The following is a 115,343-nucleotide window of genomic DNA, read 5'->3' as shown; positions in this document are numbered from 1 at the left end:
GTCTGCCGGGATAGCATCGCTTGCGCTGCAGTTCAGCGCTTTTTTTACCTTATTGCTGGGCAGCCTGATATTCCGGGAGCGCCTCAGTCGCTATCAAATCACCGGTTTTGTTATCGCCTGTGCGGGTTTACTGAGCATTGTTTTTGTAACGGATGGCTCGGTTACACTGAGCGGTATGCTGCTGGTCATGGCCGGTGCGCTTGCCTGGAGCGTCGCCAACATCATTATTAAAAAGGCAGGCACAAAACAGGTATTCGCCTTTCTGGTATGGTCGAGCGCATTTTCGCCGCTACCGCTTTTTGGCCTGGACTGGCTGGTTAACGGTAGCAGCGGCTTTACAGAGATGTTTAGCCACATGGACAACCGCGCGTTGTTGTCTGTTTTGTTCCAGGTCTATCCCAATACACTTTTCGGCTACTGGATATGGAATTCGTTACTCAAGCAGTATCCGGTTTCCACAGTCGCACCGCTTTCACTACTGGTGCCGGTCTTCGGGATTTTAGGTTCCATGATGATATTCGGCGAGCATATCTCACCGCAAAAAATGCTTGCTCTGCTGTTGATTATTATCGGGCTAACGGTCGGGTTGTATGGTCAGCGACTCGTCCAGCGCGTTCAGTTGCTGCCGCGCAAACGCTAGAAATACCTCCAGCGCGGCGCTACGGGGCCGGCCGGAAGGCACCTGCAACTGCAGATTGCGCTGGCTTAATTGATCGATGCCGACGGAGCGCAAAACCAGTCCGTGCGCTTCGGCTTCCTGTATCACGCTGAACGCACTGCAAATGGTGACGGCTAATGGCGTATGCAGCAGGAACTGGAACAGGGTTGAGAAATTGTCGCAGGTCACGACCGGTTCAATCAGATTGCCGCTCATATGGCTTGCCAGCTCGAACAGCTGTCGTACCGTGGTGTTTTGCTGCGGCAGTGCCAGTGGATAGTGGCTGATATCGCTGAGCGTTACCTGCGGCGCGCTGGCCAGTGGATGACCCTGATGCATGACTAACAGCACCGGTGCAGGCCAGGAACCGAGGATCTCAACCCCGTGCTCAGCGTGCAGGCTGAACTGCAGCGCCAGGTCGCAGTCGCCATTACGTATCAGTTCTGATACGCCCTGTGGGCTGGCGACCTTGATCTCAAAAAGGATGCCGGGATTATTCTCCCGAAATGCGGCGATCATGCGGGGCAGCAACGTGAAGGCCAGGCCATCGGTACAGACCAGTCGAATCAGGGTGCGGCGTACTGCTTTTAGTCCTTTGATTTCCGCCAGCGCGTATTCCATATCCAGCATATTTTTGCGCACGTGATGGGCAAAAATTTCCCCGGCTTCATTCAGCACCATGCCGCGCGCGTGGCGATCAAACAGCGGCACGCCCACCTGCGCCTCCAGCCGCTGAATTTGACGACTGATCGCCGATACCGCAATAAACAGCTGCTCGCTTGCCGCACTGAGCGATCCGGCATTGGCGACGGCAAGAAAATAGCGGATTTCATTACTGATCATGCGAACGCCTTTTGCTGGTGCATGCCTCGAAAACGGGCAGGCAGCTTTGCTTTAAAAGCAAATCTTACTCGATAAATTGATAATTGTGGCAAAGCAGCGTTTCGGAAATGATGGGAAAACCATAATACGAATAAAAGACGAGCAAACATGACAGCCCAACAAGCGGTAGACCAGGCCACCGCCTGGTTCGACAGTGGGGAATTTCAGCGGGTTCTGGCGCGCCGCGTTTCGCAGCGAACCGAGAGCCAGCGCCAGGATCGCGACAGTGAATTACACCACTATTTACACGACGAAATCGGCCCACAGCTAAGTGTGTTGGGTTTCACCCTCCACTTCATCGAAAACGCCGAAGCGGCCCATCGTCCTTTTCTGGTGGCGGTGCGCATCGAAGATCCTGCGCTCCCTACGCTGCTGAGTTACGGCCATGGCGATGTGGTGTTCGGCGATGATGAAAACTGGCGTGAAGGATTAATGCCCTGGCAGCTTGTTGAAGAGGGCGATCGCTGGTACGCCCGTGGCAGCGCAGATAACAAAGGTCAGCACTGCGTAAATCTGGCCGCGCTGGAACAGGTGTTTCTCGCACGCGGCGGACGTCTGGGCTTCAACTGTAAGCTGCTGTTTGAGATGGGCGAAGAGATCAGCTCACCCGGCCTGGCGCAGCTGTGCCGGCAGCACGGCGATCTGCTGAAAGCCGATCTGTTTATCGCCTCGGATGGCCCGCGCCTGAATGCGGTGCAACCTACCCTGTTTCTGGGATCGCGCGGTGCCGTGAATTTCCGCCTGACGGTGACGGCCCGTGACAACGCCTATCACTCTGGCAACTGGGGCGGTTTGCTGAGCAATCCCGGCACGCAGCTGGCCAACGCCATTGCCGCGCTGGTTAACGCACAGGGCGTACTTCAGGTGGAAGCACTGAAGCCCAACTCGCTGACCCCGCAGGTACGTGACATTCTCAGCCAGATCAACGTGGGCGGGATGCCGGGCGATCCCGAGATCGATCCGAACTGGGGCGAACCCGCATTAACGCCAACGGAACGCCTGTACGGCTGGAACACTCTGGAAGTGCTGGCCTTCCTGACCGGCAATCCTGCGCGCCCGATGAACGCCATTCCGGGTGAGGCAACGGCCGTCTGTCAGCTGCGCTTTGTGGTGGGCACCGACTGGGAAAAGCTGGCGCAGCACGTCAGCGAACATCTGACGCAGCACGGCTTTGGCTATGTGAAGGTCGAGTTCCTGCGCGGATCGCCGGCAACCCGCCTTGATCCCACCGATCCGCTGGTCGACTGGGTGCTGGCCAGCATCGCCGAAACCAGCGGTAAGAAACCGGCTCTGCTGCCCAACCTGGGTGGTTCGCTGCCCAACGAGGTGTTTTCTGACATCCTCGGCCTGCCCACATTGTGGGTGCCGCACTCCTATCCCGCCTGCGGCCAACACGGCGTGAACGAACATATGCTGAAGTCGATTGCGCGTGAAGGTCTGCAAATCATGACCCGACTGTTATGGGACTTAGGCGAGCAAGGCCGCGAACTGGTGGCGAAGCATCGTCAACATGCCGGAGGTGTCGCATGAGCACGCTCAACACCGCTGCACCGCTGCACGCGAATAAACCCAGCCTGCATAAAACCCTTTTCGCCACTTGCATCGGTAACGCGCTGGAGTGGTTTGATATTGCGGTTTACGGCTTTTTTGCCAGCTATATTGCCCATGCGTTTTTCCCGACCAGCGATCCGTCCGTTTCTATGCTGCTGACCTTCGGCAGTTTCGGTGTCTCTTTCCTGATCCGTCCGCTGGGCGCGATTGTGTTGGGTAACTATGCCGATCGCCACGGGCGTAAAAAAGCGCTACTGCTCTCCATCAATCTGATGATGCTGGGCGGTGCCATCATTACGTTTATGCCGGGCTACGAACACATTGGCCTGGCTGCGCCCTTGTTGATTCTGCTGGCGCGTCTGATACAAGGCTTCTCTGCCGGTGGCGAATTTGGTAGCTCGACGGCGTTTCTGGTCGAGCATTTTCCCGAGCGCAAAGCCTTTATCGCCAGTTGGCAGTTCGCCACACAAGGTGCAAGTACCCTGATGGCCTCCGCGTTTGGTCTGGGATTAACGAAAATCCTGACGGAAAGCGAGATCCAGGACTGGGGCTGGCGTATTCCTTTTGCCTTTGGTCTGCTGATCGGCCCGCTGGGGATCTATATTCGCCGCCACGTACATGAACCTGCCAGCTTCGCCACCCGGCAGCCTGAAGTCGCCCCGCTTAAGCGCCTGTTTGGTCGTCAGAAAGAGCTGATGCTGCTGGCGATTGGCCTGATGGTGATCTCTACGGCGGTTAACTACATGCTCAACTATGTGCCGACCTACGCCACCCGCAATCTCCACCTGCCCGGCTCTGTGGCCTTTACCGCCACCTTGCTGGCGGGGGTGATCCTGACCGTGGTGACGCCGATTATGGGCCTGTGGGCAGAGCGCGTGGGCCGGGTTCCGCTGATGTGGGGATCGCTGATTTTACTGATTGTCACCATCTACCCTGCCTTTAAGCTGGTGGTGAATCACACCACGCCCACCACGCTGATCGTGCTGGTCTGCTGGATGGCGTTGCTCAAGTCGATTTACTTCTCCACGGTACCCTCGGTCATGGCCGATCTGTTTCCTATGGGCACGCGCGCCAGCGGCATGGCGATCAGCTATAACGTGGCGGTGACGGTATTTGGCGGATTTGCGCCGCTCATCTGCACGCTGTTGATCACCGCCACCGGCACCAGCCTGGCTCCCGGCTATTACCTGATGGCGATGTCGGTGCTGAGCGGCCTGGCGCTGCTGCGAAGCCAGAAGCGGGTGACGTGAGAGGACAGGTGCACAGGGTTGTGCACCTGACGGATTTTATCATCGTGATGAACAGACAGCATGTTTTTGGAAAGAGATTCCCATTTTTGTCATCCATGTCAGATTTCCGCTGTTCGTCATGGCAACCTTAATCATTTACACGTTATGGCGCATGGTTCATCTTTACGGTGTGGTCAGCAACTCGGTTCGATTTCAGCATGACCGGGCTTCACTCTTTTTGTTGCATCATGCCCAGTCATTGAAGTGTGTACCTCTCTCATAACAAGGATGATGGGATGACAATCTCTAAGGAAAAGACCAAAACAAATCAGTACCAAATCCGACTTTCTCACGAGTTTCGGACGCAGCTCGAAGAACAGGCGTGTGAGGATGGTGACGTCAACCTGGCGACGTGGATAAAGCGGGTACTGCGGAAAGAGCTTAAGGTAAGGGGCATTGAGCCGAAGGGGGGAATTTAGGTTGGAGTTATTTCGCTTTAACGGCATTATTATTGTTGTCTCAACAACCAGCCAATGTTTCAGCTGCCAGAGATAAATGCTTATGCGGTTGCCAGTTTTAGTTGACTACTACAGTGCTGACGAATAATGGATACGTAGAGTAAAATTACCCCAAAGTGATCTCGAAGCAGTAGTTAATAAAGAGGGTATGGTTAAAAGTAAAGATTACATAGCTAAATGGCTTTAGACAGGTGAGGATTTATAATGAGTGCAGTAAAAGTTGCAATTAATCCATAGGACTTCACTCTTTATAAATTTGATGACTCTACTTATATAATGAAAGTCATATTTAGTGAAGGCGAGTATAAAGTTGATGTGGAGAGGTTTTTTATTTTAACTGATTATTTTTCTGGGTTTGAATATAACATCTAAAAATTAAAAAAAATCTCTCAAGAGATAAGAAGTGACTATAATAAGCACAAGCATAGAGAAATTAATAAGATTCACTTTAATATTCTTTTAAAGTTTTTTTAACAAGTTTACCACTATGAATCGCCACGGATAATCCAGACACTTCTGAGCCGTTGATAATACTGGTTTTCATATTCTGTCGGTGACATCTGATCGCTCGAACCATGCCGACGCTTACTGTTATAGAACATTTCGATGTAATCAAAAAAATCGCTACGGGCTTCCTCCCTTGTAAGTACACCTTTTTAGTTCCACGCACTTTTTGAGATTTCCGGGTTTTCAGTTATCAGCCGGTATTCTTCCGGCGTCAGGTTATTCAGGGATTCATGAGGGCGCTCGCTTTTATATTCCATCAGCCAGCGCTCTAGAATTTCCTGTGCTTCATTCAGGGTTCTGAACAGATAAAAACCCAGTATTTCTGTCCAGTACGTCCCGCAGAATCGCTCGACAAAGGCATTATGCGTTAGCTTGCCAGGCCTGATAAACTCTGGCATCACACCATGCTCTTCTGCCCATTGTGCCAGCTCAGCGAGACCCGCTCCAGGCAATTAACCATATCCGCACCCTCAGCGGATATCCGCGGTTCGCCACTATCCTGTCCAGTCCCCTGATGACACGTTGGGCTGTGATATTCAGGTCAATTCGAACGCCAGTACTTCGCTGTTAAAATCACCCAACCCATTTTAGGTCCGGAAGCGTCTTCCGCATACCAGCGCATCGTGCATAAAATAGATGGACCCGCTCTGGTTCATTGCCTCTGGCGTAGGCAGCGAGCCTGGATTACTCACCGGCAAAGCGCTGTTTTCCCTTATGGCGAAAATTCAGGTTCAGCAGGCAATAAATCCGGTAAACGCGCTTATGGTTCCAGCTATTGCCCTGCATGCGCAGCACCTGAAAAAGCTTTTAAAGCCTTATCGCGGATAGCGTTCAGCCGTCACGGTCAGTGCCATAATGGCCGGCTCATCACGTCGCGTATCCGGCTGATATCGAAATACCGTCCTGCTCAGCGAAAATATCCTGCAGGCATGACGTCATCTCATAGCAAACTGCGCGGTCAGACAGCTGACTACCTGACGCTTTATCGCTGGTTTTAACATTTATTTTAAATAACGTCTTTCAATGCCGACACTCGAGACTCAGGTCCGCAAACATCGGTTTTAGCCGGCGGTTTACATTTTCGAGGTCTTTCATGTTTTTGATATCACAGGCCTCTGAAATTCCGACTTCGCGGCAGACATCTTTCACGGACTTCAGAACGGCAAAGATCTGGTGTTCGATGAATCGGGCTTTGCGCATGACAATCTCCTCCGGTAAAATAATTATTATGCCGAAAGATCTCTAAAGTTGAATGGTCCGCTTTGACGTGATGCTGACAGCTAAATATGATACTATCTATTATTAAATCTTAAATGAATTTTTAAAAAGTGCTTGCTGCAGAAGAATTGATGGTTAAGAGCTAAGTCTAACTTATTAATGGCAAGAAGCATTTAATTTTGATAACATCACAAACATTGTTCTTTTAAACTCTTTTTATACCAACTGCATTTGTGGGAGGCAAAATGAACAATTATTGGCATCAATTCGTAGACACATGATATTTATCAATGCGAAGTAACATTGAGGCAGATTACAACTCCCCTCTGAACATCGAAACTCCCATTAACTCAGAACATCTAAATATCTACAGACCTTCAAAAACATTGCCTACGAGTTAAATAAATATAATACCACGTATAGTCTCACCATAGCTAACCAATAATATAGATCATTTTTTGAAAAAATTAATTCCACACCAGGGAGGGCAACCATCTTTAAATTAATCAATTACTACCCCACTCTGTTTACTATAATAATTAATCATCATACTTATCAATTAATTCTAATTTTTTTGACAACCTCAAAATAATACAGTTAATTATTTTATTTCCCCAATAAACTTATAGTTTTCTATTTTAAAACTGCATATTACAAATACATGTAAATTTAAATATATTTTTCGAATAACTCCTTACTCTCATTTATGCCATGAATAATTCTTTCTGAGTATATTTCTAATTCAGTATTTTTGATCCTCTCTAATAGTTCACATTGATCTTCACCCCATATTGTGGCCCTTCCTGTGTTGGTTTTTCGAGATTTCATTTTTTGGACGAAACCAAATTCTTTTAAACCTGTTTCAAGTTTCAAATGAATTGGCATCTCAATGACTTCGTTTTCATGATTTAATTGTGAAGAAAATTTATTATAAATTTTACTTTCCAAATCCAATTGATATAAATTTTCATTACAAGCATATCCAGTAGCTCTGATTGTTCCATTATACCTCGCATTAATTTCTATAACTACCAAATCCTGATGTGTTTTTATAAACTCAACCTCTATCCATCCATTAAAGATATTGGTATTACTAATTTTACTTAATATGGCATTTATTTTTTCATTTAAGCTTTTATTTTTTAGCTTGCTAATATACCTGAATTTGTCCATTGCGTGCCCGCTATGAATATCAGTTTCGCCTTTAAACATTATCGGGGAGGCTATATAAAACCCATTTAGCATATAAGCGTTTACAGAAAACTCAAGTCCTTTCAGAAACTGTTCTACATACCAATCAGTTACCTCATGAGGGAGTTTATATATGTCATCAAATCTTTGGCAATAAAATTGATTTACACCACCTGCTCCATTGTTAGCTTTACAGACTATAGTTCCACCATTATATTCAAGGAAATCATGTATTTCTTTTTTTGTGTTACATTGAAGCCCTTTGGGAATACTAACACCCAAAAATGCCATTAACTCTTGCGTGATGCTTTTATAAGCAGCTGTAGAAAAAGCATTTTCATTCATGCCTAGATAGATGTTTCTTAATCCTGCCAACTCAACAGCTTTTAATTCAGCGAACGAGTTGATTTCAGAACCGGAAGTGCTCCATATAAAATCAATTTCATTCCCAAGCTCCATTAATCTTACAGAGTAAGAATCTATCTTATCGTAGTACTCATATTTTAAACCTAAGCTAAGTTCATTTATTTTTGGAGTATAGAAAATTAGTGATCTTTTTAATCCAAACTCATCGCATGCCATAGAGGATAAATCACTATTAAAATGCGACGTAATAATTAAACTTTTCATCATTTTACACCTTTAGTTATGCTACTTTAATTTCATCCATAGAAAAATGAACGTTTATAAAATACTAACTCAATAGCTAAAATGGTTATAAAGAGTAACTAAATGCCAGATTTAAATTTCTAACTCGCACTAAATAAGTATGTAGTTTCGATATCTTAAATATAATAATACATGCACTGTGAGCCTGACGGCAAGCCGTCAATACATGTCCTTTGGCTGGAATCGCCTTTACTAACAAGTGTCTAATATGTAAGCCAAACCTGAATTAATACTACATCAAGACGACCAGAATGACCACAAATCGGCATTAGTTTTATCAAAAAATACGATATCAATGCTAGCTGTTGTCATCATAACAACTGCCTATGTTCCAGTGAATTGAGAGAAACGCCTTGGGGTAACCACATCCAAATGTCATCATTACCTGAGAGATGACGCTATCGGGCGGTAACAAATCCGTTTAACCTTTAAAATAGAGCACCGGTCCTTTTCTACTTCACATCACACTCCCATACACCTGTTTTACTCATCTGGCATTTTGTGCCTGATTCTCACTTCAAAAAAATAATTTTCCTCTGGGAAGGTTCCCTTTTTATTAAGGAATCGTACCTATGCATTACATCAGGATGACTAATCCTCTTATGTTACTGAATTATGATTAGACGGCTTCTGCAAAAATTATAGTGCATTACGTAAAAACTCAGCTTAACCTTCGTCTTAATTACGGACACATAGTTGATGAAGATCCCCTGATTCCTGCTGACGGCCTTCCTGACTTCCTGACCTGGTTCCCGAATCTGATTTAAATTGGGATTCAGGTATAATGGGTTCAGGAAAAAGGAAGCAAAAATTCAGAATTTAAATGAAAGTGAAAATCAAATAAAAAATTAATATTTACACGGAAGGTATAATTTAAACACCTAAAAAAAACACACCTTACAACTCTATTTTAATGTAGAAACAAGAATATTAACACCTGGTGATTATATCTGATGAATATGATGCGGCCTGTTTTTTCTCAGAATATTTATGCCACGAAATAAAGACAGTATTACAGCATTTTAGGCATAGTGCCTTATGATACACGATGATAATTCCGGCAATAATAAACCAGCGCATCTTTCCCCACAAAAGCTTTAGAAGAAAGAACCTGACAAAAGAAGACAGAGTGGGTTCCTGATTCCACAATATTATCTACACGACAATCTAAACAGCAAACGGAATCAACTACAGCAGGAGACCCCGTGACCAGAACGTCTGCGTCGAATAATGCTAAGCGCTCCTCAACTGAAACCTGATGATTAGCACATTGCATTGCAATGTTGCTTTGCTCTCCTGAAAGAATGCTGACACACAAAGAGCCATTATTTCTTATAACACTATTGTTATTGGAGGCACGATTTATACATACGAGTAAAGTGGGTGGGTCGTCGGTGACAGAACACACGGATGAAACTGTACATGCTGCAGCCCCGCAGGAGCCGCTTGATGTTACAATAGTGACTGCAGTAGGAAGATGCGACATTGCGTGGCGAAAAGCACTTTTATCTAGCATAATAGAGCTCCAATGAGTGTTGAGGTGTTATCGCATGATGTTAAATGAGCAATGACATGTAACTTTAAAATATTTTAAACTGGTTCTTATATACAACCTTCAACCCGGTAACCATGTCGCCTTTTCAAAATGAGAGGTTATTTCTAGTTTATGTTTTATTATTCTTTCTTTGAAAAAAGATCATGTTCCTGAATAGCCATGGTAAGACTGTATGGGATGTTATTTTTAATAAGCTGTTCTGCTATATCGCTTGATGGTTTATAAGGGTAAATATACTCTTGAACGGCAGGCATGACCAGATTAGTGGGTAACGCAAACTCAACTTCAGATTGATTTGGTAATGCCATTTTCCATTTTTCAATCACCTGATGCCAGTAGTTATCCATTTTTTCGCCTCCCACAAATGCTGCAGGCTGAAAAAAATTTAACAGCGCAATGTTTGTAAAATTATCAAAGATAAATGCATCGCGCCATTCACTGGTAAAACTCAATTCTTCGCCATTCAGTCTTCTGCATTGTGCCTGGCTTAAAAAAGCTTCTAAAAAATTAAAAGATATAACATCGTTTTTTGCCTGATGAATAATAAAAGCTACAAATGCGTCAAGTGGGAGATAAAGGGTACGGCCTTTATGTGCAAAACCGCTATTGACCTCTTGAACGGCTGTCATATAGATGAAGCTAAGAGAAATACGTTTAAACTTCATACTTGTATCAAAGTCATGACGCAGACGTCGATCTACAGAGGCAGAGTGCATTTCATTTGGTTTTAGCGAGTAAACGATATTATGTTTCTTTTTTTTATTTCGTGTGAAAAAGGTAAGTTTATCTATTTTCCCGCCGTTATTAAACCACCATGCATAAGGGCGCCAGTTCAGATCGCTAAAGTTGGTATGGGTCAAGAAAAACCTTAAATGGAACGCGTTTTTGTTACTATTTTGTAGATCGTAGACATAACGTGAGACCCCCGCTCTTGGAAAAAAAACATTCATACTTGCATGAGGTAAGGTAATATAAATATCTTCTGATGTTATAAACTCATTGATTGCGCTGGGTGTGACGCCAAGCGTTTCAAGCACATGTTCTCTTTCCTGCGTATTTAAATGAGTAAACTGTTTAAGATAAAAACCAGTAATAAATTCAGAAAAATCACTTTTGAAATTTAACATCACCTAAATCCTCATAGTTAAAACTGCGACTCTGATAAACCCATAATACATTGAAAAAAATAAGCAGTATCGCAAGTATTAGATAAGTTGTAGTTATGCTGTAAAAAGTCAAAAAAGCACCAGACGAAATAGAAAAGACAATTTTCACACCAGAAGCGACTGAGTTTCTCATCATTGTGAATTTACCAATATTTTCTATATCAGGCATTTGATTCGTGAGTACCTTAATAGAAATCATATGCCATGAAACAAAAAAAGAAGTGAGAAATAAAAAAAAGTATACGGCATAATAATTTCTCGTTGATAAACACATCAAAATCAGACAGATGCCAGAAATACACAGAGAAAACCGTAATGAAGACTTTAGAGAAAGCATATTGAGTGCTGCTGCTATCCCCGAGATAATGACAGCACATTGTAGAGTCATATTCAGCACTGGATAAATTTTCTCGCTATTACCATATAGAGAAGATAATGAAGGAAGGGATGTGTTTAAAAATTGTAAAGCTCCACTTGATGGAACAGTAAAAATCAAGGGTAACAAAAAGTCCTTACTGCGAAAAAGATATGTAAAGGATTCATTTTTCTTAGTGACAGAGTGAATCTGCACAATAACCTCAGCGTCTTTATTATCAGGATTCCCTTTCTCAAAAAGTGTCGAAATATAAATATTCAAAAGGTAGATGCAGCAGGTCAGCATGAGCGCTTGCATGTAGTAACCCGTACTGATAGCCCATCCTCCTATGGCCGCGCCAAAAACCTGAGCGGCCTGCATGCCAGAGGAGGCAAGCTGAAGTGCTTTTATTGCATCACTATTACTGAATGCTGTTCTGATAATGCGATTTTGGGATGTCTTATTAAACATTTTGACAACAGATAATACGGCCTGTGCCAAATAAAAGATACTGAGCGTGATTAGTTCAAAACCCTCATTTCTCATTAAAATAAAATAGACAATTAGCGATATGGCACTAAGAGAAACATTACTGATAAATAACTGTTTTCCAGGACTGCTCGCATCAGCTTTTTTGAGGAAAAAGAATCCTAATACGGCTGATGGAAGATATGAAGAAACTATAGTCAGACTGACAAGCATCGGACTATGAGTTTCATGATATATAAGCCACAAAAATATAACCGTCTGAATCCCTTCAGCCGAGCATGAAAGAAAATTGTATATCTGGAAGAAAGCGTTTTTTTTGGTTTCATATTTTAACATATCGAATCTTACTCTTGTCTGTCAGAAATATCATGCAAAAAATTCCTTATTTCTTCTAAGGATGATGAAGAAACATAAATCATATGATTAAAAGACGTTGAACTGGGAACTGCGGGTTTAGCAGCATTCTCACGCAAATTTACATATTTATCCACGGATACTTTTGACGTACTTCTGATATCATCGACCGGGAAAGAAGAACATATCCCAATAGCAGCACAATATTTATCGGACTTATGATTTAGGGGTAAAATAAATTCTTTATCAATCTGAGAATAAATAAATGCCTCCCAGAAATCGACGCCTCTATACATATAATACATATCGGTCACACCCGCTCCGGGAGGGCGGATACCAAACTCACCGAGTATAAATCCATCCTGAGTATGATACATTTCAATATGAAAAACGCCATTAGTCATTTCAAAATGACTTTGCAAATTCGTGGCAAGTATTAAGGCATCTTCATGAAGCCGTGTGCCATCGGGTAAGTTGATACTGGCTCTGTTTTTACTTTTTGCCTCGAGTATAGGCCTGTCGTAAATTGACAGTGTTGAAAAGAGGATATTACCGTCTTTGATTATACAATCAAGATGATATTCATCTCTCATTAAAACCTTTTCTTCAATTAACATCAATTTGTTATTTTCATTAAGATATTGGTTTAAGTCTTCCTGTGTGACTGTTTCGACATGTTTTGCAGAACTACCTGTAAGAGGTTTTACGATGTAATCTTTCTGGGATGACAGTAAAAGATTCTCTGAATTGATGATCTCACCTGATAGCCAGAACTTTGGACAGGATAAAAAACCTGAGCAAAAATTACGCATCAGGAATTTATTGGTTGCAATTGTACTTTTATAATATTTTTCACCATAAAGTGAATAACGATTACGCAATAACCCAGCCAAAGCGATAAAATCCTCAGAACTGGCTATAACATAACTGAATGATTTTTTATGCATTAAATCATCTGAAAGATTAATGATATAATCTATACTTTCGTTATCCAGTGTTCCTCCGTCAATAATAATAAATTCTATCTCATTGAGCCCTTTGATGACTCTTTCCATATTACTTTTCAACCCAATAACCAATGCTTTTTTATTCATGGCTTTTCACCGTTTAATTTTAAAATAAATACACTATGCATATTTGTCTGGTATTTATGATAAAAGTAAAATCCTTTACTTTCAAAATAGCGTCGGTTATAGCTTAGCGAATCTCGCAAAACTATCTTCATAAAATCCTTTCTTTTTTCATACGCTATTTTCTTCAGTTTATGAAATAATTCATTCCCTACTCCCATTTTTCTGAATGGTGGTGTGACGCAGAGAAAATGGAAGTCCAGATAAATATCATAAAGTTCATATCTCACTGCCCCCACAATGTCTGACTTGTATTTCGCGACTAGCCACTTCGAGGATTCCTGAGCAATGATATTTTCAGTAAACTGCAAAGCGGTAGGTGAGAAATTCAGTGTATAAGGTTCGTAAACTTTTTCTAAAGCCTTTCTTAACAGCTTCGCATCTTCATACGAAGCTTGTTCAATGCTGATGTCCTGAATCGTCATGCTATGAATCATCACGCTTCTTAGCTATAAATAACTCACTTATATAATCTATGCTAATTTTTCCACCAACTGAGTGTTCGTCAATCAAGATTTCAATCTCCTTCCAGAATCCATTACGATCGTTCTCAATAGCTCTTTGTACCTGGGTTGAGGAAGAAATGAATCCAAAAAAATCTTCTGAAATCATTTCCATAGTCCACCCTGTGACGACTTTCTTAAAGTTAGCAATAGGCAATTTAAAAACATTGGTGATTTCATTTTCATAGTCATAGTCGCGATAATGTCTGCTGTAACCTGGACTAAATTTCTCTAGCAAACCTTCATATTTGTTAAGCATTTCATTATTTCTGTAATCTCGATTGTTTTGCAAAACTGCAAAAACCCCGCCCTTATTTAAAGATTTTATCGAAACTTCTAATGTTTTAGCTCTATCCATCCATTGGAAGGACTGTGCCGCCATAATGACGTCAATACGGCTTTTATCAGAAAGAATATCTTCCGCTTTTCCTTTAACCCAAGTCGTACCAGGCAGTTTTTCCCTTCCTTTTTTTATCATATCTTCAGAAATATCTATCGCCGTGAAATCATAGTGTTTTCCAGTGACACGTGTCATACCTTCAATAGCAATACCTGTGCCTGCGCCAATATCGTATATATTTTTGGCAGACGGCTGCATCCAGTCATGGATTTCCTTGAAAAGGATTGCAGGATAACGGGGACGATATTTATCATAGTTATCAGCCAAACCATCAAACTTTTCACTTTTCATTGCTATAACCTCTTAAAATATCACCTTTTTTTTCCATAATTTTATTTATGGTGTAGGGTATTATGCCACCTGCACTGACAATTGCCGTCATCTGCGAGCTGGGAGGGAAAAAATTTATTTGATTATTTTCTGTATAAATTACCCCTCCAGTCAGTTCTATTTTAATTTCACTTAAATCTGCAAGTTCACTCGTATCGACCTCAATCGCATGTAAACCCAAATTCCAAGAGTTCCTAAAAAAAATCCTCCCGAAAGAAGGGGAAAATACATATTTAACACCACATGCCAGCAGAGTTGTTACTGCCTGCTCCCGCGAACTCCCTATACCGAATATTTGATCACATACAAGCACATCATTGATACTGAGCGTTTCCCTAAATCCGGGAAAACGGCTCTCAAAAAGATGCGGTGCCAGCTGGGCCGGCTCGGTATACATATGTTTATAGCGCGCAGGTATAATATCGTCGGTCGAGATGTTCCCTTCCACGCGTCTGACGCGATAATTTTCAGCAGTTTTACTCATATGCGGACTCTCCCTCAAAATGTGGAACAGTGCCGTTCAATGCAACCATCGCTGCAGTTCGTGGAGAACATAAAAAGATGTCTGCCTCAGCATTCCCCATTCTTCCCTTAAAATTGCGGTTCATCGTACTTAATACTTTCTCCCCATCCGCAGGAATGGTTCCTTGGGTACCCACACAAGCTCCACAACCCGGTGGGGTGACAATAATGCCCGAGCGGATAAGCGTATCGATATATCCCGCCTGGAGAGCTTTTAGATAAACACTTTTCGATCCTGGCGTCAGAAGGCAGTGAATATCGGGATGTATTGTTTTACCAGCAACAATTTCGGCCACCTCTTTGATATCTTCAAGTCTGCTGTTAGTACAGCTTCCAATGAAAATATAATCAAATTTCAGACCCTCAAAGTCATTTGCAGGTTTAGCATACAAAGGACTGTGAGGTGGTGCGATATGGGGCATTAATTCTGATACAGAAAAATTGATGACACTGTCTGCCACTGAGGCATCCGCCTTCAATAGCCCCTCAGGCCTGCCTTGCCCATCTGGCATAAATATGCATTTGGCTCCTAACTCAACAGCCATACTTGCAAAACTTGCAGCTTCGTCAAGCGTTAGCTCTTCTGCCCATTCCCCTGAAACTTCGATCGATTTATAAAGAAATGGTGTTTGTCCGTACTTATTTAAAAGTGCCAACATGACATCTTTTGCCCGCACATCTTTTCCCGTTTTACCCTTAATACACAAATGGACTGTTTGAGGGACTTTCAACCACGTTTGTCCTGTTAACATAGCAACCAGAATATCCGAAGCCCCCATTCCCAGCGCTAAAGACTGTACGGCCCCCCCTGTACAAGTATGGGAATCTGCGCCCAGCACTATATTGCCGGGTTTAAATATTTTACTCTCCAGGGCAATGACGTGACTAATTCCCTCCCCTCGTGAATAGATGTTTATTCCAAGTTTTTTTGCAAATTCCATGGCCTCGTTGACACGTTTAGCCATGGTTTTATCAGGTACCAGAACTGAATGGTCGAAGAAGAACCCGATTTTATCGGGTTTTAGCACCTCAGACAGATGATAATCCTGAAACAGTTTTGCCACGGTCGGTGAATTTCCATCCTGAACATAGACGTAGTCAACATCTACCGTGATCAGTTCACCTGCTGAAACCTGACCTCTGCCACTGTGTGACGCAATGATCTGGTTAACAATCGGCTGATTACTTTTCATACCTGTTTACCCCGCGGTATACAGATCAACTAATACATGTGGAGGGATCCCACCGGGGTGGCGCACGGCATGACTTCTCACGCGTTCTAAACAGCGATCAAGAGCCTTATCGTCGGCAGCTTTCACGCCTGATTCTTCGAGAAAATGTTTGATAATGGCGCGACCGGAATGTTTACCCACGACCAGACGTCGTTCTCCTCCCACCGTAGCTGGGTCGAAGGGTTCAAAAGTACTGCTGTCTTTGAGCATACCATTTGCGTGAATGCCCGATTCATGTGCAAAAACGTTATCGCCTACGATCGGCTGCCATGGACTGATTTTTTGATGGCTGTACCTGGCGACCGTTTCACTCAACGCGATTAATTTTGTTAAATCGAGCCCTAAATCAACCCCGTGGAAAAAGTGCAATGCCATAGCAACTTGTGCCAGGTCTGGCATTCCAGCCCTTTCACCAATGCCATTGACGCAGACATGAAAGTAGCGTGCTCCTGCTTCAATGCCTGCCAGCGTGTTAGCAACTGCAAAACCAAAATCATTGTGGCAATGGCACTGCAAATCGATGTTGACGTTCTTATTTAACAAAGAGACTTTTTCTTTGTATTGTGCAGGAGAAAGAATACCAATCGTGTCAGAGAGGCGAAGACGATCGGCTCCAGCCTCAGCAACTACCTGTGCATACTCCTGTAAGAATCCAATATCTGTTCGGCCTATATCTTCTGCGCTGATAGAAACAAACATCCCTTTGTCTTTGGCAAACTTAACTAAATCTGAAGCCGTCTTTACAAGCCAGGACTTATCTTTCTTAACGCTTTTCTCTAAATGGATAGCTGAAGTCGGTAGCCCGATATGCACCGCTTTGAATCCAAGTGAGATACTGTACTCAATGTCTTCAAGCACGCCTCGGTTCCACGCGATGATGTTAATTTCATTTTTTCTCTCTAACATTTCCGACAGAGCCTTTACTTCATCACCCTTCATCGCAGGTATTCCGGCTTCGATCCATTTAACGCCCATATTTGCAAGTAGATAAAAAATTTCTACTTTTTGCTCTGGTGTAAATGCAACACCTGGCGCCTGCTCACCATCACGTAAAGTGGTATCTTCAAGAATCAGATTTTTATTAAGCATTTTATATTTCCTCGCAATACATTATTGATTAAACAATTTATTAGTAGGTCTTTTAAGCCCCAGTTTTTCTCTTAATGTTCCAGTAGAATATGATTTTTTATACCATCCTCTTGCCTGAATAAGTGGAATGACATGATCGAAAAGATTAATAAGAGATTCAGGCATGAGAGGAGGCATAATGTTGAAACCATCACATGCTTCATTTTCAACCCACTTAATCATCTCATCTGCTAAATCTTGATAGGAACCTGTAAATGTATAATGTCCTCTTGAAATGATTATTTTTTCATAAAGTTGCTTGATAGATAGTTTTTCTTTTCGAGCTAAATCGATAATAATTTTTTGTCTACTCTGATTACCATTAGATTTCGGTAAATCTGGTAATGGTCCTTCAGGATCATTGTTTTTTAAATCAACCCCACCCAGTAAATCTGATAACATACTTAAGCCAAATGATTGAGGGATCAGTGCGTTGAGATCATTAAGCTTTTTACGGGCTTTAGATTCGTCACTTGCAATATAAAAGCTTAATCCGGGAAGAATAAGAAGTTCACTCTTTGACCTTCCGTATTTTTCCATTCGCCCTTTAAGATCATCATAGAATTTTTTTGCATCTTCAATATTGTTTTGTGCAGTAAAAACAATATCTGCTGTTTTTGCAGCTAACTCTTTTCCTTCCTCAGAGGAACCCGCCTGGACGATGACGGGATAGCCCTGAGGAGGGCGAGCTATGTTTAATGGGCCTTTTACATTAAAATATTCACCCTCAAAATTTATTTCCCGGTATTTATCCTTAACGAAGAATTGTCCACTGGTTTTATTCCTTACTAAAGCATTGTCTTCCCAGCTGTCCCACAAACCACTGATAACCTGCCATGCTTCCCAGGCCATATCATAACGCTTTGAATGTTCTGGATGAGCGGCAAGGCCAAAGTTTTTAGCCGCATCCGACTTTGAGGATGTCACCAGATTCCACCCTGCCCTTCCTTTGCTAATGTAATCCAGCGAAGCAAATTCCCTCGCAATGTTGTAAGGGTGTTTGTACGTCGTTGAAGCCGTCGCAACCAGCCCAATATTTTGTGTTTGAGATGCTAAATACGATAATAATGATAATGGCTCCAGTACAGATACCCTGCTGCCATAACCGTCCATATTGTCCTGAAATACAGAAGGCGTATCTGCAAGAAAAAGTAAATCAGCTAATCCTTTCTCACATACTCTTGCAAGATTGGCATACGTATCAATATCAAGCGCTGCCGCTGCATTTACGCCACTTTCGCGCCATGAAGCAGGATGATGTCCTGTTCCATACGATATATAGGCACCTATTATCATCTCTTTTTTTTTCATGGTCATTCTCTTTAAGGAATCAGTGAAATAATTTCCTTTACACTCATGCAAGATTTTTCTATCTCTGCCGTCCTGCCATATCTCAATATTTCTTTTGAAACATTTTCCATTGCTTTATAAGCAGCCCTGAGCATATGGTTTGCATAAATGATCACGTTAAAACCCGCTTCACTGAGTTCTCTGTTGCTGGTTGCAGAATAAGTAGTAGGAACACAAATTAATGGTACTGATGGATATTTTTTCCGAAATTTCGTACTGAATAAGAAAACCTCATCCGGAGTCTTCTTACAACTATGAATCATAATTCCGTCTGCCCCGGCTTCGACGTATGCGTCGGCACGTTCGAGTGCATGTTCTACGTCGAACCCTGCAATAAGACTTTCAAGTCTGGCTATGATCATAAAATCATCAATATAAACTGCAGATTTTCCTCTTTTAATCTTCTCTGAAAAATCATTAATATCTGCGAGAGTCTGTTCTACTTCAGTGCCGAACAAAGAATTTTTCTTTAATCCTGTTTTATCTTCGATGATGACGCCATTTACACCGTTGTTAATCATTCTTTTTACGTAATAACTAAAATGTTCTGGTTTTCCCCCCGTATCAGCATCCATGATGATGGGCATGTCTGTCACATTTCGGATATCAGCAATATTTTCTAACCTGCTGCTTAATGCCAGTGTTTCGTTATCGGGAATACCGCGAGATGCTGAGTCCGTTAACGAGCTTGACCATATACCGTCAAATTTGACAATACGGCCTTCTGAATTAGTTTGTTCTGCTTTAGACGCAATTAATGCGGAGAGCGGATTATGGGCCTCAATAAAAATCAGAGTACCCTTTTCTGCAATAAGTTTTTTGATCATATAAACACCTTTGATGCGTAAAGATGAGAAATTAAGACGCTCTTATAGAGTGCCTGCCTAAACGCTTTACATTTCCGTGGTGATAAAATGATCAATAAAAAATTTTTGAAAAAAGTCGTTCGTTTATTCAATACGCCTTTAAATTCTGGCTATCTGGTTTGGAGTATTTCGACACTGAAAATGCTTCAACATTAGTAATGTTAAACACTAACCGTGATTTATCACTGCCGTCACGCTTATGTCTGTGAACTATCTTATAGCTATCGCCCGACAATCTTATCAACTTAATTTATATTTCAATTTGTTAATCAAAGTGTAATCTTTTGTCAATTTTGCAAAAAAACCCTTAAAACCAACACTTTAAATTGTTAAACTTTAATTAAAATTAAATTTAATGGCGGCAATTCGATATTAAACATTAGAAAAAAGCAATCTTTTACACTTAGGATAGTCACCACAAAAAACATGTAACAGATGAAACTTATTCATGTTTTTAACTCTATGTATTTTCTGATGTAACTTTTAGTACGAAACAATTTGTTTCTTTTGTTAATAAACTTTGTTTTAATTTGTTTATACTCAAGCGTTCTCCGTGTGCCGCCACTTCCAAGTAAATGAGATTTATCTTATATCCGAGGTTAATTATCTTATCTCAAGCTCCACGATAATGACTTTTGGAAAATTGCTTAAGGCGGGGGATAAATTGATCTTACACGCCTCACTTTGACTGTTACTGAATCCCCTGTTTTCATCTTGGGTGATAAGATCCGCATTTTGGGACAGATAACGTTGGTGGCATTATTCGTTCATGGCATAACCGTTGAAAGCAGCCGAGTGAGTACGATCCTTCCATTCAGTACCGTGATATGTTTCCGGGTTTTTTCTTCGCTCAGCATAAATTCCCTTTCTGACGTTCTTCTTTATAGGTGTTGGGGCCGATATATAATAAATGGCCTGCCAGTTAGGTTTATCTCCCCAAGACTTAATCACCAGTATGTCTCTCTGAATATAAAGTTCATACAGCGGTCACTCAGCCTGGACCAGATTGCGCTCCGCACGCTTTACAGAACGCTCTCGACGTTCTACGGTTTGTATGTCCGTATCTCTCTCTGAATCCAGTAAGTTGATTTTACTATGCAAATTCTTCATAAACACTCCAGAGGCTTACCGGGCATAGTAAATTAGGTCGCGTTAATAAAGGGCTCAACGTAATGAATGTGTGCATGCTCTTCGCAGCACACATTCATAGTCAGCATTCTCCTTCATGGTTCTGAAGCACCGTACAATCCGGTGCCAGCTGACAGCTCTACTCCTCTTCAATGGGTGTCCCCGTATGAATCTGACTGAAAAGACGCTTCGTCCAGGCATCAGTGACTAGCTTAAGATCGGATGTGATATACATCGATTTAATAAAGCTCCTTTCCTTGTGGCGGAGCTACCAGCTATATCAGACGTGCGGCTAACCTCAATCGTCAGCCTGTTATTTCCCGCCCAGTTTCTGGACATGCAGTAATAGTTGCCGGGCTCTGCTGACCAGATGGTGCCCTCTAAAACGGCCGAGGCTGAGCAGTCTGTATTCTTTTGGCCGCTGTTATGCGCGGCCGCTACACCCGCGTCATAGACGAAGCCAAACTTTTCCTTCAGATGCACCACCGTATTGATCGGTACGAAAAGTGGGCCGTAAGCATCGTCGACCTGAAGATGCCACGCGGGTTCCCCCATGGCATCGTTAAATGCTTCAGTCCATAACGCGATATTTCGATCGTTCAAATCGAATACATGTCTGTAATCAGTGTGGACATCCCTTTTATGAATTAACATTCGAAATTATTTTTTCGGTTAAGAAGTTATTTTCAACAGCATTTCCGGCCATCTGGTGCGTAACATGCAATGCCACTGCCGGGAGAAAATTTCCAATTGCATCAGGGCAGGGCGCGGGCAGAATCTCTCAAAGGGACGCCTTTTAGCAGGTTGCGATTAAGTCAGCCCCACACCTTCAGGTAGCCCCTGAGTCTGACCCCAGGTAAGATGCAACCACAACTCGATTTCCCTCCGCTAACGAAACTCGAACACCTTCGACCAGTACTCTCTCACGCGCTGATGTATGAGCTCGACGGTAGGCTGCCAGAGGGGACAGATGAAAGGTGATGCATTTTCTGCGGCTCAGCATACAGAGCTTCTTGAGCAGCGGAGGAGTCCGTCAGTCAAATGATCTGAGCAGAAATAGCGTGGAGGCGGTAAACCGCCAATTAAGCGTGAATGAAGGTAATATGATGGACATTTCGTAAGACTTTGACGAGTCAGTTTCAGCCCTGGCACAATTAAAATTATTTTTGTGCTTTATCTTGTTTCCTACGTAACAAGAGGCTTAGCTTCACTAATCGGTTTTTTCATCAATATAAGAAACAGGAAAAACAGGTATAGAACGCACGCACCTCAATAAGCTAACCAAATCTTTCTGGATTAATATTATTATCAGTTTTTTATTGCTTTTAATTTTTCATCGGGTTCATTATTTTAGCTATATGATTAGCCCGTCCTTTGCACAAATAGATAACCCCCTTACCAAATCAAACCACTCCTCAAAATTAACATATAAGCTATAAAAAACAGTGTAGTGATACTCAGATAGCTTAAATAAATATGTATTTTACATGGACTAACAATTAAAAATTGAAATATATTTCAATAAATTAGTCAGCTTAGCAATAGCCTGCTCATTAACTGTAAAACTTCCTTATGCTTTTTGAGCAATTTACACTATTTCTTAGCTTCGTATGCCCGTCTTTTCTCGATCATTCTTATATAGAAATCATGAAATTCTTTATATTAGCTTTCTCTGATTTCTTTAGGAAGCATTTCACGAGATTTTGACCAGGCATCCAATTCCGACTTGCATTTTATGTATGCGTCGTCAACGATTTTTTGGCTGGAATTTTTGTGTTTATGAAAGGAATCGTATTGTCATTGAGGCATTCCACTTCGGGTGTCATAAAACCGGGAGTGTATGAGAATGCCAACGCAGGATATAAGATGCCTAAAAATAATGTACGTTTCATCATACAGCTTCCTGTTGCTGTTTGACCTGTTTGGTTATCTAGGGAATAATTCGCTTCTGCGGTATCTCATCAGCTCGCACACGGCGAAGCTGCATGTTGTGCAAGGCAATGACGAAAATGCGCCTCTGTGCCATCCCCGCCCATAGGCTTTCAGCATCACATAGTGAAAATGCCGACCATCGAAACCGTAAACCAGAACATTACGATCGCGTAAATCAACCTTACCCCAACAACATCACAGCGTTAAAGCCCCCAAACGCAAAAACCCCCGCCGAAGCGAGGGTTTCAAATTTGTGGTGCCCGAACCCGGAATCGAACCAGGGACACGGGGATTTTCAATCCCCTGCTCTACCGACTGAGCTATTCGGGCAACGGGGCGCATTAAACCTTAAGCAGGCCCCAGCGTCAAACGCTTTTCACAAAAATGAAATCAACTGACGGGTTTTCCATCAACAGGAAGGGGAACGGGCGAAAATTTAACAATCCGCCCAATCAACCGCCGGATTTTCGCGCTGCAGAACGCCCTCTGGCAGGCTATTTTTCGCTGCAATTTTGCTTTAACTGCGATTTATCGGCCCTCTTTTTACCAACCGTTTTTTTGCCATAAATCCGTCATCTGCGCTCATTACTCTAAGATTATTCCTGGACAATCAAGAGCCGCATCATGCAGTTACCCGCCTCTGTGAATACTGTGGTTTCCGCCTCAAGCCGTTATGACGCGCGGGTGTTATGCATTGAGGTCCCTTTTGTCAGTCCGGAAACAGATAACCGTGCCGTCATGGCACTCTTTGCCGAACACAAAGATCTGATCGGGTTGCCCGTAGTGGAAAACGGCAAGCCGTTCGGCATGATCAACCGCCACATCTTTTTGTCGCAGATGGCGCGCCCTTTCTTTCCCGAACTCTATGACCGCAAGAGCTGCATTGCCTTTATGGATAAGTTCCCGCTGGTGATTGACGTGGAAAATACGCTGGAAAGCGTTGCGCAGCAGGTCGTGGCCAACGGGGATAAGTCCGTCGCCGATGGGTTTATCCTGACGGAGAACGGGCACTATATCGGCATTGGCTTGGGGATCGATCTGATTCGCCGCGTCTCCGATTTACAGGCGCGCCAGCATCAGCAAATTTTACAAAGCATTGATTACGCGCGGGTCATTCAGGACGCGATGCTGGATCGTTCCAACCAGCTGATTGCCTCCCTGCTCGACGACTGGTGTTTGTACTGGCAGCCCCGAGACGGCGTGGGCGGCGATTACTACGCTTTTCACCGCCATGACAATGGCTGGCTGGCGGTCATCGCCGACTGCACGGGCCACGGAATTCCAGGCGCTTTTATGACGGTGATTTTGCAGTCTGCGCTGGAAAACGCGCTGCGCGAGGCCGATCTGCAGGCACCTGCCAGCATCCTGCATGCCCTTAATCACCATATTAAACAAACCCTGGGCCAGCTGAACGCCTCCCAGCAAACCTCACTCTCTAACGATGGCTGCGATGCCATCGTGATGTCAGTAGATACCGGGCTGCATCAGCTGCGCTGGGCCAGCGCCCGAACCCAGGCATTTATGCTCAGCAACATCAGCAATGAAATTATCTCGCTCAGTCAGGATCGCGTCGGCGTCGGCTATACCGATACGCCGGAAGACTATCACTGGCCTGAACAGAGCCTGGCGTTTAATCCGGGCGACATGCTGTTTGTCCTCACGGATGGCGTCACCGATCAACCAGGTGGCGAACGGAATATCATGTTTGGCAATAAGCGTATTCAGTCTCTGCTGATGCGCTATCAGCATTTGCCTATGGCGGAGTTATCGCTGGCGTTTCAGCAAGACTATTTAAGCTGGCAAGGTAATCAGGCGCGACGCGATGACGTCACCTGGTTTGGCTTTCGCTATTGACTGCACCGGGAAGAAAATGAAAAACGAGTCACTACGGGGTCTGCCCTTTAATACCGAATCGCAGTCCGGCCTTATTGCATTGCAGTATACCGGCTTTTTTTCACCGCAGAACATCACGGCGATGGGCGAAGTGGTCAAGCTGTTTCTGGAGAATCACGAGCGGTCGCAAAAAGTCAGGCGGCGGCTGTTCTCCAGCTTTGTCGAGATTGCGCAAAACATTCTGCGTTACTCGCAGGACAGCCGGGCGCTGAGCCACAACGATCAGCTGTATCGCTTTGGTTCATTGAGCCTGCGTTACGATGACGGTCGCTACTATCTGGAAAGCGCAAACCTGGTCGGCAGCGACGCCACTCATCAACTGCGCGGGGATCTGGATTCGCTCCGCGTGATGAATGCGGATGAAATTAAACAAGCTTACCGAAACCGGTTACGCGCTGAGAGTCCGGTCTGGAGCAAAGGCGCCAATATCGGCTTGCTTACCCTGGCGCGCGACGTCAGTGAACCGCTGGAGTATTGTTTCCAGCCACTGGAGGCCAGCGAGCTCTCTGCCTTTTGGCTTAAGGCCACTATCTGCCATGACTGAAGAAGCCCCTATGCAAATCATTCAACTTACCGCCACTGAATGTACGCCCGCCGTAGAGTTTGACTTTGCGGCGCACCGATTCTCCCTGCGGGGAGAATCCTGGCCAGAGAATGCCGCCGCCTTTTACCGTCCGCTGCAAAGCGCGCTGGAAAGCTGGCAGCCTCAGGCCAGCCAAGCGGCAGAGGTGAATATCGACCTGAGCTATTTCAACAGCTCAAGCACCAAGATGCTGTTTGGGCTGTTTGATCAGTTCAACAGGCTCGCGCAGAGCGGCTGCACGATCGTACTGAACTGGTTTTACGATGCCGAAGATGACGTGTCAGAAGAGTTTGGCGAAGAGCTGTCTCTGGATTTCACCGCGTTAACCGTGAAGCTGCATGCGGAACAGCGCCAATGACGCACCTCAATGAGCTGTTTCTGGAAGAAACCCAGGCACTCAATCAGGCCAGCCATGTCGCGGCGCAGCCTAGCCTGCAGGCTGAAGAGTATCGGCAGGCGCTGCTACAGCTCAACGGGCACTACCAGCGGCTGATGCGTGAAACCTATCGGTTAATCTCACGCAGCGATCGGGCAGAGCGTGAGCTGAACCGGGTAAATGAGCAACTGAACGAGCTGGCAACGGAACTGGAGTACAAAGCCACGCACGATCCCCTGACGGATGTCTGGAACCGCAGCGCCATTATTCAACGCATCAGCGATACGCTGGACCAGGCGCCGGCGGCCTTAATCATTCTTGATATCGACTTCTTTAAACGCATCAATGATGAATACGGTCATCCCGTCGGGGATAAGGTGATTTGCGAACTGGTACAACGTATTCAGCGTAATACGCCTGCCATCGCCAGCATCGGTCGAATCGGCGGTGAAGAGTTCACCATCATGCTGCCCAATACCTGGCTGGGCGATGCGGTTATCGTCGCCGGAGCCATTCTCGCCTCGCTGAACGCTTCGCCGTTAAATGCACTGCCGGAGCGGCTGGTCACGGCCAGCCTCGGCGTCAGCTGGGGCGCAGCAGGCACCCGGTTCGAAACGCTTTACACCCAGGCAGATGCCGCGCTGTACGATGCCAAAAAGCACGGGCGTAACCGGGTATTCTTCCGCTAGCCTGCCTGATGCTGTGCCACCTCAACGGGCGGCGGGGTGGTCGGCGGCAGGAAGATATGGTCAAGCAGCTTGCGCATCACCGGCGCGGCAACCACGCCTTCACTTCCGCCGTTTTCCAGAATCAACGCTACCGCAACTTTGGGGGCGCTGAAGGGCGCGAAGGCGGTATAAAACGTATGATCGCGCAGCCGTACCGGAATCATTTTGGCGTTGTAGGTCTGGTTTTCTTTCAGGCTGAACACCTGAGATGTCCCACTTTTCGCTGCAATGCCGTAAGGCGCGGTATGGAAATATTTATAGCCCGTCCCGTTCGGTGCGTTGGCCATGCCAAACATAGCGTGGCGCACTAATGACCAGTAGGGAGAATTCGGATCGCCAATCTGCGCCTGTGGCAGCTTAGGCTGATAGAGCTGAACCCGGGTGCCGAGCTGGGATTTTTCCAGTAAGTGCGGCGTAATCACCCGTCCATTATTAATCAAGGTTACCAGCGCCTTCACCATCTGAATCGGGGTCGCAATCCAGTAGCCCTGACCGATCCCCACCGACACCGTGTCCCCCTGATACCAGGGCTTTTTATGGACTTTCATTTTCCAGTCGCGGCTGGGTAGCAGGCCGCTGTACTCTTCGTTCAGATCGATGCCTGTGGAGCGGCCGTAACCAAATTTGCTGAGCATGGTGTGAATGCGATCGATGCCCATCATAAAGGCCACCTGATAGAAGAAGGTATCTGCAGACTCTTCGATCGCTTTGGTGACATCGAGCGTGCCGTGGCCGCTTTTTTTCCAGTCACGGTAGCGACGGTCGGTGCCCGGCAGCGTCCATGTTGGGCCGCCAAAAAAGGTGGTTTGCGGCGTAATCACATGGGTTAACAGGGCAGACATCGCCATATAGGGTTTGACGGTGGAGGCCGGGGGATACAGCCCCTGGGTGACACGGTTAATCAGCGGCAGGTTTTTATCCTGCAGCAGCGTCTTGTAGGCTTTATAGCTGATGCCCTTCACAAAAGGGTTGGGATCGTAGCTGGGGCTGGAAACCATCGCCAGTACGGATCCGTCATGGGGATCTTCCACCAGCAATGCGGCACGCTGTCCGGCCAGCAGGCTTTCCGCATACTGTTGCAGATGCAGGTCCAGCGTCAGGGTGATGTTCTTGCCTGCTACCGGCGGCACTTCTTTCAGCACCCGGACAATGCGGCCATGGTTATCCACTTCCACTTCCTGATAGCCCGGCTTACCGTGCAGCAGGGATTCGTAATAGCCTTCAATCCCCTGCTTACCGATGTTGTGGTCAGCCGCGTAGTTTTCAGCAATGCCTTCGGCATTCAGCCGCTTATAGTCGTTATCATTGATTTTAGAGACGTAGCCGACAACATGCGCCAGATCGGCCCCATAGGGATATTCCCTGTCCTGATAGGTATCAATGCTGACGCCGGTAAACCGGAACTGGTTGACTGAAAAGCGCGCCACCTCTTCGTCGGTAAGTTCCTCTTTGAGGATAACCGGTTTGTAGCGGCTGTTCTGCCGGAGATCGTGCTGAAAACGCGCAATGTCGTCCGGTGTCAAATCGATAAGCGGCGTGAGCTGGCGCAGCACGTCCTTCATATCGTCCACTTTATACGGGGTGATAGTGATGTCGTACCAGGTCACATTGCGCACCAGCGGAATCCCGTTACGGTCGAAAATCAGCCCGCGTGTGGGCGCGATAGGGATCATTTTGATATCGTTTTGGTTTGAGCGCGTCTGGTAATAGCTGTGATCGCGTACCTGCAGGCGATACAGGTTTAAACCCAGGATGGTGAAGCAGATGCAGACCAGCACAAATGCCATGGCGGCACGGCGTACAAACAACTTCTCTTCAGCGTCGAAATTTCGAAAATTCATCAGGCAGGTATTTTCAGTCTGGCATGTTGTTATTTATTGTTCGGCTTCATGATAGTGGCATAAGCGGTCCTTGCCAGTAGCAAGATGCACAAGCCTGATGAAAAGTGTGTCATTTGATGAGAATGTTGCGAAATGAGCGGGAAGCGTAAATCTTCTGACGCGCTCACCCGGCAACGTCGCGCTGCCGGGTGAGCAAGAGCATCAATGATGCGTGGAGATTAATCGCCCAGCAGCACAGATTCCAGCGCAATCTTAATCATGTCATTAAAGGTTGTCTGGCGCTCTGCGGCAGTCGTCTGCTCATGGGTACGGATATGATCGGACACGGTGCAGATCGTCAGCGCTTTCGCCCCAAATTCAGCAGCCACGCCGTAAATGCCGGCGGCTTCCATTTCCACACCGAGAATGCCGAACTTCTCCATTACGTCAAACATCTGCGGATCGGGCGTGTAGAACAGGTCGGCAGAGAAGATATTCCCTACGCGCGCGTCAACACCCAGATTTTTGGCCGCATCGACAGCGTTGCGCACCATATCGAAATCCGCAATCGCGGCAAAATCGTGATCCTTGAAACGCATACGATTCACTTTGGAATCGGTCGATGCGCCCATGCCGATCACGATATCACGCAGTTTCACGTCGGGACGCACGGCACCACAGGAACCCACGCGGATGATTTTCTTCACGCCGAAATCGGTGATCAGCTCTTTGGCGTAAATGGAGCAGGAGGGAATGCCCATGCCGTGGCCCATGACGGAGATTTTGCGGCCTTTATAAGTGCCGGTATAGCCCAGCATGCCGCGCACGTTGTTCACCTCAACGGCATCTTCCAGAAAGGTTTCTGCAATGTGCTTCGCACGCAGCGGATCGCCCGGCATCAGTACGACGTCTGCGAAATCACCCATTTCTGCATTAATGTGAGGAGTTGCCATAATTCTCTATCCTTTTTAAAAATTTCGCTGTTTTTACAGCATGTTCTTGCCGTAGTCCATGGGGGACAGGTCAAAATAGTGCGCGATCGTCTGGCCGATATCGGCAAAGGTGTCGCGATAGCCCAGCGATCCCGGCTCAACCTTCGGTCCGTAAATCAGGATCGGAATATGCTCGCGTGTGTGTTCCGTGCCTTCCCAGGTCGGGTCACAGCCGTGGTCGGCGGTGAGGATCAAAATATCATCCTCTTTGACCAGTTCCATGAGCTCTGGCAAACGGCGGTCAAACAGCTCCAGGCCGCCCGCATAACCCGCAACGTCGCGGCGATGGCCCCAAGTGGAATCGAAGTCGACAAAGTTGGTGAACACAATCGCCTGATCCGGCGCAGTTTTCATTTCCTGAATGGTCGCATCAAACAGCGCGTCCAGACCGGTGGCTTTCACTTTTTTAGTGATGCCCTGCTCAGCATAGATATCGGCAATTTTACCAACCGAAATCACATGACCGCCCTTCTCGTCCACCAGCTTCTTCAGCATGGTCGGCGATGGCGGCTCAACGGCCAGATCGTGACGGTTGCCGGTGCGCTCGAAGCTGCCTGCTTTGTCGCCCACAAACGGCCGGGCAATCACGCGACCAATGTTGTAGCCGCCTTCGGTCAGCTCTTCACGCGCAATTTCACAAAGTTCATACAACCGCTCCAGCCCGAAGGTTTCTTCGTGGCAGGCGATCTGGAATACGGAGTCCGCCGAGGTGTAGAAAATCGGCTTGCCAGAGTGCATGTGCTCTTCGCCCAACTGGTCGAGGATTACCGTACCGGATGAGTGGCAGTTGCCGAGATAGCCGGGTAAACCGGCGCGTTCCACCAGCTTGTCCAGCAGCGCCTGCGGGAAGCTGTTCTGCTTATCGCTGAAGTATCCCCAGTCAAACAGAACAGGCACGCCGGCGATTTCCCAGTGGCCAGACGGCGTATCTTTGCCCGATGAAAGCTCACTGGCGTAAGCATAGGCGCCCGTGATCTTCGCCTCAGGATCCAGCCCCGCAGGAAAACGACCAGTAGACAGCTCAGCCGCTTTGCCCAGGCCCAGCGCGGTCAGATTAGGTAAGTGCAGCGGCCCTTTACGGCCCTTATCCGCCTGACCGTTAAAGCAGGCTTCTGCGATATGACCTAACGTATCTGAACCTGCATCACCGAATTTATCGGCATCTTTGCTGGCGCCGATTCCAAACGAATCCAGCACCATAATAAAAGCACGTTTCATGCCAGTCTCCTGCGCCAAAAGCGCGCGACAAGTCAAAAAAAAGCGATCAGATCAGTATACCTGAATCCGGGACGGTATAAAGGGGTTCCCTGCGTCAGCCTGCCTCAGTGACGCGGCGATACACGACAGGCGTGGCTGCCGGGGCGCGTTCACCCAAGGTAATCGCGGCTTTTACGGCGGCAGCGGCCTGTTGCCAGTGCGCTTCGCTGCTGGCATGGATGACCGCCAGCGGACGTGAAGCATCCACCTGCTCGCCCAGGGTGATCATGTCGCTCAGGCCCACGCTGTAATCGATGGCATCACTGGCGCGCTGGCGTCCACCGCCCATCGCCACCACCGCCATGCCCAGCGCGCGGGTATCCATATGCGTAACACAGCCTGCCCGGTCGGCATAAACCGCTTTGCTCATCGTTGGCGCAGGTAAATAGCTGTCGTAGCGCTCAACAAAATCGGTCGGGCCCTTCTGCGCCGCCACCATGCGGGCAAACACCTCTGCGGCCTTGCCGTTATCCAGCACCGTCATGAGTTTTTCGCGTGCCTCAGCCTCATTTTCCGCCAGTTTGCCGGAGATCAGCATTTCGCTGCACAGCGCCAAAGTGACTTCCAGCAGGCGCGGGTTACGCTGCGCACCGGTCAGGAAGCGCACTGCTTCGCGCACTTCCAGCGCGTTACCGGCCGTGGAGGCCAGCACCTGGTTCATATCCGTTAACAGCGCCGTGGTGCGACAGCCCGCGCCGTTGGCGACGCCAACAATGGCCTGCGCCAGATTTTCAGAGGCTTCATACGTGGGCATAAATGCCCCGGAGCCGACTTTGACATCCATCACCAGCGCATCCAGCCCTTCGGCCAGCTTTTTCGCCAGAATCGAGGCGGTGATCAGCGGAATCGAATCCACGGTGGCCGTGATGTCGCGCGTGGCGTAAAAGCGTTTGTCCGCCGGAGCCAGGGAGTTGGTTTGGCCAATAATTGCCACGCCAACCTGCTTTATGGTCTGGCGAAAGTGGTCATCACTGGGGAAAATGTCAAACCCGGGAATCGCTTCCAGCTTGTCCAAGGTGCCGCCGGTGTGCCCCAGCCCGCGACCTGAGATCATCGGGATATAGCCGCCACAGGCGGCCACCATCGGCCCCAGCATCAACGAGGTGACATCGCCGACGCCGCCGGTGGAGTGCTTATCGACCACCGGCCCGTTCAGATTCAGGGATTTCCAGTTCAGCACGGTGCCTGAGTCACGCATCGCCATCGTCAGGGCAACCCGCTCCGGCAGCGACATATCGTGAAAATAAATGGTCATTGCCAGCGCGGCAATTTGTCCTTCCGAAACGCTGTTATCACGCACGCCGTTAATGAAGAAACGAATCTCGTCTTCACTCAGCGCGTGGCCGTCACGTTTTTTTCGAATGATTTCTTGTGCAAGGTACAAAGTCGCCCCCTTACGTCAGGGAAAGAGGAGAAAAGGCGGCAAGATGCCGCCCGGAGATATCAGTAGCCTGACTGACGGGTATCGCTGCTGTGTCCAAGGGTGTTCAGCAGGTTTGCCAGCAGGCTGGAAGCGCCAAAACGGAAGTGGCGTGCGTCAGCCCAGTCGGCACCCAGCGTATCTTCAGCCAGTTGCAGATAGATGGCGGCATCTTCAGCGGTACGCACGCCGCCAGCCGGTTTAAAGCCAACCTGCGCTTTCACACCTTTATCGCGGATCACGCTCATCATGATCTGCGCCACTTCGGGCGTTGCATTCACGGGCACTTTACCGGTTGAGGTTTTGATAAAGTCCGCTCCGGCATCAATGGCAATTTCAGAGGCCTGACGGATCAGCGCTTCCTGCTTCAGCTCACCGGTTTCAATAATCACTTTCAGCAGTACATCCGCTTCCGCACAGGCTGTTTTGCAGGCTTTAACCAGATCAAAGCCCACCTGAGTATTGCCAGCCATCAGCGCGCGATAAGGGAAAACCACGTCCACTTCGTCAGCACCGTAGGCGATAGCGGCACGGGTTTCAGCCAGTGCGATCTCGATGTCGTCATTGCCGTGGGGGAAGTTGGTGACGGTGGCAATACGCACGTCCGGCGTGCCCTGCTCACGCAGCGTTTTGCGAGCAATGGGAATAAAACGCGGATAAATGCAGATGGCGGCGGTATTGCCCACCGGGGATTTCGCCTGGTGACAGAGTGCGATCACTTTCTCATCGGTGTCATCTTCATTCAGGGTGGTTAAATCCATCAGTTTCAGCGCGCGTAGAGCCTGCTGTTTGATATCAGTCATAACAATCTCCAGGACAAGGGGTGAATTATTATCCACCCATATGTGATAATAATAACAATTCGGAGCCGGTGAATATGTGCCATTCGTCACATCGAAATATGAAACAACTGCAATATTTCAAATTAAAGTTGATTCAGTCACGAAATCAGGCGAAGTGAAGCCCGTATAAGCCCACGACGGGAATGTTACTATTATAACATTTTGTGAGAAGAAGGGTAAACGGGCGACATCAGGAAAGGCGAAAAAGTCTGTGGCTGTTGTGCCATAGCGCATCGGCAATGACCTCTGGCGCTTCTTCACGCAGTTCACACAGCACCTGCCACACCTGAAAAGCGCGCTCTGGTCGGTTGGGCTGGCCCTGAAAACCGTTCAGCGGCATATCGGGGGCATCCGTTTCCAGCAACAAGGATGAAAGCGGTAACTGTGCGATGGTCTGTCGGGTTTTACTGGCGCGCGGATAGGTAATGGTGCCGCCCACGCCAATCGCATAGCCAAGTTTGATAAAAGCCTGGGCCTGCTGCAGGCTACCGGCAAAACCATGAACCACGCCACGGCGCGAGAGATCGTGACGGCGCAGATGCAGCGCCAGCTGATCGTGCGTTCGACGCGAGTGCAGGATCACCGGCAGATCGTAACGTTTAGCCAGCTTCAGCTGCGCATCCAGAAAATGTTTCTGCTTGTCGAACTGCGGATCGTCCCGATAAAGATCCAAACCGATCTCACCTAACGCTACCAGCTTAGCGGGCGGCTTTATCAACCGGGCTTCCAGCTCGCTAAGATGCGATTCCTGATGATGTTCAATAACAATCGGATGCAGCCCCAGCGCAGCATAAAGGGCGGGATGCGCGTGAGCCAGCTGGCAGACCGTTGCAAAGCGTCCCGCGTCTATCGAGGGCACGATAATTTTTTCAACGCCGGACTGGGCGGCCCGGGCAAGACTTTCCGCCGCCTGCCCGACGAAGGGCGGAAAATCAAAGTGGCAATGGGTATCCACAAACCTCATGCCAGCGAGCCTTCATTCCAGGCGTCGTCATTGCCCGCCAGCGGCGTAACGATCGCCCCACTGTTGGGTTCATTCGCCACCGGCGCGGCAGGCGTAACGATATCCAGCCCTGTTTGCGGCTCGGCATCGCTCAGCCACTGGCCCAGCGTCGCCATAAAATAGCGGCCACAGCGGCGTCCCAGGTGGTAATCCTGGTTAAGCGAGGCGATCCGGCTGCCTAACGCGTTACTGGCCAGCACGCGCGGTGGGAAAATTTCAATGATGCGTAAATCCCCTGGCGGTGACTCAATAAACTGCTGCGTTTCCCGATAGGTCTGCTCATGATGATGCAGGATAGTGAGCATCGGCTGCAGCGCACCGCCGCTAAACCAGCGTTCCATACGCGTTATCCAGCGTGGCGTATCGAACATCTGTGAGGGTACGGTACGGATCACCACGATCGTATCTGCGCCACGTTTGGCCGCCTCACGCACGGGTATAGCATCACTGACGCCACCGTCCAGATAGCTGATGCCTTCCAGATCCACCCCCAGGCGATAAAAGCCCGGAATGGCGCTGGATGCCTTAATGATTTCCAGCCAGTTATCACTGGTGGGCGCAAAATAACTGGGCGCATAGTCATCACTGCGGCAGGCACACATATAGAATTCGCGCCCGCTGGAAAACAGGGTTTCGGCACTGCTCATCGCCAGGGGGAATTCGCTTCGGGTGATGTCGATTAACCAGTCGAGATCGATAAGATTGCCGCCGCGTAAGAAACGCAGCGGATCGAAAAACTGCTTGCTGGTCGTATAGCGGGTGATCACCCGGCGCGCGTAGCCCGGCTGCGCGCAGACAAAGGCAGACAGATTCTGTGCCCCGGCAGACGTGCCAAGCAAAAGCTGGAAAGGGTTGAATTTAGCCCGCTGAAACTCATCTAATACGCCGGCGGTGAAGATGCCGCGTTGACCGCCACCCTCGCACACTAAGGCGATTTTCCTGGCTTTAAAAGGTGTGAGAGCAAGGGGTTCAATCGCCCCAAGCGTCACGGGAATACGTATACCCAATGTACCGACCTCAGATTGGGTTCCCGATAGGCAAATGTAGGGAATGCAGGGATTAGAATTGTGAAAGGATACTAGCACGGAGAACCAGCTACGTTGTCCATAAATTGTGCTATTGGCGTTGCGCCGTTTAACACATCGTTGCGAATATGAAGCATCCTTTGCCTCACAATAACATTCGCACAAATAACTGGTCTCCGTTTGATGCTGACTACGCCAGCATCAAACAGTCTGGGTCATCGCTATAGCTTTTTACGGCCAGTGAACAAGCTGATGAGGAACAGAATAATACCCACCACGAATACGACTTTAGCTGCCCAGGCTGCGGTACCGGCAAGGCCACCAAAACCTAATGCAGCAGCGATCAGTGCGATCACCAGAAAAATAATGCCCCAACGAAACATAAGCCTCTCCTTAACCATTTTAATATTGAACTGCTTGTTTCATCCCACGATGGGTATTTTTATCAGTGCGACTTCCGGAAGAAGCCGCACCGGGTCGTGTTAAGACTTGACCTTCAGGTCATTTTTAACACTTTTTACGCCTTCGATAGCTTTAGCGATGCTTTCGGCACGGTCAGACTGTGCCTGATTCGCCACTTCACCTGAAAGCTGAACCACACCGTCGGTGGTTTCCACTTTCACGTTACGTGAAGGAACCATGTCATCTGCTAATAGCTTAGCTTTAATTTCGCTGGTTGTGGCAGCGTCACCGGCATAACCTTTCATTGACTGTTTTTTCGCGTCTTTCACGTGCAGCTTGTCGCTGACTGATTTAACGCCTTCAACTTTTTTCACCACGGCCACGGCTTTCTCAGCCTGATCTTGTGAGGTCACAAAGCCGCTCAGGGTAACAACGCCCTGATGGGTTTTGACAGAAATGTCGGTGCTTTTGATGGAGTCGTCATCAACCAGGGCCGCTTTTGCTTTAGCCGTCACGGCGCTGTCATCCATAAAGCCGCCCACTTTCTTCATTGAGCTGTCAATTTTTGCACCGGCGCTGTCAGCCGTTTGTGAGGCTTTCTGAGACGCGGATTCCTCTGCAAATGCGCTTCCGCTCAGCAGAGCAGTACCGATCATCGCAGCCATCAATGTTTTAGTAATCTTAGTTGTGTGCATCGATATCATCCTTCTATCTGTTAACTCGCCCAAAACTGTGGGCGCAAGAGCAGCAAACAGTGCTGCTGCGGCACTGGACGCGGGGAGAATAAGTCTCTTAAACCGTCCGATGAAGTAATCATAGTCGGGATTTAGAGTTTTGCTCGGGTAACTGGTTGATCGTGCGTCAAAAGAGAGGAAAAGGCGCGTTTTAGGAGGGTTCTGTATCCGTTGAAACAGGGCCATTCCGTGCTGGAATGGCCCTGAAAGCACGAATTAGTGCTCGCGGGTTTTACGGAATGTCACATCAGGATAGCGTTCCTGAGTAATATTCAGATTCACCATGGTGGGAGCGATATAGGTCAGGTTATCACCGCCATCCAGCGCGAGGTTCACCTCATTTTTACGCTGGAAATCTTCGAACTTTTTGGCATCGCTGCACTCGACCCAACGTGCCGTAGAAACGTTAATCGCCTCATAGATGGCTTCAACGTTGTATTCGCTTTTCAGACGCGCGACGACCACGTCAAACTGCAGGACACCAACTGCTCCCACAATCAGGTCGTTATTGTGAACCGGACGGAACACCTGAACCGCGCCCTCTTCCGACAGCTGGACCAGCCCTTTCAGCAGTTGCTTTTGCTTCAGCGGATCGCGCAGGCGAATACGGCGGAACAGTTCTGGCGCGAAGTTCGGAATACCGGTGAACTTCATGTTCTCACCCTGGGTAAAGGTGTCGCCGATCTGAATCGTGCCGTGGTTGTGCAAGCCGATGATATCGCCCGGATAGGCTTCTTCTACGTGCGAACGGTCGCCCGCCATAAAGGTTAACGCATCAGAAATCACGACGTCTTTGCCAGTGCGCACCTGGCGCAGCTTCATGCCTTTTTCATAACGGCCTGATACCACGCGCATAAACGCCACGCGGTCACGGTGCTTGGGATCCATGTTAGCCTGAATCTTGAACACGAAACCGGTAAATTTCTCTTCTTTTGCCTCAACCTGGCGGGTATCGGTCTGGCGCGGCATGGGGCGCGGCGCCCACTCCACCAGGCCATCCAGCATATGATCAACGCCAAAGTTACCCAGCGCAGTACCAAAGAACACCGGAGAGAGCTGACCGCTAAGGAAAGCCTCTTTTTCGAATTCGTGCGAGGCGCCCTGCACCAGTTCCAGCTCTTCACGCAGCTGTGCGGCCAGCTCTTCGCCGACGGCCGCGTCGAGGTCTGGGTTGTTCAGGCCTTTAACGATGCGCACTTCCTGGATGGTGTGCCCTTTACCGGTCTGATAGAGATAAGTTTCATCGTTATAAAGGTGATAAACCCCTTTAAACAACTTACCGCAGCCTATTGGCCATGTGATGGGCGCACAGGCGATTTTTAACTCGCTTTCCACTTCATCCAGCAGTTCCATCGGATCGCGGATGTCACGGTCGAGTTTGTTCATAAAGGTCAGGATCGGCGTATCGCGCAGGCGCGTCACTTCCATCAGCTTACGGGTACGATCTTCAACGCCTTTCGCTGCGTCGATCACCATCAGGCAGCAGTCAACGGCGGTCAGCGTACGATAGGTATCTTCAGAGAAGTCTTCGTGCCCCGGCGTATCCAGCAGGTTTACCAGGCTGTCACGATAGGGAAACTGCATAACTGACGTCGTGATTGAAATACCACGCTGCTTTTCCATCTCCATCCAGTCAGACTTCGCATGCTGGTTGGAGCCGCGGCCTTTTACCGTACCGGCGGTCTGGATCGCCTGTCCGAACAGCAGGACTTTTTCGGTAATTGTGGTTTTACCGGCATCCGGGTGCGAGATAATCGCGAAGGTGCGGCGGCGTGCCACCTCTTCTAAAAAGGGATTAGACATGAGTGAATTCTTCTCAACGTAGCCACGCGCTAACAGGCGCGGCAGATAAATCACGGTGGCCGGCAGAACCTTACCGGCGGATAAACGGTGCCAAATGCGACTTTATGTCGTCGCGGGGTGAGCGCAAAGTTACATTGGCGTGCTTCCGGTTACCTGGTCAACTTTAAGGCGGCATAGCATACAATATTTTGTGCTATTGGCCTACAGCGTACGGAAGAGAAAGTGGCGTCAGTCAGAAACGGCAGGCCGCCGCGCCGGTAGCGCGTCAGGGTGGCCAGGCGTTACCCCGAACGAAACCTGCCCCACAAAGCGTATCCGTGGGGGCGGTTACTCCTCAGGCCTCGACTAATCGACGAGTTCGATGCCCAGACTTTCCAGCAAACAAACCGCTTCCAGGCGAGAGAATTTGGCTTTATCGACCGTGTTATGGAAGATATTGATGGCGTAATTCCAGGATTCTGTGAGATCTGCGCCACGTAGCACGGTGTGATTGAATAAACTGCCCGTCAGGTCCGATTCGGTGAGCGTTGCGCCGGTTAAATCGCACTCCCTGAAATCCACCTCTGTCAGTTTGCATGCCTCCATTTTTAAACCCTGCAATCGCAGCCCAAAAAAAGAGCCGCTGGCCAGAATACATTTCTGAAAATGCAGTTCGTGATCCAGATAAAAATCGGGCCAGTAGGCTGTCGTCCAGTCAATGCCGGTCAGCTTGCACTCATTGAAGTGAACGCCAAAGAAGCGGCTATTGGATGGGTTCAGCAGGCTCATATTGCAGTGATTAAACACACAGTTGATGAACTTGCAGGCCGAAAACACCGCAGAGGTAAAGTTGGCGTTATTGAATTCGCAGTCTTCAAAATGCGTTTCAGCGATCGTCAGACCGGTGAAATCTTCTTTTGAAAACTGGACGTCGTAAAATTCAGCATGGCTTTTGACAGATTGCATATTCACCCTGAGGGTTAACGGTGGCATTTCACGAAAAGTTTATGCGATTTCTTCGCGATGAACCCGCATAAGATTCACCTTCACGCCTTGCCTCACAAATCTCTGGTCAGGCATTTCTTGCGCATGCGCTGCAGCCAGTTCATCGCCGGGTCACCCTTGCCTTCCTGCCAGGCCGCATCCAGCCTGACCTGCCGGTAAAGGAAGCCGCACGGAAGCCAGGCGCACCGGCTTAGGGAGTGACAACTGGCGACCCGAAAAGCTGACCACAATGATAATCGCTCGCATTCAACAGTTGAAATAATTCTTTTTAAATCAATTAGATAAATTGCAAATTTTTCAATAAAAGGCTTCCCATTCGTTACCAGCCTGTTGCATAATTCACCACTAATTTATTAACACTCAAAGGACGCGGCCATGCTGACTGCTGAAATGACTGGGCGTTTAAACGACCAGCTGAACCTCGAATTTTTCTCCGCCAATCTCTATTTACAAATGAGTGCGTGGTGTAGCGATAAAGGCTATGAGGGCGCAGCGTCCTTCCTGAAAATGCATTCGCGTGAAGAGATGGAACACATGCAGCGCCTGTTCGACTATCTGAGCGATACCGGTGCTATGCCGGTGCTGGGCAGCATTGCTGCACCGCCCGTTGCCTACAATTCACTGAACGAAGTGCTGATTCAGGCGCTGGATCACGAGAAGCTGATTACCAGTAAAATCAATGAACTGGCGCACTCAGCGATGACAACGCAGGACTATTCAACCTTCAACTTCCTGCAGTGGTATGTTGCAGAACAGCATGAAGAAGAGAAGCTGTTTAAAACCGTGCTGGATAAACTGGCGATGGTTGGCGATAGCGGTAACGGTCTGTTCCTGGTCGATAAAGACCTTGGACGCATGAGCACCGAAACCCACTCCGCCTAAAATAAACCGGCCCACGCAGGTGGGCCGGTAGTGTGATTGGCGCTCTGGGTTACGCCAGTCGGTAACAGGTTGTCATTTCCCCGTTGACCCACAACGGACGCTTCTCGCCCGGCGGTAAGCTAATCGCCATATCACGCCACGCTGGCTGATAATCTCCCCGCTTTTCAATGATCAGCTCCAACCGTGACGCGCTGCTGGTTAACGTCCAGCTCAGCCAAAGCGCATTGCCCTTCTGCCAGCCGTGCGTTTCTCCGTCGTCGTCAAACAGTTCACCGGAGGTGGTCGCATTGCCCGGCGCAGGCCACAGCTGCAGTTCCCGTACGTTATCACGCTGCGCATCGGTGGTACTTTCACACTGTCCCAGTGGAATTGCGGCACCGGCACGGACCAGTAACGGCAGGCGATCCAGCGGCGCATCCAGCATTACCGACTGGCCACCCGCCAGCCAGCTACCGCTGTGCCAGTCATACCAGCCGTGGGCGTTATCTGGCAGATAGACCTGGCGCTGACGGGCGCCCTGCTCAACCACGCTTGCCACCAGCAAATCGCGGCCCAGCATGAAATCATCGCACTCGTCATAGGTGCGCGGATCGTGCTCGTGATCGAGGAAGGTTGGCCGCAGCATTGGCTCATCCTGCTCGCTGGCCTGCCAGGCCAGCGTATACAGATACGGCATCAGGCGATAACGCAGGCGAATAGCCTCACGAATCATTGATGTGGCTTCCGGATACATCCAGGGCTCGTTGACGGTGTGATCGTCATTCCATGAGTGAATGGTAAAACGGGGATGCATCACGCCATTCTGTACCCAGCGCACAAACAGCTCCGCATCCGGTTTATCGCCGGCAAACCCGCCCACATCGTGCCCGACGTTAAACAGGCCCGACAGACTCATTCCCAACCCCATACGGATGTTGTAGCGCAGGGTTTGCCAGTTTGTCCGGTTATCCCCGCTCCACGTCTGCACATAGCGCTGCATGCCTGCGCAGCCTGAACGGGAAATCAGGTACGGCCTTTTTTCCGGGGCAAAGCGCTGCTGAGCCTCCATCGAGGCGCGCATCATCAGCAGCGGCATCACCGGTCGGATGTGCTTAATCGCAATGGGCTGGCCAAAGCCATAGCAGCGTGCTTCGCCGTCCCAGACTTCATATTCGTTATTATCGTTCCAGGTCGAATCGATCCCTTTTTTCAGCAACTGCTCAGTGACGTTTTGCTGCCACCACGCCACCGTTTGGGGATGGGTGAAATCCAGATGCGAGCCTTCATCATCCCAGAATACGGAGCGCTCAGGCCGATCCTGTTCCGAATCGCGGATAAACAGCCCCTGATCCGCCACTTCTTTATAACGTGGATGATCCTGTAACAGGCAGGGCTTGATGTTGGCCGCCAGCTTCATCCCGGCCTGATGGAAAGCGGCGCTCATGGCATTGGGATTCGGCACCTTGTCATAGTTCCAGTTGAACACGTAGCGCTTGTTATTGATGGAGGTGTAGCCCGACGACAGTTGAAACGAATCGCAGGGAATCTCATGCTCGCGGCACAGTTGAATAAAAGACAGGAGCTGTTGCTGCGCATCAGGCGCATCCGTGTAGTGCATGGTGGAACCGCTGTAGCCCAGGCTCCACTTCGGTTGAAAGAGCGTCCGGCCGGTGAGGCGAACAAATGCCTTGGTCACCTCCAGCAGCGTCGGGCCCAGCATCATGTAGTAATCCAGATCGCCCGCCTCTGCGCGGTAACGGCGATAAGGCAGATGATAATTATCTAACTCATTCCCCAGGTCCAGCCAGCTGCTGGTGAGGTTATCGTAAAACAGCCCGAAGCTGACGCCGTCACGCTGGGTCAGCGTGAAAGGAATATGTTTGTAGAGCGGATCGGTGCTGGCAGCGTTATAGCCCATCGCATCCAGATTGCGCATTTCGAAACGGCGATTGACCCGGTTGAGATCGCCGCTCTTTTCACCCAGGCCGTAAACCCGATCCTGCGGCTGACGACGCTGATAATGTTCCACGCCATCGCCATGCATGTTCAGCAGGTAAGCCCCGGTATGGCGATCGACCGCCAGCGGCTGCCAGTCGGTGCCGTCAAAATGTTCCCAACTGAGGCAAAGGGGATAATGCACGGTAACCCGCAGTCGGTCCGTGGCCAGACGGATTTGTTGCGCCTCCTGTTGCAGGGTAAAGGCGGGCAGCGTAAAACCTTCCAGCGATTCGCGGTCGCGCCCCTCCCAGGGCACATCCTCTTGCGGGGCAATGCTCCAGGTGCGGTTCAGCGCCAGTTCCCCGTCGCGTTTCAGCAGCACGCGCATCAGGCCGTTTTCTAATACGTAAATCCGTAAAAAGTGACGCTGCTCGACTTTCAGTTCGACAAAATGCGGCGTTTGTTGATGTAGCGTCCATGTCTTAAGTGTTTTCATGAGATTACCCTCACTGTTTAGCAGTACGTTGGCGGCGTTCGGCAATAAACATCACCAGAAAAACCGCGCCAATCAGATCAAAAAAGCCCATGGCAATAAACAAGGGATTGAAGCCAATGGTGTCGGCGGTAACGCCGATAATCAGTGAAAAAATAAAGCTGGCTATCCAGGCGCAGGACCCGCGCATGCCGTTGACCGTCGCCATCTGGCGGCGATCAAAACGCTCAACCACCAGCGCGCTCAACATGCAGGAAATCACCTGGTGGCCGAAACCGCCGATGGAGATCAGGGCAATGGCAAGATAGGGATCTTTAACCAGCGTCATCAGTGCCAGCGAGATCATCAGCGCGGCCCCGGTGACGGAACTGGCGACGATGGAGTTCACGCGGGAGCAGCCAAACCAGCGCACGTAGAGTTTTGTCAGGTAACCGCTGGCGACGCTGCCGAAGTCAGCGGCCAGGAACGGCAGCCAGGCGAACATCACGATCTGCTTCAGATCCATGCCGCGTTCATTGGCCAGGTAGAGCGGCACCCAGAAGCTCAGGACCGCCCAGGCGGGCTCGGCTAAAAAAGCCGGAATAGCGATTCCGTAAAACTTCTTCTCTTTCCCAATCACTTTCATCGCAGTGAAAAACGGCAGCTTTTCGCCGATGACTTCGTTGTCCTGGGTAATAAACGCCCGCTCCTCATCCGAGAGGCGCGGATGGCGTTCAGGCGAGTGATAGCCCCACCACCAGAGCGCCACCCAGATCAAACCCAGCCCGCCGGTGAGCAGGAATGCGCCCTGCCAGCCAAACGAGATATGCGCGATATAAATAATGGGCGGAGCCAGCATCGCGCCGACGGAAAAGCCAACGCCCGCCCAGCCTGCCGCTACCGGCCGCTCCTTTTTCGGAAACCACTCCCCGATGGCCTTGGCATTCGCGGGCGTGGCTGCCGCCTCTGATGCACCCATCACAAAACGTAACAGCGCCAGATGCAGCCAGCTTCCTGCCCCGGCGTGCAGCAGACAGGTGACAGACCAGATAACGGCGCAGATCAAAAAGCCCACTTTCAAACCGATAACATCAATTAACCAGCCGCACACAGGCTGAAACAGCGTATAGGCCAGTTGGAAAGCCGCCACGACCCAGGAATACTGCTCCGTGGTCATATTCAGGGTGCTTTTCAGTTCCGGTGCCAGAATCCCCAGGGAGTTACGGGTGATGTAATTCACCGTGACGCCCAGCAGGAACATGCCCAGCATCCACCAGCGCAAATTTTTAATCATCCGCAGCGGGCGCGACGACGCGTGAGTGCGGGTGGTCGTGTCGAGACTCATGATGAAACTCCTGTAGCCAGTGATTGACGCGTTGCCGCGCAGCGAGCCTGTTTATCTGATCCGACCTTAAAAAAGCCGAAAACGTGGGTACAGCCCATTTTTTGCAAACCTTTTCATGGCACTATCGGGAAATAACAAAAATGCCCTTGCAGACCAGCAGGGACACGATTCAGCACCTTATGAAAATTTTTTCATTTGCAGATTTGAGGGCGATCACAGAATGAAGCAAAGCTTAAAAGTGAGCGAAATTGCCGCCCTGAGCGGCGTGTCGATCAGCACGGTTTCGCGCGTCCTTGCCGGGAAAGCCAATATTCGCGCCGCCACGCGCGACAAAGTGTTACGCATCGCCCAACAGCAAGGCGTACTGGATAATCTTCAGCATGGTCGGCTGTTGCTTAATGACCTGATGGTATTTGCGCCACCGCGGGCATTCGATATCCGCACGGATATCTTTTATTACAAGGTGATCCAGGGGATCAGCGAAGCCGTTAAACCGCACGATGTGCGGTTGCGCTACTGCCCGCTGGAAGAAGTGGAAAGCGATGCCGCGCTGTTTATCGACAAGATGCAGCAGACGGAAGCCGCGCTGTTGATCGGTATTGACGATGAACACATTCATCAGCTGGCGGCCGAAATGAACAAACCCTGCGTGCTGATCAATGCCCGCGACCGCCGAATGCGCCTGCCCTCGGTGTCGCCGGATCATCAGCTTATTGGCGAGTTTTCCGCGCGCTATCTGTTTGAACAGGGCCATCGGCAAATTCTGTCGCTGCACTGCCTTCGGCGTTACACCATGGAGCAGCGGCTTCAGGGCGTACGCGATGCCTGGCATGCCATGAATCTGCGCTTCGACAGCCGCCAGCACCTGATTACGCTCAACAGTTTTAGCAGCAGCGAAGCCAGCGCCTGTCTGGGCGATTATTTGCGTCGCTGCCCGCAGGCGCAGCGCCCTACGGCGATTCTGGCGAGTGGCGATTATATTGCCGCCGGAACGGTGCAGGCGTTACAGCAAGCGGGCCTGCGGGTGCCGGAAGATGTGTCCGTGATGAGCATGGATGGTTTCAACCTGGCCACCGTGCAGGAGATCCCGTTAACCTCGGTTCAGGTTCCGCGAGACGAGCTGGGCGAGGCCGCCGTCAAAATGCTTCAGGCGTTGCGTTTAGATCCAAACCTGCCGCCCGGTAATCTGCTGCTGAACGGCAAGCTGGTGGTACGCGACTCGGTACGCCGCATCCGGGATAATCCGGGTCATGCGCCGGTGCAGCAGCACGGGCTTTACAGCTAATGCGATCAGGCAAAGCTTTCCCAGCGGGATGACAGCGTAAAGTGACGCTGCCAGCTGAGCGTGGCTGACGCTCGGGCGATTAACTGCTGGCACAATGCCGGCTCGACAAAAGCGGGAATGACCTGTTCCTCTCCGCTGTGTTTGATCAACGCCAGTTGATCGTCCAGCGGGGGATGGACATTCCAGGGCAACCACTGCGCTGAGCCGTTTTGTAGCATCGCGAAGGCCCGCGTGCCGCGAGCGACATGACTGCTAAAAATCAGGTTGAACTCGGGTCGCTGGCTCAGCAAGGCGGCCAGGCCGCTGTCCGCCACCGCATCGGCCGCGACGATAACGCTGTCAGGTCGCCATTGCGCAGGCGTCGGCTCACGCAGCAACGGCAGCAACGCCAGCGCCGTGGCGGCCGGCAGCGCATTTTGCGCCAGCAGCTGTGACACGTCTTCCCGCACCTGCGGGCACAGCACCACCGGCAACCCTTTTGCTCGTAGCCGCAGTGCCATCTCCGGGCCTCTGCCGTGCAACGGCGCCGTGACCACCGCCCCGTGGCGGGCAGCCTGTACCAGCGCGTCAACCTGCTGATTAAGCCGCTGATGACGGTCGCCGTAAGAGGCATCGGTAATCAACCAGCGCGCCCGTGGTGGGCGGTCAAAAGGCAGCAGCAGTGATTCGCGACTCCAGTCGCCCATATAGGTGATGCCGCCCGCGACCGGCAGGTGAAACCAGACGGATCCCGGTGAGTGGCCGCTCCGGCCGGTAAACAGATTAAGCGGGCCAACCGCGCACTGCCCGCGTAAGGGCAATGCGTGCCGCGATCGCGCAGGTACTGGGCACTCTCCCAACTGCTGCCAGGTCAGTTCCGTGGCGTAAACCGGCGGCGATCCCAACGCCTGCCAGCTGTCGAGTGCACCTGTATGGTCGCCATGAGAATGGGTCAGACAGATGGCATCGACGTGCCCCGTGACCGCTAAATCCGGCCTTACGCCGGGCTCCGGCCCCGCGCCCAGATCCCACAACAGGCGGTATCCCTGAATCTCAAGCAGGAAAGCGGCGGGCAACTTTCCCCCCACGCCGCTCACCACGGTCAGGCTTGCCATGGCAATACTCCCTGCGGCAAAGCGCGCGTCAGGCGCGTCGCCAGCAACATCAAGGTCAGAACAACCAGAATCATCAGGCATCCTACGGCGGCAGCCAGCGGTGCAGAGCCGCCCTCATCAAGAAAGATAATGGTTGGCCCAAGGGTTTGCGTATCGGAGGTCACCAGCAGCACCGAGACCTGAATTTCGTTCAGCGCGGTCAGAAAGACCAACAGGCTTCCCGCCAGCGCAGACGGCGCCGCCAGCGGCAGTAAAATATCGCCCATGCGGCGCAGAAACCCCGCTCCACACAGACGCGCGGCCTCATCCAGCGAGGGGTCAATTTGTGCGAAGCCCGCCAGCGTGGGGCGCAAGACTAAGGCCAGGAAGTTGGACAGATAGGCGGCGAGAATGATCCAGACCGTGCCGTAAATCGAGACCGCCAGCAGAGGAAGCGGCGGCAGAAAAAACAGGATTGCCGCCACACCTGTCACGATACCGGGCAGCGCATAAGTCAGCTCGCTGGCAAACCACAGGCCGCGCACCAGTCGCGTGCGTCGCCAGTTCAGGAAGAAAGCCAGAAACAGCGCCATGACCGTGAGCATCAGCGTCGCCAGCGAGGTGAGCCACAGGCTGGTCGCGAAAGCATGGCGTATTGCGGGATAGCCCCACAGCGCCTGATAAAAGTTTTCCAGCGTCAGGGTCTGCCACGTCAAGGCCTGACCAAAGCCGCGCGTCAGCGCACTGGTCAGCAGCGCGCTGACCGGCATGATGAGCGTAGCCGCCATCCACAGCCAGGCCATCACCTCCGTGGGCAGCCGCGCGCCGTTAAGCGGTTGCTGAAACGGGCGCGGCGAGCCACTCACGCGAACATCACGCCGTCCGCCCAGCCAGCCGCTCAGCATCATGCCGGTTAAGGTGATCAGCGCAATCAGCAAAGAATAGACGGCCGTATCCGGCAGCGCACCGGGGCCAATGGCGTTAAGTTGCTGATAGACCAGCGTAATTAAGGTCGGCAGGCGTGCCGGAATGCCCAGCATCGCCTGAATACCAAAATTACCCACGCTTGCCACAAATGCCAGCGCTGCGCCCGCGAAGATGGCGGGACGCGCCAGCGGTAAAATAATGGTGCGCAGGATTTGCCCGTGCGAAGCGCCGCTAATCTGCGCGGCTTCCACCAGTTCTGCCGGTAAACGGCGAAGCCCGGCACGCACCGTCAGGAACACCAGCGGCGCATTGTGCAGGCCCAGCAGCAGCACGATTCCGCCCCATGAATAGAGCGGTTGTTCACCCGGCGCGAACCAGGGTAAACCCAGCAGCTGAAACAACGATGCCAGCAGGCTGCCTGGCGCCAGCGCCTGCAGCCAGGCAAGTGCCGTCACCTGTGGCGGAATCATCAGGGGTAAGATAAAGGCGAAGACCCAGGCTGCTTTAGCGCGCATATCGCTCAGCGCAACCAGCCAGGCGGCGAGCGTGCCAAGCAACAGCGACAACAGGGTGGCGCTCAGCCCGATGCTTAAGGTCGTTAACGTGGCGCTGAGTACCCGGCGGCTGATCAACAGCTGCGTCAGCCGTGTCAAATCCGGTACGCCCTGCGGGGCTATCGCTGTCCAGATCAGCCGGGTAAAAGGCGCCACGGACAGCAGCCCGATCGTCAGCACCAGCAGCCCTAGCACCCAGGGTTCAGCGCGAAAACGCCAGCGCGTGCGATGCACCCGGCGAGGCTGACAGTCGTTACTCAGCACGCTCATTCTCAGCCACCGAACAGCGCGGTAAACTGTTCCCGCACCTGCGCATCATCGGCCACCGCCTTCTCCACGTCCGGGGTCAGCAGTTTGATCTGGTCTACCGGAACAAAGCCTTCAGGCGCGGCAATGCGGTCATCGACCGGCCGGTTACCCTGCTGAACCACCAGTTTCTGTCCCGGCTCTGACAGCAGAAAATCCACAAAGGCTTTCGCGGCAGGCAGGTTATGCACCGATTTCATAATGGCGACGGGTTCCGTGACGTAAGACACGCCCTCTTCGGGATAGACCAGGTCGATGGGCGATCCCTGCTTTTTGGCCCGGATAATGTCGGCATCGGTAATCACACCATATTTATCCAGTCCACTCGCTACGGCTTTTAACGCAGGTCCGTTACCGCCCTGCGGCGCGATGCCCAGCGCCGCCAGCTGTTTATAGAAGTTCCAGCCGATGTCAGGCGTCGTGATATCCGTGTGCAGCTTATACAAGGCAGCCCCGGAGTAAAGCGGACTGGGCATGGCAATTTGCCCTTTGTTGTCCGCGTTTAGCAGGGCTTTCCAGCTGTTAACGGGTTTAGCGCGCTGCGTGTTGTAGGCAATCACGGTGGCGATAATTTTGGTGCCAAAAAAGGTTTTATCCCGGTCATAAAAGGCGGGTTTCAGGTGATCGACGGGCGCATCCTGATACGCATAGAGCTGCTTCTCTTTCTTCAGTGCGCCAAGGTTGATGGCGTCGGCAACCAACAGCACGTCGGGCTTCACCTTGCCGCTCATCATTTCCGTGTGCAGCACGTTCATTAACTGCGTGGTGCCGTTGCGCGTCCATTCCACCTGAATACCGGGATAGGCCGCTTTGAACGCGTCCATAGTTTGCTGCGCAATTTCCGGTGCCTGCGAGGTGTAGACCACCAGCGTGCCGGCAGGCTTGTCTGCCGCCTGCGCCAGCGTGGGGCCTGCCAGCGCAGCCGTGAAGAGCAGAGATGTAACCGAGGTAAGCATGAGTTTTTTCATACTGTCTGAAGTCCTTTATGCGGGAAGAATCCAGCCGTCAGTCACGGCAATATTTACGGTGTCGTTAACCCTGAGAGCAGAGACATCGTCAAGGGCCAGCGTGATGGAAACCTCAGGCTCTGCCTGGGGAGACAGATGGATGTCGTAATGGCCGCCGCGGTAAATCAGGCGTTCAACCCTGGCGGTGAAATGGCCGGTTTCGTCAGCCGCCAGGCGGAAACTGGCCCGATGAAAGCTGGCTTTACCCTGCGGCAAGGCTGTCTGATACGCGGCACAGCGCAGCCGCATCCGTGTACCAAACAGCATCACCGATGCCTGCCCCTGGCCTGTCGGTTCAATCTCTTTTACCGGCAGCACGCGCCCCTCATCAATAAAGGTGGCGACCATCTCATTGGCGGGCTCACGCCACAGGGTTTGTGGTGAAGCAAACTGCATGACCTGCCCCGCATTCAGCACCACAACGCGATCGGCGAGCGCCATCGCTTCGCGCTGATCGTGGGTGATATAAATTAAGGTGGCCCCGCTGTGACGGTGAAAACGGCGAAACTCCTCTTCCATGGCGGCACGCAAATGCACGTCAAGGTTAGCCAGAGGTTCGTCAAGCAGGACCAGCCGGGGCTTTGCCACCAGGCAACGGGCCAGGGCTACGCGTTGACGCTGACCGCCGGACAGATCGGCCGGGCGGCGATCGGCAAAGGCCAGCAGGTCGACCAGCGCCAGGGCCTGCCGGATACGTTCTTCCCGATCGGCACGGTTCACGCCGCTGACTTTCAGGCTATAGCCTACGTTTTCAGCCACCGTCATATGCGGCCACAGCGCGTAGTTTTGAAACACCACGCCAAGATCGCGGTTTTCGGGAGGCAGATGAAAATCCGGGGAGGCAAACAACGTGTCGTCCACCCAGATCTCGCCGCGATCCAGCGTTTCAAAGCCGGCGATTAACCTGAGTAAGGTCGTTTTGCCGCAGCCGGAGGGGCCCAGCACGGCGATAAACTCCCCCTGCTGGATCTCCAGCGAGACCGCCTCAAGGACCGGCTGCGCCGCGAAGGCTTTATTCAGCCCGGAGAGTGAAATTGCGGCCATGTTGATGTCGCCTTTGCCGTGTACGTTTTGTGGAAGACGTTACGACAGTTTGATGACAGGACCGTGACACCGGGCTACTTCGGCAGATGGACCGCCACGTAGCGCTCGTAGCGCGATGGCTTGATTTTGGTTAAATCCGCCAGAACCAGCCCATCAATACAGTTGTTAAAGTCCGGGTCGCTGCCGAAATCAATAAACTGCACCCCGCCTGGCTCATAGACTTCGCAATACTGTTTGTAGAGCGTGGGGATGGCGACGCCGAGGTTACTGAGCAGCTGCTTCAGCCGCTGAAGATCCTCTTTGTAATCATTGCCGCTAAACTGGGCCAGTACGGCAGGCAGAGAGGCCGGATAAGGACAGCGCGAGGTCGCCAGCGGAAAGTCCGTTGGGAAATAGATCCGATAGAACGCGACCAGCAAATCGCGCGCCGCCAGCGGCATAGTACCAGAGATGGAAACCGGTCCGAACAGATAGCGCACCTCAGGATATCTGGCCACGTAAGCCCCGATGCCAAGCCAGAGATAGTCCAGCCCGCGTTTACCCCAGTAGGCGGGCTGAATAAAGCTGCGGCCCAGTTCAATGCCCTGACGAAGAATAGGGATCATGCGTTCGTCGTAATGGAACAGGCTGTGACTGTAGAGGCCTTCCATGCCGCGTCGTTCCAGCTGTTCGCCACCGGGGATAAACCGGTAAGCCCCGACGATTTCCAGCTCTGCGTCGTCCCACAGAATCAGGTGATAGTAGTCATCATCGTAGCTGTCGAGATCCCGTCGGCGACCGCTGCCCTCACCGACGGCACGAAAGGCAATCTCACGCAGCCGTCCCAGTTCACGCAGTATCGGCACCCAGGTCGCCCCGTTACGCCGCCACAGATAGATCTTCTTGCCGTCAGGCGTATTGCCCAGCAACTCGCTTTGCAGCAGAGCCTTTTTCAGTTCGGCACGATCTTCCGCCAGCGCGATGGCGGATTCTGTCTGGAAGAGCCCTTTTTTGCCCTGCCCCAGGCGGTAAACATGTTTTCGCACGCGCTTTGCCAGCTCTTTGCCGGGCGTATGGCCATCGTGCCAGTGTGCGAAGGGGATCTGCGCGCCGATACGCAGTTTGATGCGCATCCCGCGTTGTTTAAACATTTCACGCACCAGCATCAGCATCGCCACGGACGGTGCGACTTTCGCGGTGGCATAGAACAGTGAGCTGTTTCGACCTTCGACATGCACCGGTACCAGCGGCGCGCGCGCTTTCGCGGCCAGGCGCAGAAAGCTGTGATGCCATTCGCGATCGCGCACGCCGGCGCTGGTCAGGCGGGACACTTCGCCCGCCGGGAAGATAATCAGGACGCCCTGATTGCTCAGGTGCTGTTGCATGTGCTGCAGCTGCTGGCGGTTGGTGCGGTTACCGATATTGTCGACGGGTAACATCAGGCTGTTGAGCGGTTCCAGCAGCATAATTAGCCGGTTCGCCACGATTTTCACGTCGCGGCGAACCTGAGATATCGCATGCAGTAACGCCATGCCGTCGATGGTACCCAGTGGATGGTTCGCCACGATCACCACCGGTCCGTGCGATGGGATCTGCTCCAGATCGCGCTCGCTAAGTTCGCAACGGACGTCAAGATGTTCCAGTACCTGCTCGACCATATCCAGCCCTTTCAGGTGGGGATAGCGCGCGGCAAAGCGCTGGAATTCATCTTCACGTAGAATCCACTTCAATATCCGTTTCTGCCAGTTGGCAGGACGCTGGTTCGGCCAGAAACGTTCAATGACCTGATCGACTGAAAACATAGTTAACCTTTCGTGCCTGTCCCGGAGATACAGCGAAAGTAAGTCGCATTGTTTGCACTTTTATGAATTACGGCAGGTCGGCAGGCAAATTTGTTGGCGCGGTCAGCGGCACATGAGCGCCTAAACAGGTTTTCATCAGGAAAAACAGCAAGATAAGACAGGATATTTCGCCGGCTCGGCGCGGCGCCGGGATATGAAAAATCTTAATACTGGTTGCTATAAAGGCGCTAACGTCTCCTGGCCGCCTCTCAGTAGGAGGCAGCGGGGCCGGTTGCCGCTGCCAAACCTCTGCAGCCACGTCTTCATCCCTTTTGGGCAGCCGGTCCCTGTGCGCGCTACGGGTTGTGCATCATGGCGGCAACCGGGGTCCAGATCTCGGTCATCGCGCCCGCTTTACCCGTAAAGGGATCCCGTTTTGGCAACGGGACTTTTTTCACTTTTTCCTGGGACAGTTTGAGCTGGCCGATTTCATCGCGCAGAATTTCAGGCTTCAGCCCTTCAGGATAGGCACCTACCGCCAGGAAATCTTCGCTGGCGGAAACCTGTCGATGCCCGACACCCGCAGGGATCAGCACGGCATCCCCTGCCCGCAGGGTAATCATGCGGCCACTGTCGCCCCCAAACAGCACTTCCGCCCAGCCTTCAGCGACGCCAAGAAGCTCATGCGTATTAGGATGGTAGTGCATATAGGGAAACAACTGATCGCGCCAGTCAGGCGGCCAGCCATTTTTTTCAAAGGTTTCCTCGAACCAGGTGGCGATATTCTCTTCGTCCTCCGGCACCACGCGTGGCCAGATAATCAGCGGCAGCGGATTGTTTGGTACGCCAGCAGACGGGCTGGCGAACATCAAATGTTGTGGGTTATTTGATGCCCCAGCTGAAAATGTGCCTGCTGCGAAAGACATCAGCAACATCAGACTGGAAGTTTGGGCAGTCATACAATGTCTCCTTTTTTCTTTAGTGTGACAAAGGTCGCAGGGTTGGAATGTGCGCTATACATCACAATTTACATAATCACTCTAACTCGCTAACCAAAGCCAAATTAGTTGTTAACAATATCTCCTTAACCCGCTAAGTCTTTTTTATCTGGTAGGATTAATCTGTAAACGGTGCGGCGGCCATCGTTGCCCGCTGAACCGCCCGCTTTTTTGCCGCCGTCAGCGCGAAGATGAAGACCAATACCGCCAGAAAATGACGGGCCGATGACACCGCCCCGATCTGCTGCGCGGGCTGTTGCAAGGAAATAAAAAAACCCGTCAGGGCTGACGGGTCGGTGCACATTCATGGGCCTTAACGGAAGCGCCTGGCAGGCTCGTTTCACTCAGTAGACAATCCCGGGTGGATTAACCATCGAATGGGTAATCGCCTCATCCTGCTCGCCCCAGCGTTGTAACACCTGGCGATACTGCCCGCCGGCAATAGTGCCATCCAGCGCGGTTTGCAGCGCCGCGGCCAGGCCATTGCCTTTTTTCGTGGTCACCGCTACCCAGGCGCGGTAGGGCCCCTCGCCGACTAATTTCGTCTGGCCGCGTGACGCCACCTTCCAGGCCGCCACGGCGTGCGGACCAAACATCGCATCTGCCCGCCCTGAAAGCAGATACAGCGTGGCCGAGGCATCGTCGGTCAGGTAAATCGGCGTGACCGGTGGCAATCCTTTCGCCCGGTTCTGTGCGTCCCAACTGAGTAAAATACGTTCCTGATTGGTGCCGGAGGCCACGATGATGCGTTTGCCCGCCACGTCTGGCGGAGAAGTTATCGCGCTGACCGGACTGTCCGCCTTGACGGCAAAGGCGTGGTTATCGGCCCGATAGGTCGCAAAATCAAACTTCTTTTTCCGCTCTTCGGTCACCGCGATATTAAACATGGCCACGTCATAGCGCCCGGCACTGATCCCCAGCGGCCAGTCCTCCCAGGAAGCCGGTACCAGTTTAAGTTTCAGCCCGAGGCTGTCCGCCAGCAGGCGGGCAATATCCGGATCGCTGCCAATGCGGGTCACGTTATCCGCCGCCAGCAGCGCCAGCGGCGGTGAGTGAGTGGCTGAAGTCGCTACCGTTAACGTGCCGGGCTCAACAAAATGAAAATCCGCCGGAATTTTTTTAACCGCCTCAGGGTTCACCGGCGCGTGAATCGGCTGTTCATTTCGGGCGACATCCGGTTTTTCCTCGGCAAAAACCGCGCCGCTCACCAGCAGCGCGCACAGCGTCACACAGGCATATCTCATTCTGGCCCCTTAGAGTACGCGCGCCAGAAAGCGGCGCGTTCTCTCATGTCGTGGGTGGTTTAACACCTGGCTACTGCTGCCCTGCTCGACAATTTTTCCGTCCACCATAAACACCACGTTGTCAGCTACCTCGCGGGCAAATCCCACTTCGTGTGTCACGATGACCAGCGTGGTGCCCGATCGGGCCAGCTTTTTAATCACGTCCAGCACTTCGCCGACCAGTTCCGGATCCAGCGCCGAGGTTGGCTCATCAAACAGCATCACCCGGGGTTGCAGCATCAAAGCCCGGGCAATGGCAATGCGCTGCTGCTGCCCGCCAGAGAGATGCCGGGGCCACGCATCGGCCTTATGACGCAGGCCGACGATATCCAGTAGCTCACCGGCACGGATTATCGCTTCACGCTTCGAGAGCTGACGGTGCGCGATGGGCGCTTCGATTAAATTTTGCAGTACCGTAAGATGGGGAAACAGATTGAAGTTCTGAAAGACATAGCCCACGTTAATGCGCTGACGCAGAATCGCCCGCTCCTTCAGCTCATATAGCCTGTCACCCCGACGCTGATAACCAATGTAATCGCCGTCAATCTGGATAAACCCTTCATCCACGCGTTCCAGGTGGTTAATGGTGCGCAGCAGCGTAGATTTTCCCGATCCTGATGGCCCCAGAATCACCGTAACGGAACCGGGTGCCAGATCCAGCGAGACGTTGTCCAGCGCCTTGAGCCTGCCGAAACGTTTGCTGACGCCGGTAATGCTGATGGCTCCGGTGGTAGGGGATAAGCGGTAATCAATGGCTTCGGACATGGCCGATCTCCTCAACAGGATTAAGCGGTGCGACGCGAGTGCGCCATTGTCGCCAGCGCGACGGTTGGGGTTCACGGCTGACGCTGCGAGCCAGCCAGCGCTCAACGCTGTGCTGAATCACTGACAGGACGGTGGTGATAATCAGATACCAGGCCGCGCCGACCATCAGTAACGGGATCACTTCCTGGTTGCGGTTGTAGATCATCTGGATGGTGTAAAACAGTTCCGGCATCGCCAGCACATAGACCATCGCCGTGCCCTTCGCGAGGCTGATAATCTCGTTAAATGCCGTCGGAATAATGGTGCGTAACGCCTGAGGCAGAATGATGCGAAAGGTGCGACGCGACGCGGACAGCCCGAGGGCGGAAGCCGCTTCCACCTGACCATGATCGACACCCAGAAAGCCGCCGCGAATGATCTCTGCACTGTAGGCTGCCTGTACCAGCGTCAGACCAATAACCGCCGCGGGAAACTGGCCCAGCACATTGATGGTCTGAAAATGGCCCCATGACAGCGAGGTAAAAGGCACGCCAAGAGAGAGCGTGTCGTAGAGATAGGAGAAGTTGTAGAGAATGATCAGCACCACGATCAGCGGCAGCGATCGAAACAGCCAGATGTATCCCCATGCCAGGCTGCTTAACAGCCAGGACGACGAGAGCCGCGCCAGCGCCAGTACGCCACCGAACAGCAGGCTGAACACCGTGCCCAGCAGGGTCAACAGCAGCGTTTGCCCCAGGCCATGTAAAATTACCGGATCAAAGAACCAGCGGGCAAACACGCCCCATTCCCAGCGTGGATTAAACGCTACCGACTGCACCACGCCCGCCAGGATAAACAGCGCTACCACGGCGCCCAGGGTGCGGGCGGGATAGCGGGCAGGCACCACATGAAGTTGTTGTTGATGACGCATGCTCGCTCCTTAACTTGCCTGCGCAACGCTGTGCACGTCGATGACTTTGATGAAGCGTAAGCGTCCATCGTGCGGTGGCTGTCCGAAACGCTCCAGATCGCCACTCAGATCGAACTGCGGCTCATAGCCGTGGCCGGTATATAAGCGCACCGCCTCGGGCTGGCGGAAACCGGTGGTCAGAAACAGGCGCTGATAACCGGCGCGCAGCGCCCGTCGCTCCAGCTCTTTTAGCACCACCAGCGCCAGCCCCTGACGACGCAGGTCGCCACGCGTCCAGATGCGCTTCAGCTCTGCCGTGTGCGCGTCGTAAGGTTTGTACGCGCCCATGGCGATAATCTCGCCGTCGCGCTCCAGCACAATAAATAAGCCGTGCGGCGGCAGATACCATTCGGCCTGCTCCTGTTCCTGATGGCGGCTGAAATAATCGCCATAGCGGGCCGCATATTCACCGAATAAACCGGTCAGGATGGGCACCAGCTCCGGCGCATCCGGTGACAGCTCGCGGAATTGCAGTTCACTCATCATGCGCTCCTTAGTCACCCAAACCCGGTGGATTAATCTCGGAATGGTCGATGCGTTCAACGCCCTCGCCCCAGCGATCCAGCACCTTCTGATAGTCACCATTTTGAATGACGCCGTTCAGGGCGGTGCTGATGGGTTCAGCTAACCCACTGCCTTTTTTTACCGTGACGGCAATGTGCGCGGCTTTCGGCCAGCCCCCATCAACGCTGCCGACCAGGCGGGTTTTGCCGTTGAGCGCGGCTTTCCAGGCACCGATCACGTTAGGGCCAAAGTACGCATCCGCTCGTCCGGCCTGCAGCGCCAGCGTCTGGGCGGCGTCATCTTTGGTGTAAATCGGCGTGAAAGGCTTAAGACCCCTGGCCTGATTTTCTTTATCCCAGGCGAGTAAAATCGCCTCCTGATTGGTTCCAGAACCCACAATGATGCGCAGTCCGGCAATATCATCGGCTTTAGTCAGCGACTGGATTGGGCTGCTGGTTTTGACGTAAAACCCCAGCGAGTCTTTACGGTAGGTCGCAAAATCAAACTTCTCTTTGCGCGCCTTCGTCACGGTGATGTTGGTAATGGCGGCATCATATTTTCCCGAGGCCACGCCGAGCGGCCAGTCTTCCCAGGAGGCCGGCACCACGTTGAGCCTCAGCCCCAGGCTGTCGGCCACCAGCCTGGCAATATCGACTTCGCTACCCAGCAGCGTTTTATTGTCATCCGAAAAAACAGTGAGCGGCGGGGAATTCAGCGCCGCTACCGCCACGGTCAACGCGCCCGGTACGGCAAAATGATAGTTGGCGGGCAGCTGCGCCACCGCGCTGGCATTTTTCGGCGTGTGGATCGGGGCTTTGTTGGCCTCAAGACTGACGCGCTGGCCATTTACGGCGACGCTGGTGCTTTCCGCCAGGCTGCCACCGCTGACGCTAAGCATCAGCAAGGCGATAAAACTCGTTTTATGCATAGCAAAGGCTCTTATTGTGAGGTGAATTGATTAACCGGCTGTGGCAAGGCAAAGCTGTCACGCAGCGTTCGGCCCGGGTAGTCACGTCGCGCTAACCCGCGCGCCTGCAAGACGGGCACCACCTGGTCAACAAAACGCTCAAAGGTATCAGGCGTACCGCCGTTGATGATGAAACCGTCTGCCGCCTGGCTTTCAAACCACAGTTGCAGGCCGTCGGCGACCTGCTCCGGCGTGCCATGAAACAGCGGACGTGGCGTGGCCGCTTCCAGCGCCGCCTGACGCAGCGTGTGCCCCTGCTCGCGGGCTTTGCGTTTAATCTCGTCGGTGGTACTGCGGAAACTGTTCTGGCCGATATCACCGAGATCGGGAAAAGGCGCATCGAGTGGATACTGTGAAAAATCATGATGGTCGAAGAAGCGACCGAGATAGTTGAGCGCATCCTGAATGGAAACCAGCGCGGCGGTGGTTTGATATTGCTGCTCCACCTCCTCTGCATCTCTGCCGACAATCACGCTTACGCCCTGAAAAATATGCAGATCCTGTGGCTGACGGCCGTTTTTCACCAATTGCGCTTTAACATCCCGGTAAAAAGCCTGGGCTTCTTCTCGCGTTGGCTGATGCGTAAAAATGGCATCGGCATGACGCGCCGCCAGCTTTTTGCCGTCCTCCGAGGCACCTGCCTGAAAAATGACCGGTCGGCCCTGCGGCGTGCGGGAAATATTGAGCGGTCCCTGCACCTGAAAGAAGTCGCCGTGATGGTTAAGCGTGTGCAGCTTCGCGGGATCGAAAAACTGACCACTCTCTTTATTGCGAACAAAGGCATCCTGTTCCCATGAATCCCACAGCCCTTTCACCACCTGCAGATATTCGTCGGCAATACGGTAACGCAAGGCATGTTCAGGGTGCTGCTGGCGAGAAAAGTTCTTCGCCGACCCTTCCAGCGGAGAAGTGACCACGTTCCAGCCCGCACGTCCGCCGCTCAGGTGATCCAGGCTGGCGAACTGGCGCGCCACGGTAAAGGGCTCGCTATATGAGGTGGAGACGGTGCCTACCAGCCCCAGATGTTCGGTGACGCCAGCCAGAGCCGACAGCAGCGTTAAGGGTTCGAACCGGTTCAGAAAGTGGGGAATCGATTTTTCGTTGATAAATAAGCCGTCGGCGACAAACAGAAAATCCAGTTTGCCCTGCTCCGCTTTACGCGCGATTTTTTTCGCGTAGTCAAGGTTAATGCTGGCATCTGCCTGGGCTGCCGGGTGGCGCCAGGCCGACATGTTTCCAGAGGCGCCATGCAGAATGGTACCCAGTCGAAGCTGTCTTGTGGTCATGATGTGCTCTCTTTTGTGCATCAGGATGCCAGGCAGCTGTCCGGGACAGCCACACAGGCACTTCAGGCGGTTGAAATCAATTCAGGGCGGGTTCACGACATCGGTCGTGAAGATGGTGCAATGCCTGCCGGGCGAGTTGCGCAAAATAGTGAGCGGCGGGCGCTATCGAAGCTTCGTCGGGGGTGAAACCGGCATGATGCAGGCCAAAGTCGCTGGCGCTGCCAATGCTGACAAACGCGCCCGGCACCTGCTGGAGGTAGAAGGCGAAATCTTCCCCACCCAGGTGTAGATCGGCAGTCTGAACCCGATAGCCTACCTGGCGAGCCACCTCACTGCTGAACTGCGCCCAGTCCGCGTCGTTAACCAGTACGGGCGGTCCGGCATGCCAGTGCAGACTGGCCTGAGCGCCATTCGCCAGGGCGATGTTCTCCACCAGCGTGCGAACACGTTTTTCCAGTTCCGCCCGCAGTTGCAGATCGTGGGTGCGGGCCGTACCGCCAAACTCCACCGTTTCCGGCAGCACGTTCCAGGTCTTGCCGCCGTCAACGCGGGTGATACTGAGCACCAGGCTATCGAGCGCATTAAAGCTGCGACTGGTCAGCGCCTGCAGTGCCTGAATGATCTGGCTGGCGACCACGATGGCATCAACGCCCTGCTCGGGATGCGCAGCGTGCGCGCCCTTACCTGTCACGTGGATAACAAACTTGTCGGCATTGGCATAAAACGCCCCACCACGCGTGGCGAAGGTCCCGCTCGGCAAGCCTGGCTCGTTATGCATGCCAAAAATGGCCTGTACCTGATCCAGCACGCCAGCCTGAATAAACTGCCTGGCACCGCACGCAATCTCTTCGGCTGGCTGAAATAAAATACGCACCCGTCCACGAAGCTGATGTTGCTGAGCCTGCAGTTCGAGCGCCGCCCCAAGCATCACGGCACTGTGTAAATCGTGGCCGCAGGCGTGCATGACTCCCGGCTGGCGAGAGTGAAAACTGACGCCGCTGGCCTCGTGGATAGGCAGCGCATCAATATCGGCACGCAGTGCAATCAGGTTTTCACCGCTGCCGATTTCCGCGACCACGCCGGTTTCCAGTGGATAGTCCAGCAAGCGAATGCCGGCATTCTGAAGCCACTGGCGTAACCGCGCGGTCGTCGCAAACTCCTGGCCGGAGAGTTCAGGCCAGGTATGTAATTCACGTCGCCATTCAATTAACTGTGCTTCGTTCAGACTCATGGTTTACCTCGGCTAACACATCGTGCTCAGGCGGCGACCCACTGATGGGTGGCCAGTAGCTCCAGCGATCGGTAACGCGCGCGGGGATCGGCAATCGGCGTGTCGATAACAAACTCGTCAATGCTGAAGTTGCGCTGCAGGGCCTCCAGTTGGGCGTGGACCTGTGAAGCGGTGCCTTTCAACAGGGACGGCGTACGAGGCTCAATCAGGTAGTCCGTAAAGCCGCCCTGACGAACATAACGCTCCGCCTGTTCCAGGCTGGCGACGTTCACGCCTGGCCCGTTTTTGACCTGCACGTGAAAATGCCTGAGATCGGCCACCAGCAGCTCGGCCTCGGCGGGCGAGTCAGCTACGACCACCTGCACCGCCACCAGCGCCCGTTTGCCCTGAGCCTGTTGTGAATAGGCCCGCAGAGATCGCGCCAGAAGCTGACGATCGCCGTTGATATGCGCGGCAAACACGAACTGCCAGCCCAGCCGGGCCGCCAGCCGTGCACTCTCTTCGCTCCCGCCTAACAGAAACCGCTGTGCCGGACGGGCCGGTAACGGCGTCGCGCGCACGGCTTCGTCCTCGTCCCGCGGTCCTGTCTCAGGCTTCAGCCAGCTGTCCAGTTGCGTAAGCTGTTCGTCAAAACTGCCCTTTTCGTCCTGATGGACCCCAAGCTGCAGTGCCCGAGTTGAAAGCGGCAGGCCGCCCGGTGCTTTACCGATGCCCAGATCGATCCTTCCCGGCGCCAGCGACGCCAGTAAATTAAAGTTTTCTGCCACTTTGTAGGGGCTGTAGTGCTGCAGCATCACCCCGCCAGAGCCGATACGAATATGTTGAGTTTGCGCCACCAGCCAGGCGATCAACACCTCAGGTGACGGGCTCGCCAGCTGCTCAATATTGTGGTGTTCAGCCAGCCAAAAGCGGTGATAGCCCCATTTTTCAGCCTGTTTCGCCAGCTGCAACGTGCGCTGGAGCGACGCCGCCGGTGTTTCACCTTCCGCTACGGGGGCTTTGTCTAACAGACTTAACTGATATGCCATTCACCTGTCCTCACTCATTTCCGTTATGGGCCAGTGTGGCGATGAGGATATATTTCGTAAAACAATAAATATGAGAATATGAAGTTAAAAAACGGCAATAGAATTTAAATAATAAAGTAATTAACCGAGGAGATTATTATTTCCGCACGTAAAACATGATCGCGGAGAAGAGTAAAAAATCGCTCAATCACCATTTGCGTATTTTAACTAAGCTTTGATTAATTCCTTATTTTATCCGCGAAAGATCTCACCTGATGATGATTCATCAAACTCACGATCTCAGGGCAAGAAAAGCATGGCAAAATTCAGCATGTTATTACACCGTCTCTTTTCAGGTAAAAAGGGTTCAGACTGCCAGCACAGCGCAGTAAAAGCGCAGACGGCGCGGGCGGGCTCAGCCTCTGACAGCGCATTATCCCCCCGCCATCATGTGTCGCGAGATAATAATCAACCTGCCGGTGCGCCGGTTTTATTTACCCATGAAAACGCCCCGACGTTATTACGCGATTACCCCTGGCAACCGAATCATCTTTAATCACCCGTCAGCAGCCTCAGATAAGGCGTTGGACTGTTTAAATAAGGAGACTCATGACGTCATTATTAACGGAACAGCTGGTGCAGTGGCGTCGGGAATTGCACCGGCATCCCGAACTCTCTCATCAGGAGTTTGCCACCACGGAACGTATTACACGCTGGTTAAAGCAGGGTGACATTCGTTTGCTGCCCCTGCCGTTGAAGACCGGCGTGGTGGCGGAAATCGGCCAGGGAGAACCGTTGATCGCTTTTCGCGCCGACATTGACGCCCTTCCCATCGATGAAGGGGTGAACGTACCCTGGCAATCCCAGCGGTCAGGCGTAATGCATGCCTGCGGGCACGACATTCATACCTCGGTGATGCTCGGCGTGGCACATCAGCTTAAGCAACGCGAAGCCACGCTGCCGGGCCGCGTGCGGCTTCTTTTTCAGCCCGCAGAAGAGACGTTTGAAGGGGCCAGACAGCTGCTTGCCGCAGGCGCGCTGAACGGCGTAAAGGCCATCTTCGGCATGCATAACGCGCCCGATTTGCCGCTGGGCACGCTGCGAACCCGGCCAGGCGCGTTTTACGCCAACGTTGACCGCTTTACGATTCGGGTGCACGGCAAGGGCGCCCATGCCGCACGGCCTCAGGAGGGGATTGACGCTATCGTCATTGCAAGCCACATCGTCACCGCCCTACAGACGCTGCCTGCGCGGGTGTTTAGCGCTCTGGACACAGTCGTTTTGAGCGTCACGCGTTTTACGGCGGGGAACACCTGGAATGTCCTCCCGCAGCAGGTAGAGCTGGAAGGCACGGTCCGCACCCATAATGCGGCGCTACGTCAGCAGATACCTGAGCGTATGACCACGCTGATTCAGGGCCTCGCAGCAGGCTTCGGCGCGCGGGCGGAACTGGAGTGGATAGCAGGGCCGCCCGCCCTGATCAATACGCCAGAATGGGCAGAGGTTGCGCTGGACCAGGCCGCCCAAAGCGGCTATTGCGCGGAAGAGGCTGCAATGCCGCTGATGGGCGGAGAAGATTTTGCCTTTTATCTGCAGCAGGTGCCGGGCGCCTTTGTGAATATCGGCAGTGCCAGCGCGTTTGGCCTGCATCATCCAGCCTTTAATCCCGATGAGGCACTGTTGCGGCCTGCTGTCGACTATTTCACCCAGTTGGCACCGCGCGCCCTGAACATCGTGGCGGCACAGTCCGTGCGTGAAAGCGAAACTGTTATATAAAAAATGGCGTCATCTGTGTCTGAACGGCTTGACTGTTATCTGTTCTAATTGCTATCAGTTGAAAGTGAGGGGAACGATGGACGCCATTAAACAGATCTTGATCGACGAAATTAATACGCTCAACCGTGAAGAACGCCGCGATAACCTGCCGCGTTTCAGCTTCTCTTTTTTGAAAAAGCATCCCGGGCTGTGGGCGGTGATGTATCTGTGCTACGGCCTGTGCGTGGCTCTGATTTTTTCCACTGAGATGCTGGGCTGGCCGGCGTTTTGGTTTGCCACCGCTTTTGTGCTGGTGATGAGCTTTCTGATGTTGCTGGACATCAATCCCAAATACCGCTTCGAAGATATCGATGCGCTGGACCTGCGGGTTTGCTACAACGGCGAATGGTATTACGTGCAGCCGGTGCCTGAACAGGCGATCTCGCGCATTATGTCTTTACCAGATGCGCCAGAGCGCGTGAAAACAGGGATTGATCGTTTGCTGAAACAGAAAGGCGAAGTGGACTTTTACGACGTTTACTACCTGACATGGGGACATCGCCAGGCCGCGCAGGTTTAATCGCCGGCCATTTCCGCCATGATTTCACCCAGCGTAACGACTGCCGCCTCGGCCCGTGAATCCCAGGGCCAGGCGGTGTTGAGCCGGAAACAGTGGCTGAACTGTTCACCTGCAGCAAACATCTGCCCCGGCGCAATACTGATGCCTTTCGCCAGCGCCCGCTGGTAAAGCTGCGTGGTGTTGATGCTGTCCGGCAGCGTGACCCACAAAAAATATCCCCCCGCCGCCTCACTTACCGTTGACTGCGCAGGCAGAACCTTTATCAGTGCCTGGCGGGCCAGCTGCTGGCGTTTGACCAGGCTTTGCCGCAGCCGTTTCAGATGGTTATCGTAGCGGCGGGTTGCCAGAAAATCGGCCAGCGCCAGCTGCATCGGTGCGCTGGTAGAAAGCGTGCTCATCAGCTGAAGACGTTGGATGCGCTGTGCATGCTGACCTGCCGCCACCCAACCCACCCGAAATCCCGCCACCAGTGATTTTGAAAATGATCCACAGTGCAGCACGTTGCCCTCGCGGTCCCAGGCTTTGGCCGGCAGGGGCGGTGCGCGTTCGTCCCACAGCTCTGCGTACACATCGTCTTCAATAAGCGGCACCTGATGACGGGCCAGTAACGCCACCAGCTGCTGTTTACGCGCGGGCGTCAAGGTAACGCCTAACGGATTTTGCAAGGTCGTCATCAGCCAGCAGGCCTTCACCGGCCAGCGCTGAAGCGCATCCTCAAGCTGCTGTAAATCAATGCCGTTCTGGGCATCGCTCGGAATAGCCAGCGCCTTGAGCTTAAGCCGTTCAATCGCCTGGAGTGCGCCATAAAAGCTGGGCTGCTCAATCACGACATAGTCGCCGGGTTCGGTCAGGGACTGCAGACTGAGGTTCAGCGCCTCCAGCGCACCGCTGGTGATGACGATTTCATCGGGCGATAAGGTCATGCCCTGGCGGGCGTAGCGCTGGGCCAGCAGCTGGCGCAGCGTCGCATTGCCAGGCGGCAGGTTATGTAACGCATCGGTAGGCGTCAGCTGATGGGAAACGTTCGCCAGCGAGCGCATAAGCTGGCGCTGGGGAAACAAAGCCGGATCGGGAAACGCTGAACCAAAGGGCACGATGGCCGGATCGCGCGTGGCCTGCAGGATGTCGAAGACAAAGTCGTTGATATCTACCCGCTCGCTAATGGCCACGCTGAGCGGCGCGGCCGCCAGCGCCCGCGGCGCCACGTAATAGCCGGACTGCGGACGCGAGACGATCCATCCCTGACTTTCCAGCAATTCATAGGCATGCAGCACGGTCATCAGGCTCACCCCCTGCCGGGCGACCTGCTGGCGCAGCGAAGGCAGTCGGGTGCCTGGGGGCCAGATACCGGCTTCTATTTGCTGCTGAATGTCGTCCATTAATCGCTGATATTTCGCCACGGCATGTTGCTCCTGATGCTGAGGCGTCACTTTAGCATGTTGAACATCTGTAACAAAAAAAGCCGTGGCGCTAACACTCCAGTTCAGCGGGTTTGTCTGTTTCTGCGCGGGCAAACACGTCCATCTCTTCAATCCGCTCCGGTGGAAGGGGGCGACCGAGCAGATATCCCTGCAGAGTGTTGCAGCCAAGATCGGTAAGAAACGCCTGCTGTTCAGGCGTTTCGACGCCTTCGGCTACCACTTTTAAATGCAGTGACTGCGCCAGCGCAACGATCGCCGACACAATGGTGGCATCTTCTGACTGATGCTGAAGTTCGTTCACGAAGGCCCGATCGATTTTCAGCTCGCTGGCCGGCAGACGTTTGAGATACAGCAGGCTGGAATAGCCAGTACCAAAGTCATCGATAGACGCTTTGACGCCCAGTTCGGTGAGTTCGGTCAGAATGCGCACACTATCGTCAGGATTGCGCATGGCCGTGGTTTCGGTCACCTCCAGCGTTAACTGCGCGGCCGGAATATGGTGCAGCGCCAGCGCCTGCTTGACGGTATCGACCAGGTTACTCTGCTCAAACTGCATCGCCGACAGGTTTACCGCCACCGACCACTCAGGATGGCCCTGCAGGTGCCACTGGTGCAGTTGGCGGCAGGCCTCATTAATTACCCAGTTACCAATATTGACTATCATGCCGGTTTTTTCCGCCATCGGCAGAAAGCAGTCCGGCGACAGTAAGCCGTGCCTTGGATGCTGCCAGCGCAGCAGCGCCTCGAAGCCCAGAATTGGACCATGCGGGGCACAGAATTTTGGCTGGTAATACAGGCGCAGCTCATCGTTATCCAGCGCATGCCACAGGTCGTTATTAAGCTGTAGCTGGCTCTGCGCCAGGATATTCATGGACGGCTGGAAGAAGGTGTAACCGTTTCGACCGTTGTTTTTAGTGTGATACATCGCAGCATCGGCATTAAACATTAGCTCGCGTTCATCCTCGCCATCGCCGGGATACACCACGATACCAATGCTCAACGACACCACCAGATCGTAACGGGAAATGGAGAACGGGCGATCGACGGCTTTCACCAGTTGATCGGCCAACGCTGCCGCATCGTTCGGTTCGGTAATTTCAATCAGCAGAACAAACTCATCGCCACCCAGCCGCGCCAGGGTGTAGTAGCCTTTCATCTGCTCACTCATCCTTTCCGTCACGCTGATCAGCAGACTGTCGCCAATATGGTGACCAAAAGCATCGTTTACCGCTTTAAACCCATCAAGATCCATGAACATCAGGGCAAACTGACTGCACTCCCGGTTGGCTTTGTTAATGGCCTGTTCAAGACGATCTTCCAACAGGATACGGTTGGGCAGTCGGGTCAGGTTATCGTGCAGCGCCAGCTGTGCCAGCTCACGATTGGCTTCCGCCAGCGAACTGGCCAGGATCGACGTTCGGGCCTGCATACGCGCATCCAGCATGGAAACCAGTAGCGTAATGCCGAGAATGGCAAGGGTCACCACGGTCACAACCATGGCTAACCAGTTGCTGTTAACGCCAGCGTCCATGCTATGGCTGCCCGCAGGGAATTCAGCCGCCATCATGCCGGTGTAGTGCATGCCGGCAATCGCGGCGCCCATCACCACCGAGGCGCACACTCGCAGGGTCGCGACGCGTCCCTCATGCCCTTCCCGTAGTTTAAATGCCAGCCACAGTGCGGCAACGGAGGCAGCCAGCGCAATGATCACCGATATCAGCACCCAGCCCCAGTTCCAGACGATCCCCTGCGACAGCATCAGCGCGGCCATGCCGGTATAGTGCATGGCTACAATGCCCGAGCCCAGCACGATGGCTCCGCCGGCTAAGCGCGGCAGGGGCAATTCCCCATGACAGACCAGCCACAGTGCAAATATTGAGGCGCACACCGCAATACCGGCAGACAGTGCCGTCAGCCGGGCGTCGTAACTCATCATCATGTCCAGATCCATAGACAGCATGCCGATGAAGTGCATTGCCCAAATGCCGATGCCCATGGCAAAGCCGCCGCCAAGCAGCCATACGAGCGCCACTTTACCGGTTGAGGTCGCCACGCGTCCCGCCATATCCAGCGCAGTAAATGAAGCCAGCATCGCCACCAATACCGAAATGACGACAATAAATGCGTTATAAGAGGCCACTAACATAGGGTTTTCCGAACAGCGCCGAATACGCAGCTGTAATAATGGAGTTGAAAAAGATCTTTTGCCTTGTTTACCGTTTATCGGCGCAGAAAAATACTAACTTAGGCTTTTTTAATAGAAGATATCTATGCTTCCAAGCGTCAGGATCAATCAATCCTCTTTACAGGCAAAATACATGATAGTCATGCAGCGCGATTTTGCCCGGACGGCTGGGGTGCCGCTTTCCCTTCTACGCTATCCGCCCATGCGTCTCAGTGACATAGAGCCACCTAAAAACGAGACTTTTTCAACAACTTAACAGGCGAAAACACCCCGATATTTTCCTTGACGTTCGCCCGTAACCGAAGCGTTTCGGTGAGCGTTTCAGACCGGTGCGAAAACATATCATCGAAACCGAAAGTGGGATAGAGGGCCGGCAGTTTCACCTTTTTTATTTTCATGCATTAACGGGCGAGGCAGATGAAGGGGGCTGATGTAACAAAATAATAAAAATTTTTACGCGGAGTTTCGCCACAGCGCATAAGCTGATGTATAGTAAAAAAAACTAATATAAAACGATCAACCCGATGACGCGGTTATCGTCAAAAACGCTGGCAGGATGCTAATAACTTACAGCAACATTCTAATTTTTATGGTTTTTCTGTATTACGCCATCAGGTGAAAAAGCACTGATCCTCAATAATCGGTAAGGAATGGTTATGAAATTCAAGCTTTTTCTGTTCGTTGTCGGGTTGACTACGGCGCTGCCTTCCGCGACGTTTGCTGCCACCACCACGGGTGCGATTAACGCGACGCTAACATTAACCACGGGTTGTCTGGTGAACGGGCAGTCCGCCACCACTGGCGTAAATTTCGGTTCGTTAAACTTTGGCAGCAGTGCCGCGACCTTCGATACCCTGAATGCCACCTTAGTGGGCGCGGCGGGTAACGGTATCTACGTGCGCTGCACAACCGGTCAAACTTTTAACGTCCAGGTGACCAGCAGCAATGCGGCACCGGGAACCGTCTACGGCACCGTGTCATCCGCTCCACGCTACCTGGTGCTGGGGGCGGATAATACCCAGGGCATCGCTTATACCCTCTATAGCGACGCCTCCTTTAGCACCGCCATCGCAAATAACACCAATATTGCGCCCAGCGGCACCACCGATCCGACGCTTGGTACCAATTACGCCATCTACGGACGCGTGGTAGGCGGCGGCTTTAACCCTGTGATACCGGCCGGGACTTATACCGATACGATTAACGTCGCCGTGAACTATTGAGTGCTCGTGTTTGAGTAGCGACAGATGACGGCAAAGTGGTCACCTGTTTCAGTCACCGTTGGCGGGCTGCTGCTGTGGGTGAGTGGTAATGGGTGGGGCATCACGACCAGCTCCACCACATTCCAGGTGTCAGCGTCAATCGTTGCGGGTTGCGTGGTCTCAGGCACGAATACGGGGATCTTTGGCACGCTTAATTTTGGTACCCAGTCGGGGCTGGCCACGAACAGCGTTAGCGCCAGCTATGTACAAAGTTCCACGATTAACCTTGCCTGCACACCGGGCACCACGCTGAGCATGACCATCAATGGCGGCAGTAACTATACCTCGACCCGTAATCTGAAGCTGGCTAACAACACCAACACGGTTCCCTATTACCTCTACAGCAATGCTGCACGTACCACGCCGATTCCGGTGAACACGGCAGTGCCGTTGAGCTACAGCAATGCGAATAACATCACGTTACCAATATATGGCTCGCTGCAGTTACCCGGCCCGACGCGCGCCGGGGTTTATTCGGACACCCTCAGCGTCACGCTGACCTGGTGATAAAAGGACAAAGGAGCTTTACCATGCCATCCCTGCGCGCCCTGTTTTTTCTGTTCACATTTCTGCTGTTGCCTCAGGCTCAGGGCGCTAACTCCGTCATGATTTGGCCCATCGATCCGGCGATTAACCCGGAGGAAAAAGCCAGCGAGCTGTGGCTGGAAAACCGTGGCAGCAGCACCACCCTGATGCAGGTGCGCATCTTCGCCTGGCAGCAGACGCACAATCAGGAGCAGTATCAGACCCAGCAGCAGGTTGTCGCCAGCCCGCCGCTGATACGCATCGAACCCGGGCAAAAGCAGCTCGTTCGCCTGATTAAACAAGTCCCGCCCGTGGCAGGTAAAGAGATGGCCTACCGCGTCGTGCTGGATGAGATCCCCACCCCACGGTCGGTCGGCGATAATCAGGCCGGACTGAATTTTCAGATGCGCTATTCGGTTCCCCTGTTTGTCTACGGCAACGGACTGGTTCGCGATGACGCCAGGTCTGTACTGAGCTGGCGCCAGGTCAACACTGGCGGTCAGCGTTATCTGGAGCTGACTAATCGCGGTAACGGCCACGCACGTCTCAGTAATGTCACCGTGGGCGGTCAGCGACTCGGAAACGGACTTTACGGTTATGTGCTGGCTAACAGCACCCAGCGTTTTCCTCTGAGAGCCGCGGTCAGCGGTGAACTGCGCGCAGAAACCAACCACGGGCAGTGGCGCAGCGCTGCGGCTCAGTAAAGTTTAATGATGCCGTTTTCGCCGCATCCCGTTGCGCTGGCTATCGCGGGGCTGTGCTGCCTGACACCCGGTTCTGTCTGGGCTGAAACCTTTACGTCGCTCCCGCCGCCGCCCGCCGTGGACAACAGCGCCGCTGGTCAGCGCTACATGTTAGAGCTGGTGGTGAATCAGCAAGCACGGGGCGATATCGTGCCGGTAGAGCAACAAAACGGTCACTTTCTGGTGCGGGCAGGCGATCTGCAGCGTGCGGGGATCCCGCCGGAAAAGTATCAGGGACAACAACAGGTTGATGTCAATCAGCTCGCTGAGGTGAAAGTGGACTATGACGATCGTCGCCAGCGCCTGCTGCTGACGGTACCGCCCGGCTGGCTGCCCGAACAGACGATTGGGGAGAGCAACACCGGACCGCGCTTTCCCGGACGCGTCAGCCCTGGGGCGCTGATAAATTACGATCTCTACGCCACGCGCACCGACGTTGCGGGTACGCGTCTGGCGGCCTGGAACGAACTGCGCCTGTTTGGTGATGCCGGACACATCTCCAGCAACGGCGTCTGGCAACAGCAGCTGGAAGGACAAAATCGCTACCAGGATGATGGCTATATCCGCTACGACACCTGGTGGAGCAATGAAAACGAAAACGCCATCCTGAGCTGGCGGGTCGGCGACCTCACGACCGATGCGCTGGCATGGACCAGCAGCGTCCGGCTTGGCGGCATTCAGGTTGCGCGGGACTTCAGCGTACGTCCGGATCTGGTGACCTATCCCCTGCCCGCGTTTTCCGGTCAGGCGGCGGTGCCCTCAACGGTCGATCTGTTTGTTAACGGCTACCGCTCCACTCAGGCCAACGTTCAGCCCGGTCCCTGGTCGCTCACGAACGTGCCCTTTGTAAACGGCGCGGGCAACGCGGTGATTACCACCACGGATGCCGTCGGGCGTCAGGTGGTCACCACGCTGCCGTTTTATGTTTCCAGTAATCTGCTTAAGCCTGGCCTGTCCGATTACGCCTTTTCCGCCGGTGCGATGCGGCAAAACTACGGCATTAAAAACGCGGATTACGGTGCGGCAGCGATGAGCGGCTCATGGCGCTATGGCATGACAGACTGGCTCACCCTGGAAACCCATGGGGAGGGCAGTAACCACCTGGGCATGGGCGGAGCAGGCGCGCAGTTTAAAGTGGGCAGTTGGGGCGTGATCAACGGCGCAGCCGCGCAGAGCCAAATGGACGGGCAGTCTGGCGCGCAGTACAGCTGGGGCTATCAGTACAACAACAGTCGCTTTAGCCTGGGTACGCAGCACCAGGTGCGCAATGCCGGCTTTGGTAATCTGGCCCTGCTGAGCAACCAGCGCAACGGCGGTTCGGATTACCGTTACAGCCTGGCGCGGCGAACGGCGCAGTACAGCGCCAGCATATCGCTCAACCGTTATGGCAGCCTGGGTGCAGCCTATATTGATATTTCCGGCGGCGATAACCAACGCACCAGCCTGTGGAACCTCTCCTGGAGTAAAAACCTGTGGGGCAATGCCAGCCTGTACGTTTCCGCCAGCCGTGACAGGCAACAGGGCGAATGGAGCGGCGCCGTCTCGCTGGTCATTCCGTTTGGTGAAAACAGCAATGCCTCACTGAGCGTTGAGCGCGATCAGCAAGGTCGACACAATCAACGGGCTTATCTGTCCCGCGCCATGCCCAGCGACGGCGGTTTTGCCTGGGACGCCTCCTGGGCCAACCAGGGCGGGAATAGCGGTGATTACCGGCAGGGCAGCCTGCGCTACCGTAACAATAAAATCGATACGTCTGGCGGATTCTACGGGGATGATGACAACACTACGCAGTGGGCAGATTTATCCGGCGCGCTGGTGTTAATGGATAACCAGGTCTTTGCCGCAAACACGATCAATGATGCCTTTGTGGTGGTGAAAACCAACTACCCGGACGTCAATGTCCGCTATGAAAACCAGTCGATGGGACGTACCGACAGCAAGGGCTATCTGCTGGTGCCCTCCATCAGCAGCTATTACGCGGCCAAATACGATATCGATACGCTCGACCTGCCCGCCGACATGACCACGCCCAAAGTCGAGCAGCGTTTTGCCGTGAAGCGCCAGAGTGGATTTTTGCTGAATTTTCCGGTTGAGCGTTTACGCGCCGCCAGCGTGATTCTGTATGACAGCCATAACCAGCCGTTGCCGGTATCCAGCCAGGTGATCCGTCCCGGCCAGGCAACGGGCTACGTTGGCTGGGACGGTATCGCCTGGCTGGACGATCTCAGCGAACACAACCCAATTAAGGTCATCGCTCCTGACGGCCGAACCTGTAAAACCGAACTGACCCTGGCGGGTGGCCAGCCGCAGGCATTGAAAACCTACGGTCCGCTGACCTGTCCCCTGCCGCCGCTGCCCGACGGCGCACCGGTACCCAACCCCGAAAACGCGACAGCCGGAATAACACCATGAAAAACCTGATGCTGCTTTGCCTGCTGCTGCTACCCTCGCTGGGCTATGCCGCCTGTACCCTTCCCGCGTCCAGCGCCAGCTTTGGCACACAAACCACGTTTGTTGCTAATAACAGCGTCAGCACGACCTCCACCAACGCTAACGTTAACTGCGGATCAGGCACGGCCCTGACTCTGCTGAGTAATAATCAGATTACGTTTCAGCTGACCAGCGCCAGCAACACCAACGGCACGCGCGGCACGCTCAAGCGAAGCGGCGATACCGGTAGCGACAATATTCCGGTGCGGCTGTGTACCGACAGCGCCTGCGCTAATGAGCTGACCATTGGCGGATCGGCTTTTGTGTATAACTCGGCCACATTGATCAACCTGGCGGGATTACTCGGCAGCCTGAACTTCGCGATTCCGGTGTATTTACGCACCGTCGCCGGGCAAACCGTGGCGGCGGGCAGCTATACGCTCACCCTGAACATGACCGTCACCTATAACATCTGCACCTCTGTTTCCGCCCTGGGCGCTTGTCTGACCCCGCAGACCGGCAGCGGCGTGATCCCCATTACCGTGACCGTCGTTCTGAGCAATGACTGTACAGCGATTACCGCCCCCAACATTAGCTTTGGCAGCGCGCCGCTGGTCGCCAGCTTTGGGGCAATTTCGCAAACCATCAGTGTGTTATGCAGTAAAGGCAGTACCTATACCGTGGGCTTAAGCAATGGCAACAACGCATCAGGCAGCGTGCGGAATATGGCGAGCGGAACCAACCGTTTGAGTTACGAAATCTACAAAGGAACCAGTAGCGATCGCTGGGGGCCGAGTGGCACAGAACGGGTAGGCAGTGCGGCGGCCAATACCGTCAGCACCGATGGACTGTCGCGCAGCTATAACTACACTGCGCGCGTCCTCACCACACAAAACACGCCGCCTGCGGGAAACTACAGCGACAGCGTGGTGGTGGATATTGCGTTTTAAAGGGATGTGCTGACCGGCGTGCTGCCGTGACGAGCGCGATACTGCTTAACCATGCGACCAATGAGCAGCGTACCAAACAGGCCACAGACGGCCGCAAAGGTCAGCCACACGCCCGGCATCGCCTTGTCACCTGTGGCGTGAATCAGATAGCTGGATACTGCTGGCGTAAAGCCGCCAAACAGCGCCGTTGCCAGGCTGTAGGCCATAGAGAAGCCCGCGGCGCGCACTTCCGCTGGCATAATTTCCGCCAGATAAACCACCATGGCGCCGTTATAGCTTGCGTAGAGGAAGGAGAGCCATAATTCCGCCTCGACCAGATGCGCGAAGCTGGGCGAGCCCACCATCCAGTGCAGCACCGGCCAGGCGGTGGCAATCATCAGCACGGTAAACGTCAGCAGCAGCGGGCGACGACCAATGCGATCGGAGAGCGCGCCCATCACCGGTAGCCAGAACAGGTTCGAAATCCCGACAAACAGCGTCACCATAAACGCCTGGGTGTCGCTCATCATCAACACCGTTTTGCCGAAGGTGGGCGTAAAGGCGGTAATCATATAGAACATCACGGTGGTAGTGACGACCATCAGCATACCTGCCAGCACCAGCGCCCAGTTGCTGGCCACCGAACGCATAATTTCGGTCATGGCCGGGTGGTGTTTACGCTGACTGAAGGCTTCGGTTTCTTCCAGCATACGGCGGATATAGAACAGGAAGGGCACGATCAGGCAGCCCACCACGAAGGGAATGCGCCAGCCCCACTCGGTGACGTCATCATGAGAAAGCAGATGGTTCAGGCCCAGTCCCAGCAGCGCAGCGAATATCACCGCAATCTGCTGACTTCCGGATTGCCAGCTGACAAAGAAGCCTTTGCGGCCTTTCGGTGCGACTTCGGCCAGATAGACCGACACGCCACCCAGTTCCACACCGGCTGAAAAGCCCTGCAGCAAACGCCCCAGCAGAATCAGAACCGGTGCCGCCGCGCCCAGCGTGGCATAACCCGGTACCAGTGCAATCGTGAGCGTGCCCAGCGCCATCAGGCCAAGCGTTAACAGTAGCCCTTTGCGACGACCATGGTGGTCGATGTAAGCCCCCAGAATAATGGCCCCCAGCGGACGCATCAGGAAACCCGCACCGAAGGTCATCAACGTCAGCATCAGGGAAGAGAACGGATCGTCACCGGGAAAGAAGGTTTTGGCGATGGCCGTGGCGTAGTAGCCAAACACCATGAAATCGTACATCTCAAGGAAGTTACCACTGGTAACGTTGAAAATGGTTCTGGCCGCACTGGCTGGCGGCTTTTGTAAAGTTTCACTCGGGTTCATCACGGCTTCCTTGGTTTTTTATCCGTTTTAGCCTGCGACAAGCCAGATTAATGTGACACCGATCACCATTGCAGTTTACAAGTCTATAAGTTTCCGTAACAAGAAATTAACAGGAGAGTTACAGCAGCATCTTTGCCTGTTATCAGGCGGAATGAGCAGAAGAAGATTCTGTGAAAACAGACATAAAAAAAGCGCGGCGGAATGCGCGCTTTTTAGCCGTGATAGCGTATTGACGAGGCGCGTTTACCACGCCTGAAGGCCCCGAATGTTGGCTGAATGCGTTGAGCGTTAAGCGGGAAAGCCCGACCGGCTCCAATCGCTATTTCTTGACCGTTTCCATTCCCATCAAGCCGATTTTTAAATACCCGGCCGTGCGCAGTTCGTCCATCACGCTCATCAGGGTTTCATAATCGACAGACTTGTCCGCCTGGAAGAAGATCGTGGTGTCCTTGTTGCCTTCCGTCTGCTGGGTCAGCACGTTGATCAACGACGCTTTATTCACCACCTCGTTACCCACGTACAACTGCTTGTCGGCTTTGATCGAAAGGTAAACCGGTTTTTCCGGACGCGGTTGGGGCGCACTGGTGGAAGCCGGAAGGTTAACACGGACATCAACGGTCGCCAGCGGCGCTGCAACCATAAAGATGATCAACAACACCAGCATCACGTCGATAAACGGCGTGACGTTGATTTCGTGCATTTCGCCATCTGTTTCGGCCTGGTCGTTTAATCGCATCGCCATAACGCTTACCCCAGACGCAGTTTTTGTGCGGCTGCCGGGCGGTTAACGTCAGGCTGGGCCAGGTTTCCCAGGTCGATATCGCGGCTTTGCAGCAGCATGATTTGCGCGGCCACATCGCCCAGCGAGGCTTTGTAGTTGGCGATCATGCGAGCAAACACGTTGTAGATCACCACGGCTGGAATGGCGGCGACCAGGCCAATAGCGGTAGCCAGCAAGGCTTCGGCAATGCCGGGGGCAACCACGGCAAGATTCGTGGTTTGCGTTTTGGCGATACCAATGAAGCTGTTCATGATGCCCCAGACGGTGCCGAACAGGCCGACAAACGGCGCGACCGAACCAATCGTGGCCAGGAAACCGTTACCGCGGCCCGCGTGACGGCAGAAGGCAGCCACCCGACGTTCAAGACGGAAAGCGGTACGCTCTTTGATCCCGGCGGTATCTTCAACGCCAGCAGAAAGTTCCAGCTCATTTTGCGCATCGTTAAGAAGTACCGCGCTGTGGCTGGCGGTTTTGAACTGCTGGGCAGCGCGCGCGGCATCATTCAGGTTGCGGGCTTCACCTAACGCCAGCTGCTCGCGCTTGAGGCGACGTTTGGCCGCGCTCAGCTCAGCATATTTACCGAAGAAAATTGCCCAGGTCACGACCGAGGCCAATAACAGACCAATCATGACCACCTTTACCACGATATCGGCATGCTGGTACATGCCCCATACGGAAAGGTCTGCTTGCATTAAGTCACTGGCTACCACGCTGCTTCTCCAACTTCATCTACTACATGGGTGCGGAATGAAGTGCCGATGATAGCAAAAAACAATCGAATTGATAGTGGTTCTCATTAGTATTTACAATCTTGCAGCCACTAATGACGGTGAGCCAGCACCTGAATACGCCGCGTCTGCCCTGCCGTTTCTCTAGTCCAATCCTGACGGGATGCCTGGCGTCGATCGTTTCGCCCCTGCTGGCGGCATCCCGCCCCAAAACGGTTAATTAGCGATCACTCTCATAAAATAACTTTTTCGTTTCGATGAATGTGAAAATTATGTTGCAGCTAAAAACCGCCTACAGCAGGATAAGTAGAACGTTCTACTAAAACGTTCTACTAAAACGTTCTACTTACAATAAAAACGCCAATAGGGGCGCAACATCGGGAAAACTCGGTATGACACTGCTATCAGGGTTGGTTAAATCGTTATCGAAGTTATCAATGATTGGTCGGGCGCTCATGCTGCCTATTTCGTTGCTGCCTGCCGCTGGCTTACTCCTGGCATTTGGTAATAAGTTCGAGTTACCGCTGATGATGAACGCTGGTGGGGTGATTTTTGATAACCTGCCGATGCTGTTTGCGATTGGCTCGGCTGTGGGACTGGCCGCCGAATCCGGGATAGCCGCACTTTCCGCCGCGGTTTCCGTCTTTGTCACCAACATCACCATTGGCACCATGCTGCATATCACTCCGGAAATGGCGGCCCAGGGAGGAAAATATGCCATGGTCGTCGGCATTCCGACGCTACAGATGGGCGTATTCGGCGGCCTTATCTGCGGCATCCTCGCCGCCTGGTGCTACAACCGCTTCCATACCCTGCAGCTCCCTGAGTTCCTGGGTTTCTTCTCGGGTAAGCGTTTTGTTGCCATTGCGACGGCATTTTTATCCTTTCTGCTCGGCCTGCTGATGCCCTATGTCTGGCAACATATTCAGGCGGGCATCGATGCGCTTTCGGTGATCGTCAACGGCGATAATCAGGCGGCCTCCACCTTTATTTTTGGGCTGGTGGAGCGCGCCCTGATCCCGCTTGGCCTGCACCACATCTGGTATCCCTCGTTCTGGTACTCCTTCGGTGATTACGTCACCAAAACCGGCCAGGTGATTCATGGCGATCAAACCATCTGGTTCAAAATGCTGGAGGAAGGCGTGAAATCCTTTAGCAGCAACGACTACCAAAATGCGGGCAAGTTTATGCAAGGTGAGTATCCGCTTATGCTTTTCGCCCTGCCTGCCGCCTGTCTGGCGATGTACCACGAAGCCCATACCAGGAATAAAAAGATCGCGTTCGGTATCCTGTTTTCAGCGGCGTTGACCTGCTTTTTGACCGGCATCACCGAGCCAGTGGAGTTTACCTTTATCTTTGTCGCACCCCTGCTTTATGTCTTTAATGCCATCATGGCGGGCCTGGCCTATATGACCATGTATTTACTGCATGCCCATATCGCTAAATCTTTTTCCGCCGGATTGATTGACTACATTAGCTTTGGCATTGTGCCCTCGCTCAACGGTTACCAGACTCACTATCTCAGCGCGGTTATCGTGGGCGTACCGATGGCATTGATTTACTATTTCACCTTCCGCTTCGTTATTCGTCGGTTTAATGTAAAAACACCGGGACGAACGGACGTCACGGCGACGACCGATGACAAAACCGATGCAGAGCTGGCTAGCGAAATCATCGTCCTGCTGGGAGGTGAGAAAAACATCCGCTCGGTGGGCGCCTGTATCACGCGCTTACGGCTTGAAGTCGTCAACAGCCATGACGTTGACCGTGAAGGGCTGAATAATCTTGGCGCACGCGGCGTGGTTTTTGTCGGCGATAACGGTATACAAATTATTTTTGGCGCCAGAGCGCAATTTATTGCCCAGACGCTGTCCGGGATGACAGGCTGATGCAGGCCTGGCTTTCTGACGATGGCGGGCAAGGCGATAGCAGGCTGAGCAGGTGAATTTCAGGGAGCAGGTTTGAAGAGAGTCAGCATTACTGATGTGGCTAAACACGCCGGCGTGTCGGTTTCGACCGTCTCGCTGGTGCTGCGTCAAAAAGGAAAAATATCCGATGCCACCATCAGGAAAGTTCACGCCGCCATTGATGCGCTCGACTACGTTCAGAATGTGGCAGCCGCCAACCTGCGCGCCAGCACCTCTAACCTTATCGGTCTGATTCTGCGTGATTTCAGCGACAGTTTCTCCGTGAAGGTCATGGCAAGCCTTGTGCAGCAGCTGGAAAAGCAGGGCTATATGGTGTTTTTGGGGCAGCCCACTGACGACGGCGAATCGCTGACGCGCTGCCTGCTCTCCTTTAAACAGCAGGGCGTCGCTGGCGTTGTCTGTCTGGCGTCAGACAGACGAAATGCCAGCCTGCCGTCGCAGCTTCTTCACTGCCCTTTACCCCTGGTGGTGGTGTCCCAGTCGCTGCTGGCGGAGAAGTGTAATCTGGTCATGCGTGACAACCACCAGGCCGCCCACCTGGCGACCCGCTATCTGATTGAACGCGGTCACCGCAATATTGCCTATATTGGGGGAATTGAAGGCGACCTGATCCGTCAGCAGCGCTTACTGGGGTTTCGCAGCGCCCTGACTCAACACGGGCTGGCCGTAAGGGAAGGATTTACGCCATCCTGCCGTGACGATACCCACTCAGCCGCCTTTGCCACGCGTCAGTTACTGGAGCAAAACAACACCATTACCGCGCTGCTCTGTCACTCTCCGGATGCGATAATCGGGGCGATGTCCGGTATTCATCACACCGGTCGCACCGTGGGTAAAGACGTGTTTCTGACCCAACAGGTCGCTCTGATGGGCTTTGAGGACATGCTGCACGTGAACCTCACCTCGCCCTCTTTTACCTATGTTTCCTCCGCCAGTGAAGAAACCGGCCGCCAGGCGGCTGAGCTTATCCTGCGCCAGCTACAAGACCCTGAGCGCCCAAGGCAGCGTATTTTATTATCGGGCCAATTAATTACACGAGAGTCAGCATAAATCGGCATTTTGATTGTCAGAGAAGCGAGTATGTGAAAAATCGCTTTCGGGCGCAGCGGTTAGCCTCTGCGAACGGTGGGTGCGCAAACATAACGATAAACAGCCTATGAGCAACACAATCATAACCAGCCTAACGTCACTTTTACGTCGGAAACGACAGCAGCGCTTATTACGGGATCGCCGTATAGGCTTTAACCGTGCACGCGCGCAAGATCACGCATCACGCGCTGCGCACGCTTCGATATTGCCTGGTCCTGACGGCCATCGCGCTGACGCCACAGGGCCGCTTACTGCGCCCGCCCGTTCTGCAGACGGCTCGTCACCGCTCCCCATCACGACGCCAGACCGGACGATGCTGCTGTGGCTATCCCGCTGCCTGTTATTTGTGTCGCTGCTGCTGCCGGGTTCAAACATGATCTCATCCTGCTCTGGTGCCTGTTATGCGGCGACCAACACGCTGATCACCCTGCACTTTTTCAGGCGCTGTTATGAGTCAGGTAAACCCTCATCCGGCATCGTGAAGTGTTTCAGTCGCCAGTTGCGCAGCGTGGCCCTGATTCGTTTTATCCACGCCTCACGCAATGCGGCGCCGCCGGGCAGACTAAAGCGTTTTCACTACGGTCATCAGTCGGATAAAACGCGAAGGCGCAACGTGCGCCCGCCGTTCCGTGCGGCTCCCGAATCAGACTCAGCCATCCATGTCAGCCCGGCAGAGCCCTCTCTGTTTTCACCGGATGCCTTGCTCAGGTCGCCGCAGGCGCAATCGTTACCGCCCTGTACCACTCCGCACTACAACGCCGCTCCTCCGTTGATCACGCCGCCGCAGAACCCGCTGGCGGCATCCCCGGGCTGTCAGCCCTGAGCAGGCGACACGTCCACAAAGCCTGGCCCGGTGGCGGGTGATTAGCGGATATCGCCAGGGCTTATCCCCCAGCGGGAAGGCGTGCTTCTTTCGCCCGCCTGGCGCTGCTGACTGCGCCCCTTGGCCGTTATCATCGCCACCGTTAACAGGGCCGGGATGGCCAGCACGGCGAAAATAGTGGCGAACCCCCAGCCCAGCGCCAGCATCTCTGCCCCCACCAGCGCGCTGAGAATGGCCCCGATGCGCCCTACGCCGTGCATCCAGCTGGAGCCCGTTGCACGCGCCTCGGTGGGATAAAAGCTGGCCGAAAGCGCATTCATTCCCGTGTTAGCGCCACCGATGCAGAAGCCGATCATCATGGCGCAACCGCCCAGCAGCACCGGGTGCGCCAGCGAAAATCCCATCCCCACCGTGAACAGCGCGCCCGCGCCGTAAATCATCGACAGCGCCCGGTGCGATTCAATCCTGTCCATCAGCCAGCCCGAAAACAGCGAACCGCAGGTTCCGCCCGCCTGGAACAGAGCCGTGATAATGGCGGCCTGCACCACGTCAAAACCGTTATCCTTGATCAGCATGGGGAGCCAGCTGCCCAGGGTATAGAATAAAAACAGTGCGGTAAAATAGGCGCCCCACAGCATCAGGCTGCCAAACCGGTACTGGTCGTTAAGTACGACTTTTACCGGCTGCGCCCTGGCCTTGCTGACCGGCGGCAGTTCGACGCTGCACTGCTGCAGATCCAGATCCGGTGCCAGCTTAGCCAGAATACGGTGAATTTTTTTGCTGGCGGCACGCCTTACCACTAAAAAGCACACCGATTCCGGCAGCGCCCAGAGCAGTAACGGCACGAACAGCATTGGCAGGATCCCGCCCAGCATCAGGACAGAATGCCAGCCAAAGTGCGGCATCAGCCAGGAGGCGGCAAAGCCACCCAGCGCTGCGCCAAACGTGAAGCCACAAAACACCACGGTGATAAGGAATGCCCGTCGTCTGGCAGGAGCAAACTCGGCCACCAGCGTGCCCACGTTGGGCATCGCCGCGCCTAATCCCAGACCGGTCAGAAAACGGAACAGGATCATCTGTTCCATATTTTGCGAAAAGGCGGTTATCAGCGTCCAGGCGCCAAAAAAGAACACGCTGTTAATAATCACGACTTTGCGACCCAGCCTGTCTGACAGCGGGCCGGAGAGCATTGCGCCCAGCGCCAGCCCCACCAGGGCAGCGCTGATGATCAGCCCCAGTTCGCGATTGGTGATGCCCCAGTCCGCTTTCAGTTCAGGTGCAATGAACCCCATGATGGCAATATCAAACCCATCGAGGGCGATGATGCAGAAGCCAAACAGCACCACCATTTTTTGCCACATCCCCAGCGGGCGGCTGTCGATTAACGCCCGAACATCAATTGCTTTGCTTTCCGCCACGGTGACTCTCCGGTGAAATACGTAATGTGGGGTTACTATATGCAGGCGCTGTAATGCGTTAAACGGCGATAATCGAAATTTTGTGCGTTTATCGCACGATTATGCGCGAATTAAACGCCAAATCTGCGTTAATAGATTGTTAAAAAAGACAATTTTTTTGGCAGCATGGGTTCCGTTATCGGCAAAGGATTGTGAGCGGGATCGGGCGGATTTGAGCGGGCGAGAACGGGCAGAGAAGCGGTCTGAGCAGGATAGCGGGCCAGCGAAACTGGCCCATCAACGTCTTACCGCATGGCGGTCAGCCGCACGGGAGCATTGGCCGCGCCAAAGCCACGATAGCCGCCACGTCGTTCCAGCAGCTCAAAGAAGAAGCGGCCCTTTTCATAGGGAAGCGTATAGACGTGCAGCAGCTCCCCGCCCTGTTCGTCCCGATCGTACAGCACATCGTAACGCTGCAGCTGCGCCAGAAAATCGGCGTCGAGATCGAAACGCGCCATCAGGTCCTGATAATAGTTATCGGGAATGTGCAAGGTTTTCAGCCCACGTTCGCGCGCGGCCTTTACCGCACTGAACAGATCGTCACAGCCAAAGGCGACGTGCTGCAACCCTGCGCCCTGATAGGTCGTTAAAGCGCGGGCTATCTGGGTTTCCCGACTGACCGACATGTTTAGCGGCAGGCGAATCGCATCGTTGGGGCTTCGCAGCACGCGGCTACGCACCAACCCCAGCGGATCGGGCAGTTCCCACTCGGTATCCTGCACAAAACCCGGCACGCTACGCAGGAACATAATCCAGTTATCGCGCGTATCATCCGGCAGGGCAATCGCCAGATGGTCGATGGTCTGCATCGCAGGCTGGGGCGCGGCGCGGTGCGTTAAGTGGAAGTCGCTGTGGTAGCCGTCTTGACCGGCAGGCTCATCTTCCACCAGATAAATCAGGCTGCCGTCAGGCGCACATAACGCCGGGATCTGGCGTTCGTTGGGGCCGGTTTCCCCCTGCCAGATGGCGTAACCGTAATCCTGCGCGCGCGTGATCAGCTTATCGACCCCGCGAACCCGCCAGGCCACCGCACACAGCGAAATACCGTGCTGATGATAATACCCGCTGGCCTGGCTCTCCGGCTGCGCATTCAGAATCACATGCACCTTGCCGTTACGATACAGCGACACCTGCTTGGAGCGATGATCGCCCGCATGAACCAGGCCAAGCTGCGTCAGCCACTGTCCGAGTGCAAAAGCATCATTGTGGCTGACGGCAAACTCAATGAACTCCAGCGACAACAGCGGCGGCTGGGGCGCAGAGTGGAACAGCCCTTCCCCGGCCAGGGAGGCCAGCGCGCTCGGCAGCAGCGGCTGTCCGACCAGCCAGTCACGGGTTTGCTCCTCCAGCCACAGCAGCGATCGGTAACCATCCTGCGCGGTAGGCACCACCGGCGAGGCGCGGAATCCATCGTTGAAAATTTCCAGCGACCAGGCATCCCGGTAGCCATGCGCCGACAGTTGCGTCATAAACTGAGTCAGATTGAATTCGCCCTGGCCGGGAAAACAGCGGAAGTGGCGACTCCACGACAGCACATCCATTTTTAGCAGCGGTGCATCCGCCAGCTGTACGAACACAATTTTCTCCGTCGGGACCGCTTCCAGCCCGTCCAGGCTGTCACCGCGCGACAGAATATGAAAACTGTCGAGCACGATCCCCAGCGCGGGATGGTTGACGGCCTTGACGCGGGCCCAGGCGTCGCGCCACAGGCTGACGTGTCGTCCCCAGGCCAGCGCCTCATAACCGAGAGTAATACCGTGCTCAGCCGCCAGCTCTGCCAGAGCGGTGAGATCGCTGACCTGTGTGGCGAAGTCGTCACTGCAGTCGGGTGAGACATTGCTGCAGACCAGCATCCGCTGACAGCCCAGCTGTTGCATGACCTCAAACTTGCGCGCCGCGCGCGCCAGGTTTTGCGCCAGCCTGTCACGGGGGCCGCCTTCGAAGTCGCGGAAAGGTTGAAACAGCAAGATTTCCAGCCCGAGCGCTTCACACAGCTGGCGGATTTCCACGGGTGAGCCGGGATAATAGACCAGATCGTTATCGAAAATTTCAACGCCATCGAAGCCTGCGGCGGCAATTGCTCGCAGTTTTTCCGGCAGCGTGCCCGATACCGAGACCGTTGCGACAGAACGTTTCATTGTTGCCTCCTGATAAGCGGTCACGGGGTGACCTTAAAGCAGCCGGTCAGCAGCGAGGCATTCTGCTAACGGAGATTGGCAATTGTTATGAACCAGTTGGAACATTTCGTCAATGTGTAACTGGTCATGATTTTTGGTTATGACAAAGCCGACGATTTTTCACTTTTCTTTTACAAGTTGCGCTTCCTACACTTCCCGCTCTGTACCGAAAATAATAAGGATGCCTGGATGAAAAATGACTGGCCCGCCCGCGAACTGGTTCATCGTGACTATCGTGATCACCCACCGGCGCTTGCGCCTTTGTATAAAACAAGTCTGCTGCGCTCGCCACGCAACGCGCTGATTTCTTTGCAGAATTCGCTATCCGAAATCACGGCACCGGTGTTCACCCAGCAGGAGCTCGGACCACGAGACAGTGACCTTATCCTCAATTACGCCAAAGAGGGTTTACCCATCGGCGAACGGATTATTGTGCATGGCTACGTGCGGGATGCATTTGGTCAGCCGGTGCGCAACGCGCTGGTTGAGGTATGGCAGGCCAATGCCGGGGGGCGCTATCGTCACAAAAAAGATCAGTATCTTGCGCCCATTGATCCAAATTTTGGCGGGTGCGGTCGCATGCTGACCGACGATAACGGCTACTACTGCTTCCGCACCATTAAGCCCGGTCCCTACCCGTGGCGGAATCAGGTGAGTGACTGGCGTCCGGCGCATATTCATTTCTCACTCTCTGGCGAAGCCTTTGCCCAGCGCCTGATTACCCAGATGTATTTCGAGGGCGATCCGCTGATCGGCGGCTGTCCCATTGTTCAGTCAGTCGGCAGCGAAGCGGCCGTGCGCACGCTGATTGCCGAGCTGGATACCCACTCTGCCGTGCCACTGGACTGCCTGGCCTACCGCTTTGACCTGGTCCTGCGCGGGCACCGCGCAACCTGGTTCGAAAACCGCACTCAGGGGGCGGCATCATGAAACGCTATCTTGCCGAAACGGCGTCACAAACCGCCGGACCTTATGTGCACATTGGTCTGGCGCCCCATGCGGCGGGCTTCGACATTTTTGAAAACAACTTTAGTGAGGTGCTGACCCAACCGGAAACGCGCGGCGAGCGCATTGTGGTAGAAGGCTGCGTTTACGACGGTTCCGGCACGCCGGTGCGCGACGTGCTGATTGAAGTGTGGCAGGCGAATGCCGAAGGGCGTTACAACCATCCCGCCGATCGGCAGCACGATAAGCCGCTGGACCCGGCGTTTCGTGGCTGGGGACGGACCTGCTCCGACTTCGACAGCGGGATCTGGCGTATCAAAACGATCAAACCCGGTAGCGTGACCGGGCGCGACGGTCGCCCCATGGCGCCGCATCTTAACCTGTGGATTGTGGCGCGCGGCATTAACATCGGACTGAACACCCGGCTCTACTTCGCCGATGAACAGGCGGCAAATGACGCCGATCCGGTACTGAATGTGATCGAATGGGAGAAGCGACGTCGCACCTTGCTGGCGCGGCGTGAACAGCGCGGCGACGAGACGGTCTACCGGTTCGATATCTGGCTGCAGGGTGAAAACGAAACCGTGTTCTTTGATGTCTGAACCTTAATCTGCCCACGACAATGTCCTTGCCGCTTCGGCGGCAAATTCATAACATGAGTCATGGATAGGGTTTCCCGGTTTAGTCAGCGCGTGCGCGTGCGCCATCTTCACGCTTTTGTGGCCACTGCACAGCAGGGGACGCTGGGGCGCGCCGCGCTCCATCTGGGGATTACCCAGCCCGCCCTGTCCAAGACCCTCAACGAACTCGAATACCTTGCCGGTGAGCCGCTGTTGCTGCGCAGCCGCCAGGGGACGGAACTCACCGCCAGCGGCACGCGATTCCTGCACGATGCCATCCGTATTCTCGATGCGCTGAATATTGTGGACCAGGTGATGCGTCCCGGCAGTGCGCCGCAGCCCGGACCGATGCACATTGGCGCACTGCCTACCGCCATTGTCAGCGTGGTGGCGCCGGTACTAGCTGGCCTGCAGCAGCACTATCCGGGCTGGCGCATTCAGGTCAGCACGCTGGCAAATGATGCGTTGCTGATGGGAATAAAATCAGGGCAGATGGCGCTGGGGATTGGGCGCATGGCCGAACCCGTATTGATGGATGGCCTGAACTTCGAGCTGCTGTATCTGGAAACCCTGCGTCTGGTTGTGGCCCCACATCATCCTCTGCTGCATGCTGGCGTAACGCTGGCTGAAGCCCTGAGCTGGCCGCTGATCCTGTCGCCACGCGGCACGGTGCCGCGCCAGAATGCCGAATCGTTGATGACCAGCCATGGCCTGAGATTACCGGATGGCGCAGTGGAAACCCTGTCAACCACGCTGGCGCGCCGTCTGACGCTGAGCCACGGCTACGTCTGGCTGGTGCCCTACGGCGCGGTGCGCGACGACCTGACCAGCAACCAGCTACGCACGTTGCCGCTTCCCAGCCAGGGGATGGCTGAGGCGGTCGGCATCCTGACCCGCCAGCAGCACGCGCCACCACCCGAGCAGCTGCAGCTGGTGGCGGCCTTGCGGCAACGGGTGCTGGACGTGCCTGTCTGACAGCGCAGTTTACTGGGCGCTGTCCTGCTCATCGAAAACGCTCTGCGCCAGATGGAACGCGGCGTTGGATGCTGGCAGGCCGCAGTAGAGCGCAGCATGCATCAGCAACTCTTTGATTTCATCCCGGCTGACGCCGTTATTGAACGCGGCCCGCAGGTGCATTTTCAGCTCCGCTTCGCGGTTGAGCGCAATCAGCATGCCGATGGTGATCAGGCTGCGCGTGTGGCGAGTCAGGCCGGGCCGGGTCCATATCTCGCCCCAGGCGTAGCGGCTGATAAAGTTCTGAAACTCATCATTCAGCGGCGACAGGTTTTCGAGCGTCCGCTCAACGTGGGCGTCGCCGAGCACCGCCCGGCGTACGGTCATGCCCTGCTGGTAGCGCTGCTGCTGGGTCAGCTGTGCGTCAATAAAAGGCTGCAGCGCGCGGTTAAACGCCAGCCAGACCTCGACGCTGGACAAGTGCGAGGCGGGCAGCACGACACGCTGCGCACCCGGGATCTGTTCAACCATGCTGTCTGCATCGGCCAGGGTCGTAACCCTGTCGTCACGCCCGGCAATCACCAGCACGGGTAACGAAATCGCCGCCAGTTCGTGGCGCAAATCGGCTGTCGCCAGGGCTTCACAACAGTCAGCGTAGCTGTCGGCGTCACAGTCGCTGAGCTGGGATACCAGATGGTTTACCGTCGCAGGCGCACGTTCACAGAAGGCCGGGGTAAACCAGCGTGCCGCCGCGCCCTCTGCAATGGCGGCCATGCCGTACTGACGAGCCTGCGCGGCCCGCTCTCGCCAGGCGGCCGACTCGCCGATCTTTGCCGCGCTGTTGGCGATCGTGAGCGTGATTAGGCGTTGCGGATGAAAACGCGCCAGCCAGAGTCCGGTCAGCCCGCCCATTGAAATGCCGCAGAAGTGCACCCTGTCGATGCCCAGTTGGTCCAGCAGCGACAGGACCGCCATCCCCAGCTGTTCCAGCGAGCGGGTTTGTCCGTTCGGTGCCGAAGCACCGTGGCCGGGAACGTCGTAACGCAAAAGGCGATACGTCCCTATCAACGCATCACGCTGCGGCTGCCACATCTCGGACGTTGTGCCTAAGGAGTTACTGAATAAAATCACCGGGGCATCGTCTGGCCCCTCAAGTACGTAATGCAACATCATGTGGCCCTCGCAGCCGCTAAAACCTGGTGAATAAAGCGTGACGCGCTGCCCGTGGCGTTCGCCGGATCGAGCAGCCTCTCCAGTTCGGGCCGACTCAGGTGCGAGGCAACGGTTTCATCCGCGCACAGGACGGTCAGCAAACGCTGCTGCGTCGCCAGCGCCCGACGGCAGCACTGTTCAATATGATGATGGGCCTGCTGCCGTCCCAGCGCGTCTGCCAGCGCCAGCGTGACCGCTTCCGCCATGATGAGCCCCTGTGTCAGGCCGAGATTGCGTTGCATGGCTTCTTCATGGACTTCCAGTCCGTCGATCAGCTCTGTGCTGTGCACCAGCGCCGCGCCGCTGAGCATAATCAGTTGCGGCAGGCTCTGCCACTCGGCCTGCCAGCCGCCCAGCGCACGCTCGTGCTCCTGAACCTGACCGGCATACAGACCTGACATCAGGGCCGGCACCCGGTTGGCCGCGCTGAGAATCGCCGCGCAGAGCACCGGGTTCCGTTTGTGCGGCATGGTAGAAGATCCCCCGCGCCCCGGCGCCAGGGGTTCACTGACCTCGCCGACTTCGCTCTGCATCAGAAGCGACATGTCCCGGGCCAGCTTGCCCAGCGTACCGGTAAGACCGGCATACCAGCCCGCCAGCTCGGTGATTCTGTCGCGCTGCGCATGCCAGGGCGTAGCGCTTCGCGGCAGCGCCAGCACATCAGACAACGCCTGCTCTACGCGTTCGCCCTTTTCCCCCAGGGACGCCAGCGTGCCCGCCGCCCCGCCAAACTGCAGCACCAGCACCCGCGGCCGCATGGCCGTCAGTCGCGCACGAAAACGCACCAGCGCATCCAGCGTGCCCGCCAGCTTCAGGCCTAACGTCACCGGCAGCGCGTGCTGCAGCCAGGTCCGGCCGACCATCAGCGTCGTGCTGTGCCGCTCGCACTGAATCGTCAGGGCGGCAATCAGCCGATCCAGCAGCGAAGCCGTGTCGTTAAGCGCAGTGCGCAGTTGCAGCATCAGTCCGCTGTCGATGGCATCCTGACTGGTTGCGCCCCAGTGCACATAGCGCGCGGCCTCGGGCGACGTCGCCGCAACCACGGCAGTGAGCTGTTTAACCAGCGGAATCGCCAGGTTGCCCGCCAGGCCCGCCGCCTGCGTCAGCGCCGCCGTATCGATCGCCTGCGCCTGGCAACAGGCCTGAATACAGTGAGCGGAGGCGTGATCGATCACGCCTGCCGTGGCCAGCGCCTGTGCCAGCCCGGCTTCGAAATCCAGCATTCCCTGTAACAACGCCGTATCGCTAAAGCAGTCGTCAAGGGGAGAGGCCATAAACATGGCGCGGTAAAGAGACATTGGTTATACCCGTTCCAGAATGAGTGCGATGCCTTGCCCCACGCCCACGCACATGGTGCACAGCGCGTAACGGCCGCCCGTGCGCCGCAGCTGATACGCTGCGGTCATGGCCAGCCTGCCGCCTGACGCGCCCAGCGGATGTCCCAGCGCAATCGCGCCGCCGTTGGGATTCACATGGGCAGCATCATCGGCCAGTCCCAGTGCGCGCGTCACCGCCAGCGCCTGGGCAGCGAAAGCCTCATTTAATTCGATCACGTCCATTTGCGCCAGCGTCAGGCCACTTTGAGCCAGCACTTTACGCACGGCAGGTACCGGACCATAGCCCATAATGCGCGGCTCCACGCCACAGGCCGCCATCGCCACCACCCGCACCAGCGGCGTGAGTCCATGTTCTGCCGCCGCGCGCTCGCTTGCCAGCAGCAAGGCGCAGGCCCCATCGTTAATGCCCGATGCGTTACCCGCCGTCACGCTGCCGTCCGGGCTGACCACGCCTTTCAGGCCTGCCAGCGCCGCGAGCGAGGTGCTGCGCGGATGCTCGTCACAGGTGACGTTCAGGGCTTCGCCTTTGCGCTGCGGGATGCTCACCGCCATCAGTTCGTCACTAAACAGGCCCATTTCCTGCGCCCGGGCGGTACGCACCTGACTACGTAGGGCAAAAGCATCCTGATCGGCGCGGCTGATAGCGAAATCACGCGCTACGTTTTCTGCCGTTTCCGGCATGGTTTCGACACCAAAGCGAGCGCGCATCTGCGGGTTGATGAAGCGCCATCCCATCGTCGTGTCTTCCATTTTCAGGGAACGGCTAAACGCGCTGTCTGCTTTGCCGGTCACAAAGGGCGCGCGCGACATGCTCTCCACGCCGCCCGCTATCATTATTTCGGCCTCACCGCATTTGATCGCCCGGGCGGCCGTGCCGATGGCATCCAGCCCCGAGCCGCACAAACGGTTGAGCGTGGTGCCCGGCACGCTGGACGGCAGCCCGGCCAGTAACAGCGCCATGCGCGCCACGTTACGGTTGTCTTCTCCCGCCTGATTTGCGCAGCCGTAAATCACATCGTCAATAGCCTGCGCCACCGAAGCCGGCTGGCGGGCTAACAGCGCCGCTAAGGGTAAAGCAGCCAGATCGTCAGCACGCAGGCTGGCAAGCGCGCCCGCGTAACGGCCAAAGGGCGTACGGAGTGCATCGCAGATAAACGCCTGTTGCATCAGCTTCTCCTCAGGCGGTAGCCAGTTCAGGTTGCAATAAACGCACCGGCGTTAACGCCTGCAGCGCATCAAAACTCAGCCCGGGGCAGCACTCCACCACCAGTGGGCCCTGTGGGGTAATATCGATCACGGCCATATCGGTATAGAGGCGACTGACGCAGCCCAGACCGGTAAGCGGATAGCTGCACTGTTTGACCAGCTTGCACTCCCCTTTTTTGGTCAGGTAATCCATCATCACATAGACTTTGCGCGCGCCGATGGCAAGATCCATCGCCCCGCCTACGGCAGGAATCGCGTCTTGCGCCCCAGTGCTCCAGTTAGCCAGATCGCCGCCGACAGACACCTGATAGGCCCCCATCACGCAGATATCCAGATGCCCGCCGCGCATCATGGCAAACGAGTCGCCGTGGTGGAAAAAACAGCCGCCAGGCAGCAGCGTTACCTGCTCTTTCCCGGCGTTGATCAGCTCTGGATCCTCCTCTCCGGCGACGGGAGCGGGCCCCATGCCGAGGAGCCCATTCTCGCTGTGCAGGAAGATCTCTTTATCTGCAGGCAGATAGTTGGCAATGCGGGTGGGCAGGCCGATGCCCAAATTGACGTAGGCGCCCTCAGGAATATCGCGCGCCACGCGCTGTGCCAGTTGGTCTCGGGTGAGTTTTTGCATAGCCTACTCCTCAGGCGGAAAGGGTCAGGGTTACGGGATTAGCCACGGCCACCAGCCGCTGCACAAAAATACCCGGCGTGACGACGTTTTCAGGATCGAGCTGGCCGAGCGGCACCAGTTCTGCCACCTGCGCAATCGTGGTCGTAGCGGCCATCGCCATCACCGGACCAAAATTTCGTGCCGCTTTGCGGTAAACAAGGTTGCCCCAGCGGTCGCCCCGATGCGCTTTGATCAGGGCAAAATCAGCCTTGAGCGGCTTTTCAAATACGTAATGACGACCGTCGATTTCACGGGTTTCTTTGCCCTCCGCCAGCGGTGTACCAAAGGCGGTTGGCGTGAAAATCCCCCCCAGCCCGCTCCCTGCCGCCTGCATTCTGGCGGCAAGGTTGCCCTGCGGCACCAGCTCCAGTGCAATTTCTCCCCGGCGATAGCGTTCGTCGAACACCCAGGAATCGACCTGGCGGGGAAAAGAGCAAATCATCTTCTCAACACAGCCGGCCTTCAGCAGCGCGGCCAGGCCACTTTCGCCGTTGCCCGCGTTGTTGCTGATCACCGTCAGCCCACGCACGCCATGGTCAATCAGCGCATCAATCAGCTCCAGGGGCTGGCCTGCGGGTCCAAATCCGCCAATCATGATGCTGGCCCCGTCCGGTATCACCGCAACGGCCTCTGCCAGCGTTGCCACACTTTTATCGATCATCTGCTCTTCCTTTCGCCCGGCACAGGCCGGCTTGTCGTGAATAGCCAAAAAGTAGATCGCTCTGTGACAGCAAACAATACCGATAATCGAAATAGTGTGCGATTATCGGTCACTGACGGGATAAAACAGGACATTGTGATCGCGCACACAGGCGTGCGTGCATCAAGCCACTGACAGGAGAAAACCATGACGGATGAACAACAACGACTGCGCGGTAACAGCGATCCCTGGAAAGGCGATCCCAATTTTATGGCCTCCCTGGCGCGGGGACTGGAAGTGCTACAGGCGTTTACGCCACAGCGCCGCCTGATGTCCGTGTCGCAAATCAGTCAGCGTACGGGCATTCCCCGTGCGGCCGTGCGGCGCTGTCTGTATACGCTGAGCAAGCTGGGGTTTGTGTATGCGGAGGATGGCAAAAACTTTGAACTGCGTCCGCGCGTGCTCTCTCTCGGCCACAACTGGTTAGGCGCAACGCCGCTTGCCAGCGCCTCGCAGCCGGTTTTGCGTCAGCTCAGCCAGACGCTGAACGAGTCCTGTTCGATGGCGGTACTGGACGGGGACGACATTCTCTACATCGCCCGTGCGTCGGCATCGCGCATTATGACGATTGACCTGCACATCGGCAGCCGCCTGCCTGCCAGCACCACCTCCATGGGAAGAGTGCTGTTAAGCGGCCTGGCCAGTGAACCGCTTAACGATTACCTGGCGCGCTTGACTCAGCTGCGTTATACCAGTCATACGCTGGTAAGCAGCAGCGCGCTGCGTGAAGAACTGGCGCGCGTCAGGCAGCAGGGCTACGCCATTAACGATCAGGAACTGGAAATCGGGCTGCGATCTCTCGCCGTGCCGCTCAGCGCGCCGGGGGGCCGAATAGTGGCCGCGCTCAACGTGGGCGTGCATGCCGGGCAGGTTTCTGCCGATACGCTGCGCCAGCACCATTTGCCGCTGCTGCAGGAGGCGGCCCGGGAAATCTCCCTGCTGCTGCGTCAATAATCTGTTTTGCCCCTCAACGTCGCTGCAAAATTCGTGGTAACGTGAAGGCTGAGTTGCAAGCGGCAAAGTAGAGAGTTATGACCACGAAAAAAATTGATACCACCCTCGTCAGCGCTGGACGCAACAAGCGTTATACCCAAGGCTCGGTGAATGCGGTCATTCAGCGAGCCTCTTCACTGGTTTTCGATAGCGTTGCAGAGAAAAAACGGGCCACCGCAGGGCGCGCGAAGGGCGAACTGTTTTACGGCCGTCGCGGCACCCTGACGCATTTCGCCTTGCAGGATGCCATGACGGAGCTGGAGGGCGGCGCGGGCTGTGTTCTCTATCCTTGCGGCGCAGCAGCCGTCTCCAATGCCATCCTCGCGTTTGTCGAAGCGGGCGACCACATTTTAATGAGCGGCGCCGTTTACGAACCGACTCAGGACTTCTGCACAAAAATACTCAGCAAGCTCCAGGTCTCGACCACCTGGTTTGATCACTGTATTGGTCACGACATCGCCGCGCTGGTTCAGCCTAACACCCGCGTGGTTTTCCTGGAATCTCCCGCCTCCATCACCATGGAAGTGCAGGACGTGCCGGCTATCGTTGCGGCGATACGCGCTAAAGCGCCAGACGCCATCATTATGATCGACAACACCTGGGCGGCAGGCGTGCTGTTCAGCCCGCTGGCCCTGGGCGTGGATATTTCTATTCAGGCTGGAACGAAATACCTGATCGGCCACAGTGACGCCATGATTGGCACCGCTGTCGCCAACGCCCGCTGCTGGGATCAACTGCGCGAAAACAGCTACCTGATGGGCCAGATGGTGGATGCCGATACGGCTTACATGGCAAGCCGTGGCTTACGTACGCTGGGCGTGCGCCTGCGCCAGCATGAAGAGAGTGCGCTGCAGGTAGCAGAGTGGCTTTCTGCGCGCCCTGAAGTGGCGCGGGTTAACCATCCGGCGCTGCCCTCGTGCCGCGGGCATGCATTCTGGCAGCGTGACTTCACCGGCAGCAGCGGTTTATTTTCATTCGTGCTGCGGCAAAAACTGAGCCGTGAACAGCTGGCGAATTATCTCGACCATTTTCATCACTTCAGCATGGCTTATTCCTGGGGTGGATATGAGTCACTGATTTTAGCCAACCAGCCCGAAGAGTTAGCGGCCATTCGCCCGGCCGGTGGCGTTGACTTTGAGGGGACGCTGATACGGCTCCACATTGGTCTTGAGCATGTCGATGACCTGCTGGTCGATCTTGAGGCAGGCTTTGATCGCCTGACGCGCTAAAATAGTAAACATGATATAAACCAGGCGCCGACCGTCGTGATATTACACCCGGTCATGGCTGGTTAGCTGTTAACATTCGATCTATAAAAAAGTGTTCAGTCAGCAGAAGAACCGCAACATTTTACCCCTTCACCGCGCAATGCTGTGGCGGGAAGTAAGAGGTCAGCCAGGTCTGAACAGAACAATTGAGTTTCATTTTGACGTAATGGGATAGCTAATGGGTGTTTTACACGAGATTGTGCACGCGCTTTGGCATCAGGACTTTGCCGCGCTGGCCAATCCAGAAGTGGTCTGGATCGTTTACAGCGTAATGTTTATGACGCTATTCCTGGAAAATGGTTTGTTACCTGCCTCTTTTTTGCCTGGCGACAGCCTCTTGCTACTGGCCGGTGCCATGGTGGCTAAAGGCGTGATGGACTTTTTCCCGACGCTGGTGATACTCACGGTCGCCGCCAGTCTGGGCTGCTGGCTGAGTTATCTGCAGGGGCGCTGGCTGGGCAACACGAAGCTGGTGAAGAGCTGGCTGATGCAGCTGCCGGCGCAATATCATCAACGCGCCTGGAATATGTTCAACCGCCATGGTCTGATGGCGCTTCTGGTTGGCCGCTTTCTGGCGTTTATTCGTACCCTGTTGCCTACCATGGCGGGCATTTCCGGACTGTCTAATGCCCGTTTCCAGCTGTTTAACTGGCTCAGCGGCCTGCTCTGGGTCGGCATCGTGGTCACGCTGGGTTACGGTATCAGCCAGGTGCCCTTTATCAAACGTCATGAAGATCAGGTCATGGCGATCCTGATGATACTGCCGATGGTGCTACTGGTGGTCGGCCTGGTCGGCAGCGTCATCGTGATCTGGAAAAAACGTCGCCAGAAACACGCCTGACAGCGGGTAGCGTCAGGCGGGCGGTTCGGCCACCGTCTGGCGCACCCGATTCACTTCCTCTCCCGGCGTCACGCCAAAATAGCGTTTAAACTCACGCGAAAATTGCGACGGACTTTCATAGCCAACCCGCACGGCCGCCACGCTGGCTTTCAGGCCATCGTGCAACATCAGCAACCGCGCCTGATGCAGACGATAACGTTTAAGGTACTGTAACGGCGACGTCTGCGTGACGGCCTTAAAGTTATGGTGAAACGCCGACACGCTCATGTTCACTTCCGCCGCCAGCGCATCCACGCTGAGGTTATCGGCATAGTGATTCTCAATGCGGCGCAGCGCGCGGGCGATCTGGCTGAACTGCGTCTGCCGACTCACCAGCGAGAGCAGCGCGCCGCCTATCGGCCCGGTCAGCACGTAATAAATAATCTCCCGCACAATATGCGGCCCCAGCACGCGCGCATCGCGCGGCTGCGTCATCACATCCAGCAGGCGTTCTGCGGCACACAACATGGGCTCGGTTAACCAGCCGGAGTGAATACCGGAGGTGAGCGGCTGTGGCTGAAACCCTTCGTCGTCACCTATATCCATCAGCAGATCCTGCAGACTGGCCGTGTCCACGCGTAAACACATTCCGGCCAACGGCTGCTCCGGTGAGGCCCAGGTTTCGCATTCGACCGGCAAGGGCACGGTCAGCATTAAATATTTTGTGGCGTCGTACTGAAAAACCGTACTGCCGAGATAGCCGGTTTTACCGCCCTGAAACAGAATGACGATGCCCGGCTGATACATGATGGGCGTGCGCGGACGATACTGATCGGCGTAAATCAAAGAAACGTTTTCTACCGGACACCGCTGGTGACGGCCATGTGTCATCAGCGTGACCACCTGCTGAGCCAGACGTTGGCACAATGCGTCGTGAGGCATAATCACTCCAGAAAATAAAACAGCAGTTTGCCGCGCGCCTGGTTAATTCGCCAGCAAAATGGAGAATCAGGCAAGAAGTTTACAGGATCAGGCAGGGTTATCCTGTGCGGTTCACAGGCAGCCTGAAAATTGTTAGCTAGACTTAAGCACAGCGAGGACTCACTGGTTTACTGCAAATGTAAGGAGCATGTTATGGCAGACCAACCCATTATCAAACTGCACGATGGTAACATGATGCCGCAACTGGGACTTGGCGTGTGGCAAGCCAGCGTCGAAGATGCCCGTCATGCCGTGCTGAAAGCGCTGGAGGTCGGCTATCGCTCAATTGATACCGCCGCCGCGTATAAAAATGAAGAAGCCATAGGTCAGGCGCTACAGGAAACGGAGGTCGCGCGTGACGATATCTTTGTCACGACCAAGCTGTGGAACAGCGACCAGCAAAACGTTCAGCAGGCGCTGGAAACCAGCCTGGAAAAACTCAAGCTGGATCAGGTTGACCTCTATCTGATGCACTGGCCGTGTCCTGAGAATGATCACTACGTTGAAGCCTGGAAACACATGATCGCGCTGCAGCAGCAGGGCCTGGTGAAGAGCATCGGCGTGTGCAACTTTAATCAGCCGCACCTGAAGCGGCTGCTGGAAGAGACGGGCGTGACTCCGGTCATCAACCAGATCGAGCTGCATCCCATGCTGCAACAGCGCACGCTCCATGCCTGGAACGCCATGCACCAGATTCAGACTGAATCCTGGAGTCCGCTGGCCCAGGGCGGTGAAGGCGTATTCGATCAGGACATCATCAAATCGCTGGCGAAAAAATACGGTAAAACCCCGGCGCAAATCGTCATCCGCTGGCACCTGGACAGCGGCCTGGTGGTGATCCCTAAATCCGTCACGCCTGCGCGCATTGAAGAAAATTTCAAGGTGTTTGATTTCCGTCTGGATAAGACAGAAATGAGCGAGATTGCGAAGCTGGACAGCGGTAATCGCCTGGGGCCTGACCCGGATACGTTCAACGGCTGACCATCGCCTGCCTCGACTTAACAAGAGAGTGGGTACGCATCGCCTCTCCCGGCTGGGGGAGGCTTTTTTTATGGCTGCGCGGGAACGGGGAGTTTTAAGATTTTTTAAAATCTGTGTCAAAGGACATCATTGATGATCAGCCTGCGTCAGGCGCATTCGTCTTCTCCGGCACAAGATGAGCGGCTCGCCTGCACATCGCCACATCCTGCGCCTCGTTAAGTCAAATCCCCCCTCTAAAACCTTGCCCTATCCGCCAGCAATACGGTTATCTGTGCCGTTTAAAAACGGGCTCAGCCTGCTGGTGGCTCCGTTTCCTGTCAGCGCGTCACGCTTTGCAACACACCGCCGGGCTGACTGACTGTGCCGGTCTGATAACTGGGGTGATAATGATTAACGTTATGATCTTTTAGCCTGGCTCTGCTGCCTGCCCGCCCCCGTTCAAGGGATCGCGGCATTAAGGCGCAGTGAAGTAAAGCGTAACGTTATCAACCCAGGAGCCTGTCATGTCGGTTATCAATACCAATATCCTGTCATTGATCGTTCAGAATGACCTTTTCCTTTCGCAAAACGCGATGTCGACGGCCATTGAACGCCTCTCTTCCGGACTCCGCATTAACAGCGCTAAAGATGATGCTGCCGGGATGGCGATAGCTAACCGTCTGACCTCAAGGATCAACGGAATGACGGTTGCCACCCGAAACGCCGGTGAGGGTATTTCGCTGTCACAAACCGCTGAGGGCGCGCTCGATGAAATAAATAACAACCTGCAACGTATACGCGACCTGACGGTACAGGCACAAAATGGAAGCAACTCCGCTGCGGATATCGACTCGATTCAGACCGAAGTGAACCAGCGAATGGAGGAAATTAACCGCATTACGGCGCAAACGGATTTCAATGGCATTAAGGTGCTGAATACCGGATCGGGTGCGTCCGAGTATCGCTTTCAGGTCGGTGCGGAAGACGGTGAAACCATCAGCATCGATATTGATTCGAGTGACCGGTACAACCTGCTAAAAGCGGGAACAACCGGCACCGCGCTCAACGTCCGGCAGATGACATCAGGTGACACCGTTAACGGGGCCGCACGTACGGTTGCCGCAGAGGGTTTTGACGTTCTGAAAGGCGCAGTGACTGGCGGAGCGAACGGGACAGCGACGGGGAACTCGCCTCTGACTGATATTGACCGGGCGATTCAGTTCGTTGACGCGCAACGCAGCATGATGGGGGCAGACCAGAACCGCTTTCAGTCCGCTATCACCAACCTCGGGAGCATGGTAACCAATCTCACTGCCGCACGGAGCCGGATAGAGGATGTTGATTACGCGACAGAAGTATCGGCGCTGTCACAGGCGCAGATTTTACAGCAGGCCGGCGTAGCGATGCTGGCTCAGGCCAACCAGATGCCCCAGCTGATGCTGCAGCTTCTTCGGTTTTAATCTCCGAAGGGCACGGGCAGGAGAGGCTCTCCTGCCCTGTTGAAGCACGAGTGCCGCTAAGACAGCGTAGGTTGCGTCAGCAGCTGACCTGCCGTGCCGCGATCCGCCAGTTCCAGCGTCTGGCTGTGATAGACAAACGGAAAATGCTCAGAAGAACTTTGCGTAAAGCTCACCAGAAGCTCTACGTCTCCGTCCACCCAGACCGTGTCCTTCCAGCCGCGATCTTCGCCCATGGGCTGAGCGCCGTTTACGCTCTTAATCAGGAACATGACGCCCTGGATGTGGAAAGATTGCGGACGATCGGCGCGAATAATCCAGCGTTCGAACGTGCCCTGCTGTGCGGTAGAATCAATGCGGTTCATATCCCAGACGGCACCATTGATGCCCGGCAGGCTGTCGCCAATGCGGAACTCACGCGTGCGCACCGAGGCGCCATCCAGAATCTGATCGGCCAGCAAACGCATCGGCAGGTTATCCGTCACCAGCGGCAGCAGGCCGGTAGGCCGCAGCGTAAGCACCAGCGTTGAGGTCAGGATCGTGGAGGGCTCAAAGAAACCGCGCAAACGATCCATAATGCCCGCCGCCGTGCCTGCCGTGATGGAGACTTCATCCCCTTGCGACATATCCACTAAGACTTCACGCCGTTCGCCCGGCGCCAGAGTTAAGCGCTGTACGGCGACGGGTGACGGCAGAAAGCCCTGATCGCTGGCAATCACCGTGAAGGGCCGGTTGTCACTGAGGCTCAGTTCATAACGCCGCGCATTGGAGGCGTTGAGTAACCGCAGACGGACCCAGCCACGTGATACCTCGACAAAAGGGTTACGCACACCGTTAACCAGCAGCGTATCGCCGAGAAAACCGCCGTCGCCCGGTGGGTCATAAACCGGCGTGGCAAAGTTATCCAGCCGTTTATCCTGAATAATCAGGGGGAAATCATCCACGCCATAGTGTTTCGGCAAAGGTAGCTGCTTGCTGATGTCATCCTCAATCAACCACATGCCCGCCAGGCCGTTGTACACGTGCGGGGCCATGCGATTTGGCGTGTTGGCGTGATACCAACAGGTCGCGGCACTCTGGCGAATGGGTAAAACCGGCGCCCAGTCGACCCCGGCTGACATCATGCGCGGCGCGCCGCCCATCAGTGCGCCCGGCACCTGCAGGCCACTGACCGTCATTGAAACGGGTTCATTGAGGCGGTTGCTGTAAATCAGTTTGACATCATCACCGCTGTACACGCGCACCGTGGGGCCGAGGTACATGCCGTTGATGCCCCAGACCGGGACTTTATTGTTATCGCCGTTAAACGACCAGTGGCTGCGCTGCAGGGTGAGAAACAGCGGCTGACCGCGGCGAGATTCCAGTAGCGGCGGGACAGGCAGGGGCGTATCACCGCCCGCAGAAGCGGCACGCGCCGCATGAGGCACAAGCGCGGCACTGAGCGCCGCACCGGCAGAAAGCTGGATAAACTGACGTCTGCTGAAAGACATTGAATTTCAGACCTTTTACGCGTGGCGCTGAACCGCCAACTCTGTTTTTATTGCTGTCATTGCTGTGCTGCGTGCACGGCGAGCAACGTCATGCTGACTCGCCGTGGGGCATCCATGCAGAATAGTCCGATAAAGGGCTTATCGGTTAGATTTTACCGTTTTTTTCGCGTTCTTCGACTTCGGCGTTCAGCTCTTCCAGCTTGGCCGCCATCAATTCCCGGCAGTGAGTCGCCAGCTTGCGCACCGAAGAGGATTCGAATTGTTTCACGTCCACCGGCGGCAGCATTTCCACAATCACCAGTCCGTTTTTCAGGCGGTTGAGGTTAATCTTGCCGTGAGTATTCGATACCACAATCGGAATGATCGGCACGCCTGCGGCAACGGCGGCATGAAATGCCCCGGTTTTAAAGGGTAACAACCCACGACCACGGCTGCGCGTGCCCTCCGGGAACATCCAGAAGGAGATGCGTTTTTTATTAAACTGATCCACCAGCTCACCGATCGTCCCGTGTGCTTTGGCGCGGTTGTCACGATCGATCAGCAGGTTGCCGGTCAGCCAGTAAAGCTGACCAAAAAAAGGTATCCACAACAGGCTTTTTTTACCGACGGTAACCGTTGTTGGCTGCACAATCTTGGCTGCGGTGACCATATCGTAGTTGTTCTGGTGGTTAGCGATGTAAATCGCGTTGCCGTAGTTATCCGCGCCTTCGGGCCGACGAAGCTCAACTTTAAGCCCAAACAGCGTCGATAATTTGCCAAACAGGTGACCAAAGGTCGCAACGTGGCGCGGATTACGTGGCGAGAACAGGCACCAGATACAGCCAAAAAAACTCAGCAATATTGAATAAATCACTACGATAATAGTGCGTAATATCAGTAACATATTTTCCTCAATGTGACACGGCTGGCCGGGGCCAGCCGGGTGAATTACGCGTCGCTGTCCGCGCTGCCGGGACGTGCCGGCGCATCCAGTTCGACCCGATCAATTTTTTGCAGGCCGCGCGGCAGCAGTGTGCCACGACGGCCGCGATCGGCACGGAACTTCTGCAACTCTTCACTGCGTAACAGCAGCTTGCGTTTGCCCACGTGCAGCGTAATCGCACTGCCCGGTGGCAGGATCATCAGCCAGGCCAGTTTATCCGCTCCCGACGCGGCATCCGCCGACGGAATCGAGATAATCTTGTTGCCCTTGCCCTTCGACATCTGCGGCAGTTCGCCGACCGGGAACATCAACATCCTGCCCGCCTGCGTAATGGCCAGCAGCATGTCATCTTCGTGATGGACAGCCATGGGCGTCATCACGCGGGCATTTTCAGGCAGCGTCAGCAGCGCTTTACCCGCACGGTTGCGCGAAATCAGATCGTTGAAGGTACAGATGAAACCGTATCCGGCATCAGACGCCATCAGCAAACGCTGCTCTTCCGGCTCCATCAGCACCTGCTCCATAACGGCACCCGGCGGTGGCGTCAGCTTACCGGTCAGCGGCTCGCCCTGCCCGCGTGCCGACGGCAGCGAGGTGGGATCCAGCGTATAGCTGCGTCCGGTGGAATCGATAAAGGCCACAGGTTGGTTACTCTTGCCGCGCGCCGCCGCCAGATAGCTGTCGCCCGCTTTGTAGCTCAGCCCTGCCGGGTCGATGTCATGTCCTTTAGCGCTGCGCACCCAGCCCATCTGCGACAGCACAATGGTGACAGGCTCGGACGGCACCAGCTCGGTTTCACTCAGCGCTTTCGCTTCTTCACGCTCACGCAGCGGTGAACGGCGGTCGTCGCCAAAATTGTTGCTGTCTGCCTGCAGCTCTTTTTTCAGCAGCGTATTCATTTTGCGTTCGGACGCCAGAATCGCCTGCAGCTGATCGCGCTCTTTTTCCAGCTCGCTCTGCTCGCCGCGAATCTTCATCTCTTCCAGCTTGGCCAAATGACGCAGCTTGAGTTCAAGGATCGCTTCAGCCTGGGTTTCGCTAATGTCAAAGCGCGACATCAGTACCGGTTTCGGCTCGTCCTCGGTACGGATGATATGAATCACTTCATCAATATTGAGGAACGCCACCAGCAAACCGTCAAGGATATGCAAACGGCGCAGCACGCGATCTAAACGGTAGTTCAGACGGCGGCGCACGGTGTCACGACGGAACACTAACCATTCAGACAGGATCTCCAGCAGGTTTTTTACCGCCGGACGGTTATCCAGGCCGATCATATTGAGGTTGATGCGGTAGCTTTTTTCCAGATCGGTGGTGGCGAACAGGTGGTTCATGACCTGCTCAAGATCGACGCGATTGGATCGCGGCACGATCACCAGCCGGGTGGGGTTTTCGTGATCGGATTCGTCACGAAGATCCTCTACCATCGGCAGCTTTTTGTTGCGCATCTGGTTGGCGATCTGCTCCAGCACGCGCGCACCGGATACCTGATGCGGCAGCGCGGTGATCACCACTTCGCCGTCTTCTTTTTTCCACACCGCGCGCTGGCGCACCGAACCGCGTCCGTTCTGATAGATTTTGCGAATCTCGTCACGAGGCGTGATGATCTCGGCTTCAGTCGGGAAATCCGGGCCCTGCACGATTTCCAGCAGCGCATCCAGGCTGGTTTTCGGATCGTCAATCAGGGCGATAGCGGCCTGCGCCACTTCACGCAGGTTGTGCGGCGGAATATCCGTTGCCATGCCCACCGCAATGCCGGTGGTGCCGTTCAGCAGGATGTTCGGCAGCCGCGCCGGCAGCATCTTGGGCTCCTGCATCGTGCCGTCAAAGTTCGGCACCCAGTCAGCCGTGCCCTGCCCCAGCTCGCCCAGCAGCACTTCGGCATACTTCGACAGGCGCGACTCGGTGTAACGCATGGCGGCAAAGGATTTAGGATCGTCCGGCGCGCCCCAGTTTCCCTGACCATCGACCAGCGGATAGCGGTAGGAGAACGGCTGTGCCATCAGCACCATGGCTTCATAGCAGGCGCTGTCGCCATGAGGATGGTATTTACCCAGCACGTCACCGACGGTACGGGCGGATTTTTTAAATTTGGCGGTGGCGTTCAGCCCCAGCTCTGACATGGCATAGACAATGCGGCGCTGCACGGGCTTTAAACCGTCGCCAATATAAGGCAGCGCGCGGTCCATGATGACGTACATGGAGTAATTTAAGTACGCATTCTCAGTAAACGTATGCAGGGCAAGACGCTCTGCACCATCCTGCGTCAATTCGCTCATTAAGTCCTCATCCTCACATCGTGACCCGCAACGGCGGATCACCCGGCGGTTGTTTGGCGAGGATAGTACCTTATTCGTGGGTGTTAGTCACAGGCCAGACGCAGTCAGGCCTGGGGTTTTTTCCCGGTTGACCGATCGCCGAAAATCCGCCTCAGGACAAAATGCCGAATGTCTTATTTCTAATAGTTTGTGACCGCGCTCGCAATTAATTACGGGCGACGTTATAGCGTATTAATCCTGTCCCGTTTCGGGGACAACATTTAGTATTGTTGATTCGCCTTCCACGCCCTACATTCGATATTAACGCTGTTACACACTTTTATTTTTTTCCAGGTTGGATTTAACGAATTGCCACTTAAGCACCGCTAACGAAATAATAGACAGGTGACTGAATGCAGAATCTGACTTCACGACAACACCGGTTACTGAAATTACTGCTGCAGGCGGGTACGCCGCTGGCTTTAACGCAATTAGCCCAGCAGCTGACCGTTTCTGAAAAAAGTATTTATCGCGATTTGCAAAGCCTGGAAATCTGGCTGGGCGCCTGGCAGGCGCAGTTGATCAAGCTGCCCGGTCGCAGCGTGATACTGCAAACCGAGGATATCGCGCAACGCCTGCGATTACAGCAGCATCTGGCCAGTGAAGAGAACTGGTCTGAAGGTTTAAGCAACAATGCACGCCGGGTGAAAATTCTGTCACAGCTGCTGAGGGATGCGCCGCGTGAAACCTCAATCAGTAAGTTATCTGAACGCTATTTCATTAGTCACGCTTCTATCGTCAACGATTTAAAGGTCATTGAAGAGTGGCTACAACCGCTGGCGCTGGCACTGGTCAGAAGTCAGAGCGGTACGCATGTCGAAGGCAGTGAGCAGGCATTACGTCAGGCGATGGTATCGCTGATTAACGATGTTATGCAGCATAACGGTGGCAGTAACACAGCGCTACCGCGGCTGGACCCGGGCAGTTACCAGGCGCTGATCCACTATTTTGGCGAGGAGGATGTGGCGTTTGTGCAAACCTTACTGCAGCAGATGGAGCAGCAGCTTGGCTATCCTCTGAGCGATGCGTACTACATCAATCTGTCCACCCACATCCTGATTATGATCCACCGCATGTCGCAGGGTAAGGCTTTATCTCTGCCCTTAGCGCTGAGCGCTCAGGAAATGGATAATCGCATTCTGAAGATTGCCCGTCAGATGGTGCGACAGGTTGAACAACGTTTAGACCAGTCAGTGCCGGCGGATGAAGTCGGATTTATTTATCAGTACATTATTTCGTCGGGCATTGTGGTTGAAGAACGCGGCAGCGATATGTTGCCGCAATATCAATTATCGAATGAAGCCTCGCGTAATATTACGGTTGAATTAATTCGCTGCTTCTCAGAACTTATTCAACAGGACCTCACTGCCGATCCTTTATTATTTGAAGGTTTACTTTTCCATATTAAGCCATTACTTAACCGGCTGAAATATCATATTAGCATTCGTAATCCATTGCTCGATGATATTAAAACGGAGCTGAGTGAAATTTTTACGCTGACTCAGCGGGCCATGCAGCTTACCGCCGCGCGTTTTCATTACGGGTCGATTGCGGACGACGAAGTGGGCTATTTATGTGTCCATTTTCAGGCCGCGCTGGAACGGCAAATCGCCCATAAACGCATTTTGCTGGTCTGTTCCAGCGGCGTCGGCACCTCGCATCTCCTGAAGAGCCGTATTCTGCGCGCGTTCCCGGACTGGATTATTGCGGGCGTCATTTCGGCCAGTAACCTCGGCGATTTTTGCCAACAGGAGCCGGTTGATCTGGTGATCTCGACTATTCACCTCGACACCTCGCTGTTTCCTACCGTGTATGTGACCGCGTTTTTCAATGACGACGATATTCGCCGTGTGACTGACGCCATGATTGGCAGCCAACTGCCGAAGGCCGTTAACAGCGCCCTGGCAGAACATTAACTGAATGAGGTCTGACTGATGGATATTTCTCGCATTCTTACGCCACGCCGCGTCAATCTCAACCTGCAAGCCAGCAGTAAAGAGGAGGCCATCATTGAACTGACCGATTTGCTGTTCAGTGACGGTGCGATTAGCGATAAACAGGCCTTTATCAAGGATGTCTGGCTACGCGAGGCAGAGGGTTCGACAGGGTTTGAAAATCACATTGCCATTCCCCACGGGAAATCGTCAGCCGTGAAACAGACCACGTTAGCTATTGGGCGCAGCCAGCAGGATATTCCCTGGGAAACGCTGGATGGCAGCCAGGTGCGCTGCATCATCCTGTTTGCCGTTCGCCTTGAAGATCAAAATACCCCCCATATTCGCCTGCTGTCCCAGGTGGCCAGTGCGCTGGCCGATGATGAGGTGATTGCGCAGTTGCTGGTGGAAAACGACCCCAGCGAAATCATTCGGCTGTTCAGTCAGTACGCCGAAACCGACCTCTGTTAATCCTACACGTCCGAGGTAGACCATGAACATTGTCTGTGTTGCCGCCTGCACGGCGGGTATCGCGCATACCTACATTGCGCGCGAAAAACTGATCAAGGGAGCCCATGCCCTTGGTCACACCATCCACGTGGAAACGCAGGGCACCATTGGTACTGAAAACGCCCTCGATACGGAAACCATCGCCGCCGCCGATGTCGTCATTCTGGCGGTGGATGTCAAGATCAACGGTGAGGAACGCTTTCGCGGCAAACCGATCGTCAGGGTGAAAACTGAAGTGGTGATCAAGTCGCCGATTAAGTTTCTGGAAAAAGTGGCGGATTCACTGGCGCGTGCCTGAGGAGATCCACAATGAACGATAACAAAAGACAGTACGGACAGGAGATCAAAGGTCATCTGTTGACGGGGATCTCCTGGATGATCCCGCTGATTGTCGCCGCCGGGATCTGCATCGCGCTGGGCCAGGTCATCGGTGGTCCGGACGTAGGCAAACATCCCGGCACGATTGCCTGGATGCTAAACCAGATGGGCGGCTGGGGCATGGGATTGATCGTGCCGTTGATTAGCGCCGCCATCGCCTACTCGATTGCCGACAGGCCGGGCTTTGCGCCTGGCTTAATCGTGGGCTTTATCTGCGGCCAGATCGGCACGGGTTTTATCGGCGGCATCCTTGGCGGCTTCCTGGTGGGTTATACGGTGATTCTGTTGCGTCGCAGCATTCGGCTGCCGCAGTCGATGCAGGGCCTGATGCCGATCATGGTGTTACCGGTGCTGAGCACCATTATCGCCGGGCTTTTGATGATGACCTTCATCGGCCAGCCCATCGTCTGGTTGCAGAAGGCGCTGATTGCGCTGTTGGAATCCATGCAGGGCGGTTCGAAGTTCGTTATGGGCGCCATTCTGGGGGCGATGGCCACCTTCGACTTTGGCGGGCCGGTCAATAAAACCATGTCGCTGTTCGCGGATGGCATGCTGGTCGACGGTATTTACGGACCGGAAGCGGTCAAATTTGTCGGTTCGATGATCCCGCCCTTTGGTATCACCCTTTCCTGGCTGTTAACCCGCCATAAGTACACCCGCGCGGAAAAAGAGGCGCTGAAGGCGGCCTTTCCCATGGGGATCTGCATGATCACTGAAGGTGTGATCCCGATTGCCGCCCGCGATCTGCTTCGTGTCGTCGGCAGCTGTGTGGTGGCTTCCGCCGTCGCCGGCGGGCTGATTATGGTCTGGGGCGTCGAAGCGCCCGTGCCTCACGGCGGCATGTTCGTGGTGCCTCTCTTCACCAAACCCTGGCTGTTCTGCCTGGCGCTCGGTATCGGCAGCACGATCTGTGGCGTGATGCTATCGCTGCTGAAAAAGCCGGTGACCGAAGCCGACGAAGAGTTTGACGACGTGGAAGACCACAGCGTTCGCGACGACGACATTAAATTCACACTGGAATAAGGAGTGCGTATGTACGCGGCAATGAACGACCTGATCGCACGGGCTGCCCGTAATCAGTATGCGGTACTGGCCATCAACTGTTTCAATCTGGAGAGCGCACGTGCGGCAGTGAAGGCGGCGGAGGAGCAACGCGCGCCCCTGATCCTGAATGTTTATCAGGGGCACAGCCGCCATTTCCCGCCCGCTGTCGCCGTGCCCTTGGTTCAGGCGCTGGCAGCGAATGCCCGCGTGCCGATCGCGCTGGCGCTTGACCATGGAAAAGCCTTTCCGCTGATTGGACAGGCCTTTCGCGCCGGGTTTACCGGACTGATGATCGATGCCTCCTCCGAGCCGCTGGCAGAAAATATTCGCCAGACGGCAAAAGTGGTCGAGATGGCGCATACCGCCGGGGTTTGTGTGGAGGGCGAACTGGGGCATATCGCCGATGCCCCAACCTATGCGCTGGCAGACGCTGCGGTGAAAATGACCCAAGTGGCGGACGTGGTGCCCTTTCTGGAACAGACGGGCATCGATCTGTTAGCGGTGTCGGTTGGGACCGCGCACGGGCTCTATCCCGCTGGCGTCAAACCGCAAATCGACTTTCAGCGTCTGGCTGCGCTGCATGGGGTTTCGCCGGTTCCCCTGGCGCTGCACGGCGGCAGCGGCACGCCAGCCGACGATATTCGACGCGTCAGTCAGCACGGCGTCGCCAAGATTAACGTTGGCGCGGCGGTCTTTGATGCAGGCAAGCAGGCGCTCCATCAGGCGCTTAAGCAGCATCCCGCTGCTGAGCTGCCTGATCTGCTGGCGCTGATGGAGGCCGCCTGCTGCGAAGTCGTACATGACTATCTGAGCTGTTCCGGCTCCGCTAATCAGATCTGATTTTTTTCTGCTGTAACCCGGTGCGCGTCTCTGAACGTCAGCGCAGGGCATCCCTTTGTCGTAAAACAAGCTGAGGAAGATTTAACATGTTGATTTCAATGAAAGAGATGTTAAGCCCCACCCGCCAACACCGCTTTGCTATAGGCGCATTTAACGTGGCCGACAGCTGTTTTATCCGCGCGGTGGTGGAAGAAGCCGAAGCCACACAAACTCCGGCCATTATCTCTATTCATCCCAGCGAACTGGCGTTCGTGACGGATGCGTTTTTTGGCTATGTTCGGGAGCGCACCCTGAAAAGTACCGTGCCCTTTACCTTGCATCTGGATCATGGTGCTTCGGTTGCCCACGTGCTGCGCGCTATTCAGTGTGGCTTTACATCGGTCATGATTGACGGCTCGCTGCTGCCCTATGAAGAAAACGTGGCGCTGACCAAAGAGGTAGTGAAGCTGGCGCACGCGGTGGGCGTATCTGTCGAGGGCGAACTGGGGACCATTGGCGATACCGGCACCTCGGTAGAGGGCGGCGTCAGTAAAGTGATTTACACCGATCCCGCGCAGGCAGAAGACTTTGTGCAGCGCACCGGCGTGGATACCTTAGCGGTGGCAATAGGCACGGCGCACGGTATCTATCCCAAAGATATGAAGCCCGAACTGCAAATGCATATTCTGCGGGATATCTCTCAGCGCGTTTCCATTCCGCTGGTCTTGCACGGCGGTTCGGCGAATCCCGATGCCGAAGTGGCGGAGGCGGTTACGCTGGGCGTCGGTAAAATCAATATCTCCAGCGATATGAAATATGCCTATTTCCAGAAGGTGCGCGAAGTCTTAACCCGCGAAACCTGGTGGGATCCAAACGTTATCTATCCCGAAGCGATTGAAGCCGCTAAAGCGGTGATCCGCTACAAAATGAATTTGTTTGGTGGACTGGGAAAAGCGTCGCTGTATTGAGTACTGAAGGGTAAAAATGTGTGGTTGGTGTTCCGTGCGGTTCCCACCGCCACGGTATCGGATCTGACGTCCTCGCGCCGCTAACGCGGTGCCTTCGCGGCGTTCGTCAGCCTGACGAACCAGCGGAGACGGTACTTCCTGTACCGGCTCCGCTTTTTGCCCGCGTCCTGCGGGCAAATTCTGGCTTCCTCGCTCTGCTCAGCGCTGCGAATTGTCTGTTCCGCTCCCGTGGCGGTGGGCACAGTGACGCATGTGCGCCATTTCGGACGGCTATCTGCAGTTTTGAAGCCCGGCGTTAACACATCAGGTAAACCCCCTGCTTTCGCCTTACTTCATCACACCCATCCACTGCTGGGCGATCTGCGCATATTCCCCGGTCGCGGTGCTCAGATGCAGCCACTGATCGACATACTGCTTCCAGCTCATATCATCACGCGGAATCATGTAAGCTTTTTCACCGTACTGCAGCGGTTTATCCGGGTTGAGCGCACACAGGGAAGGAAAGCGTTTTTGCTGATACAGCGCCTCTGAGGCATCGGTGATCATCACATCGGCTTTATTGTCCACCAGCTGCTGGAAGATGGTCACATTATCGTGAAACAGCGTTAACGCAGCCTGAGGTAAGTGGCTGTGAACAAACGCCTCGTTCGTGCCCCCTGCTGGCTCAACCAGACGCACGCTGGGCTGGTTCATCTGTTCGACCGTCTGGTACTTCGCCTTATCGGCGCAGCGCACCAGCGGAATTTTACCGTCCACGCCCAGCGGCTGCGCAAACCAGGCCGTTTGCTGGCGCTTCAGCGTGACCGATACGCCACCCAAGGCGATATCGCACTGCTTCGCGATAAAGTCCTGCATCAGGGTTTTCCAGGTGGTGGGTACCCATTGCACCTTCGCCCCCAGTGACGCGGCCAGGGATTCAGCCATGCTGATATCCAGCCCTTCATAGCTGCCATCCGGTTTCAGGAAGCTGTAAGGTTTGTAGTCCCCGGTAGTACAGACTTTCAGGGTTTTGGTGTTAAGAACGCTGTCCAGACGCGACTGGGCCTGCGCGCCGCCAGCCACCAGCAGTAACGTGATTACGAGTGTTTTTTTCATCATTGTATTTTTTTCGGCAGTGAGTTTGCGCTGGTATGGTGACATAACCTCGGGGGTTATTGCGCTATTCGCAAAAGTGTTGTGATCATTCTCGCATTTTTCTCCCGCCCGCCACGGCCTAAGCTACCCCCCATTGACGCATACGGGAGACAAGCTTAATGAGTAACATTTTAATTATCGATGGCGGTAAAACCTTCGCCCATTCGAAAGGCGAGCTGAATCATACGCTGACCGAGGTGGCCGCCAGCCAGCTGCGTGATCTGGGCCATGAGGTCACGATCACCGTTGCCGACCACGCGTATGTTGTGGCCGATGAGGTGCAAAAATATCTCGACAGTGACGTGGTGATTTATCAAATGCCGGGCTGGTGGATGGGTGAACCCTGGACCGTGAAACGTTACATCGATGAGGTTTTCACCGACGGCCACGGTAAGCTGTATGCCAGCGATGGCCGCACCCGTGCCGACGGCGCAAAAAAATATGGTTCAGGCGGACTGATTCAGGGCAAAAAATATATGCTGTCACTGACCTGGAACGCACCACTGGAGGCCTTTACCGACCCTGAACAGTTCTTTGAAGGCGTGGGCGTTGACGGACTTTATCTGCATTTCCATAAGGCGAATCAGTTCCTGGGCATGGAAGCATTGCCGACCTTTATCTGCAACGACGTGATGAAACAGCCGGATGTTCCACGTGATATTGCACGTTATCGCACGCACCTCCGCGAGATTTTTGCTTAAATAGATGTTCACCCAGAAAGAGGAAACGTGAATGTTAACCGTCGTTGCTGAAATTTGTGTTAAGCCAGGCTGTCGCCAGAAAGTACTGGATGCGTTTCACCAGGTGATCCCTACCGTGCTGGAAGAAGAAGGCTGCCATCAGTACAGCCCTCTGGTCGATCACCAGGCGCAGGTGCCCTGGAAACACAATTCACCTGATTCGATTTTTATGCTGGAGCAGTGGGAAACCCTGCGCCATCTTGATCAGCATCAGCAGATGCCGCATATGGAAGCCCATCGTACGGCGATTAAAGACTATGTGACTGACGTGAAAATTCTGGTGCTGGAGCCGGGTAAATAATCCTGGCGGAACACGCACAAAAAAAAGCCCCATTCAGGGGCTTTTTCCATCAGGCTGCGGATTACACTTCAATATCCGCTTTATCGCCTTTTTCCTGCAGCCAGTTACGACGATCTTCGGATCGCTTTTTCGCCAGCAGCATATCCATTACCCGCAAAGTCTGTTCAATGTCATCGTCACTGACGGTGAGCTGCACCAGACGGCGCGTGTTGGGATCGAGCGTGGTTTCGCGCAGCTGCAGCGGGTTCATTTCACCCAGCCCTTTAAAGCGCTGCACGTTTGGCTTGCCCTTCTTGCGCTTCAGCTGCTCCAGTACGCCCTCTTTCTCGTCTTCATCCAGCGCGTAATACACTTCTTTGCCCAGATCGATGCGATACAGCGGCGGCATGGCGACATAGACGTGGCCATTTTTTACCAGGGTACGGAAGTGCTTCACAAACAGCGCACACAGCAATGTGGCGATGTGCAGCCCATCCGAGTCCGCATCAGCAAGGATACAGATTTTGCCGTAGCGCAGCTGTGAGAGATCTTCGCTATCGGGATCGATACCGATCGCCACCGAAATATCGTGCACCTCCTGCGAGGCCAGCACTTCATCGGACGAGACTTCCCACGTATTGAGGATCTTACCTTTAAGCGGCATGATCGCCTGATATTCGCGATCGCGCGCCTGCTTCGCCGATCCGCCCGCCGAATCCCCTTCCACCAGGAAGAGTTCGGTTTTGTTCAGATCCTGCGCAGTGCAGTCTGCCAGCTTACCCGGTAGTGCCGGGCCGCTGGTCAGTTTTTTACGCACCACTTTTTTGGCTGCGCGCATACGGCGCTGGGCGCTGGAGATCGCCAGCTCCGCCAGCTGTTCTGCCGCCTGCACGTTCTGATTCAGCCACAGGCTAAAGGCATCTTTTACTACGGCAGACACAAAGGCGGCGCACTGGCGCGAGGATAAACGCTCTTTTGTCTGGCCTGCAAACTGCGGATCCTGCATTTTTACTGACAGCACATAGGCGCAGCGATCCCAGATATCCTCTGCGGACAGTTTAACGCCGCGCGGCAGAATATTGCGGTATTCACAAAACTCACGCATGGCATCCAGCAATCCCTGACGCAGACCGTTGACATGGGTACCGCCCTGCATGGTGGGAATCAGGTTCACATAGCTTTCGGTCAGCAGCTCACCGCCTTCCGGCAGCCACAGTAATGCCCAGTCCACCGCTTCGATATCACCGGCAAAGGTTCCGACGAAGGGCTTCTCTGGCAGGGTTGGCAGGCCGTTGACGGCTTCGCACAGGTAATCTGTCAGACCATCTTCGTAGCACCAGCGCTGTTCGGTATTGTTCAGCTTGTCTTTGAAGACAATTTCCACCCCTGGACATAGCACGGCTTTCGCCTTAAGCAGGTGTGATAAGCGGGACACCGAGAAGCGCGGACTGTCAAAGAAGTGCTCATCCGGCCAGAAATGGACGCTGGTGCCGGTGTTGCGCTTCGCAACCGTGCCCGTGACGGTCAGATCCTGCACTTTTTCACCGTTTTCGAAGGCGATACTGTAGATCTCACCATTACGTCGCACGTTGACTTCAACACGCTTAGAGAGGGCATTGACCACCGAAATGCCGACGCCGTGCAGGCCACCGGAAAACTGGTAGTTTTTATTAGAGAATTTCCCCCCCGCGTGCAGCCGGCACAGGATGAGCTCAACGGCCGGGACGCCTTCTTCCGGATGGATATCCACCGGCATGCCGCGTCCGTCGTCAGTCACTTCTAACGACTGATCGGCATGTAAAATCACTTCTACGCGCCTGGCATGGCCCGCCAGTGCCTCATCGACACTGTTATCAATCACTTCCTGACCCAAGTGGTTAGGGCGCGTCGTATCGGTATACATTCCCGGGCGACGGCGAACCGGCTCAAGGCCAGTCAGGACCTCAATGTCACCCGCATTATAGCTTGATTGACTCATGGTAACTGTCTGATTAGAAGAAGAAAATGGTTGCGATTTCCGCGTTACTCAAGCGTGATTCAGGCCCAGAAAGTCCAGAATTTGCGGGAAATGGCGTTCGAATCCAGTAAATGCATGATTTCCGCCCTCTTCCACCGTATGACGGCACGCGCTGTAGTAGTCGAGCGCCTGGCGGTAATCGAGCACTTCATCGCCGGTTTGTTGCAGCAACCACAATAAATCAGGTGCTTCCAGCGGTTCAATCTGCATCACTTTCAGATCGTAAATGTGGCGAGACTCTAACACATATTGCTGACCGGTGTAGGGATTCTGATTCTCCCCTAAAAAATCCACCAGCAACTCGAACGGCCGCACGGCAGGGTTGACGACCACTGCAGGCAACATAAAGCACTGGGACAGCCACGTCGCGTAGTAACCGCCCAGCGAGGAGCCCACCAGGCCCATTTCACGCCCGCTGTGACTTAACACGATGTCTTCCAGCATCGCCGCGGCCTCGGCCGGAAAAGTTGGAAGCTGCGGCACAATCATCTCTATGTCGGGATGATTGTGACTCAGCCACTGTTTGAACAGCGTCGCTTTCGCTGAGCGCGGGGAGCTGTTAAAGCCGTGCAGGTAAAGCAGCGCCTTCATCCGTCAGTATCCTTCGGCATCAAGATCGGGGCAAAACGCCTGAGTGCTGAGCCGGTTCACTTCTGTATCAAGCTGACCGTCATTGTGCAGCGTAAACCAGCGCCAGCCTGGCGCAAGGGTATCAATGGTAAAGCTGGTGCAGTGCGGTTTGAACTGCACGCAGGTGGAAGGCGTGGCCAGCACGCGGCGACCGTGCCACTCCACATCCATTTCCTGATGGATATGGCCGCACACCAGTGTCTTTGCCAGCGGATAGTGCTGTAACACGGCATCAAGCTGATGGGGATTGCGCAAACTGTGTTGATCAAGCCAAGTGCAGCCTGAAGCAAGCGGATGGTGGTGCAGCAGCACCAGCGTATGACGCAGGGGAAAGCGCGCGAGGGCGTTATCAAGCCAGTCGAGCTGATAGTCGCTTAACATGCCATGAGGCACGCCGAAGACCTGACTGTCCAGCAGCACGACCTGCCAGTGTTCGCCCACCAGCACATGCTTGTGCGCGTTGATGCCGGCTCTGGCCAGCGTATCCACCATTGCGGGCTGGAAATCATGATTACCCGGCAGCCAGACACAGGGTTTTGGCAGGCGCGAAATGCCCTCAACAAAATGCTGATAGGCTTCGACCGAGTGATCCTGAGAGAGATCGCCGGTGGCCACAATGAGATCATAGTCGCGCTGTTGTGCGATGATCGCATCCAGCACGGCGTCATAACTCGACCAGGTATTCACTCCCAGCAGCGATTCGTGTTTTCCTGCGAACAAATGCGTGTCCGTCACTTGCAGAATCCGCACCCCAGATTCTGTCGCCGCAGGAAGAGTTAGCAGGCTATCCAAAGCGTTTCCTTCGTCTCTACGCCATTCAATGCATTATACGTATCAGCAAGCCGGTACTGCCATGGCGCCATGCGTCAGACAGTAGCGTAACCAGTCAGCGAGGAACTGATTGATTTGATGCTTTTCATCACGCTGATTCATCTTTTTATTCGGGTAATCATAACGCGCTTTAAACCGATAGATCTGCTGTGTTGAACACACTTCAGCGACCATGGCGTCATGATACAGCCTGACAGACATGGAAGGCAGGCTCCAGTAACTCACCGCCGGTGCCGTCTGGCGAATTTCAACCAGAGTAGTGTAACGTGTTGATTCTTCTATTGTTAACTGATAGCGGGCGCCGCTCACCTGATAGCTAACCGATGCGCCTGCCTCGTCATCGCGCGGGAGCAGACGGCGTAACTGGGCGAAATTGGTTTCGCACAGCCGCATCATCTCGGGGAAATCAGGGATATAGCGCTGTTTCATTTTTGCGTCCACTCTTCTCGAAGTTCTTTATGGTGCAGTGCCAGCCATTGCAAGGCGATGACAGATGCCGCGTTATCAATAATCCCCTGTTCCACCCAGTGGTAAGCCTGTTCACGGCTTACGACATGCACAAGAATATCCTCATTCTCTTCCTCCAGACCATGGCATCCTGTTGCCAGGCCGGCATCCACTTCTCCCACCATAACCGATAAACGTTCGCTGGTGCCGCCCGGGCTGGCAAGATAGTTCAACACGGGCTTCACCCGGCCAACGGTCAGACCGGCTTCTTCTGATGCTTCACGGCGCCCCACCTGTTCCGGAGTTTCACCGGGTTCAATAATGCCCGCAATCATTTCCAGCAGCCAGGGCGTTGGGCTGCAGTCGAAGGCCGGAATGCGGATCTGCTCAATCAGCACCACTTCATCACGGATGGGATCATAAGGTAGCAGGACGGCAGCATGGCCGCGCTCAAAAACTTCACGCGTCACTTCTCCGCTCATGCCGCCTTTAAACAGACGATGGCGAAAACGGTAGCGAACGATGGAAAAAAAACCGTCGTAGGCCGTTTCACGTGCAATAATTTCTACATCATTTTTTGTGAAAGTCACAGGTGATGTTTTATTGTCCTTCATCGTTTGGTTCCTTTTGCAGATTGGGATGACACAGATAAAACACAAGCCCGGGCACTATCTAAACAGTCATTACAGAGTTATTTACCTGAAACACGCAAATATGGCACGTTCAGCCACCTTATCTCACAGTTGCCCTCTGCTAGAATCTGCGATAATTTTTGGCTTACCGGCGGCACTATCATTGCGATTTGCTGCAACAAAAGGAATGCAAATGAAAAAACTGCTCCCATTATTTATTGGGCTGAGCCTGGGCGGTTTCAGCGTCGCCAGTCAGGCAGAAAACCTGCTTCAGGTTTACCAACAAGCGCGTTTAAGCAACCCGGACCTGCGGAGCTCCGCTGCCACTCGCGATGCTGCGTTTGAGAAAATCAACGAAGCGCGCAGCCCTTTATTACCACAACTGGGTTTGGGTGCAGATTACAGCTATGCAAATGGCTATCGTGATAGTAGCGGTATTCATTCCAACACGACCAGTGGCACACTGCAATTGACGCAAACCATTTTCGACATGTCAAAATGGCGCGCGCTGACCCTGCAGGAAAAAACCGCAGGTATCCAGGACGTCACCTATCAGGTTGCCCAGCAGGATTTGATTCTGAATACCGCGACGGCCTATTTCAACGTGCTGAAAGCCATTGATACGCTTTCTTACGTCGAAGCACAGAAGATGTCCATCTACCGCGAGCTGGATCAAACCACTCAGCGCTTTAACGTGGGCCTGGTGGCCATTACCGACGTGCAGAACGCCCGCGCCCAGTATGACAGCGTGCTGGCCAATGAAGTCACGGCGCGTAACAATCTGGATAACTCGGTGGAGTCTCTGCGTCAGATCACCGGCATGGACTATCTGGCACTGGCCTCACTGAACATCGATCGCTTTAAAACCACCAAACCTGATAACGTTAACGCGCTGCTCAAGCAGGCAGAAAGCCGTAACCTTAATCTGCTTTCTGCCCGTCTGAATCAGGATTTAGCTCGTGAACAGATCCGCTCTGCGGAATCAGGCCACCTGCCAACGCTCGATCTGACCGCGTCTACCGGTCTGTCTAACAGCAAATACGGCGGAAGCCGCGCTGAACAGAGTGCAAACTCAACAGACTCGATTACAGGAAACAGTAAAGTCGGCCTGAGCTTCACGCTTCCGCTTTACAGCGGTGGCAGCGTGACCTCACAGGTGAAGCAGGCGCAATATAACTTTGTCAGCGCCAGCGAACAGCTGGAGGCGGCTCACCGCTCTGCGGTTCAGACGGTACGTTCTTCTTACAACAACGTGAATGCGTCCGCGAGCAGCATTGCGGCGTACAAGCAAGCCGTGGTCTCTGCGCAGAGTTCATTAGACGCCATGGAAGCCGGTTATCAGGTCGGTACGCGTACCATCGTTGACGTGTTGAACGCCACCTCAACCCTGTATAACGCGAAACAGCAGTTGTCCGATGCACGTTACAGCTATCTGATTAATCAGCTAAATATCAGCTATGCGCTGGGCACGCTGAACGAGCAGAGTCTGGGCATTCTCAACAGCCAGTTAGGCAAAGAGATCTCCACCTCACCGGAAACCGTTCAGCCCCAGAACGTTCAGCAGGTACTGGGTGAAGATCACATCGCGAGTTCTTCTGAAACCGCGACGGCGCCGGTGCGCCCGGCCGCCCATAAAAGCAGCCGTAACCCTTTCGCTAACTGATCGCCCTGCGGGCCGCGTTGGGGCCCGCG

100 protein-coding genes, 1 tRNA gene and 3 pseudogenes (1 of these 104 running past the window's edge) are annotated in these 115,343 nt (G+C 53.9%); 36 read left to right on the top strand and 68 right to left on the bottom strand.

Annotation, left to right across the window (positions count from 1 at the left end):
* Window positions 1-640, top strand: partial view of an EamA family transporter gene (locus QLG08_RS12820; RefSeq protein ID WP_014605084.1) — the 3' portion only. 251 nt of this gene lie to the left of the window's left edge; only the last 640 of its 891 coding nucleotides appear in the window; its start codon lies off the left edge, out of view; the stop codon is at window positions 638-640.
* On the opposite strand, the gene QLG08_RS12815 is transcribed toward QLG08_RS12820, so the two are convergent.
* Window positions 575-1,501: a LysR family transcriptional regulator gene (locus tag QLG08_RS12815; RefSeq protein ID WP_013027144.1), complete on the bottom strand. Its 927-nt coding sequence runs from the start codon at window positions 1,499-1,501 to the stop codon at window positions 575-577. The genes QLG08_RS12820 and QLG08_RS12815 overlap by 66 nt on opposite strands.
* A 147-nt stretch (window positions 1,502-1,648) precedes the next feature.
* Between QLG08_RS12815 and QLG08_RS12810 the strand changes: the two genes are divergently transcribed.
* Together QLG08_RS12810 and QLG08_RS12805 are read left to right on the top strand one after the other, a co-directional pair.
* Entirely contained in the window at window positions 1,649-3,070 is a 1,422-nt protein-coding gene (locus tag QLG08_RS12810; RefSeq protein WP_282472964.1) for a M20 family metallopeptidase, read from the top strand.
* Window positions 3,067-4,341, top strand: a complete 1,275-nt coding sequence (locus tag QLG08_RS12805; protein ID WP_024471011.1) for an MFS transporter — start codon at window positions 3,067-3,069, stop codon at window positions 4,339-4,341. The genes QLG08_RS12810 and QLG08_RS12805 overlap by 4 nt, the downstream gene beginning before the upstream one ends.
* 982 nt (window positions 4,342-5,323) lie before the next feature.
* Here QLG08_RS12805 and QLG08_RS12800 read toward each other — a convergent pair.
* The 16 genes and pseudogenes from QLG08_RS12800 to QLG08_RS12725 all read right to left on the bottom strand — a co-directional run.
* Window positions 5,324-5,482: pseudogene (locus tag QLG08_RS12800) on the bottom strand (IS3 family transposase); the annotation flags it as partial.
* Between the two features lie 12 nt (window positions 5,483-5,494).
* Window positions 5,495-6,545 (bottom strand): annotated as a pseudogene (locus tag QLG08_RS12795) (integrase core domain-containing protein).
* Between the two features lie 687 nt (window positions 6,546-7,232).
* Entirely contained in the window at window positions 7,233-8,387 is a 1,155-nt protein-coding gene (locus QLG08_RS12790; RefSeq protein ID WP_013027150.1) for an ATP-grasp domain-containing protein, read from the bottom strand.
* Window positions 8,388-9,459: 1,072 nt separating this feature from the next.
* Window positions 9,460-9,939 (bottom strand): flavin reductase, encoded by a 480-nt coding sequence (locus QLG08_RS12785; RefSeq protein ID WP_013027151.1) that lies wholly within the window; start codon window positions 9,937-9,939, stop codon window positions 9,460-9,462.
* Window positions 9,940-10,097: 158 nt separating this feature from the next.
* A complete protein-coding gene (locus QLG08_RS12780) occupies window positions 10,098-11,105 on the bottom strand; it encodes a hypothetical protein (protein WP_014605079.1) in 1,008 nt (335 codons plus the stop codon).
* A complete protein-coding gene (locus QLG08_RS12775) occupies window positions 11,086-12,324 on the bottom strand; it encodes an MFS transporter (protein ID WP_028715789.1) in 1,239 nt (412 codons plus the stop codon). The genes QLG08_RS12780 and QLG08_RS12775 overlap by 20 nt, the downstream gene beginning before the upstream one ends.
* An 8-nt stretch (window positions 12,325-12,332) precedes the next feature.
* Entirely contained in the window at window positions 12,333-13,436 is a 1,104-nt protein-coding gene (locus QLG08_RS12770; protein ID WP_282472963.1) for a hypothetical protein, read from the bottom strand.
* The gene (locus tag QLG08_RS12765; RefSeq protein WP_158279691.1) at window positions 13,433-13,897 is read right to left on the bottom strand and encodes a GNAT family N-acetyltransferase; all 465 of its coding nucleotides are present in this window, start codon (window positions 13,895-13,897) and stop codon (window positions 13,433-13,435) included. Before QLG08_RS12765 ends, QLG08_RS12770 begins: the two co-directional genes overlap by 4 nt.
* Before the next feature lies 1 nt (window position 13,898).
* A complete protein-coding gene (locus QLG08_RS12760) occupies window positions 13,899-14,666 on the bottom strand; it encodes a class I SAM-dependent methyltransferase (protein ID WP_013027156.1) in 768 nt (255 codons plus the stop codon).
* Window positions 14,656-15,189: a hypothetical protein gene (locus QLG08_RS12755; protein WP_014605076.1), complete on the bottom strand. Its 534-nt coding sequence runs from the start codon at window positions 15,187-15,189 to the stop codon at window positions 14,656-14,658. Before QLG08_RS12755 ends, QLG08_RS12760 begins: the two co-directional genes overlap by 11 nt.
* Complete coding sequence (locus QLG08_RS12750; protein WP_014605075.1) at window positions 15,182-16,420, bottom strand: aconitase/3-isopropylmalate dehydratase large subunit family protein; 1,239 nt, start codon at window positions 16,418-16,420, stop codon at window positions 15,182-15,184. The genes QLG08_RS12755 and QLG08_RS12750 overlap by 8 nt, the downstream gene beginning before the upstream one ends.
* Before the next feature lie 6 nt (window positions 16,421-16,426).
* Window positions 16,427-17,548 carry a hypothetical protein gene (locus QLG08_RS12745; protein ID WP_013027159.1) on the bottom strand — a complete coding sequence of 374 codons (1,122 nt, stop codon included), beginning with the start codon at window positions 17,546-17,548 and terminating at the stop codon, window positions 16,427-16,429.
* A gap of 21 nt (window positions 17,549-17,569) precedes the next feature.
* Window positions 17,570-18,898: an LLM class flavin-dependent oxidoreductase gene (locus QLG08_RS12740; protein WP_014605074.1), complete on the bottom strand. Its 1,329-nt coding sequence runs from the start codon at window positions 18,896-18,898 to the stop codon at window positions 17,570-17,572.
* A gap of 11 nt (window positions 18,899-18,909) precedes the next feature.
* Window positions 18,910-19,764, bottom strand: coding sequence for a phosphoenolpyruvate mutase (gene aepX / locus QLG08_RS12735; RefSeq protein ID WP_013027161.1), 855 nt, complete (start codon window positions 19,762-19,764; stop codon window positions 18,910-18,912).
* A gap of 2,900 nt (window positions 19,765-22,664) precedes the next feature.
* Window positions 22,665-22,826 carry a hypothetical protein gene (locus QLG08_RS12730; protein ID WP_282472962.1) on the bottom strand — a complete coding sequence of 54 codons (162 nt, stop codon included), beginning with the start codon at window positions 22,824-22,826 and terminating at the stop codon, window positions 22,665-22,667.
* Window positions 22,827-23,117: 291 nt separating this feature from the next.
* A tRNA-Phe gene (locus tag QLG08_RS12725) sits at window positions 23,118-23,193 on the bottom strand.
* A gap of 294 nt (window positions 23,194-23,487) precedes the next feature.
* On the opposite strand from QLG08_RS12725, the gene QLG08_RS12720 reads away from it, so the two are divergent.
* Genes QLG08_RS12720 through QLG08_RS12705 form a run of 4 tightly spaced genes read left to right on the top strand, consistent with a single transcriptional unit; the run spans window position 23,488 to window position 26,404 of the window.
* Window positions 23,488-24,717, top strand: a complete 1,230-nt coding sequence (locus QLG08_RS12720; protein WP_013027163.1) for a SpoIIE family protein phosphatase — start codon at window positions 23,488-23,490, stop codon at window positions 24,715-24,717.
* Between the two features lie 16 nt (window positions 24,718-24,733).
* Window positions 24,734-25,300 (top strand): SiaB family protein kinase, encoded by a 567-nt coding sequence (locus QLG08_RS12715; RefSeq protein ID WP_014605071.1) that lies wholly within the window; start codon window positions 24,734-24,736, stop codon window positions 25,298-25,300.
* Between the two features lie 10 nt (window positions 25,301-25,310).
* A complete protein-coding gene (locus QLG08_RS12710) occupies window positions 25,311-25,697 on the top strand; it encodes a DUF1987 domain-containing protein (protein ID WP_202945045.1) in 387 nt (128 codons plus the stop codon).
* A complete protein-coding gene (locus QLG08_RS12705) occupies window positions 25,694-26,404 on the top strand; it encodes a GGDEF domain-containing protein (protein ID WP_029570648.1) in 711 nt (236 codons plus the stop codon). The genes QLG08_RS12710 and QLG08_RS12705 overlap by 4 nt, the downstream gene beginning before the upstream one ends.
* On the opposite strand, the gene mrdA is transcribed toward QLG08_RS12705, so the two are convergent.
* The 11 genes from mrdA to QLG08_RS12650 all read right to left on the bottom strand — a co-directional run bounded on the left by mrdA (window position 26,401) and on the right by QLG08_RS12650 (window position 38,686).
* Window positions 26,401-28,284: a penicillin-binding protein 2 gene (mrdA, locus tag QLG08_RS12700; protein WP_014605069.1), complete on the bottom strand. Its 1,884-nt coding sequence runs from the start codon at window positions 28,282-28,284 to the stop codon at window positions 26,401-26,403. The genes QLG08_RS12705 and mrdA overlap by 4 nt on opposite strands.
* Window positions 28,285-28,502: 218 nt before the next feature.
* Complete coding sequence (deoD, locus tag QLG08_RS12695; RefSeq protein WP_200286801.1) at window positions 28,503-29,216, bottom strand: purine-nucleoside phosphorylase; 714 nt, start codon at window positions 29,214-29,216, stop codon at window positions 28,503-28,505.
* Between the two features lie 33 nt (window positions 29,217-29,249).
* Window positions 29,250-30,473, bottom strand: coding sequence for a phosphopentomutase (gene deoB, locus QLG08_RS12690; protein WP_014605068.1), 1,224 nt, complete (start codon window positions 30,471-30,473; stop codon window positions 29,250-29,252).
* 94 nt (window positions 30,474-30,567) lie between these two features.
* The gene (gene deoA, locus QLG08_RS12685; protein WP_015699531.1) at window positions 30,568-31,896 is read right to left on the bottom strand and encodes a thymidine phosphorylase; all 1,329 of its coding nucleotides are present in this window, start codon (window positions 31,894-31,896) and stop codon (window positions 30,568-30,570) included.
* 59 nt (window positions 31,897-31,955) lie between these two features.
* Complete coding sequence (deoC, locus tag QLG08_RS12680) at window positions 31,956-32,735, bottom strand: deoxyribose-phosphate aldolase (protein ID WP_014605066.1); 780 nt, start codon at window positions 32,733-32,735, stop codon at window positions 31,956-31,958.
* A 229-nt stretch (window positions 32,736-32,964) separates the two neighbouring features.
* Entirely contained in the window at window positions 32,965-33,738 is a 774-nt protein-coding gene (locus QLG08_RS12675) for a TatD family hydrolase (RefSeq protein WP_200286800.1), read from the bottom strand.
* Window positions 33,735-34,784 carry a patatin family protein gene (locus tag QLG08_RS12670; protein WP_014605064.1) on the bottom strand — a complete coding sequence of 350 codons (1,050 nt, stop codon included), beginning with the start codon at window positions 34,782-34,784 and terminating at the stop codon, window positions 33,735-33,737. Before QLG08_RS12670 ends, QLG08_RS12675 begins: the two co-directional genes overlap by 4 nt.
* Before the next feature lie 239 nt (window positions 34,785-35,023).
* Window positions 35,024-35,185 (bottom strand): DUF1328 domain-containing protein, encoded by a 162-nt coding sequence (locus tag QLG08_RS12665; RefSeq protein ID WP_003848537.1) that lies wholly within the window; start codon window positions 35,183-35,185, stop codon window positions 35,024-35,026.
* Window positions 35,186-35,284: 99 nt separating this feature from the next.
* Window positions 35,285-35,899 (bottom strand): molecular chaperone OsmY, encoded by a 615-nt coding sequence (osmY, locus tag QLG08_RS12660; RefSeq protein WP_014605063.1) that lies wholly within the window; start codon window positions 35,897-35,899, stop codon window positions 35,285-35,287.
* 255 nt (window positions 35,900-36,154) lie between these two features.
* Window positions 36,155-37,741 carry a peptide chain release factor 3 gene (gene prfC, locus QLG08_RS12655; protein WP_014594591.1) on the bottom strand — a complete coding sequence of 529 codons (1,587 nt, stop codon included), beginning with the start codon at window positions 37,739-37,741 and terminating at the stop codon, window positions 36,155-36,157.
* A 345-nt stretch (window positions 37,742-38,086) separates the two neighbouring features.
* Window positions 38,087-38,686, bottom strand: coding sequence for a pentapeptide repeat-containing protein (locus QLG08_RS12650; protein ID WP_014605062.1), 600 nt, complete (start codon window positions 38,684-38,686; stop codon window positions 38,087-38,089).
* A 414-nt stretch (window positions 38,687-39,100) separates the two neighbouring features.
* Between QLG08_RS12650 and ftnA the strand changes: the two genes are divergently transcribed.
* The gene (ftnA, locus tag QLG08_RS12645) at window positions 39,101-39,607 is read left to right on the top strand and encodes a non-heme ferritin (RefSeq protein ID WP_013027178.1); all 507 of its coding nucleotides are present in this window, start codon (window positions 39,101-39,103) and stop codon (window positions 39,605-39,607) included.
* Window positions 39,608-39,656: 49 nt separating this feature from the next.
* Here ftnA and QLG08_RS12640 read toward each other — a convergent pair whose 3' ends face one another.
* Both QLG08_RS12640 and QLG08_RS12635 read right to left on the bottom strand, forming a co-directional pair.
* Complete coding sequence (locus tag QLG08_RS12640; protein WP_064372745.1) at window positions 39,657-42,020, bottom strand: glycoside hydrolase family 31 protein; 2,364 nt, start codon at window positions 42,018-42,020, stop codon at window positions 39,657-39,659.
* A gap of 10 nt (window positions 42,021-42,030) precedes the next feature.
* Complete coding sequence (locus tag QLG08_RS12635) at window positions 42,031-43,341, bottom strand: MFS transporter (RefSeq protein WP_282472961.1); 1,311 nt, start codon at window positions 43,339-43,341, stop codon at window positions 42,031-42,033.
* A 220-nt stretch (window positions 43,342-43,561) separates the two neighbouring features.
* On the opposite strand from QLG08_RS12635, the gene QLG08_RS12630 reads away from it, so the two are divergent.
* Complete coding sequence (locus QLG08_RS12630) at window positions 43,562-44,626, top strand: LacI family DNA-binding transcriptional regulator (RefSeq protein ID WP_015699526.1); 1,065 nt, start codon at window positions 43,562-43,564, stop codon at window positions 44,624-44,626.
* A 5-nt stretch (window positions 44,627-44,631) separates the two neighbouring features.
* Here QLG08_RS12630 and QLG08_RS12625 read toward each other — a convergent pair whose 3' ends face one another.
* The 15 genes from QLG08_RS12625 to QLG08_RS12555 all read right to left on the bottom strand — a co-directional run bounded on the left by QLG08_RS12625 (window position 44,632) and on the right by QLG08_RS12555 (window position 60,308).
* Window positions 44,632-45,720 (bottom strand): MBL fold metallo-hydrolase, encoded by a 1,089-nt coding sequence (locus QLG08_RS12625; protein WP_282472960.1) that lies wholly within the window; start codon window positions 45,718-45,720, stop codon window positions 44,632-44,634.
* Window positions 45,708-47,450 carry an iron ABC transporter permease gene (locus QLG08_RS12620; RefSeq protein ID WP_282472959.1) on the bottom strand — a complete coding sequence of 581 codons (1,743 nt, stop codon included), beginning with the start codon at window positions 47,448-47,450 and terminating at the stop codon, window positions 45,708-45,710. Before QLG08_RS12620 ends, QLG08_RS12625 begins: the two co-directional genes overlap by 13 nt.
* A 2-nt stretch (window positions 47,451-47,452) precedes the next feature.
* A complete protein-coding gene (locus tag QLG08_RS12615; protein WP_145031887.1) occupies window positions 47,453-48,454 on the bottom strand; it encodes an ABC transporter substrate-binding protein in 1,002 nt (333 codons plus the stop codon).
* Between the two features lie 15 nt (window positions 48,455-48,469).
* A complete protein-coding gene (locus QLG08_RS12610; protein WP_282472958.1) occupies window positions 48,470-49,537 on the bottom strand; it encodes an ABC transporter ATP-binding protein in 1,068 nt (355 codons plus the stop codon).
* A 74-nt stretch (window positions 49,538-49,611) separates the two neighbouring features.
* Window positions 49,612-51,318 carry a lysophospholipid acyltransferase family protein gene (locus tag QLG08_RS12605; protein ID WP_013027186.1) on the bottom strand — a complete coding sequence of 569 codons (1,707 nt, stop codon included), beginning with the start codon at window positions 51,316-51,318 and terminating at the stop codon, window positions 49,612-49,614.
* Window positions 51,319-51,653: 335 nt separating this feature from the next.
* Window positions 51,654-52,256: a cupin domain-containing protein gene (locus QLG08_RS12600; protein ID WP_013027187.1), complete on the bottom strand. Its 603-nt coding sequence runs from the start codon at window positions 52,254-52,256 to the stop codon at window positions 51,654-51,656.
* 157 nt (window positions 52,257-52,413) lie between these two features.
* Window positions 52,414-52,599 (bottom strand): hypothetical protein, encoded by a 186-nt coding sequence (locus QLG08_RS12595; RefSeq protein ID WP_019104818.1) that lies wholly within the window; start codon window positions 52,597-52,599, stop codon window positions 52,414-52,416.
* Between the two features lie 40 nt (window positions 52,600-52,639).
* Window positions 52,640-53,539, bottom strand: coding sequence for an ABC transporter substrate-binding protein (locus tag QLG08_RS12590; protein WP_047714519.1), 900 nt, complete (start codon window positions 53,537-53,539; stop codon window positions 52,640-52,642).
* Between the two features lie 9 nt (window positions 53,540-53,548).
* Complete coding sequence (locus QLG08_RS12585; protein ID WP_015699521.1) at window positions 53,549-54,343, bottom strand: amino acid ABC transporter ATP-binding protein; 795 nt, start codon at window positions 54,341-54,343, stop codon at window positions 53,549-53,551.
* Entirely contained in the window at window positions 54,327-55,253 is a 927-nt protein-coding gene (locus QLG08_RS12580; protein ID WP_042678137.1) for an amino acid ABC transporter permease, read from the bottom strand. The genes QLG08_RS12585 and QLG08_RS12580 overlap by 17 nt, the downstream gene beginning before the upstream one ends.
* A gap of 9 nt (window positions 55,254-55,262) precedes the next feature.
* Window positions 55,263-55,775: a GNAT family N-acetyltransferase gene (locus QLG08_RS12575; protein WP_014605056.1), complete on the bottom strand. Its 513-nt coding sequence runs from the start codon at window positions 55,773-55,775 to the stop codon at window positions 55,263-55,265.
* Window positions 55,776-55,785: 10 nt separating this feature from the next.
* Window positions 55,786-56,724 (bottom strand): ABC transporter substrate-binding protein, encoded by a 939-nt coding sequence (locus tag QLG08_RS12570; protein ID WP_064372753.1) that lies wholly within the window; start codon window positions 56,722-56,724, stop codon window positions 55,786-55,788.
* Window positions 56,725-56,735: 11 nt separating this feature from the next.
* Entirely contained in the window at window positions 56,736-58,049 is a 1,314-nt protein-coding gene (locus tag QLG08_RS12565; RefSeq protein WP_041457806.1) for an LLM class flavin-dependent oxidoreductase, read from the bottom strand.
* A gap of 76 nt (window positions 58,050-58,125) precedes the next feature.
* Window positions 58,126-59,280 (bottom strand): amidohydrolase, encoded by a 1,155-nt coding sequence (locus tag QLG08_RS12560; protein ID WP_019104824.1) that lies wholly within the window; start codon window positions 59,278-59,280, stop codon window positions 58,126-58,128.
* Between the two features lie 26 nt (window positions 59,281-59,306).
* Window positions 59,307-60,308, bottom strand: coding sequence for an LLM class flavin-dependent oxidoreductase (locus tag QLG08_RS12555; RefSeq protein WP_013027195.1), 1,002 nt, complete (start codon window positions 60,306-60,308; stop codon window positions 59,307-59,309).
* Between the two features lie 588 nt (window positions 60,309-60,896).
* On the opposite strand from QLG08_RS12555, the gene QLG08_RS12550 reads away from it, so the two are divergent.
* The gene (locus QLG08_RS12550) at window positions 60,897-62,063 is read left to right on the top strand and encodes an amidohydrolase (RefSeq protein ID WP_064372757.1); all 1,167 of its coding nucleotides are present in this window, start codon (window positions 60,897-60,899) and stop codon (window positions 62,061-62,063) included.
* Window positions 62,064-62,139: 76 nt separating this feature from the next.
* The gene (locus QLG08_RS12545) at window positions 62,140-62,622 is read left to right on the top strand and encodes a YlaC family protein (protein ID WP_064372760.1); all 483 of its coding nucleotides are present in this window, start codon (window positions 62,140-62,142) and stop codon (window positions 62,620-62,622) included.
* On the opposite strand, the gene QLG08_RS12540 is transcribed toward QLG08_RS12545, so the two are convergent.
* Both QLG08_RS12540 and QLG08_RS12535 read right to left on the bottom strand, forming a co-directional pair.
* Window positions 62,619-64,022, bottom strand: a complete 1,404-nt coding sequence (locus QLG08_RS12540; RefSeq protein WP_014605049.1) for a PLP-dependent aminotransferase family protein — start codon at window positions 64,020-64,022, stop codon at window positions 62,619-62,621. The two genes, QLG08_RS12545 and QLG08_RS12540, sit on opposite strands and share 4 nt — an antisense overlap.
* A 70-nt stretch (window positions 64,023-64,092) precedes the next feature.
* On the bottom strand, window positions 64,093-66,189 hold the full coding sequence (locus QLG08_RS12535; RefSeq protein WP_029569152.1) for a bifunctional diguanylate cyclase/phosphodiesterase: 2,097 nt from the start codon (window positions 66,187-66,189) through the stop codon (window positions 64,093-64,095).
* Between the two features lie 695 nt (window positions 66,190-66,884).
* Between QLG08_RS12535 and QLG08_RS12530 the strand changes: the two genes are divergently transcribed.
* From QLG08_RS12530 to QLG08_RS12510, 5 genes are read left to right on the top strand one after another with little or no spacing between them, the layout of a single operon-like run.
* Window positions 66,885-67,451: a spore coat protein U domain-containing protein gene (locus QLG08_RS12530; RefSeq protein WP_014594610.1), complete on the top strand. Its 567-nt coding sequence runs from the start codon at window positions 66,885-66,887 to the stop codon at window positions 67,449-67,451.
* 24 nt (window positions 67,452-67,475) lie between these two features.
* The gene (locus tag QLG08_RS12525) at window positions 67,476-67,997 is read left to right on the top strand and encodes a spore coat U domain-containing protein (RefSeq protein WP_013027201.1); all 522 of its coding nucleotides are present in this window, start codon (window positions 67,476-67,478) and stop codon (window positions 67,995-67,997) included.
* A 23-nt stretch (window positions 67,998-68,020) separates the two neighbouring features.
* Complete coding sequence (locus QLG08_RS12520) at window positions 68,021-68,719, top strand: molecular chaperone (RefSeq protein WP_014594611.1); 699 nt, start codon at window positions 68,021-68,023, stop codon at window positions 68,717-68,719.
* 6 nt (window positions 68,720-68,725) lie between these two features.
* Window positions 68,726-71,170 carry a fimbria/pilus outer membrane usher protein gene (locus tag QLG08_RS12515; RefSeq protein WP_282472957.1) on the top strand — a complete coding sequence of 815 codons (2,445 nt, stop codon included), beginning with the start codon at window positions 68,726-68,728 and terminating at the stop codon, window positions 71,168-71,170.
* Window positions 71,167-72,138, top strand: coding sequence for a spore coat U domain-containing protein (locus QLG08_RS12510; protein ID WP_022623171.1), 972 nt, complete (start codon window positions 71,167-71,169; stop codon window positions 72,136-72,138). Before QLG08_RS12515 ends, QLG08_RS12510 begins: the two co-directional genes overlap by 4 nt.
* Here the strand turns inward: QLG08_RS12510 and QLG08_RS12505 are convergent.
* The 3 genes from QLG08_RS12505 to exbB all read right to left on the bottom strand — a co-directional run bounded on the left by QLG08_RS12505 (window position 72,135) and on the right by exbB (window position 74,930).
* On the bottom strand, window positions 72,135-73,457 hold the full coding sequence (locus QLG08_RS12505) for an MFS transporter (protein WP_014594614.1): 1,323 nt from the start codon (window positions 73,455-73,457) through the stop codon (window positions 72,135-72,137). The two genes, QLG08_RS12510 and QLG08_RS12505, sit on opposite strands and share 4 nt — an antisense overlap.
* A 319-nt stretch (window positions 73,458-73,776) precedes the next feature.
* Window positions 73,777-74,199, bottom strand: a complete 423-nt coding sequence (gene exbD / locus QLG08_RS12500; protein WP_013027206.1) for a TonB system transport protein ExbD — start codon at window positions 74,197-74,199, stop codon at window positions 73,777-73,779.
* A gap of 5 nt (window positions 74,200-74,204) precedes the next feature.
* On the bottom strand, window positions 74,205-74,930 hold the full coding sequence (exbB, locus tag QLG08_RS12495) for a tol-pal system-associated acyl-CoA thioesterase (protein WP_014594615.1): 726 nt from the start codon (window positions 74,928-74,930) through the stop codon (window positions 74,205-74,207).
* Between the two features lie 428 nt (window positions 74,931-75,358).
* On the opposite strand from exbB, the gene QLG08_RS12490 reads away from it, so the two are divergent.
* The 3 genes from QLG08_RS12490 (at window position 75,359) to QLG08_RS12480 (ending at window position 78,806) form a co-directional block, all read left to right on the top strand.
* Window positions 75,359-76,855, top strand: a complete 1,497-nt coding sequence (locus QLG08_RS12490) for a PTS transporter subunit EIIC (protein ID WP_282472956.1) — start codon at window positions 75,359-75,361, stop codon at window positions 76,853-76,855.
* 72 nt (window positions 76,856-76,927) lie between these two features.
* Window positions 76,928-77,944 carry a Mal regulon transcriptional regulator MalI gene (gene malI, locus QLG08_RS12485; protein WP_013027209.1) on the top strand — a complete coding sequence of 339 codons (1,017 nt, stop codon included), beginning with the start codon at window positions 76,928-76,930 and terminating at the stop codon, window positions 77,942-77,944.
* Between the two features lie 244 nt (window positions 77,945-78,188).
* Window positions 78,189-78,806: a hypothetical protein gene (locus tag QLG08_RS12480; RefSeq protein WP_231858597.1), complete on the top strand. Its 618-nt coding sequence runs from the start codon at window positions 78,189-78,191 to the stop codon at window positions 78,804-78,806.
* Window positions 78,807-78,847: 41 nt separating this feature from the next.
* Here QLG08_RS12480 and QLG08_RS12475 read toward each other — a convergent pair whose 3' ends face one another.
* Window positions 78,848-80,224, bottom strand: coding sequence for an aromatic acid/H+ symport family MFS transporter (locus tag QLG08_RS12475; protein WP_019104836.1), 1,377 nt, complete (start codon window positions 80,222-80,224; stop codon window positions 78,848-78,850).
* 284 nt (window positions 80,225-80,508) lie between these two features.
* Window positions 80,509-82,401 carry a sugar phosphate isomerase/epimerase and 4-hydroxyphenylpyruvate domain-containing protein gene (locus tag QLG08_RS12470; RefSeq protein WP_019104837.1) on the bottom strand — a complete coding sequence of 631 codons (1,893 nt, stop codon included), beginning with the start codon at window positions 82,399-82,401 and terminating at the stop codon, window positions 80,509-80,511.
* A 228-nt stretch (window positions 82,402-82,629) separates the two neighbouring features.
* On the opposite strand from QLG08_RS12470, the gene pcaH reads away from it, so the two are divergent.
* From pcaH to QLG08_RS12455, 3 genes are read left to right on the top strand one after another with little or no spacing between them, the layout of a single operon-like run.
* Entirely contained in the window at window positions 82,630-83,370 is a 741-nt protein-coding gene (pcaH, locus tag QLG08_RS12465; RefSeq protein ID WP_282472955.1) for a protocatechuate 3,4-dioxygenase subunit beta, read from the top strand.
* Window positions 83,367-83,987, top strand: coding sequence for a protocatechuate 3,4-dioxygenase subunit alpha (pcaG, locus tag QLG08_RS12460; protein WP_013027214.1), 621 nt, complete (start codon window positions 83,367-83,369; stop codon window positions 83,985-83,987). The genes pcaH and pcaG overlap by 4 nt, the downstream gene beginning before the upstream one ends.
* 60 nt (window positions 83,988-84,047) lie before the next feature.
* Window positions 84,048-84,980: a LysR substrate-binding domain-containing protein gene (locus QLG08_RS12455; RefSeq protein ID WP_013027215.1), complete on the top strand. Its 933-nt coding sequence runs from the start codon at window positions 84,048-84,050 to the stop codon at window positions 84,978-84,980.
* Window positions 84,981-84,989: 9 nt separating this feature from the next.
* Here the strand turns inward: QLG08_RS12455 and pcaC are convergent, their stop codons facing one another.
* From pcaC to QLG08_RS12425, 6 genes and pseudogenes are all read right to left on the bottom strand, one after another.
* Window positions 84,990-85,376: a 4-carboxymuconolactone decarboxylase gene (gene pcaC, locus QLG08_RS12450; RefSeq protein WP_210497953.1), complete on the bottom strand. Its 387-nt coding sequence runs from the start codon at window positions 85,374-85,376 to the stop codon at window positions 84,990-84,992.
* Between the two features lie 9 nt (window positions 85,377-85,385).
* A pseudogene (pcaD, locus tag QLG08_RS12445) lies at window positions 85,386-86,132 on the bottom strand (3-oxoadipate enol-lactonase); the annotation flags it as partial.
* Complete coding sequence (locus QLG08_RS12440; protein WP_282472954.1) at window positions 86,129-87,469, bottom strand: 3-carboxy-cis,cis-muconate cycloisomerase; 1,341 nt, start codon at window positions 87,467-87,469, stop codon at window positions 86,129-86,131. The pseudogene pcaD and the gene QLG08_RS12440, both read right to left, overlap by 4 nt.
* Before the next feature lie 3 nt (window positions 87,470-87,472).
* Window positions 87,473-88,675 carry a 3-oxoadipyl-CoA thiolase gene (pcaF, locus tag QLG08_RS12435; protein WP_282472953.1) on the bottom strand — a complete coding sequence of 401 codons (1,203 nt, stop codon included), beginning with the start codon at window positions 88,673-88,675 and terminating at the stop codon, window positions 87,473-87,475.
* A 10-nt stretch (window positions 88,676-88,685) separates the two neighbouring features.
* Window positions 88,686-89,339, bottom strand: a complete 654-nt coding sequence (locus tag QLG08_RS12430) for a 3-oxoacid CoA-transferase subunit B (protein ID WP_013027219.1) — start codon at window positions 89,337-89,339, stop codon at window positions 88,686-88,688.
* A gap of 10 nt (window positions 89,340-89,349) precedes the next feature.
* A complete protein-coding gene (locus QLG08_RS12425; RefSeq protein WP_015699502.1) occupies window positions 89,350-90,039 on the bottom strand; it encodes a 3-oxoacid CoA-transferase subunit A in 690 nt (229 codons plus the stop codon).
* Window positions 90,040-90,225: 186 nt separating this feature from the next.
* Here QLG08_RS12425 and QLG08_RS12420 point away from each other — a divergent pair, with 186 nt between their 5' ends.
* The 3 genes from QLG08_RS12420 (at window position 90,226) to QLG08_RS12410 (ending at window position 93,180) form a co-directional block, all read left to right on the top strand.
* Entirely contained in the window at window positions 90,226-91,032 is an 807-nt protein-coding gene (locus tag QLG08_RS12420; RefSeq protein WP_013027221.1) for an IclR family transcriptional regulator C-terminal domain-containing protein, read from the top strand.
* Window positions 91,033-91,109: 77 nt separating this feature from the next.
* Window positions 91,110-92,300 (top strand): cystathionine beta-lyase, encoded by a 1,191-nt coding sequence (metC, locus tag QLG08_RS12415; protein WP_013027222.1) that lies wholly within the window; start codon window positions 91,110-91,112, stop codon window positions 92,298-92,300.
* 217 nt (window positions 92,301-92,517) lie between these two features.
* Entirely contained in the window at window positions 92,518-93,180 is a 663-nt protein-coding gene (locus QLG08_RS12410) for a DedA family protein (RefSeq protein WP_013027223.1), read from the top strand.
* Window positions 93,181-93,192: 12 nt separating this feature from the next.
* Here the strand turns inward: QLG08_RS12410 and QLG08_RS12405 are convergent, their stop codons facing one another.
* The gene (locus QLG08_RS12405) at window positions 93,193-94,101 is read right to left on the bottom strand and encodes an AraC family transcriptional regulator (RefSeq protein WP_014605038.1); all 909 of its coding nucleotides are present in this window, start codon (window positions 94,099-94,101) and stop codon (window positions 93,193-93,195) included.
* A 192-nt stretch (window positions 94,102-94,293) separates the two neighbouring features.
* On the opposite strand from QLG08_RS12405, the gene dkgA reads away from it, so the two are divergent.
* Both dkgA and QLG08_RS12395 read left to right on the top strand, forming a co-directional pair.
* Window positions 94,294-95,121, top strand: coding sequence for a 2,5-didehydrogluconate reductase DkgA (gene dkgA / locus QLG08_RS12400; RefSeq protein ID WP_014594626.1), 828 nt, complete (start codon window positions 94,294-94,296; stop codon window positions 95,119-95,121).
* Between the two features lie 503 nt (window positions 95,122-95,624).
* Complete coding sequence (locus QLG08_RS12395; RefSeq protein WP_176018372.1) at window positions 95,625-96,560, top strand: flagellin; 936 nt, start codon at window positions 95,625-95,627, stop codon at window positions 96,558-96,560.
* A 56-nt stretch (window positions 96,561-96,616) separates the two neighbouring features.
* On the opposite strand, the gene ftsP is transcribed toward QLG08_RS12395, so the two are convergent.
* The 3 genes from ftsP to parC form a co-directional block, all read right to left on the bottom strand.
* A complete protein-coding gene (gene ftsP, locus QLG08_RS12390; protein WP_013027227.1) occupies window positions 96,617-98,047 on the bottom strand; it encodes a cell division protein FtsP in 1,431 nt (476 codons plus the stop codon).
* A gap of 145 nt (window positions 98,048-98,192) precedes the next feature.
* Window positions 98,193-98,930: a 1-acylglycerol-3-phosphate O-acyltransferase gene (locus QLG08_RS12385; RefSeq protein WP_014594628.1), complete on the bottom strand. Its 738-nt coding sequence runs from the start codon at window positions 98,928-98,930 to the stop codon at window positions 98,193-98,195.
* 44 nt (window positions 98,931-98,974) lie between these two features.
* Window positions 98,975-101,248: a DNA topoisomerase IV subunit A gene (gene parC, locus QLG08_RS12380; protein WP_014605037.1), complete on the bottom strand. Its 2,274-nt coding sequence runs from the start codon at window positions 101,246-101,248 to the stop codon at window positions 98,975-98,977.
* 392 nt (window positions 101,249-101,640) lie between these two features.
* Here parC and QLG08_RS12375 point away from each other — a divergent pair, with 392 nt between their 5' ends.
* The 6 genes from QLG08_RS12375 to QLG08_RS12350 all read left to right on the top strand — a co-directional run bounded on the left by QLG08_RS12375 (window position 101,641) and on the right by QLG08_RS12350 (window position 106,940).
* The gene (locus tag QLG08_RS12375; protein ID WP_014594630.1) at window positions 101,641-103,203 is read left to right on the top strand and encodes a transcription antiterminator; all 1,563 of its coding nucleotides are present in this window, start codon (window positions 101,641-101,643) and stop codon (window positions 103,201-103,203) included.
* 18 nt (window positions 103,204-103,221) lie between these two features.
* Complete coding sequence (locus tag QLG08_RS12370; protein WP_014594631.1) at window positions 103,222-103,692, top strand: fructose PTS transporter subunit IIA; 471 nt, start codon at window positions 103,222-103,224, stop codon at window positions 103,690-103,692.
* 22 nt (window positions 103,693-103,714) lie between these two features.
* The gene (locus QLG08_RS12365; RefSeq protein ID WP_013027232.1) at window positions 103,715-104,029 is read left to right on the top strand and encodes a fructose PTS transporter subunit IIB; all 315 of its coding nucleotides are present in this window, start codon (window positions 103,715-103,717) and stop codon (window positions 104,027-104,029) included.
* 11 nt (window positions 104,030-104,040) lie between these two features.
* Complete coding sequence (locus tag QLG08_RS12360; RefSeq protein WP_013027233.1) at window positions 104,041-105,132, top strand: PTS fructose transporter subunit IIC; 1,092 nt, start codon at window positions 104,041-104,043, stop codon at window positions 105,130-105,132.
* A gap of 9 nt (window positions 105,133-105,141) precedes the next feature.
* Window positions 105,142-105,993, top strand: coding sequence for a class II fructose-bisphosphate aldolase (locus QLG08_RS12355; RefSeq protein WP_015699498.1), 852 nt, complete (start codon window positions 105,142-105,144; stop codon window positions 105,991-105,993).
* Between the two features lie 86 nt (window positions 105,994-106,079).
* On the top strand, window positions 106,080-106,940 hold the full coding sequence (locus tag QLG08_RS12350) for a ketose-bisphosphate aldolase (RefSeq protein WP_014605034.1): 861 nt from the start codon (window positions 106,080-106,082) through the stop codon (window positions 106,938-106,940).
* A 327-nt stretch (window positions 106,941-107,267) separates the two neighbouring features.
* On the opposite strand, the gene QLG08_RS12345 is transcribed toward QLG08_RS12350, so the two are convergent.
* Window positions 107,268-108,035 (bottom strand): transporter substrate-binding domain-containing protein, encoded by a 768-nt coding sequence (locus tag QLG08_RS12345; RefSeq protein ID WP_227022903.1) that lies wholly within the window; start codon window positions 108,033-108,035, stop codon window positions 107,268-107,270.
* Between the two features lie 158 nt (window positions 108,036-108,193).
* Between QLG08_RS12345 and QLG08_RS12340 the strand changes: the two genes are divergently transcribed.
* Window positions 108,194-108,775: an NAD(P)H-dependent oxidoreductase gene (locus tag QLG08_RS12340; protein ID WP_015699497.1), complete on the top strand. Its 582-nt coding sequence runs from the start codon at window positions 108,194-108,196 to the stop codon at window positions 108,773-108,775.
* 31 nt (window positions 108,776-108,806) lie between these two features.
* On the top strand, window positions 108,807-109,115 hold the full coding sequence (locus QLG08_RS12335; RefSeq protein ID WP_013027237.1) for a putative quinol monooxygenase: 309 nt from the start codon (window positions 108,807-108,809) through the stop codon (window positions 109,113-109,115).
* A gap of 61 nt (window positions 109,116-109,176) precedes the next feature.
* On the opposite strand, the gene parE is transcribed toward QLG08_RS12335, so the two are convergent.
* From parE to nudF, 5 genes are read right to left on the bottom strand one after another with little or no spacing between them, the layout of a single operon-like run.
* Window positions 109,177-111,072 carry a DNA topoisomerase IV subunit B gene (parE, locus tag QLG08_RS12330; protein WP_014594634.1) on the bottom strand — a complete coding sequence of 632 codons (1,896 nt, stop codon included), beginning with the start codon at window positions 111,070-111,072 and terminating at the stop codon, window positions 109,177-109,179.
* 48 nt (window positions 111,073-111,120) lie between these two features.
* The gene (yqiA, locus tag QLG08_RS12325) at window positions 111,121-111,702 is read right to left on the bottom strand and encodes an esterase YqiA (RefSeq protein WP_013027239.1); all 582 of its coding nucleotides are present in this window, start codon (window positions 111,700-111,702) and stop codon (window positions 111,121-111,123) included.
* A 3-nt stretch (window positions 111,703-111,705) separates the two neighbouring features.
* Window positions 111,706-112,533 (bottom strand): 3',5'-cyclic-AMP phosphodiesterase, encoded by an 828-nt coding sequence (cpdA, locus tag QLG08_RS12320; protein WP_028715810.1) that lies wholly within the window; start codon window positions 112,531-112,533, stop codon window positions 111,706-111,708.
* Window positions 112,534-112,575: 42 nt separating this feature from the next.
* Entirely contained in the window at window positions 112,576-113,001 is a 426-nt protein-coding gene (locus QLG08_RS12315; protein WP_014605031.1) for a DUF1249 family protein, read from the bottom strand.
* The gene (nudF, locus tag QLG08_RS12310; RefSeq protein WP_013027242.1) at window positions 112,998-113,633 is read right to left on the bottom strand and encodes an ADP-ribose diphosphatase; all 636 of its coding nucleotides are present in this window, start codon (window positions 113,631-113,633) and stop codon (window positions 112,998-113,000) included. Before nudF ends, QLG08_RS12315 begins: the two co-directional genes overlap by 4 nt.
* 211 nt (window positions 113,634-113,844) lie before the next feature.
* Here nudF and tolC point away from each other — a divergent pair, with 211 nt between their 5' ends.
* Window positions 113,845-115,314 carry an outer membrane channel protein TolC gene (gene tolC, locus QLG08_RS12305; protein ID WP_024471050.1) on the top strand — a complete coding sequence of 490 codons (1,470 nt, stop codon included), beginning with the start codon at window positions 113,845-113,847 and terminating at the stop codon, window positions 115,312-115,314.
* Window positions 115,315-115,343: the final 29 nt, after the last annotated feature.

The sequence above is a fragment of the Pantoea sp. V106_11 genome, from assembly GCF_029967885.1.
Taxonomy (GTDB): domain Bacteria; phylum Pseudomonadota; class Gammaproteobacteria; order Enterobacterales; family Enterobacteriaceae; genus Pantoea; species Pantoea ananatis.
This window is presented reverse-complemented; position numbering and strand designations above follow the sequence as displayed.

Excerpts from the sequence above, each read along its gene's own strand:
- QLG08_RS12340 (WP_015699497.1), top strand. The coding sequence starts at position 108,194 with ATGAGTAACATTTTAATTATCGATGGCGGTAAAACCTTCGCCCATTCG.
- QLG08_RS12555 (WP_013027195.1), bottom strand. The coding sequence starts at position 60,308 with ATGGCATATCAGTTAAGTCTGTTAGACAAAGCCCCCGTAGCGGAAGGT.
- QLG08_RS12705 (WP_029570648.1), top strand. The coding sequence starts at position 25,694 with ATGACGCACCTCAATGAGCTGTTTCTGGAAGAAACCCAGGCACTCAAT.
- QLG08_RS12520 (WP_014594611.1), top strand. The coding sequence starts at position 68,021 with ATGCCATCCCTGCGCGCCCTGTTTTTTCTGTTCACATTTCTGCTGTTG.
- yqiA (WP_013027239.1), bottom strand. The coding sequence starts at position 111,702 with ATGAAGGCGCTGCTTTACCTGCACGGCTTTAACAGCTCCCCGCGCTCA.
- QLG08_RS12780 (WP_014605079.1), bottom strand. The coding sequence starts at position 11,105 with ATGTTAAATTTCAAAAGTGATTTTTCTGAATTTATTACTGGTTTTTAT.
- QLG08_RS12815 (WP_013027144.1), bottom strand. The coding sequence starts at position 1,501 with ATGATCAGTAATGAAATCCGCTATTTTCTTGCCGTCGCCAATGCCGGA.
- QLG08_RS12455 (WP_013027215.1), top strand. The coding sequence starts at position 84,048 with ATGGATAGGGTTTCCCGGTTTAGTCAGCGCGTGCGCGTGCGCCATCTT.
- QLG08_RS12775 (WP_028715789.1), bottom strand. The coding sequence starts at position 12,324 with ATGTTAAAATATGAAACCAAAAAAAACGCTTTCTTCCAGATATACAAT.
- deoB (WP_014605068.1), bottom strand. The coding sequence starts at position 30,473 with ATGAAACGTGCTTTTATTATGGTGCTGGATTCGTTTGGAATCGGCGCC.
- QLG08_RS12350 (WP_014605034.1), top strand. The coding sequence starts at position 106,080 with ATGTTGATTTCAATGAAAGAGATGTTAAGCCCCACCCGCCAACACCGC.
- QLG08_RS12370 (WP_014594631.1), top strand. The coding sequence starts at position 103,222 with ATGGATATTTCTCGCATTCTTACGCCACGCCGCGTCAATCTCAACCTG.
- QLG08_RS12650 (WP_014605062.1), bottom strand. The coding sequence starts at position 38,686 with ATGCAATCTGTCAAAAGCCATGCTGAATTTTACGACGTCCAGTTTTCA.
- QLG08_RS12615 (WP_145031887.1), bottom strand. The coding sequence starts at position 48,454 with ATGAAAAAACTCATGCTTACCTCGGTTACATCTCTGCTCTTCACGGCT.
- QLG08_RS12505 (WP_014594614.1), bottom strand. The coding sequence starts at position 73,457 with ATGAACCCGAGTGAAACTTTACAAAAGCCGCCAGCCAGTGCGGCCAGA.
- QLG08_RS12570 (WP_064372753.1), bottom strand. The coding sequence starts at position 56,724 with ATGCATAAAACGAGTTTTATCGCCTTGCTGATGCTTAGCGTCAGCGGT.
- QLG08_RS12720 (WP_013027163.1), top strand. The coding sequence starts at position 23,488 with ATGCAGTTACCCGCCTCTGTGAATACTGTGGTTTCCGCCTCAAGCCGT.
- QLG08_RS12600 (WP_013027187.1), bottom strand. The coding sequence starts at position 52,256 with ATGACTGCCCAAACTTCCAGTCTGATGTTGCTGATGTCTTTCGCAGCA.
- QLG08_RS12375 (WP_014594630.1), top strand. The coding sequence starts at position 101,641 with ATGCAGAATCTGACTTCACGACAACACCGGTTACTGAAATTACTGCTG.
- QLG08_RS12365 (WP_013027232.1), top strand. The coding sequence starts at position 103,715 with ATGAACATTGTCTGTGTTGCCGCCTGCACGGCGGGTATCGCGCATACC.
- parC (WP_014605037.1), bottom strand. The coding sequence starts at position 101,248 with ATGAGCGAATTGACGCAGGATGGTGCAGAGCGTCTTGCCCTGCATACG.
- QLG08_RS12580 (WP_042678137.1), bottom strand. The coding sequence starts at position 55,253 with ATGCGTCATCAACAACAACTTCATGTGGTGCCTGCCCGCTATCCCGCC.
- pcaF (WP_282472953.1), bottom strand. The coding sequence starts at position 88,675 with ATGCAACAGGCGTTTATCTGCGATGCACTCCGTACGCCCTTTGGCCGT.
- QLG08_RS12345 (WP_227022903.1), bottom strand. The coding sequence starts at position 108,035 with ATGAAAAAAACACTCGTAATCACGTTACTGCTGGTGGCTGGCGGCGCG.
- QLG08_RS12515 (WP_282472957.1), top strand. The coding sequence starts at position 68,726 with ATGATGCCGTTTTCGCCGCATCCCGTTGCGCTGGCTATCGCGGGGCTG.
- pcaG (WP_013027214.1), top strand. The coding sequence starts at position 83,367 with ATGAAACGCTATCTTGCCGAAACGGCGTCACAAACCGCCGGACCTTAT.
- QLG08_RS12675 (WP_200286800.1), bottom strand. The coding sequence starts at position 33,738 with ATGAGGTTTGTGGATACCCATTGCCACTTTGATTTTCCGCCCTTCGTC.
- QLG08_RS12630 (WP_015699526.1), top strand. The coding sequence starts at position 43,562 with ATGAAGCAAAGCTTAAAAGTGAGCGAAATTGCCGCCCTGAGCGGCGTG.
- QLG08_RS12715 (WP_014605071.1), top strand. The coding sequence starts at position 24,734 with ATGAAAAACGAGTCACTACGGGGTCTGCCCTTTAATACCGAATCGCAG.
- QLG08_RS12760 (WP_013027156.1), bottom strand. The coding sequence starts at position 14,666 with ATGAAAAGTGAAAAGTTTGATGGTTTGGCTGATAACTATGATAAATAT.
- dkgA (WP_014594626.1), top strand. The coding sequence starts at position 94,294 with ATGGCAGACCAACCCATTATCAAACTGCACGATGGTAACATGATGCCG.
- QLG08_RS12805 (WP_024471011.1), top strand. The coding sequence starts at position 3,067 with ATGAGCACGCTCAACACCGCTGCACCGCTGCACGCGAATAAACCCAGC.
- ftnA (WP_013027178.1), top strand. The coding sequence starts at position 39,101 with ATGCTGACTGCTGAAATGACTGGGCGTTTAAACGACCAGCTGAACCTC.
- mrdA (WP_014605069.1), bottom strand. The coding sequence starts at position 28,284 with ATGAATTTTCGAAATTTCGACGCTGAAGAGAAGTTGTTTGTACGCCGT.
- QLG08_RS12610 (WP_282472958.1), bottom strand. The coding sequence starts at position 49,537 with ATGGCCGCAATTTCACTCTCCGGGCTGAATAAAGCCTTCGCGGCGCAG.
- QLG08_RS12755 (WP_014605076.1), bottom strand. The coding sequence starts at position 15,189 with ATGAGTAAAACTGCTGAAAATTATCGCGTCAGACGCGTGGAAGGGAAC.
- QLG08_RS12420 (WP_013027221.1), top strand. The coding sequence starts at position 90,226 with ATGACGGATGAACAACAACGACTGCGCGGTAACAGCGATCCCTGGAAA.
- nudF (WP_013027242.1), bottom strand. The coding sequence starts at position 113,633 with ATGAAGGACAATAAAACATCACCTGTGACTTTCACAAAAAATGATGTA.
- aepX (WP_013027161.1), bottom strand. The coding sequence starts at position 19,764 with ATGATCAAAAAACTTATTGCAGAAAAGGGTACTCTGATTTTTATTGAG.
- QLG08_RS12490 (WP_282472956.1), top strand. The coding sequence starts at position 75,359 with ATGACACTGCTATCAGGGTTGGTTAAATCGTTATCGAAGTTATCAATG.
- QLG08_RS12595 (WP_019104818.1), bottom strand. The coding sequence starts at position 52,599 with ATGTGCACCGACCCGTCAGCCCTGACGGGTTTTTTTATTTCCTTGCAA.
- QLG08_RS12625 (WP_282472960.1), bottom strand. The coding sequence starts at position 45,720 with ATGGCAAGCCTGACCGTGGTGAGCGGCGTGGGGGGAAAGTTGCCCGCC.
- prfC (WP_014594591.1), bottom strand. The coding sequence starts at position 37,741 with ATGTCTAATCCCTTTTTAGAAGAGGTGGCACGCCGCCGCACCTTCGCG.
- QLG08_RS12335 (WP_013027237.1), top strand. The coding sequence starts at position 108,807 with ATGTTAACCGTCGTTGCTGAAATTTGTGTTAAGCCAGGCTGTCGCCAG.
- QLG08_RS12440 (WP_282472954.1), bottom strand. The coding sequence starts at position 87,469 with ATGTCTCTTTACCGCGCCATGTTTATGGCCTCTCCCCTTGACGACTGC.
- QLG08_RS12750 (WP_014605075.1), bottom strand. The coding sequence starts at position 16,420 with ATGAAAAGTAATCAGCCGATTGTTAACCAGATCATTGCGTCACACAGT.
- QLG08_RS12790 (WP_013027150.1), bottom strand. The coding sequence starts at position 8,387 with ATGATGAAAAGTTTAATTATTACGTCGCATTTTAATAGTGATTTATCC.
- QLG08_RS12770 (WP_282472963.1), bottom strand. The coding sequence starts at position 13,436 with ATGAATAAAAAAGCATTGGTTATTGGGTTGAAAAGTAATATGGAAAGA.
- exbD (WP_013027206.1), bottom strand. The coding sequence starts at position 74,199 with ATGGCGATGCGATTAAACGACCAGGCCGAAACAGATGGCGAAATGCAC.
- QLG08_RS12745 (WP_013027159.1), bottom strand. The coding sequence starts at position 17,548 with ATGCTTAATAAAAATCTGATTCTTGAAGATACCACTTTACGTGATGGT.
- QLG08_RS12730 (WP_282472962.1), bottom strand. The coding sequence starts at position 22,826 with ATGATGAAACGTACATTATTTTTAGGCATCTTATATCCTGCGTTGGCA.
- QLG08_RS12605 (WP_013027186.1), bottom strand. The coding sequence starts at position 51,318 with ATGTTTTCAGTCGATCAGGTCATTGAACGTTTCTGGCCGAACCAGCGT.
- QLG08_RS12810 (WP_282472964.1), top strand. The coding sequence starts at position 1,649 with ATGACAGCCCAACAAGCGGTAGACCAGGCCACCGCCTGGTTCGACAGT.
- QLG08_RS12385 (WP_014594628.1), bottom strand. The coding sequence starts at position 98,930 with ATGTTACTGATATTACGCACTATTATCGTAGTGATTTATTCAATATTG.
- tolC (WP_024471050.1), top strand. The coding sequence starts at position 113,845 with ATGAAAAAACTGCTCCCATTATTTATTGGGCTGAGCCTGGGCGGTTTC.
- parE (WP_014594634.1), bottom strand. The coding sequence starts at position 111,072 with ATGAGTCAATCAAGCTATAATGCGGGTGACATTGAGGTCCTGACTGGC.
- QLG08_RS12405 (WP_014605038.1), bottom strand. The coding sequence starts at position 94,101 with ATGCCTCACGACGCATTGTGCCAACGTCTGGCTCAGCAGGTGGTCACG.
- QLG08_RS12620 (WP_282472959.1), bottom strand. The coding sequence starts at position 47,450 with ATGAGCGTGCTGAGTAACGACTGTCAGCCTCGCCGGGTGCATCGCACG.
- QLG08_RS12565 (WP_041457806.1), bottom strand. The coding sequence starts at position 58,049 with ATGACCACAAGACAGCTTCGACTGGGTACCATTCTGCATGGCGCCTCT.
- QLG08_RS12560 (WP_019104824.1), bottom strand. The coding sequence starts at position 59,280 with ATGAGTCTGAACGAAGCACAGTTAATTGAATGGCGACGTGAATTACAT.
- QLG08_RS12535 (WP_029569152.1), bottom strand. The coding sequence starts at position 66,189 with ATGTTAGTGGCCTCTTATAACGCATTTATTGTCGTCATTTCGGTATTG.
- QLG08_RS12355 (WP_015699498.1), top strand. The coding sequence starts at position 105,142 with ATGTACGCGGCAATGAACGACCTGATCGCACGGGCTGCCCGTAATCAG.
- QLG08_RS12530 (WP_014594610.1), top strand. The coding sequence starts at position 66,885 with ATGAAATTCAAGCTTTTTCTGTTCGTTGTCGGGTTGACTACGGCGCTG.
- osmY (WP_014605063.1), bottom strand. The coding sequence starts at position 35,899 with ATGCACACAACTAAGATTACTAAAACATTGATGGCTGCGATGATCGGT.
- QLG08_RS12470 (WP_019104837.1), bottom strand. The coding sequence starts at position 82,401 with ATGAAACGTTCTGTCGCAACGGTCTCGGTATCGGGCACGCTGCCGGAA.
- QLG08_RS12430 (WP_013027219.1), bottom strand. The coding sequence starts at position 89,339 with ATGCAAAAACTCACCCGAGACCAACTGGCACAGCGCGTGGCGCGCGAT.
- QLG08_RS12425 (WP_015699502.1), bottom strand. The coding sequence starts at position 90,039 with ATGATCGATAAAAGTGTGGCAACGCTGGCAGAGGCCGTTGCGGTGATA.
- pcaH (WP_282472955.1), top strand. The coding sequence starts at position 82,630 with ATGAAAAATGACTGGCCCGCCCGCGAACTGGTTCATCGTGACTATCGT.
- QLG08_RS12765 (WP_158279691.1), bottom strand. The coding sequence starts at position 13,897 with ATGACGATTCAGGACATCAGCATTGAACAAGCTTCGTATGAAGATGCG.
- QLG08_RS12510 (WP_022623171.1), top strand. The coding sequence starts at position 71,167 with ATGAAAAACCTGATGCTGCTTTGCCTGCTGCTGCTACCCTCGCTGGGC.
- QLG08_RS12525 (WP_013027201.1), top strand. The coding sequence starts at position 67,476 with ATGACGGCAAAGTGGTCACCTGTTTCAGTCACCGTTGGCGGGCTGCTG.
- QLG08_RS12360 (WP_013027233.1), top strand. The coding sequence starts at position 104,041 with ATGAACGATAACAAAAGACAGTACGGACAGGAGATCAAAGGTCATCTG.
- QLG08_RS12585 (WP_015699521.1), bottom strand. The coding sequence starts at position 54,343 with ATGTCCGAAGCCATTGATTACCGCTTATCCCCTACCACCGGAGCCATC.
- deoC (WP_014605066.1), bottom strand. The coding sequence starts at position 32,735 with ATGACTGATATCAAACAGCAGGCTCTACGCGCGCTGAAACTGATGGAT.
- QLG08_RS12740 (WP_014605074.1), bottom strand. The coding sequence starts at position 18,898 with ATGAAAAAAAAAGAGATGATAATAGGTGCCTATATATCGTATGGAACA.
- QLG08_RS12395 (WP_176018372.1), top strand. The coding sequence starts at position 95,625 with ATGTCGGTTATCAATACCAATATCCTGTCATTGATCGTTCAGAATGAC.
- QLG08_RS12545 (WP_064372760.1), top strand. The coding sequence starts at position 62,140 with ATGGACGCCATTAAACAGATCTTGATCGACGAAATTAATACGCTCAAC.
- deoD (WP_200286801.1), bottom strand. The coding sequence starts at position 29,216 with ATGGCAACTCCTCACATTAATGCAGAAATGGGTGATTTCGCAGACGTC.
- QLG08_RS12590 (WP_047714519.1), bottom strand. The coding sequence starts at position 53,539 with ATGAGATATGCCTGTGTGACGCTGTGCGCGCTGCTGGTGAGCGGCGCG.
- QLG08_RS12710 (WP_202945045.1), top strand. The coding sequence starts at position 25,311 with ATGCAAATCATTCAACTTACCGCCACTGAATGTACGCCCGCCGTAGAG.
- QLG08_RS12410 (WP_013027223.1), top strand. The coding sequence starts at position 92,518 with ATGGGTGTTTTACACGAGATTGTGCACGCGCTTTGGCATCAGGACTTT.
- QLG08_RS12635 (WP_282472961.1), bottom strand. The coding sequence starts at position 43,341 with ATGAGTCTCGACACGACCACCCGCACTCACGCGTCGTCGCGCCCGCTG.
- exbB (WP_014594615.1), bottom strand. The coding sequence starts at position 74,930 with ATGCAAGCAGACCTTTCCGTATGGGGCATGTACCAGCATGCCGATATC.
- QLG08_RS12550 (WP_064372757.1), top strand. The coding sequence starts at position 60,897 with ATGACGTCATTATTAACGGAACAGCTGGTGCAGTGGCGTCGGGAATTG.
- metC (WP_013027222.1), top strand. The coding sequence starts at position 91,110 with ATGACCACGAAAAAAATTGATACCACCCTCGTCAGCGCTGGACGCAAC.
- QLG08_RS12575 (WP_014605056.1), bottom strand. The coding sequence starts at position 55,775 with ATGAGTGAACTGCAATTCCGCGAGCTGTCACCGGATGCGCCGGAGCTG.
- QLG08_RS12665 (WP_003848537.1), bottom strand. The coding sequence starts at position 35,185 with ATGTTTCGTTGGGGCATTATTTTTCTGGTGATCGCACTGATCGCTGCT.
- QLG08_RS12785 (WP_013027151.1), bottom strand. The coding sequence starts at position 9,939 with ATGCTAGATAAAAGTGCTTTTCGCCACGCAATGTCGCATCTTCCTACT.
- ftsP (WP_013027227.1), bottom strand. The coding sequence starts at position 98,047 with ATGTCTTTCAGCAGACGTCAGTTTATCCAGCTTTCTGCCGGTGCGGCG.
- QLG08_RS12640 (WP_064372745.1), bottom strand. The coding sequence starts at position 42,020 with ATGAAAACACTTAAGACATGGACGCTACATCAACAAACGCCGCATTTT.
- QLG08_RS12315 (WP_014605031.1), bottom strand. The coding sequence starts at position 113,001 with ATGAAACAGCGCTATATCCCTGATTTCCCCGAGATGATGCGGCTGTGC.